This window comes from Nocardioides sp. cx-173 (assembly GCF_021117365.1).
Classification (GTDB): Bacteria; Actinomycetota; Actinomycetes; order Propionibacteriales; family Nocardioidaceae; genus Nocardioides.
On sequence record NZ_CP088262.1, the window covers coordinates 2,121,634 to 2,233,942 of the forward strand.

109 protein-coding genes, 1 pseudogene and 1 riboswitch (1 of these 111 cut by a window edge) are annotated in these 112,309 nt (G+C 72.5%); of the genes and pseudogenes, 46 read left to right on the forward strand and 64 right to left on the reverse strand.

All coding sequences use genetic code 11. The features are described from left to right. From LQ940_RS10290 to LQ940_RS10315, 6 genes are all read left to right on the forward strand, one after another. A protein-coding gene (locus LQ940_RS10290; RefSeq protein WP_231244510.1) for a MerR family transcriptional regulator crosses the window boundary here: on the forward strand, positions 1–52 show its end. 227 nt of this gene lie to the left of the window's left edge; the window shows 52 of its 279 coding nt (coding positions 228–279); its start codon lies beyond the left edge, outside the window; the stop codon is at positions 50–52. 94 nt (positions 53–146) lie between these two features. Then, positions 147–2,321, forward strand: coding sequence for a glycogen debranching protein GlgX (gene glgX, locus LQ940_RS10295; protein WP_231244511.1), 2,175 nt, complete (start codon positions 147–149; stop codon positions 2,319–2,321). 6 nt (positions 2,322–2,327) lie between these two features. Continuing rightward, a complete protein-coding gene (treY, locus tag LQ940_RS10300; protein WP_231244512.1) occupies positions 2,328–4,649 on the forward strand; it encodes a malto-oligosyltrehalose synthase in 2,322 nt (773 codons plus the stop codon). Further along, on the forward strand, positions 4,649–6,391 hold the full coding sequence (gene treZ, locus LQ940_RS10305; protein ID WP_231244513.1) for a malto-oligosyltrehalose trehalohydrolase: 1,743 nt from the start codon (positions 4,649–4,651) through the stop codon (positions 6,389–6,391). The genes treY and treZ overlap by 1 nt, the downstream gene beginning before the upstream one ends. Continuing rightward, on the forward strand, positions 6,388–6,876 hold the full coding sequence (locus LQ940_RS10310; RefSeq protein ID WP_231244514.1) for a DinB family protein: 489 nt from the start codon (positions 6,388–6,390) through the stop codon (positions 6,874–6,876). Before treZ ends, LQ940_RS10310 begins: the two co-directional genes overlap by 4 nt. An 83-nt stretch (positions 6,877–6,959) precedes the next feature. Continuing rightward, the gene (locus LQ940_RS10315; protein WP_231244515.1) at positions 6,960–8,204 is read left to right on the forward strand and encodes a CoA transferase; all 1,245 of its coding nucleotides are present in this window, start codon (positions 6,960–6,962) and stop codon (positions 8,202–8,204) included. 23 nt (positions 8,205–8,227) lie between these two features. Here the strand turns inward: LQ940_RS10315 and LQ940_RS10320 are convergent, their stop codons facing one another. From LQ940_RS10320 to LQ940_RS10345, 6 genes are all read right to left on the reverse strand, one after another. After that, on the reverse strand, positions 8,228–9,451 hold the full coding sequence (locus LQ940_RS10320) for a DUF222 domain-containing protein (protein ID WP_231244516.1): 1,224 nt from the start codon (positions 9,449–9,451) through the stop codon (positions 8,228–8,230). A gap of 745 nt (positions 9,452–10,196) precedes the next feature. After that, positions 10,197–10,775: a hypothetical protein gene (locus LQ940_RS10325; protein WP_231244517.1), complete on the reverse strand. Its 579-nt coding sequence runs from the start codon at positions 10,773–10,775 to the stop codon at positions 10,197–10,199. A gap of 88 nt (positions 10,776–10,863) precedes the next feature. Next, positions 10,864–11,772, reverse strand: coding sequence for a universal stress protein (locus LQ940_RS10330; protein WP_231244518.1), 909 nt, complete (start codon positions 11,770–11,772; stop codon positions 10,864–10,866). Between the two features lie 27 nt (positions 11,773–11,799). After that, a complete protein-coding gene (gene cydD, locus LQ940_RS10335; RefSeq protein ID WP_231244519.1) occupies positions 11,800–15,120 on the reverse strand; it encodes a thiol reductant ABC exporter subunit CydD in 3,321 nt (1,106 codons plus the stop codon). Further along, positions 15,117–16,136 carry a cytochrome d ubiquinol oxidase subunit II gene (gene cydB, locus LQ940_RS10340; RefSeq protein ID WP_231244520.1) on the reverse strand — a complete coding sequence of 340 codons (1,020 nt, stop codon included), beginning with the start codon at positions 16,134–16,136 and terminating at the stop codon, positions 15,117–15,119. The genes cydD and cydB overlap by 4 nt, the downstream gene beginning before the upstream one ends. Before the next feature lie 15 nt (positions 16,137–16,151). Further along, positions 16,152–17,603: a cytochrome ubiquinol oxidase subunit I gene (locus tag LQ940_RS10345; protein ID WP_231244586.1), complete on the reverse strand. Its 1,452-nt coding sequence runs from the start codon at positions 17,601–17,603 to the stop codon at positions 16,152–16,154. Positions 17,604–17,770: 167 nt separating this feature from the next. Here LQ940_RS10345 and LQ940_RS10350 point away from each other — a divergent pair, with 167 nt between their 5' ends. Continuing rightward, the gene (locus LQ940_RS10350; RefSeq protein ID WP_231365091.1) at positions 17,771–18,943 is read left to right on the forward strand and encodes a GAF domain-containing sensor histidine kinase; all 1,173 of its coding nucleotides are present in this window, start codon (positions 17,771–17,773) and stop codon (positions 18,941–18,943) included. A 4-nt stretch (positions 18,944–18,947) separates the two neighbouring features. On the opposite strand, the gene LQ940_RS10355 is transcribed toward LQ940_RS10350, so the two are convergent. The 5 genes from LQ940_RS10355 to LQ940_RS10375 all read right to left on the reverse strand — a co-directional run bounded on the left by LQ940_RS10355 (position 18,948) and on the right by LQ940_RS10375 (position 24,107). Then, a complete protein-coding gene (locus tag LQ940_RS10355; protein WP_231244524.1) occupies positions 18,948–19,781 on the reverse strand; it encodes a hypothetical protein in 834 nt (277 codons plus the stop codon). 53 nt (positions 19,782–19,834) lie between these two features. Next, the gene (locus LQ940_RS10360; RefSeq protein WP_231244525.1) at positions 19,835–21,286 is read right to left on the reverse strand and encodes an SDR family NAD(P)-dependent oxidoreductase; all 1,452 of its coding nucleotides are present in this window, start codon (positions 21,284–21,286) and stop codon (positions 19,835–19,837) included. Between the two features lie 89 nt (positions 21,287–21,375). Further along, positions 21,376–22,371 (reverse strand): SGNH/GDSL hydrolase family protein, encoded by a 996-nt coding sequence (locus tag LQ940_RS10365; protein WP_231244526.1) that lies wholly within the window; start codon positions 22,369–22,371, stop codon positions 21,376–21,378. A 91-nt stretch (positions 22,372–22,462) separates the two neighbouring features. Continuing rightward, complete coding sequence (locus tag LQ940_RS10370) at positions 22,463–22,966, reverse strand: cupin domain-containing protein (RefSeq protein WP_231244527.1); 504 nt, start codon at positions 22,964–22,966, stop codon at positions 22,463–22,465. A 10-nt stretch (positions 22,967–22,976) separates the two neighbouring features. Continuing rightward, complete coding sequence (locus LQ940_RS10375; protein WP_231244528.1) at positions 22,977–24,107, reverse strand: carboxylate-amine ligase; 1,131 nt, start codon at positions 24,105–24,107, stop codon at positions 22,977–22,979. A gap of 69 nt (positions 24,108–24,176) precedes the next feature. Between LQ940_RS10375 and LQ940_RS10380 the strand changes: the two genes are divergently transcribed. After that, positions 24,177–25,778 (forward strand): phospholipase D family protein, encoded by a 1,602-nt coding sequence (locus LQ940_RS10380; RefSeq protein WP_231244529.1) that lies wholly within the window; start codon positions 24,177–24,179, stop codon positions 25,776–25,778. Between the two features lie 19 nt (positions 25,779–25,797). Here the strand turns inward: LQ940_RS10380 and LQ940_RS10385 are convergent, their stop codons facing one another. From LQ940_RS10385 to LQ940_RS10430, 10 genes and pseudogenes are all read right to left on the reverse strand, one after another. Continuing rightward, positions 25,798–26,397 (reverse strand): hypothetical protein, encoded by a 600-nt coding sequence (locus LQ940_RS10385; protein ID WP_231244530.1) that lies wholly within the window; start codon positions 26,395–26,397, stop codon positions 25,798–25,800. Between the two features lie 60 nt (positions 26,398–26,457). Continuing rightward, positions 26,458–27,243, reverse strand: coding sequence for a UbiA family prenyltransferase (locus LQ940_RS10390; RefSeq protein ID WP_231244531.1), 786 nt, complete (start codon positions 27,241–27,243; stop codon positions 26,458–26,460). Further along, the gene (idi, locus tag LQ940_RS10395) at positions 27,240–27,821 is read right to left on the reverse strand and encodes an isopentenyl-diphosphate Delta-isomerase (RefSeq protein ID WP_231244532.1); all 582 of its coding nucleotides are present in this window, start codon (positions 27,819–27,821) and stop codon (positions 27,240–27,242) included. The genes LQ940_RS10390 and idi overlap by 4 nt, the downstream gene beginning before the upstream one ends. Beyond that, complete coding sequence (locus LQ940_RS10400) at positions 27,818–28,840, reverse strand: NAD(P)/FAD-dependent oxidoreductase (protein WP_231244533.1); 1,023 nt, start codon at positions 28,838–28,840, stop codon at positions 27,818–27,820. Before LQ940_RS10400 ends, idi begins: the two co-directional genes overlap by 4 nt. Next, positions 28,833–29,369 carry an isoprenylcysteine carboxyl methyltransferase family protein gene (locus tag LQ940_RS10405; RefSeq protein WP_231244534.1) on the reverse strand — a complete coding sequence of 179 codons (537 nt, stop codon included), beginning with the start codon at positions 29,367–29,369 and terminating at the stop codon, positions 28,833–28,835. The genes LQ940_RS10400 and LQ940_RS10405 overlap by 8 nt, the downstream gene beginning before the upstream one ends. Continuing rightward, the gene (locus tag LQ940_RS10410; protein WP_231365092.1) at positions 29,366–29,821 is read right to left on the reverse strand and encodes a 3-oxoacyl-[acyl-carrier-protein] synthase III C-terminal domain-containing protein; all 456 of its coding nucleotides are present in this window, start codon (positions 29,819–29,821) and stop codon (positions 29,366–29,368) included. The genes LQ940_RS10405 and LQ940_RS10410 overlap by 4 nt, the downstream gene beginning before the upstream one ends. A gap of 79 nt (positions 29,822–29,900) precedes the next feature. After that, positions 29,901–30,368 (reverse strand): annotated as a pseudogene (locus LQ940_RS10415) (type III polyketide synthase); the annotation flags it as partial. Between the two features lie 140 nt (positions 30,369–30,508). Further along, entirely contained in the window at positions 30,509–31,417 is a 909-nt protein-coding gene (locus LQ940_RS10420) for a sucrase ferredoxin (protein ID WP_231244536.1), read from the reverse strand. Continuing rightward, positions 31,414–32,541 carry a cupin domain-containing protein gene (locus tag LQ940_RS10425; protein ID WP_231244537.1) on the reverse strand — a complete coding sequence of 376 codons (1,128 nt, stop codon included), beginning with the start codon at positions 32,539–32,541 and terminating at the stop codon, positions 31,414–31,416. The genes LQ940_RS10420 and LQ940_RS10425 overlap by 4 nt, the downstream gene beginning before the upstream one ends. Before the next feature lie 2 nt (positions 32,542–32,543). Then, positions 32,544–32,729 (reverse strand): hypothetical protein, encoded by a 186-nt coding sequence (locus tag LQ940_RS10430; RefSeq protein ID WP_231244538.1) that lies wholly within the window; start codon positions 32,727–32,729, stop codon positions 32,544–32,546. A gap of 210 nt (positions 32,730–32,939) precedes the next feature. On the opposite strand from LQ940_RS10430, the gene LQ940_RS10435 reads away from it, so the two are divergent. The 6 genes from LQ940_RS10435 to LQ940_RS10460 all read left to right on the forward strand — a co-directional run bounded on the left by LQ940_RS10435 (position 32,940) and on the right by LQ940_RS10460 (position 37,633). After that, positions 32,940–34,058: an alpha/beta fold hydrolase gene (locus LQ940_RS10435; protein WP_231244539.1), complete on the forward strand. Its 1,119-nt coding sequence runs from the start codon at positions 32,940–32,942 to the stop codon at positions 34,056–34,058. Between the two features lie 10 nt (positions 34,059–34,068). After that, positions 34,069–34,845, forward strand: a complete 777-nt coding sequence (locus LQ940_RS10440; protein WP_231244540.1) for an IclR family transcriptional regulator domain-containing protein — start codon at positions 34,069–34,071, stop codon at positions 34,843–34,845. A 66-nt stretch (positions 34,846–34,911) separates the two neighbouring features. Then, positions 34,912–36,093, forward strand: coding sequence for a thiolase family protein (locus LQ940_RS10445; RefSeq protein WP_231244541.1), 1,182 nt, complete (start codon positions 34,912–34,914; stop codon positions 36,091–36,093). Then, complete coding sequence (locus tag LQ940_RS10450; protein WP_231244542.1) at positions 36,090–36,755, forward strand: 3-oxoacid CoA-transferase subunit A; 666 nt, start codon at positions 36,090–36,092, stop codon at positions 36,753–36,755. The genes LQ940_RS10445 and LQ940_RS10450 overlap by 4 nt, the downstream gene beginning before the upstream one ends. Continuing rightward, positions 36,752–37,381: a 3-oxoacid CoA-transferase subunit B gene (locus LQ940_RS10455; protein ID WP_231244543.1), complete on the forward strand. Its 630-nt coding sequence runs from the start codon at positions 36,752–36,754 to the stop codon at positions 37,379–37,381. The genes LQ940_RS10450 and LQ940_RS10455 overlap by 4 nt, the downstream gene beginning before the upstream one ends. 9 nt (positions 37,382–37,390) lie before the next feature. Continuing rightward, positions 37,391–37,633 (forward strand): hypothetical protein, encoded by a 243-nt coding sequence (locus LQ940_RS10460; RefSeq protein ID WP_231244544.1) that lies wholly within the window; start codon positions 37,391–37,393, stop codon positions 37,631–37,633. Here LQ940_RS10460 and LQ940_RS10465 read toward each other — a convergent pair. After that, on the reverse strand, positions 37,630–38,340 hold the full coding sequence (locus LQ940_RS10465; RefSeq protein WP_231244545.1) for a hypothetical protein: 711 nt from the start codon (positions 38,338–38,340) through the stop codon (positions 37,630–37,632). The genes LQ940_RS10460 and LQ940_RS10465 overlap by 4 nt on opposite strands. Then, positions 38,337–38,714, reverse strand: coding sequence for a nuclear transport factor 2 family protein (locus LQ940_RS10470; RefSeq protein WP_231244546.1), 378 nt, complete (start codon positions 38,712–38,714; stop codon positions 38,337–38,339). The genes LQ940_RS10465 and LQ940_RS10470 overlap by 4 nt, the downstream gene beginning before the upstream one ends. A gap of 50 nt (positions 38,715–38,764) precedes the next feature. Here LQ940_RS10470 and LQ940_RS10475 point away from each other — a divergent pair, with 50 nt between their 5' ends. After that, entirely contained in the window at positions 38,765–39,235 is a 471-nt protein-coding gene (locus tag LQ940_RS10475; protein ID WP_231244547.1) for a GAF domain-containing protein, read from the forward strand. Positions 39,236–39,241: 6 nt separating this feature from the next. Here the strand turns inward: LQ940_RS10475 and LQ940_RS10480 are convergent, their stop codons facing one another. After that, positions 39,242–40,492 carry a DUF1501 domain-containing protein gene (locus LQ940_RS10480; RefSeq protein ID WP_231244548.1) on the reverse strand — a complete coding sequence of 417 codons (1,251 nt, stop codon included), beginning with the start codon at positions 40,490–40,492 and terminating at the stop codon, positions 39,242–39,244. A gap of 7 nt (positions 40,493–40,499) precedes the next feature. Further along, on the reverse strand, positions 40,500–42,074 hold the full coding sequence (locus LQ940_RS10485) for a DUF1800 domain-containing protein (RefSeq protein ID WP_231244549.1): 1,575 nt from the start codon (positions 42,072–42,074) through the stop codon (positions 40,500–40,502). A 231-nt stretch (positions 42,075–42,305) separates the two neighbouring features. On the opposite strand from LQ940_RS10485, the gene LQ940_RS10490 reads away from it, so the two are divergent. From LQ940_RS10490 to LQ940_RS10550, 13 genes are all read left to right on the forward strand, one after another. Next, complete coding sequence (locus tag LQ940_RS10490) at positions 42,306–43,652, forward strand: hemolysin family protein (protein ID WP_231244550.1); 1,347 nt, start codon at positions 42,306–42,308, stop codon at positions 43,650–43,652. After that, entirely contained in the window at positions 43,649–44,710 is a 1,062-nt protein-coding gene (locus LQ940_RS10495) for a hemolysin family protein (RefSeq protein WP_231244551.1), read from the forward strand. Before LQ940_RS10490 ends, LQ940_RS10495 begins: the two co-directional genes overlap by 4 nt. A 95-nt stretch (positions 44,711–44,805) precedes the next feature. Next, positions 44,806–45,420: a CDP-alcohol phosphatidyltransferase family protein gene (locus tag LQ940_RS10500; RefSeq protein WP_374229549.1), complete on the forward strand. Its 615-nt coding sequence runs from the start codon at positions 44,806–44,808 to the stop codon at positions 45,418–45,420. Beyond that, positions 45,413–46,351, forward strand: coding sequence for a DUF881 domain-containing protein (locus tag LQ940_RS10505; protein WP_231244553.1), 939 nt, complete (start codon positions 45,413–45,415; stop codon positions 46,349–46,351). Before LQ940_RS10500 ends, LQ940_RS10505 begins: the two co-directional genes overlap by 8 nt. After that, positions 46,348–46,680, forward strand: coding sequence for a small basic family protein (locus LQ940_RS10510; RefSeq protein ID WP_231244554.1), 333 nt, complete (start codon positions 46,348–46,350; stop codon positions 46,678–46,680). The genes LQ940_RS10505 and LQ940_RS10510 overlap by 4 nt, the downstream gene beginning before the upstream one ends. Further along, the gene (locus LQ940_RS10515; RefSeq protein ID WP_231244555.1) at positions 46,673–47,410 is read left to right on the forward strand and encodes a DUF881 domain-containing protein; all 738 of its coding nucleotides are present in this window, start codon (positions 46,673–46,675) and stop codon (positions 47,408–47,410) included. The genes LQ940_RS10510 and LQ940_RS10515 overlap by 8 nt, the downstream gene beginning before the upstream one ends. 69 nt (positions 47,411–47,479) lie before the next feature. Next, positions 47,480–47,866, forward strand: a complete 387-nt coding sequence (gcvH, locus tag LQ940_RS10520) for a glycine cleavage system protein GcvH (protein WP_231244556.1) — start codon at positions 47,480–47,482, stop codon at positions 47,864–47,866. A 123-nt stretch (positions 47,867–47,989) separates the two neighbouring features. After that, positions 47,990–48,535, forward strand: a complete 546-nt coding sequence (locus tag LQ940_RS10525; RefSeq protein WP_231244557.1) for an FHA domain-containing protein — start codon at positions 47,990–47,992, stop codon at positions 48,533–48,535. A 2-nt stretch (positions 48,536–48,537) separates the two neighbouring features. Then, on the forward strand, positions 48,538–49,287 hold the full coding sequence (gene ftsR / locus LQ940_RS10530) for a transcriptional regulator FtsR (protein WP_308217441.1): 750 nt from the start codon (positions 48,538–48,540) through the stop codon (positions 49,285–49,287). A 62-nt stretch (positions 49,288–49,349) separates the two neighbouring features. Then, positions 49,350–49,826: a bifunctional nuclease family protein gene (locus LQ940_RS10535; RefSeq protein WP_231244558.1), complete on the forward strand. Its 477-nt coding sequence runs from the start codon at positions 49,350–49,352 to the stop codon at positions 49,824–49,826. 174 nt (positions 49,827–50,000) lie between these two features. Further along, entirely contained in the window at positions 50,001–50,603 is a 603-nt protein-coding gene (locus tag LQ940_RS10540) for a MerR family transcriptional regulator (protein ID WP_231244559.1), read from the forward strand. Between the two features lie 233 nt (positions 50,604–50,836). Further along, positions 50,837–50,989: riboswitch (glycine riboswitch) on the forward strand. Between the two features lie 87 nt (positions 50,990–51,076). After that, entirely contained in the window at positions 51,077–53,944 is a 2,868-nt protein-coding gene (gcvP, locus tag LQ940_RS10545; protein ID WP_231244560.1) for an aminomethyl-transferring glycine dehydrogenase, read from the forward strand. After that, the gene (locus LQ940_RS10550) at positions 53,941–55,209 is read left to right on the forward strand and encodes a serine hydrolase domain-containing protein (protein ID WP_231244561.1); all 1,269 of its coding nucleotides are present in this window, start codon (positions 53,941–53,943) and stop codon (positions 55,207–55,209) included. Before gcvP ends, LQ940_RS10550 begins: the two co-directional genes overlap by 4 nt. 4 nt (positions 55,210–55,213) lie before the next feature. Here LQ940_RS10550 and LQ940_RS10555 read toward each other — a convergent pair whose 3' ends face one another. The 4 genes from LQ940_RS10555 to LQ940_RS10570 all read right to left on the reverse strand — a co-directional run bounded on the left by LQ940_RS10555 (position 55,214) and on the right by LQ940_RS10570 (position 59,213). Further along, positions 55,214–55,603, reverse strand: a complete 390-nt coding sequence (locus LQ940_RS10555) for a hypothetical protein (protein WP_231244562.1) — start codon at positions 55,601–55,603, stop codon at positions 55,214–55,216. After that, positions 55,600–56,151 carry a hypothetical protein gene (locus tag LQ940_RS10560; protein WP_231244563.1) on the reverse strand — a complete coding sequence of 184 codons (552 nt, stop codon included), beginning with the start codon at positions 56,149–56,151 and terminating at the stop codon, positions 55,600–55,602. Before LQ940_RS10560 ends, LQ940_RS10555 begins: the two co-directional genes overlap by 4 nt. Positions 56,152–56,259: 108 nt before the next feature. Further along, positions 56,260–57,654 carry a metallopeptidase TldD-related protein gene (locus LQ940_RS10565; protein WP_231244564.1) on the reverse strand — a complete coding sequence of 465 codons (1,395 nt, stop codon included), beginning with the start codon at positions 57,652–57,654 and terminating at the stop codon, positions 56,260–56,262. After that, positions 57,654–59,213: a TldD/PmbA family protein gene (locus tag LQ940_RS10570; protein ID WP_231244565.1), complete on the reverse strand. Its 1,560-nt coding sequence runs from the start codon at positions 59,211–59,213 to the stop codon at positions 57,654–57,656. Before LQ940_RS10570 ends, LQ940_RS10565 begins: the two co-directional genes overlap by 1 nt. 82 nt (positions 59,214–59,295) lie before the next feature. On the opposite strand from LQ940_RS10570, the gene LQ940_RS10575 reads away from it, so the two are divergent. Further along, the gene (locus tag LQ940_RS10575; RefSeq protein ID WP_231244566.1) at positions 59,296–59,772 is read left to right on the forward strand and encodes a pyridoxamine 5'-phosphate oxidase family protein; all 477 of its coding nucleotides are present in this window, start codon (positions 59,296–59,298) and stop codon (positions 59,770–59,772) included. Between the two features lie 26 nt (positions 59,773–59,798). On the opposite strand, the gene LQ940_RS10580 is transcribed toward LQ940_RS10575, so the two are convergent. The 4 genes from LQ940_RS10580 to pepN all read right to left on the reverse strand — a co-directional run bounded on the left by LQ940_RS10580 (position 59,799) and on the right by pepN (position 67,157). Then, positions 59,799–62,633 carry an AAA family ATPase gene (locus LQ940_RS10580; protein ID WP_231244567.1) on the reverse strand — a complete coding sequence of 945 codons (2,835 nt, stop codon included), beginning with the start codon at positions 62,631–62,633 and terminating at the stop codon, positions 59,799–59,801. Beyond that, positions 62,633–63,805, reverse strand: coding sequence for an exonuclease SbcCD subunit D (locus LQ940_RS10585; RefSeq protein ID WP_231244568.1), 1,173 nt, complete (start codon positions 63,803–63,805; stop codon positions 62,633–62,635). Before LQ940_RS10585 ends, LQ940_RS10580 begins: the two co-directional genes overlap by 1 nt. Before the next feature lie 69 nt (positions 63,806–63,874). After that, positions 63,875–64,708: a formate dehydrogenase accessory sulfurtransferase FdhD gene (locus LQ940_RS10590; RefSeq protein WP_231244569.1), complete on the reverse strand. Its 834-nt coding sequence runs from the start codon at positions 64,706–64,708 to the stop codon at positions 63,875–63,877. A gap of 1 nt (position 64,709) precedes the next feature. Then, positions 64,710–67,157, reverse strand: coding sequence for an aminopeptidase N (gene pepN / locus LQ940_RS10595; RefSeq protein WP_231244570.1), 2,448 nt, complete (start codon positions 67,155–67,157; stop codon positions 64,710–64,712). 113 nt (positions 67,158–67,270) lie between these two features. Here pepN and LQ940_RS10600 point away from each other — a divergent pair, with 113 nt between their 5' ends. Then, entirely contained in the window at positions 67,271–69,004 is a 1,734-nt protein-coding gene (locus tag LQ940_RS10600) for a SpoIVB peptidase S55 domain-containing protein (protein WP_231244571.1), read from the forward strand. Positions 69,005–69,182: 178 nt separating this feature from the next. On the opposite strand, the gene LQ940_RS10605 is transcribed toward LQ940_RS10600, so the two are convergent. Continuing rightward, on the reverse strand, positions 69,183–70,181 hold the full coding sequence (locus LQ940_RS10605) for an NADP-dependent oxidoreductase (RefSeq protein WP_231244572.1): 999 nt from the start codon (positions 70,179–70,181) through the stop codon (positions 69,183–69,185). Positions 70,182–70,347: 166 nt separating this feature from the next. On the opposite strand from LQ940_RS10605, the gene LQ940_RS10610 reads away from it, so the two are divergent. The 3 genes from LQ940_RS10610 to LQ940_RS10620 all read left to right on the forward strand — a co-directional run bounded on the left by LQ940_RS10610 (position 70,348) and on the right by LQ940_RS10620 (position 71,912). Beyond that, entirely contained in the window at positions 70,348–70,497 is a 150-nt protein-coding gene (locus LQ940_RS10610; RefSeq protein ID WP_231244573.1) for a hypothetical protein, read from the forward strand. Between the two features lie 66 nt (positions 70,498–70,563). After that, positions 70,564–71,025 carry an OsmC family protein gene (locus LQ940_RS10615; protein ID WP_231244574.1) on the forward strand — a complete coding sequence of 154 codons (462 nt, stop codon included), beginning with the start codon at positions 70,564–70,566 and terminating at the stop codon, positions 71,023–71,025. Further along, positions 71,025–71,912 carry an oxidoreductase gene (locus LQ940_RS10620; RefSeq protein ID WP_231244575.1) on the forward strand — a complete coding sequence of 296 codons (888 nt, stop codon included), beginning with the start codon at positions 71,025–71,027 and terminating at the stop codon, positions 71,910–71,912. The genes LQ940_RS10615 and LQ940_RS10620 overlap by 1 nt, the downstream gene beginning before the upstream one ends. Positions 71,913–72,029: 117 nt before the next feature. Here LQ940_RS10620 and LQ940_RS10625 read toward each other — a convergent pair whose 3' ends face one another. Next, the gene (locus LQ940_RS10625) at positions 72,030–72,716 is read right to left on the reverse strand and encodes a peptidylprolyl isomerase (RefSeq protein ID WP_231244576.1); all 687 of its coding nucleotides are present in this window, start codon (positions 72,714–72,716) and stop codon (positions 72,030–72,032) included. A gap of 74 nt (positions 72,717–72,790) precedes the next feature. Between LQ940_RS10625 and LQ940_RS10630 the strand changes: the two genes are divergently transcribed. The 3 genes from LQ940_RS10630 to chrA are packed head-to-tail and all read left to right on the forward strand — an operon-like array spanning position 72,791 to position 75,774. Beyond that, positions 72,791–73,660 (forward strand): LLM class F420-dependent oxidoreductase, encoded by an 870-nt coding sequence (locus LQ940_RS10630; RefSeq protein WP_231244577.1) that lies wholly within the window; start codon positions 72,791–72,793, stop codon positions 73,658–73,660. 3 nt (positions 73,661–73,663) lie between these two features. Next, positions 73,664–74,389, forward strand: coding sequence for a sortase domain-containing protein (locus tag LQ940_RS10635; protein WP_231244578.1), 726 nt, complete (start codon positions 73,664–73,666; stop codon positions 74,387–74,389). A gap of 23 nt (positions 74,390–74,412) precedes the next feature. Continuing rightward, on the forward strand, positions 74,413–75,774 hold the full coding sequence (gene chrA, locus LQ940_RS10640; protein WP_231244579.1) for a chromate efflux transporter: 1,362 nt from the start codon (positions 74,413–74,415) through the stop codon (positions 75,772–75,774). Between the two features lie 9 nt (positions 75,775–75,783). On the opposite strand, the gene LQ940_RS10645 is transcribed toward chrA, so the two are convergent. Continuing rightward, on the reverse strand, positions 75,784–76,179 hold the full coding sequence (locus LQ940_RS10645; protein ID WP_231244580.1) for a hypothetical protein: 396 nt from the start codon (positions 76,177–76,179) through the stop codon (positions 75,784–75,786). A 94-nt stretch (positions 76,180–76,273) separates the two neighbouring features. After that, positions 76,274–76,894 (reverse strand): TetR/AcrR family transcriptional regulator, encoded by a 621-nt coding sequence (locus LQ940_RS10650; protein WP_231244581.1) that lies wholly within the window; start codon positions 76,892–76,894, stop codon positions 76,274–76,276. Positions 76,895–77,041: 147 nt separating this feature from the next. Here LQ940_RS10650 and LQ940_RS10655 point away from each other — a divergent pair, with 147 nt between their 5' ends. Together LQ940_RS10655 and LQ940_RS10660 are read left to right on the forward strand one after the other, a co-directional pair. Beyond that, on the forward strand, positions 77,042–77,812 hold the full coding sequence (locus LQ940_RS10655; protein ID WP_231244582.1) for an SDR family oxidoreductase: 771 nt from the start codon (positions 77,042–77,044) through the stop codon (positions 77,810–77,812). Continuing rightward, positions 77,809–78,273, forward strand: coding sequence for a nitroreductase/quinone reductase family protein (locus LQ940_RS10660; RefSeq protein WP_231244583.1), 465 nt, complete (start codon positions 77,809–77,811; stop codon positions 78,271–78,273). Before LQ940_RS10655 ends, LQ940_RS10660 begins: the two co-directional genes overlap by 4 nt. A 50-nt stretch (positions 78,274–78,323) precedes the next feature. On the opposite strand, the gene LQ940_RS10665 is transcribed toward LQ940_RS10660, so the two are convergent. The 7 genes from LQ940_RS10665 to LQ940_RS10695 all read right to left on the reverse strand — a co-directional run bounded on the left by LQ940_RS10665 (position 78,324) and on the right by LQ940_RS10695 (position 83,127). Continuing rightward, entirely contained in the window at positions 78,324–79,178 is an 855-nt protein-coding gene (locus LQ940_RS10665) for an SAM-dependent methyltransferase (RefSeq protein ID WP_231244584.1), read from the reverse strand. A gap of 139 nt (positions 79,179–79,317) precedes the next feature. Continuing rightward, entirely contained in the window at positions 79,318–79,881 is a 564-nt protein-coding gene (locus LQ940_RS10670) for a dihydrofolate reductase family protein (protein WP_231244585.1), read from the reverse strand. A gap of 142 nt (positions 79,882–80,023) precedes the next feature. After that, positions 80,024–81,262 (reverse strand): IS256 family transposase, encoded by a 1,239-nt coding sequence (locus LQ940_RS10675; protein WP_231245225.1) that lies wholly within the window; start codon positions 81,260–81,262, stop codon positions 80,024–80,026. 233 nt (positions 81,263–81,495) lie between these two features. After that, a complete protein-coding gene (locus LQ940_RS10680) occupies positions 81,496–82,158 on the reverse strand; it encodes a maleylpyruvate isomerase N-terminal domain-containing protein (RefSeq protein ID WP_231243433.1) in 663 nt (220 codons plus the stop codon). Between the two features lie 55 nt (positions 82,159–82,213). After that, positions 82,214–82,552 carry a type II toxin-antitoxin system PemK/MazF family toxin gene (locus tag LQ940_RS10685; protein WP_308217434.1) on the reverse strand — a complete coding sequence of 113 codons (339 nt, stop codon included), beginning with the start codon at positions 82,550–82,552 and terminating at the stop codon, positions 82,214–82,216. Continuing rightward, positions 82,536–82,733 (reverse strand): hypothetical protein, encoded by a 198-nt coding sequence (locus tag LQ940_RS10690; protein WP_231243435.1) that lies wholly within the window; start codon positions 82,731–82,733, stop codon positions 82,536–82,538. Before LQ940_RS10690 ends, LQ940_RS10685 begins: the two co-directional genes overlap by 17 nt. A gap of 58 nt (positions 82,734–82,791) precedes the next feature. After that, entirely contained in the window at positions 82,792–83,127 is a 336-nt protein-coding gene (locus LQ940_RS10695; RefSeq protein ID WP_231243436.1) for a hypothetical protein, read from the reverse strand. 268 nt (positions 83,128–83,395) lie between these two features. Here LQ940_RS10695 and bsh point away from each other — a divergent pair, with 268 nt between their 5' ends. Further along, positions 83,396–84,367, forward strand: coding sequence for a choloylglycine hydrolase (gene bsh / locus LQ940_RS10700; protein ID WP_231243437.1), 972 nt, complete (start codon positions 83,396–83,398; stop codon positions 84,365–84,367). 16 nt (positions 84,368–84,383) lie between these two features. Here bsh and LQ940_RS10705 read toward each other — a convergent pair whose 3' ends face one another. Genes LQ940_RS10705 through LQ940_RS10740 form a run of 8 tightly spaced genes read right to left on the reverse strand, consistent with a single transcriptional unit; the run spans position 84,384 to position 92,298 of the window. Further along, positions 84,384–84,779 (reverse strand): TA system VapC family ribonuclease toxin, encoded by a 396-nt coding sequence (locus tag LQ940_RS10705; RefSeq protein ID WP_231243438.1) that lies wholly within the window; start codon positions 84,777–84,779, stop codon positions 84,384–84,386. Continuing rightward, positions 84,776–85,006, reverse strand: coding sequence for a hypothetical protein (locus tag LQ940_RS10710; RefSeq protein WP_231243439.1), 231 nt, complete (start codon positions 85,004–85,006; stop codon positions 84,776–84,778). The genes LQ940_RS10705 and LQ940_RS10710 overlap by 4 nt, the downstream gene beginning before the upstream one ends. A gap of 45 nt (positions 85,007–85,051) precedes the next feature. Further along, entirely contained in the window at positions 85,052–86,005 is a 954-nt protein-coding gene (locus LQ940_RS10715; protein WP_231243440.1) for a glycoside hydrolase family 130 protein, read from the reverse strand. Between the two features lie 37 nt (positions 86,006–86,042). Then, positions 86,043–88,088 carry a hypothetical protein gene (locus tag LQ940_RS10720; protein WP_231243441.1) on the reverse strand — a complete coding sequence of 682 codons (2,046 nt, stop codon included), beginning with the start codon at positions 88,086–88,088 and terminating at the stop codon, positions 86,043–86,045. A 34-nt stretch (positions 88,089–88,122) separates the two neighbouring features. Further along, positions 88,123–89,004, reverse strand: coding sequence for a carbohydrate ABC transporter permease (locus LQ940_RS10725; protein WP_231243442.1), 882 nt, complete (start codon positions 89,002–89,004; stop codon positions 88,123–88,125). A 1-nt stretch (position 89,005) separates the two neighbouring features. Beyond that, positions 89,006–89,959, reverse strand: a complete 954-nt coding sequence (locus LQ940_RS10730; protein WP_231243443.1) for a carbohydrate ABC transporter permease — start codon at positions 89,957–89,959, stop codon at positions 89,006–89,008. A gap of 9 nt (positions 89,960–89,968) precedes the next feature. Then, the gene (locus LQ940_RS10735) at positions 89,969–91,249 is read right to left on the reverse strand and encodes an ABC transporter substrate-binding protein (protein WP_231243444.1); all 1,281 of its coding nucleotides are present in this window, start codon (positions 91,247–91,249) and stop codon (positions 89,969–89,971) included. Next, the gene (locus LQ940_RS10740; protein ID WP_231243445.1) at positions 91,246–92,298 is read right to left on the reverse strand and encodes a LacI family DNA-binding transcriptional regulator; all 1,053 of its coding nucleotides are present in this window, start codon (positions 92,296–92,298) and stop codon (positions 91,246–91,248) included. The genes LQ940_RS10735 and LQ940_RS10740 overlap by 4 nt, the downstream gene beginning before the upstream one ends. A gap of 111 nt (positions 92,299–92,409) precedes the next feature. On the opposite strand from LQ940_RS10740, the gene LQ940_RS10745 reads away from it, so the two are divergent. After that, entirely contained in the window at positions 92,410–93,141 is a 732-nt protein-coding gene (locus tag LQ940_RS10745) for a VOC family protein (RefSeq protein WP_231243446.1), read from the forward strand. 188 nt (positions 93,142–93,329) lie between these two features. On the opposite strand, the gene LQ940_RS10750 is transcribed toward LQ940_RS10745, so the two are convergent. Next, a complete protein-coding gene (locus tag LQ940_RS10750; RefSeq protein ID WP_231243447.1) occupies positions 93,330–95,687 on the reverse strand; it encodes an ATP-binding cassette domain-containing protein in 2,358 nt (785 codons plus the stop codon). A 168-nt stretch (positions 95,688–95,855) separates the two neighbouring features. On the opposite strand from LQ940_RS10750, the gene LQ940_RS10755 reads away from it, so the two are divergent. Next, the gene (locus LQ940_RS10755; protein WP_231243448.1) at positions 95,856–96,311 is read left to right on the forward strand and encodes a VanZ family protein; all 456 of its coding nucleotides are present in this window, start codon (positions 95,856–95,858) and stop codon (positions 96,309–96,311) included. Positions 96,312–96,323: 12 nt separating this feature from the next. Here LQ940_RS10755 and LQ940_RS10760 read toward each other — a convergent pair whose 3' ends face one another. From LQ940_RS10760 to LQ940_RS10765, 3 genes are all read right to left on the reverse strand, one after another. After that, positions 96,324–96,752: a peptidase inhibitor family I36 protein gene (locus LQ940_RS10760; RefSeq protein ID WP_231243449.1), complete on the reverse strand. Its 429-nt coding sequence runs from the start codon at positions 96,750–96,752 to the stop codon at positions 96,324–96,326. After that, the gene (locus tag LQ940_RS21870) at positions 96,641–97,204 is read right to left on the reverse strand and encodes a phospholipase A2 (RefSeq protein WP_374229528.1); all 564 of its coding nucleotides are present in this window, start codon (positions 97,202–97,204) and stop codon (positions 96,641–96,643) included. The genes LQ940_RS10760 and LQ940_RS21870 overlap by 112 nt, the downstream gene beginning before the upstream one ends. Before the next feature lie 298 nt (positions 97,205–97,502). Next, on the reverse strand, positions 97,503–98,519 hold the full coding sequence (locus tag LQ940_RS10765) for a zinc-dependent alcohol dehydrogenase family protein (RefSeq protein ID WP_231243450.1): 1,017 nt from the start codon (positions 98,517–98,519) through the stop codon (positions 97,503–97,505). A gap of 94 nt (positions 98,520–98,613) precedes the next feature. Here LQ940_RS10765 and LQ940_RS10770 point away from each other — a divergent pair, with 94 nt between their 5' ends. After that, complete coding sequence (locus LQ940_RS10770) at positions 98,614–100,140, forward strand: helix-turn-helix domain-containing protein (protein ID WP_231243451.1); 1,527 nt, start codon at positions 98,614–98,616, stop codon at positions 100,138–100,140. 204 nt (positions 100,141–100,344) lie between these two features. Here LQ940_RS10770 and LQ940_RS10775 read toward each other — a convergent pair whose 3' ends face one another. Further along, the gene (locus LQ940_RS10775; RefSeq protein ID WP_231243452.1) at positions 100,345–100,608 is read right to left on the reverse strand and encodes a TFIIB-type zinc ribbon-containing protein; all 264 of its coding nucleotides are present in this window, start codon (positions 100,606–100,608) and stop codon (positions 100,345–100,347) included. Positions 100,609–100,791: 183 nt separating this feature from the next. Here LQ940_RS10775 and LQ940_RS10780 point away from each other — a divergent pair, with 183 nt between their 5' ends. The 3 genes from LQ940_RS10780 (at position 100,792) to LQ940_RS10790 (ending at position 103,551) form a co-directional block, all read left to right on the forward strand. Continuing rightward, positions 100,792–101,604, forward strand: coding sequence for a glycerophosphodiester phosphodiesterase family protein (locus LQ940_RS10780; protein WP_231243453.1), 813 nt, complete (start codon positions 100,792–100,794; stop codon positions 101,602–101,604). Further along, positions 101,601–102,956, forward strand: coding sequence for an MFS transporter (locus LQ940_RS10785; RefSeq protein WP_231243454.1), 1,356 nt, complete (start codon positions 101,601–101,603; stop codon positions 102,954–102,956). The genes LQ940_RS10780 and LQ940_RS10785 overlap by 4 nt, the downstream gene beginning before the upstream one ends. Positions 102,957–103,164: 208 nt before the next feature. Then, positions 103,165–103,551: an RNA polymerase-binding protein RbpA gene (locus LQ940_RS10790; protein WP_231243455.1), complete on the forward strand. Its 387-nt coding sequence runs from the start codon at positions 103,165–103,167 to the stop codon at positions 103,549–103,551. Between the two features lie 89 nt (positions 103,552–103,640). Here the strand turns inward: LQ940_RS10790 and LQ940_RS10795 are convergent, their stop codons facing one another. From LQ940_RS10795 to LQ940_RS10825, 7 genes are all read right to left on the reverse strand, one after another. Continuing rightward, the gene (locus LQ940_RS10795; RefSeq protein ID WP_231243456.1) at positions 103,641–104,171 is read right to left on the reverse strand and encodes an FxsA family protein; all 531 of its coding nucleotides are present in this window, start codon (positions 104,169–104,171) and stop codon (positions 103,641–103,643) included. After that, on the reverse strand, positions 104,168–104,932 hold the full coding sequence (locus tag LQ940_RS10800) for a polyprenol monophosphomannose synthase (RefSeq protein WP_231243457.1): 765 nt from the start codon (positions 104,930–104,932) through the stop codon (positions 104,168–104,170). The genes LQ940_RS10795 and LQ940_RS10800 overlap by 4 nt, the downstream gene beginning before the upstream one ends. Continuing rightward, on the reverse strand, positions 104,929–106,467 hold the full coding sequence (gene lnt, locus LQ940_RS10805; RefSeq protein ID WP_231243458.1) for an apolipoprotein N-acyltransferase: 1,539 nt from the start codon (positions 106,465–106,467) through the stop codon (positions 104,929–104,931). The genes LQ940_RS10800 and lnt overlap by 4 nt, the downstream gene beginning before the upstream one ends. A gap of 427 nt (positions 106,468–106,894) precedes the next feature. Next, positions 106,895–107,290 (reverse strand): hotdog domain-containing protein, encoded by a 396-nt coding sequence (locus LQ940_RS10810; RefSeq protein WP_231243459.1) that lies wholly within the window; start codon positions 107,288–107,290, stop codon positions 106,895–106,897. Next, complete coding sequence (locus LQ940_RS10815) at positions 107,290–108,042, reverse strand: OAM dimerization domain-containing protein (protein ID WP_231243460.1); 753 nt, start codon at positions 108,040–108,042, stop codon at positions 107,290–107,292. Before LQ940_RS10815 ends, LQ940_RS10810 begins: the two co-directional genes overlap by 1 nt. Then, positions 108,039–109,613, reverse strand: a complete 1,575-nt coding sequence (locus LQ940_RS10820; RefSeq protein ID WP_231243461.1) for a lysine 5,6-aminomutase subunit alpha — start codon at positions 109,611–109,613, stop codon at positions 108,039–108,041. The genes LQ940_RS10815 and LQ940_RS10820 overlap by 4 nt, the downstream gene beginning before the upstream one ends. Further along, the gene (locus tag LQ940_RS10825; RefSeq protein ID WP_231243462.1) at positions 109,610–110,644 is read right to left on the reverse strand and encodes an L-erythro-3,5-diaminohexanoate dehydrogenase; all 1,035 of its coding nucleotides are present in this window, start codon (positions 110,642–110,644) and stop codon (positions 109,610–109,612) included. Before LQ940_RS10825 ends, LQ940_RS10820 begins: the two co-directional genes overlap by 4 nt. Positions 110,645–110,788: 144 nt before the next feature. Between LQ940_RS10825 and LQ940_RS10830 the strand changes: the two genes are divergently transcribed. Then, positions 110,789–112,243: a KamA family radical SAM protein gene (locus LQ940_RS10830; protein WP_231243463.1), complete on the forward strand. Its 1,455-nt coding sequence runs from the start codon at positions 110,789–110,791 to the stop codon at positions 112,241–112,243. The last annotated feature ends 66 nt before the right edge of the window (positions 112,244–112,309 follow it).

Sequence of the window (112,309 nt, forward strand, 5' to 3'; positions counted from 1 at the left end):
CGAGGACGAGATCGGCGAGCTGCGCGAACGTGACGCGCGACGCGCGGGGTAGGAGGGGGTAGGAACCGCCGACCCGGGTACTGGGGCGCGTTGGACCGATCCAATAGGTTCAGCCCGACGTATTGACCCCACCCTCCGGAGGCACCGTGCTCGAGTCCTGGCCAGGTCAGGCCTACCCCCTGGGAGCGACGTACGACGGCTCCGGGACCAACTTTGCCCTGTTCAGCGAGGTCGCCGACCGGGTCGAGCTGTGCCTGTTCGACGAGGACGGCAACGAGCAGCGCGTCGAGGTCCGCGAGGTGGACGCCTACGTGTGGCACTGCTACCTCCCGCACATCCAGCCGGGCCAGCGCTACGGCTACCGCGTCCACGGCCCATGGGACCCCGAGCAGGGCCTGCGCTGCAACCCCGCCAAGCTGCTGCTGGACCCCTACGCTAAGGCGACGACGCGCGAGATCGACTGGGACCAGAGCCTCTTCGGCTACAACTTCGGCGACCCCGACTCGCGCAACGACGACGACTCGGCCGCGCACATGACCCTGGGCGTGGTGATCAACCCCTTCTTCGACTGGGAGGGCGACCGGCGGCTCAACTACCCCTACAACGAGAGCGTCATCTACGAGGCGCACGTCAAGGGCATGACCCAGCTGCACCCGGACCTGCCCGAGGACATCCGCGGCACCTACGCCGGCCTGGCGCACCCCGCCATCACCGAGCACCTCCAGCACCTCGGCGTGACGGCGATCGAGTTGATGCCGGTGCACCAGTTCATTCAGGACAGCACCCTGCTCGAGAAGGGGCTGCGCAACTACTGGGGCTACAACACCCTCGGCTTCTTCGCCCCGCACGCCGAGTACGCCGGCACCGGCCAGGTCGGGCAGCAGGTGCAGGAGTTCAAGGCGATGGTCAAGGCCATGCACGCCGCGGGCATCGAGGTCATCCTCGACGTGGTCTACAACCACACGGCCGAGGGCAACCACATGGGTCCGACGTTGAGCTTCAAGGGCATCGACAACCCGGCGTACTACCGGCTGATGGAGGACGAGCCGAAGTACTACATGGACTACACCGGCACCGGCAACAGCCTCAACGTGCGCCACCCGCACTCGCTGCAGCTGATCATGGACTCCCTGCGCTACTGGGTGACCGAGATGCACGTCGACGGCTTCCGCTTCGACCTCGCCTCCGCCCTGGCGCGCGAGTTCTACGACGTCGACCGGCTCGCCACCTTCTTCGAGCTCGTCCAGCAGGATCCCGTCGTGAGCCAGGTCAAGCTGATCGCCGAGCCCTGGGACGTCGGCCCGGGCGGCTACCAGGTCGGCGGCTTCCCGCCGCAGTGGACCGAGTGGAACGGCGCCTACCGCGACGTCGTGCGCGACTTCTGGCGCGGCGAGCCGTCCCTGGGCGAGTTCGCCTCGCGGCTGGCCGGCTCGGCCGACCTCTACGAGCACTCCGGGCGCCGCCCGGTCGCGAGCATCAACTTCGTCACCGCGCACGACGGCTTCACGCTGGCCGACCTGGTCTCCTACAACGAGAAGCACAACGAGGCCAACGGCGAGGACAACAACGACGGGGAGAACCACAACCGCTCCTGGAACCACGGCGTGGAGGGGCCGACCGACGACCCCGAGATCCTCGGCTTCCGGGCGCGGGAGCAGCGCAACCTGCTGGCCACGCTGCTGCTCAGCCAGGGGGTGCCGATGCTGCTGCACGGCGACGAGATGGGGCGCACCCAACAGGGCAACAACAACACCTACGCCCAGGACTCCGAGATCGCGTGGATGCACTGGGAAGACGCGGACCGCCCGCTGGTGGAGTTCACCGCGGCGCTGATCCGGCTCCGGCGCGACCACCCGACGTTCCGCCGCAAGCGGTTCTTCACCGGCAACACGGTGCGCACCGAGATCCCCGGTGGCGACGGCGACCGGCTCAACGACATCGTCTGGCTGCACCTCGACGGGCGCCCGATGGTGGACGGCGACTGGGAGGGCGGCAACCAGGCGATCGGCATGTACCTCAACGGCCACGGCATCGCCGGCAAGGACGAGCGCGGCGGCGAGATCACCGACGACCACTTCCTGCTGTACTTCAACGCCGACGGTCCCGCCCAGGTGACGCTGCCGCCGGAGGAGTACGCCGCCGCCTGGGACGTGGTGATCGACACCGCCGGCGGCGTCGACGACTCCGAGCCGTGCCCCGCGGGCGCGACGCTGTCCATGGAGCATCGCAGCCTGATCGTGCTGCGCGAGCACCTCGAGCCTGAGGACGAGCCCGACCACTCCGTTGCCGCGTCGCTGGCGGCGCAGGCCGAGCGGGGCTGAGCCGTGGTGAGCCGTACCCCGCAGAGCACCTACCGGCTGCAGATCACCGCCGACTTCGACCTGTTCGAGGCCGCGCGGCGCCTGCCGTACCTGCACGCGCTCGGCGCCGACTGGGTCTACCTGTCGCCGATCCTGGTCGCCGAGCCGGGCAGCACGCACGGCTACGACGTCGTGTCCCACGCGACGGTCGACCCCGCGCGCGGCGGTCCTGAAGGGCTCGCCGCGCTGTCCGCGGAGGCGCGCCGGCTGGGGCTCGGCGTCCTCGTCGACATCGTGCCCAACCACATGGGCGTCGCCACCCCGGCCGTGAACGCCTGGTGGTGGGACCTGCTGAAGCACGGGCGCTCGTCGGCCTACGCCGACTACTTCGACGTCGACTGGGACTTCGGCGGCGGGCGGCTGCGGATCCCCGTCGTCGGCGACGGCGACGAGGGCTCGATCCGGGTCGAGGACGGGGAGGTGCGCTACCACGAGCACCGCTTCCCGCTGGCTCCCGGCACCAGCACCCACGACGAGCAGCACTACGAGCTCGTGTCGTGGCGCGCGGCCGACTCCGAGCTCAACTACCGCCGCTTCTTCGCGGTCAACACGCTGGCCGCGATCCGCGTCGAGGACCGGGAGGTCTTCGACGCCAGCCACGTCGAGATCCGGCGGTGGTTCGACGAAGGGCTCGTCGACGGCCTGCGCGTCGACCACCCCGACGGGCTGCGCGACCCCGGCGGCTACCTCGAGGACCTCGCGACGCTCACCGGCGGGGCCTACGTGCTGGTCGAGAAGATCCTCGCCCTTCGAGACGCCTCGTCCCTCGGCTCCTCAGGAACCGCCCGGGGCGAGGACCTGCCGCGCTTCTGGGCCACGGCCGGCACCACCGGCTACGACGCCCTGGGACTGGTCGACCGGCTGCTCACCGACCCCGCCGGCCAGGCGCCGCTCGACGCACTGGAGACGCGCCTACGCGGTGCCGAGGTCGACTGGCACGCGATGATCCGCGGCACCAAGCGGATGATCGCCGACGGCATCCTGCACTCCGAGGTACGCCGGATCGTGCGCGAGCTGCCCGCCGAGATCCGGGAGGCGCAGGACGTCACCGACCTCGAGGACGCGGTCGCCGAGCTGCTCGCCTGCTTCCCGGTCTACCGGTCCTACCTGCCCGAGGAGCGATCGGCCCTCGACGACGCGTTCGAGGCCGCGCGCCGCTCGCGGCCGGACCTGACCGGCGTACTCGAGGTGCTGGAGCCGGTGTTGGGCGACGCAGAGGCCGACGCGGCGCTGCGCTTCCAGCAGACCAGCGGCATGGTGATGGCCAAGGGGGTCGAGGACACGGCGTTCTACCGCTACTCGCGGCTGACGTCGCTCAACGAGGTCGGCGGCGAGCCCAGCGAGTTCTCGCTGAGCCTGGAGGAGTGGCACGCCCGGGCGGCCGAGCGGCAGGAGTCCTGGCCGACCGCGATGACCGCGCTGTCCACGCACGACACCAAGCGCGGCGAGGACGTCCGGGCCCGGATCACGGTGCTCTCGGAGATCCCCTCGGAGTGGGACGCGGCGCTGACGCGACTGCTCGAGCTCGCACCGGCGCCCGACCCCGGGTTCGCCTCGCTGCTGTGGCAGGCCGTGCTCGGCTCGTGGCCGGCGTCGCGCGAGCGGCTGCACGGCTACGCCGAGAAGGCGATGCGTGAGGCGGGCGACCGCACCACCTGGACCGCCCCGGACGCCGACTACGAGGCGGCCGTGCACGGGCTGGTCGACGCGGCGTTCGACGACGCGGAGGTGCGTCGGGTCCTGGACGGGCTGCTGGAGCGCGTCGTCGGGCCGGGCTGGGTCAACTCGCTCTCGGCCAAGCTGCTGGCGATCGCCATGCCGGGCGTGCCCGACGTCTACCAGGGCAGCGAGCTGTGGGAGCAGAGCCTGGTCGACCCCGACAACCGCAGGTTCGTCGACCTCGACGCCCGCGAGGAGCTGCTGGCCGGTCTTGACGAGTGGGCGCCCGCTGCGTCCGTCGCGCTCGACGACCTGGGGGTCGACAAGCTGCTCGTGACGACGAGGGCGCTGAGGTTGCGCCGCGAGCGCCCCGAGCTGTTCACGTCGTACACGCCCGTGGCGGCCTCGGGCGAGGCCACCGACCACGTGGTCGCGTTCGACCGCGGGGGAGCGGTGGCCGTCGCCACGCGGCTGCCCGTCGGTCTGGCCGCACGCGGCGGCTGGGGCGACACGACGCTGGCGTTGTCGCAGGGCCGGTGGCGCGACGTCATCTCGGACCGGATCGTCTCGGGCGACGTCGCCGACGTGCTCGACACGCTGCCGGTCGCACTGCTGGTCAAGGAGGACTGATGGCTCGAGGACGCTTCGACGTGTGGGCGCCGCGCCCCTCGCGGGTGCGGCTGTCCGTGGCCGACCGGGTGGTCGACATGGCCCGGGGCGACGACGGCTGGTGGACGCCGGCCGGGCCGGTGCCCGACGGCGAGGTGGACTACGGCTACCTGCTCGACGACGACGAGTCGGTCCGGCCCGACCCGCGCTCGCTGCGCCAGCCGGCCGGGGTCCACGAGCGGTCGCGGACCTACGACCCGTCGTCGTACGCCTGGGGCGACGGCGCCTGGACCGGACGCCAGCTCGCCGGCGCGGTGATCTACGAGCTGCACATCGGCACCTTCACTCCCGAAGGCACCTTCGACGCGGCCCTGACCCGGCTCGACCACCTGCGCAGCATCGGCGTCGACTTCGTCGAGGTGATGCCGGTCAACGCGGTCAACGGCACCCACAACTGGGGCTACGACGGGGTGCTGTGGTCGGCGGTCACCGAGGAGTACGGCGGCCCGGAGGCCTACCAGCGCTTCGTGGACGGCTGCCACGCCGCCGGGCTCGGCGTCATCCAGGACGTCGTCTACAACCACCTCGGGCCGTCGGGCAACTACCTGCCCCTCTACGGGCCGTACCTCAAGTCCGGTGCCAACACCTGGGGCGACCTCGTCAACCTCGACGAGGAGGGCTGCGAAGAGGTCCGGCGGCTGATCCTGGACAACGTGCGGCTGTGGCTGTGCGACTACCACGTCGACGGGCTGCGCCTGGACGCCGTGCACGCGCTGTCCGACAGCTCGCCGACGCACCTGCTGGAGGAGATGGCGATCGAGGTGGCGGCGTACTCCGCCCACCAGCGGCGCCCGCTGACCCTCATCGCCGAGTCGGACCTCAACGACCCGAAGCTGATCACCCCCCGCGAGGCGGGCGGCTACGGGCTCGACGCGCAGTGGAGCGACGACTTCCACCACGCCGTCCACGTGGCGCTGACCCGCGAGACCGACGGCTACTACGCCGACTTCGAGCCGGTCGGTGCCCTGGCGAAGGTCTTCGAGCGCGGCTTCTTCCACGACGGCACCTACTCGTCCTTCCGCGGGCGCGAGCACGGCGTGCCGATCGACACCGCGGCCATGCCCACGTGGCGGCTCGTCGTCTGCAGCCAGAACCACGACCAGATCGGCAACCGCGCCGTTGGCGACCGCATCACCGAGCACCTCGACGACGACCAGCTCGCCTGTGCCGCCCTCCTCACGCTGGCCGGGCCGTTCACGCCGATGCTGTTCCAGGGCGAGGAGTGGGCGGCGCCCGAGCCGTTCCAGTTCTTCACCTCCCACCCCGAGCCCGAGCTGGGCAAGGCCACGGCGGAGGGGCGGATCGCGGAGTTCGAGCGGATGGGCTGGGACCCGGCCGTCGTACCCGACCCCCAGGACCCGGAGACCTTCCGCCGCTCCAAGCTCGACTGGTCGCAGCTCGAGCACGGCCGGCACGCACGGATCCTCGACGTCTACCGCCGCCTGGCCTCGCTCCGTCGGGCCCTTCCTGAGCTGACCGACCCGTCGTTCATGCGGACGGCCTGCCGCGCCGACGAGGACGCCCGCACGTTCGTCATGGAGCGCGGAGCCGTCACCGTCGCCGTCAACCTCTCCGAGGAGCCGCGCGTCCTGGACGTGCGCGACGGCGAGGTCCTCTTCATGACCGAGTCCGGCGCCGACCTCGCCGACGGGCGGCTGACCCTGCCGGGTCACGCGGGGGCGTTGGTACGTTCGCCCGCATGACCTCGTCGGCGCCACTGAAGGACCAGCTCGAGGAGTTCCTCGACCAGCACCGCCAGGGCATGTACGACAGCCTCGACGGGCTCACCGAGGAGGAGGCGCGCCGGTCGCTGGTGCCGTCGCTGACGACCCTGCTCGGGCTGGTCAAGCACGCCACCTTCGTAGAGCGGGTGTGGTTCGACGAGGCCGTGAGTGGACGCTCTCGGGCCGAGATAGGCATTCCCACGACCGTCGAGGAGTCCTTCGCGCTTGAGCCGCAGGACACCGTCGAGTCGGTCCGCGCGGCGTACACCCAGGCCTGCGCAGACTCGCGGGCGGCCGCGGCGCCCCTGGACGTCGACGGCGTCGTCACCGGCAACCGCCGCGGCCCGCTGCCGCTGCGCTGGGTCTACCTCCACATGCTGCGCGAGATCGCCCAGCACTGCGGCCACGCCGACATCCTGCGCGAGCAGGTGCTGGCCTCGCGTTCGGCTGACTCCGGCTCCTGAGACCGGGTGTCTCATGCGCCGGATGCCCTCAATGAGAGGGTCCGGTCGTGAAGCTAACTCCCAGATGCTGGTGGGACGGTCCGTTGGACGTCGAGAACCTCGCCGCGGACGCGGTGGAAGACGTCGCGCGTGCTGTCGCCGAGCTCTCAGCCGCACGAGGTCGTCCGGTCGACGTGAGCACGAGCCCTGAGCTCATCGCCGGTTCGTTCGCCGCGGTCGACCACCTGCGCGTCGCGGGGCGGACTCCCGCAGGATGGGCACCCTTCTCCGGTTTTGTGCAGGCCGACGACGGATGGGTGAGGCTGCACGGGAACTACCCCCACCACAGCGACGCGGTCACCAGTGCGCTCGGAGTCCTTGACCGCGCCCAGCTCGAGGAGGTCGTTCGTACTATGCCGGCGGACGACGTTGCCGCAGCGATCACGGCAGCCGGCGGTCTTGCCGTCGTGGTGCTCAGCGAACAGCAATGGCGCGCGCACGAGCATGGCCGGGCCACCGCTGCTGATGCCTGGACCGAGGTCGACGTGGGCGCGCCGCGCCCGCTCGTGGCAACGGGCAGCGAGCCACTCACCGGGATCCGGGTCCTCGACCTGACCAGGGTCATCGCCGGCCCGAGCTGCACCCAAGCGCTCGCCTGCCTGGGCGCCGACGTACTGCGCATCGACCCCCCTGCACGCCCCGAGCTGCTGGAGCAGTTTCTCTCCAACGGGATGGGCAAGCGCTCGATCGAGGTCGACCTCACCACGGACCTGGACGTCGTCCGATCCGAGCTCCTCCCGCAAGCCGACGTCGTGGTGCTTGGGTATCGACCGGGGGCGCTGGCCCGATTCGGCCTGGATCCAGCGACGTTGCAGCACGACCGCCCAGATCTCGTCATCGGTTCGCTCTCCGCGTGGGGGGAGCATGGCCCATGGGGCACGCGTGCCGGTTTTGACTCGATCGTGCAGGCCGCCACGGGCATCGCCGACCTCTACGCGGACGGCGCCGGTCGCCCCGGCGCCCTACCGGTGCAAGCCTTGGACCACGCGACCGGCTACCGACTGGCCGCCGCCCTTCTCGACCTCCTGAGGGCTGGGCACGGCGGGGTGGTTCGTGCGAGCTTGCTCGGCGCGGCACGCACGCTCCTGGAGCAACCACGCAGCACTGCCCCTGCGGGGGCCGCGCCCTTGCCGGCACCCCCGACCCACATGGTGCCTTCGCCGTATGGGCCGCTGACGGTGACACCATTGCCCTTCACGGTGAACCACGAGCACGTGGTGAAGGCCGTTGCTGGCTATGGCGAGGCCGCGCCGCGCTTCGATAGTGCCCTCGATCCACACGATCTGTGAGGTAGCGACCGTCTCGAAGCGCCTCACTCGCGCTTGGTGAAGGCGACTTTCCCGCCGGGGAGGCGGGTCATGTCGTAGTGGGGGTGGTGGGCCAGGGTGTGGTGGCGTCGGCAGAGCAGGGCGGCGTCCTGGACGGTGGTGTGGCCGCCTTCGGACCAGGGGGTCAGGTGGGCCTCGCACCAGGCGGAGGGGCGTTCGCAGCCCTCGGTGTAGCAGCCGCCGTGCTGGACCGCGAGCGCGATCCGCTGGGCCTTGGTGTGGAAGCGGGCCTTGCGTCCCAGGTCGAGGACCTGGGACCTGCCACCCAGGACCACCGGGATGACCCCGGCCTGGCAGGCCAGCGTGCGGGCCAGGGCGGGGCTGATCCGGGTGCCGGTGTCGAGCTGGGCTGCCTTCAACCCACCCATCAAGGTCTCGAGGGTCATGGTCACCACGACGGTGGCGTCGAGGCCGCCGGAGGTGGGGAGCCGGTCGGTGGGGTAGCGCTCGAGGTAGGCGATGAACGCCAACCCCAACCCGTGCGGGGTACTGCCTTCGCCGCCGGCCTGGGGGTTCGCGAGCGCGCCGAGCTGCTTGCGGAACCGGTCCGCGACATGGGTGGGGATCTGGAACCGGCCGTAGGTGGTGCCGTGGCCGTCGTCGTGCATCGTGAGCCGGGCCTTCTGCTCGGCACGCCGTTCTTCGGCTTCGAGGGCCTTGGCTTCCTGGGCCTCGCCGATCTCGGGGGCGAGGACGTCGAGGATCCGTCTGCCCAGGATCCGCAAGGCTTTGGCGTCGTGGTGCGCGGCCTGAGCCAGCAGGTGAGCGCGGGCCTCGGAGCGAACCTCGGGCTGCAGGTCCTCGGGTAGGGCGTCGACTGCTTCGACGATGACCTGGGCCTGGTCGGTGAGGATCACGCCTCCCGCGAGCGCCTCGGCGACGGTGTGATGGTGCTCGAGGGCTTTGGCGAGCTTCATCGCTGCGGCGGTGTCGCGTTGGGTCTGGCGGGTGGTGTTGGCCCAGTGGACCGCGGTCGTGGTGGCGCCGGTGTCGAGGCCGACCTGGGTGGCGTCGGCATGTGCGGCCAGGCGCAGCGTCAGCTCATCGGCCTGGGCGCGCAGCCGGGTCGCGTCGGCCAGCGCCTGGGCGGTCTCGGTGGGGGTCATCGCCCACACCGGGGTCTGGTTGAGGTCGGCGACCTGCTCACGCAGCCGTGCCACTCCGGCGGCCACGGGGTGGCTCGCGGTGGGGGCGGCGGGGCTGCTCATAGGGCTACTCAAGCAGGTGCCACCGACAGTGGGTGGGTCGAGAATCCCCTTTATCCACAAGGGATCTGAGCACTTTTTCGACCATCTTCGCGGGGTGGTCTCGAGGCTCGCTTCGCTCGCACCTCGACCACCGAAGGAGGCCCTCGGTGGTCGAGGTGCGAAGGCGCCCGCGTGCCCCTTCGGTGGTCGAGGTGCGAAGGCGTGCAACGCCTGAGCCTCGAGACCCGGTGACCCGAACGTCGTACCCCGGGGCTGCTTGTTGGCTTACGGGGTCTCGAGGCTCGTCGCTGGCGCTCCTCGCACCTCGACCACCGAAAGCCCTCGGTGGTCGAGGTGCGGAGACGCCCTGGCGCCCCCTTCGGTGGTCGAGGTGCGAAGGCGCCCTGGCGCCGGTGACCCGGTGACCCGGTGACCCGGTGACCCGGTGACCCGGTGACCCGACCGGCGTACCCCGGTGCTGCTTGTTGGCTTACGGGGTCTCGAGGCTCGTCGCTGACGCTCCTCGCACCTCGACCACCGAGACGGCGCGGGCCCCTTCGGTGGTCGAGGTGTGAAGGCGCCCTGGCGCCTGAGCCTCGAGACCCTGTGGTGACCTGAACGTCCTACCCCGGGGCTGCTTGTTGGCTCACTGGGTCTCGAGGCTCGTCGCTGGCGCTCCTCGCACCTCGACCACCGAAAGGGCGGTGAGGGTCGGGATGCAGAAGAGCCCGCCACCTCGAGGAGGTGGCGGGCCGGGGGAGGGGGATCAGCGGAGGACGGGGTGCTTCTGGACGAAGTCGGTCTTGTTCCAGACCTTGCCGAGTCCCCAGGTGGTGCCGGCGCCGAGGGCGGTGAGGGCGACCAGGGTGATGGCTCCGAGGATGTGCTCGTCGATGAGGGGGTTGGTCTCCGGAGGAAGGGCGACAGTCCACATCATCACGTAGAGCACCGCGCCGGCCGCACCGGCGGCGCGCATCCCGATGCCGAGGGTGAGGGCGAGGCCGATGCCGAGGAGGCCGAGCATGAAGCCCCAGTCGGCGAACCAGGTGCCGGCGATGGAGTTGTAGAAGCCCTTGAAGGGGCCGTCGGCGCCGAAGGTCAGGAAGCCCTCGGTGGGGCTGCCGCCGTTGATGAACGCCGCGTCACCGAAGCGGTCGAGCTGACCGGCCTGGTCGTAGCCGGTGTGGAAGCCGAGGGCGAGCAGCTTGTCGAAGAAGGCCCAGAGGAACGTGAAGCCGAAGCCGATGCGCAGGGCCGCCAGCGCCTTGCGGGCGAAGGGGGTCTGGACGACGTCGATCTCGGCCAGGACCTGGTGGTCGTGAGCCGGGCGGTGGATGGTGGTCATGGCACTGCTCCTTCTTGCTTTCCTTGAGTGGTCTGTTGTTGTTGTCTTCAGCCTGCTCGCACGGCGATCCGGCCGCGAGAGGCGATGGTCATCGGTACCGCGGGACGTTGGTCCCAGCGAGGATCGGAGCCACGGGAACGACGGCCACGGGGCACGCCGCGTGCTCCACGACGTTGGCGGCGACCGAGCCCAGCAGCAGGTTGCCGATCCGGGATCGGTCGTGCCGCCCCACGACGACGAGGTCCAGGTGCTCGGCCTCGGCGAGCAGGGACGCCGCAGGCTGGCCGCGGGAGATGACCTGCTCGACGTGGACGTCGGAGTAGCGCTCGGCGAACCCGGCGAGCGACTCCGCGAGCCGCAGCCGCGCGTCCTCGCCGGCCGGGTCCGACTTCGGGAGTGCGTGCGGGCGGGTGCTGCCGGCGATGGAGTCCCAGACGCTGTGCAGGACGGTCAGCGGCAGGCGGTGGCTCGAGGCGAAGCGGAAGGCCTGCTCCAGGACCGGCGCGGAGTCGGCGGTCCCGTCGTCGCCGACCAGCACGCCCCGGCGGACCAGGCCCGGGTGGTGGGGGCGGACGACCACGACGGGACAGGCGGCCTCGCGGGCGAGGCCGACGCTGACCGATCCGAGCAGCACGCTGCGCACCGGGCCGTGGCCGCGCGAGCCCACGACGAGGAGGGCGGCGTGCTCGGCGAGGTCCAGCAGCGCCTGGCGCGGGTTCGCCGTGCGCAGCGCGGTGTGCACCGACAGGTCGGGGTGCAGGGTCACCAGCCGGGTCCGCGTGGCCTCGACGAGCTCCCGACCGGCGACCTGGAGCTCGTGGATCACCGTGCCGGCGTAGGGGTCGACATCGAGGAGGATGCCGGTCCCGTGGGCGAGCACCAGCGGTCGCCCGGTCAGGTGCGCCTCGTGGGCAGCCCAGGCCACCGCGCGGTCGGAGTGGTCGGAGCCGTCGACTCCTACGACGACGGCGCCTGCGGGGAGCGAGTTGGTGTCCATGCTCTCGACCCTGACTCCCCGCACGGGTCAGCGGGAGCGGCGGAGGACCCGACCCGGGGGGACCAAGGACCCGAGCTCGACCGTGCGGTCGACCAGGTCCAGGCCGACCGGCTCATGGGTGATCCACAGGACGCTGCGACCGTCAGGCGCGCCCAGGACCTCCGCGGCCAGCTCGACAGCGGTGGCGTGGTCGAGGTGGGCCGTCGGCTCGTCGAGCACGAGCACCGGCTGGTCGGCCAGGATCGAGCGGGCGACCGCGAGCCTGGCCCGCTCGCCCCCGGAGACCTGGGCGTGTCCGTCGCCGAGCCAGGTGTCGAGCCCTTCGGGAAGGGCATCCAGCCAGGGGCCGAGCCGGGCGCGGCGCAGCGCCACCTCGACCTCGTCGTCGCTCGCCGAGGGTCGCGCGAGCCGGACGTTCTCCACCAGGGTCGTCGCGAAGAGGTGGGGGTCGTCGTCGACCAGGCCCACGCGGCGGCGTACGTCGTCCAGCGCCAGGTGGTCGAGCGGCTCGCCGCCGAGCGCCACCTCGCCGCTGGACGGGTCGAGGAAGCGCAGCATCAGCGCGGCCAGGGTGCTCTTCCCGGAGCCGCTCGGACCGGTCACGGCGACCCGGTCCCCGGGCGCGAGGTCGAAGGAGAGACCCTCGACGCACGGCTCGGCGTCCCAGCCGACGCTCACCTCGCGGACCGTGACGGCCGACGACTCCGGCAGCGGGTGACAGACGGTGTCCCGAACCGCGGGAGTACGGCGGTCGAGGAGCCGCAGGCGGGCCGCCGCGGCGTCGGTGCGGGCGGAGAGGGCCCCTGCGTCGGCGACCATCGTGGCGGGCTCGGCGAGTGCCAGGGGGACGAGCACCAGCAGGGCGGCCATCGGCGCCGACAGCCGCCCCTCGGCGACCGCGGGGGTGGCGAGCCAGGCCATGGCGGCCACGCCGGCACCCGAGGACACGAGGACCGCGCCGCGCGCCGCACCCAGCCACCGAGCAGAGCGCACACCAGCGCCGGTGAGGCGACGGCCGATCCTGGAGACCCGGTCGACGGCGGCCTCGGCGGCGCCCCACATCACCAGCTCGGTGGCGACCTGGGCGCTCTCGACGACCGCCGCGGAGAGCTCCGCGCGCAGGCCGACGGCGGACCGCTCCCGCCGGCCGGCCCCGAGCCGGGCAAGCGCGAACCCGGCACCGCCGCCCACGAGTGCCGTGGCCACGACGACCGGCACGGCCGCGGGGAGCACGAGGGCGGTGACCAGCGTGGTGAGCACGACGACGCCCACGTAGCCCAGGATCGGCAGCCGCACGCGCAGCTCGCGGTCCACGACGCTGTCGACGTCGTCCACGATGGACGTCAGGACGTCACCGCGGCGGCGGCCGAGCCGACCGGGGACCAGCGGCACGATCGCGTCGTAGACCCGGACCCGGCGCTCGGCCAGCATCCGCAGCGCGGTGTCGTGGGAGCGCAGGCGCTCGGCGTAGCGCAGCACCGGGCGCGCCAGGCCGAAGAGCCGGACGCCCACCACGGCCACGAGCAGGGTCAGGACGGGGGGCTGCGTGGAGGCCTGCACGATCAGCCAGCCAGCGGTCGCCGTCAGTGCGACGCCGGAGGCCGAGGCGAGCGAGCCGAGCGCGACGCTCGTCCACAGCGCGGCCGGGCGCGCCGGCTCGACCTCGTCGTCCGCGGGCGCCAGCGCGGGCTGACGCCGCCGCGCGGCGCGGGTCTCGGGTGCAGGGGCCGGCGCGGCTGCGGTCGCCGGTCGAGTGAGCGTCAGCACGTGGTCGGCGAGCGCCACGACGGCCGGCCGGTGCGCCACGACGAGGACCGCCGACGTGCGGCCGAGCGAGACGATGGTGTCGGCGATGACCCGCTCGGTGAGCTCGTCCAGGTGGGCCGTCGGCTCGTCGAGCAGCACCCAGGGCCGGGCGGCGAGCACCACGCGCGCGAGGGTGAGGCGGGCGCGCTCGCCCGCGGACAGGCTGCCGCCGTCCTCGGAGACCGGGGCGTCCAGCCCGCCGGGCAGCAGCCGCACGCGCTCCGCGAGGGCCACCTGCTCCAGCGCGGCCCACAGCGCGTCGTCGGAGGCGTCGGGCGCGGCCAGGCGCAGGTTGTCGGCCACGCTCCCGGCGAGCAGCACCGGGCGCTGGGGCAGCCAGGCCACCTGGTCGCGCCAGCCCGGGCCGACCGGCGTCCCGCCGATCGTCACCGAGCCCTCGGTCGGCACCAGTCCGGCGACGGCCGCCAGGAGGGTGGACTTGCCGCAGCCCGACGGACCGGTGACCACGGTGACGCCCCGCGCGGGCACGATCGTGCTCAGCTCGGCCAGGGCCGGCTGCGTGCGTCCGGGGTAGGTGACGCTGAGGTCGCCGACGACCAGGTCGCCCTCGCCGTACGACGTGGACGGGGTCTCCTCGGGCGCGGACTCGAGCAGCTCGGTGACCGCCTCGAAGGTGGCCACGCCCTCGGCGGCCGCGTGGAACTCCGCACCGACGCGCCGCAGGGGCCAGTAGGCCTCCGGGGCGAGCAGCAGCACGAACAGCGCGGTCTCCAGGCCCACGTCGCCGTGCGCGAGCCGCACCCCGATCACCACGGCCACGAGCGCGACGCTCAGCGTGGCGACCAGCTCCAGCACTGCGGAGGATGCGAAGGCCAGGCGCAGCGTCGCCTGGGAGGCGCGCCGGTAGCGGTCGGTCACCCAGGCGATGCGTGCCGACTGGGCCCGCGCCCGCCGATGGGCGACCAGCGTCGGCAGCCCCTTGACGACGTCGACGAAGTGGCCCGACAGCGCGGCCATGGCGGCCCACTGCTCCTGGGCGCGGTCGCGCGTGGCCAGGCCGACCAGCGCGCCGAAGACCGGCACCAGGGGCAGCGTGAGCGCCACGATCAGCGCGCTCCACCGGTCCTGGGTCGCGATCACGACCAGGGTCAGCAGGGGGAGCACGAAGGCCAGGACCGCCGCCGGCAGGTAGCGCGTCAGGTACGGCTCCGCCGCGGCCACGCCGCGGGTGGCGAGCACCGACAGCTCGCCGGAGGAGCCCACGCCGGTGCAGGCGGCGTTGCGCTGGAGCACGACGCGGACGACCGACTCGCGCAGATGGTCGCCGACCTTGGCGGCCGCGCGCGCGGAGAGCACGTCGGAGGACCAGGACACCAGCGCCCGGGCGGCGAACAGCGCCAGCACGGCCACCGTCCAGCGCGTCAGGGCCTCGTCGCGCACGACCGCCACAACCAGGCCGGTGACCGCCCAGGCCTGGGCGATCACCAGCACCGCACCCACGACGCCCGAGGCGACGACCCCGATCAGGGGCCGCGTCGCGGGCGCCAGGTACGGCCGCAGCCTCGGGTCGGTGGGCCTCACCGGCCGGTGGGGGTGGGCAGGGGAGCGGGGATGTGGTCGACCGAGATGCGCCGACGGAACACCCAGTAGGTCCACGCCTGGTAGGCCAGGACCAGCGGCGTGAAGATCACCGCGACGACGGTCATGATCTTGAGCGTGTACGCCGTCGCGGCGGCGTTCGTGGTCGTCAGCCCGGTCCCGTCGGCGAGCGTGGTCGGCATCACGTCGGGGAACAGGGCGAGGAACAGGCCACCGACGCCCAGGCCGATGGCCAGGAAGGTGCCCACGAAGGACCACCCGTCGCGGCCCGACAGCACCGCCAGCAGGCCGAGGAGCAGCGCGACGGCGGCCGCGGCGAACGCGACGGCCGAGGCGACGGTGCCGGTGTCGAGCTGGGTCCAGCCCAGGAAGACGACGGTCACGACCGCGGCGGCCGCGCCGAGCCGGATCGCCAGCCGGCGGGCGTGCTCACGCACCCGGCCGGAGGTCTTCAGCGAGATGAAGACCGCGCCGTGCGTGAGGAACAGCAGGAGCGTGGTCGCCCCGCCGACGAGGGCGTAGGGGTTGAGCAGGTTGAAGAAGCCGCCGGTGTACTCCATGTCGGCGTCGATGGGCACGCCGCGCAGGATGTTGGCGAAGGCGACGCCCCACAGGATCGCGGGCACGACCGAGCCGATGATGATCGCGAGGTCCCACCGGCCCTGCCACTGGGCGTCGTCGCGCTTGTGGCGGTACTCGAACGCGAGGCCGCGCACGATCAGCGCCACCAGGATCAGCAGCAGCGGCAGGTAGAACCCGCTGAACAGCGTGGCGTACCACTCCGGGAAGGCGGCGAAGGTCGCGCCGCCCGCGACGAGCAGCCACACCTCGTTGCCGTCCCATACGGGACCGATGGTGTTGATGAGGACCCGGCGCTCGGCATCCGAGCGGCCGATGACGGGCAGCAGCATGCCGACCCCGAAGTCGAAGCCCTCGAGGACGAAGTAGCCGATCCACAAGATCGCGATCAGGCTGAACCAGACGGTGGTGAGCTCCATGACGTTCTCCGGGTCTCAGTAGGCGAAGGCGAGCGGGCGGTCGGGGTCGTTGTCCGGCCGCTCCGGGGGCAGGTCGTCGTCGTCCACCTTGTCCGCGCCGTGGCGCGCGTAGGTGAGCAGGAGCTTGACCTCGATGACCATGAGCGCGCCGTAGAGCAGCGTGAGCACGACCAGCGAGATCAGCGCCTCGGTGGGGGACACGCTCGGCGACACCCCGTGCTGGGTCGTCATCAGACCGAACACCGCCCACGGCTGGCGGCCCATCTCGGTGAAGATCCACCCGAAGGAGTTGGCGAACAGTGGCAGCAGCGGCAGCGCCACGGCCGACCCGAGCAGCCAGCGGCCACCACTGGGACTGCGCCCTCGGCGCGTGGCCCACAGGATCCAGGCCGCGATCCCGGCGCCGGCCATGCCGAGCCCCATCATCAGGCGGAAGCTCCAGTAGGTCAGCGGGATGATCGGCGTGTAGTCGCCGGGGGAGTAGTACTCCGCGCCCGGGTCGGACCCGTACTCCTCGGCGTACTGCGTGCGCAGCTCGTCGATGCCGACGACCTTGCCGTCGAAGGTGCCGGTGGCCAGGAAGGAGAGCAGCCTGGGGATCTTGATCGAGAACTTCTCCTCCGAGCCGTCCAGGCTGCCGATGGTCAGCACCGAGAAGTCGGCCGGTTCCTCGGTCTCGTAGAGCGCCTCCGCGGCCGCCATCTTCATCGGCTGGACCTCGGTCATGATCTTGCCCTGGATGTCGCCCGAGACGGCCACCCCGAGGCCGGCCACCAGGACCACCCAGGCGCCGGTCCGCACCGCGGCGCGGTACATCGACCGGTCCTCCTCGTCGCGGGCCCGGCGGACGAGCTGCCAGAAGGCGACGCCGACCACGAAGGCGGCACCGGTCATGTACGCCGCCAGGACGGTGTGCGGGAAGGTGACCAGCTGGACCTTGTTGAACATCACCGCGGCGAAGTCGGTCATCTCGGCGCGGCCGGTGACGGAGTCGTAGCTGTAGCCGACCGGGTGCTGCATGAAGGAGTTGGCGGCGAGGATGAAGTAGGCCGAGAAGAGCGTGCCCAGGTGCACCAGCCACATGCAGGCGGCGTGCAGCTTGGCCGGGAGCCGGTCCCACCCGAAGATCCACAGCCCGAGGAACGTCGACTCCAAGAAGAAGGCCAAGAGCCCCTCGATCGCCAGCGGGGCGCCGAAGACGTCCCCGACGAAGCGCGAGTAGGCGCTCCAGTTCATCCCGAACTGGAACTCCTGGACGATGCCGGTCACGACGCCGATGGCGAAGTTGATCAGGAACAGCTTGCCGAAGAACCGCGTGAGCCGCAGCCAGCGCGGGTTGCGCGTGCGCACCCAGGCCGTCTCGTAGGCGGCCACCATCGCCGAGAGGCCGATCGTGATCGGGACGAACAGGAAGTGGTAGACGGTCGTGATGCCGAACTGCCAACGAGCGATGTCCAGAGTGTCCAGATCCACGTGCTCTCCTGTGATGGTGGGGCGGGCACGATCACGCTACGGACGCGTCTCGCCCTGCGGCACGGTCGCGGGTCCCGTCCCCTGGGGGTCGAAGGTCCCGAGAAGTCTACCTGACGGGCAAGCTGGGCGGGGAGGACTTCACCGAGCAGGACGAGGCGATCGTGGTCGCCCTGGCCGCCGCGGCGGGCGTGGCCCTGGAGAACGCCCGCCTGCACGAGGAGGCCGGCCATCGTCAACGCTGGCTGACCGCCTCCGCGGAGGTGGCCAGTCTGGTCGCTCGCTCGTCGGTCACGGTGGAGGCCATGCAGGTCATCGCCGATCGCGCGCGCGAGGTGTCAGGGGCGGACCTGGCCTGGGTGGCCTCCGGCGCCGACGTCGAGAGCCTGCGGCTGCGGGCCGTGGCCGGTGCCCGGCCCGACGTGCACGCCATGGCCGAGGTCGCCCTCGAGCACTCGCTGTCCAGCGAGGTGCTGCGCACCGGTCAGCCGGTGGCGGTGGCCGACATCGTCACCGATCCCAGGGCACTCGACATGGGCCGGCGCCTCGGCTGGCCGGCCGTCGGGCCGGCGCTCGCGGTGCCGCTGCACAGCTCCGAGGGGGCCGAGGGGGTCCTGGTGATGGCGTGGGCGCCCGAGCGCGCCGGTGCCTTCCACGCCGTCGACCCGGCGCTCCCGGCCAGCTTCGCCGAGCAGTGCGCCCTGGCGCTGCAGGTCGCCGCCGGACGTGAGGACCAGCAGCGGCTGGCGCTGTTCGAGGACCGCGACCGGATTGGGCGCGACCTGCACGACCTGGTGATCCAGCGGCTGTTCGCGATCGGGCTCGGCCTCGAGAGCGTCTCTCGACAGGTCGACCGTCCGGCGGTGCGCGACCGGCTGAGCCAGGCCGTGGACGACCTCGACGCGACCATCAAGGACATCCGGCGCTCGATCTTCGCCCTCGGCTCGATGGAGGACGCGACCGATGTCCAGGCCGAGGTGACTCGGATCGTGGAGCGCGCGGGGGCGACCATGAAGTTCCGCCCGACCCTGCGCTTCACCGGCCCCGTCCGCACCAGGATTCCGGCCGCCGTCGTGCCCGACGTGCTGGCGGTGCTGGGGGAGGCGCTGTCCAACGCCGCACGCCACGCCCAGGCCAGCGCGGTCGACGTCGAGCTGAGCGCGACCGACGACGTACGGCTGACTATCTGCGACGACGGGCGCGGCGTCCCCGAGGGCGTGCTGGAGAGCGGACTCTCCAACATCCGCCAGCGCGCCGACCGTCTCGGTGGGCAGTGCCTGATCCGCTCGGTCCCCGGCGAGGGGACCACGGTCGAGTGGTGGGTGCCGGCCGGCTGAGCGGCTACGCGCAGTTGTCGCAGACCCCGGTCGCGGGCAGCTGCATGTAGCAGTTCGGGCAGGTCGGGATCTCGCGCTCCTGGTAGCGGATCTTGCGCTCGCGGCCGCGCGCCGCGGCGAGCTTGGGCGTGAGGGCGGCGACGCCGCCGCCCGCCGGCAGGTCGGCGCCGTAGCGCTGGTGCGCCAGCAGCCGCTGCTGCGCCGCGTGCTCGTCGGCGTCCTCGGGGGCGGTCCCGGTCGCGGCCAGGACTGCGGGAGCGTACGACGCCCCGACGCTGCCGTCGGCGTTGACGCAGAAGGCGGTCAGCATCGGCTCGTCCTCGCGGGCGCAGCGGGCGGCGACACGGGTGAGCACGTCGCCCAGCCAGTAGTGGGTCTGCTGCTGAGTGCGGATGCCGGTGCGGTTCTGCACCTGCACGGCGAGCTCCTTGGTCGTCAGCACGCGGTGGTACTCCCCGGCGACCTCCAGCAGAGTGGCGTGCGCGGCCTCCGCCCACGCGTCGCGGGACTCGTCGAGCGCGAGGTCGGCGGCGTCACGCCACTCACCGCTCACGGGCTGCTCGACCAGCCCGGAGGCGTCCACCTGGGTCACGTCGAAGCCCAGGTGGGTGAGCAGGCGGCCGGCGCCGTCGAGGCTGCGCGCGAGGTGGGCCCGCGAGGCCGCCTTGCCGGTGGCGTACTTGTGGGCCACGCCCAGGACGGCGTTGGCGTCGTAGCTGTTGCCCTCGTGCCAGACCACGTAGTCGCGGCTCCCGCCGAACCCGTAGGTCCTCAGGAACGCCGCGCTGCCGCGCTCGTCGTACTCGGAAAGGGCGTCTAGGACGTGGTCACGGGTCACTGCTGCAAAGTCGGGCACATGCTTGACCTTAGGCCCGAAGGTCGCGAAACCCGTCACCAGGGACTGGGACGGTAGTCCTTGACGAAGCAGCCGTACAGGTCCTCGCCGGCCTCGCCGCGCACGATCGGGTCGTAGACGCGCGCCGCCCCATCGACCAGATCCAGCGGTGCATGCCAGCCCTCCGCGGCGATCCGGAGCTTGTCCTGGTGGGGGCGCTCGTCGGTGATCCAGCCGGTGTCGACCGCCGTCATGAGGATGCGGTCCGTGTCGAACATCTCACCGGCGCTGGTGCGGGTGAGCATGTTGAGTGCGGCCTTGGCCATGTTGGTGTGCGGGTGACCGGCGCCCTTGTAGCGCCGGGAGAACTGGCCCTCCATCGCCGAGACGTTCACGACGTAGCGCCGCCGCGCCGGCGCCGCCCGCATCGCCGGGCGCAGCCGGGAGATGAGCAGGAACGGGGCGATCGAGTTGCACAGCTGCACCTCGAGCAGCTCCAGAGGGTCGACGTCGTCGACCTTCTGCGTCCAGGAGTTCACCGTCTGCAGGTCCGGGAGCAGACCGCCGGCGTCGACCGCGGTGCCGGCCAGGTGGGCCTCGAGCGAGGCGTGCCCGGCACTGAGCGCGAGCGCGGTCATGGACGCGGCCGACTCGCCCAGGTGGTGGGCCACCGGGTGGTCGCGCAGCGTGCCGGCGATGGAGGCGGGGTGCAGCTCGGAGACCCGGTCGAAGGTGACCATCTCGGGCAGGGCGAGGCCGGTCGGCAGCGGTGCGAGCTCGGCCTCGACGAGGGGGGCGTAGGCGCCGGGGGAGCGCCGCACCGTCTGGCAGGCGTTGTTGATCAGGATGTCGAGGGGCCCGGCGGCCGCCACCTCGTCGGCGAGCGAGATGACCTGGGTCGGGTCGCGCAGGTCGATGCCGACGACGACCAGCCGGTCGATCCAGTCCGCGGCATCGGGCATCGCCGCGAACCGGCGTACGGCGTCCTTGGGGAAGCGGGTGGTGATCGTCGTGTGCGCGCCGTCGCGCAGCAGGCGCAGGGCGATGTACATCCCGATCTTGGCGCGCCCCCCGGTGAGCAGCGCGCGGCGCCCGGTCAGGTCGGTGCGCTGGTCGCGCTTGCCGTGCGAGAAGGCCGCGCAGGTGGGGCAGAGCCAGTGGTAGAACGCGTCGACCAGGGTGTAGTCGCTCTTGCAGATGTAGCACCCCCGGGGATTGATCAACTCGCCGGCGAAGGCGCCGACCGCCCGTGAGACCAGGGCGATGCCCTCGGTCTCGTCGTCGATCCGCATCGCCGACCCGGTCGCGGTCAGCTCGGTCACCGCCCGGTCGGCGGCCAGCTCGGCCGCGCGCTTCGCCGCCCGCCGCTCGCGCTTGAGGGCCTTGTACATGTGCGAGGCGGCGCGCTTGACCGTCGTGAGGTCGGGGTCGTCGTCCGGCAGCTCGTGCAGGCGGCCCAGGACCCGTACCGTCGTCGCGAGTTCGTCAGGGTCGATGCCGGAGGTCACCGGCGAATGGTACGGGGGCCGCACCGGGCACGAGGGCCGGCCCACCCGGGGGAGTGAGCCGGCCCTCATGGCCTCGTGGTCGGTCCGGGTCAGCCGGCCTGACGCGCGCCGGAGCCCACCGGCGGCTGCGCGAAGGCGTGGCCGGGGGCGGTGCGGCCCCCGGTCAGCTGGCGGTAGATCTCCTGGGCGGCCGCACGCATCCCGCGGCGGAACGGGTGGAAGTTGGCGGCGCGCACCGGCTTCAGGGTGCTGCCGTTGATCCAGGCCTCGCTGCCGGCGCAGGCGTCGTGGCCGCGCGAGGCCGGGTACAGGTTGACGTACGTCGCCCCGTTGTTGGCCGCGGCCAGGCGCAGGGAGCGGTTGAGGCGACGCTCGACGCGGTCGCCCCAGCGGTAGTCGCCGGCGGCGAACTTCACGGCCTTGCAGGTGCCGCGCTCGGGGAGCAGGCGCGGGTAGCCCACGACGTACACCTCGGCACCGGGGGCGCGTCGCGCGACGGCGCGCAGGACCCGCCCGACGCTCTTCTGGATCCGCGTCGCGTCGCGCATCTTGGTGTCGACGCCCTTGGCGTTGGTGAAGTGGCGACGGCAGGGCGCACCCTGGGGAGCAAGGTCGGCGACGGTCTCGCACACCTCGATCATCGAGCCGAACAGGGTGTAGTCGTTGCCGCCGATGCCGATCGTGACCAGGTCGGTCTCGTCGCTGAGGGCGTTGAGCTGCGGGGCCGGCTTGGGCCCGGGCACGATCGTGGTCTGACGCCGTCGGTCGAGGTCGTCGGTCTCGGCGCCCGAGCACGTCACGTCGCGGTAGGTGCGCACGCCGAAGTAGCCGGCGAGGTAGGCCGGGTAGTTGTTGGTCGAGCGCAGGCAGCCGAGCGGGTCGGCCCGCTGCGCCGGGATGAGCGGGCCGGCGCTGTAGGAGTCCCCGAGTGCGACGTAGTCGATCGGCTCGTCCCCGGTGGCCACCTCGCTCGGAGCGCCGGCGCCGGCGGGAGCCGCGGTGCCGGGGACGACGAGGGCCGCGAGCGCGAGGGCGGTCGCGGCCGCCAGCGCCGATCGGAGTCGACGGGGACGAGCAATGGTCATGGAGGCCTCCGGGGCATGGTGAGACGACGGCCGGCTGGCCGTACCGACGGGTAAGTACCCCGGTATTAGTCCGCTCACACCCGGCCGCCCTTCAGATGTACAGGTTGTCGTGCTCCTCCAGGAACGCCTGCAGCTCCTCGTGGGTGGGCGTCCACCGGCCCTCCGCCATCGCGACGAGCCCCTCGAAGTACGCCTCGCGCGGAGCGCCGGGGGCGAACAGGATGAGCAGCGACGCCGGTGCCCCCGACTCGTTGCGGAAGCCGTGCACGCCGCCCTCGGGCACGTAGGCGAAGTCGCCGGGCGCCGCGTCGCGCCAGTCGCGGCCGTCGTAGAGCTGCATGGCACCCGACAGCACGAAGAACGACTCGCTGATCGTCCGGTGGAAGTGCGGCTGGGCGCCGGCGGGCTCGGCTCCCATGTCCCAGCGGTACAGCCCGAACCGGCCACCGGTGCTCGCCCCGGTGGCGAGGTAGTGCGCGGCCCCGCTGCCTCGCGGCAGCTCCGGCGGGGAGTCGACCGGGCGGAAGCGGGCGGTCACCTCCCCGCCCTCGCCCAGGTAGGTCCGGGGCGGGTAGGCCGGCGGCGGGAACGACATGTGAGGAACGCTACTCCCGCCAGGTCCGCTCGGTCCGGACGACGAGGTCGTCCACCACGCCCTCCACGCTGCCCGACCGCTCGTATGCCGTGCGCTGGCGGGCGGCCCCGCCGCCCTGGAGGACCCGGTCCACCCCTTCGCGCACCAGCTCGAGGTCTCCGGACTCGTCCAGCACCTCGCTCAGGTGGGCCACGGTGTCGCGCAGGACGTCCTCGGCCTTGGCGAGGTGGCGCTCCACGGGGTGCATCAGGGTGCCGCTCAGGCCGTAGCGGGCGGCGCGCCAGTGCGCGGCTCGCCGCAACTCGGCCCGCCAGGGATCCGGCTCCTCTCCGCGCGACCAGGACCGGGCGCCGGTCTCGACCAGGGCGCGCACCAGGGCCGCGACCAGCACTCCGTCGGCCGGGTCGGTGCAGACGTCGGCCACCCGGACCTCCACCGTCGGGTGCTCGGCGGCCAGGCGGGCGTCGAAGTAGAGCATCCCCGGGTCGCGGGCCGCACCGGACTCGATGAGGGCACGCGAGACCTCGCGGTAGGTCTCGAGGTCGCCGAAGGCCTCGGTCACCCCGGCGCTGGGCCAGCTCGACCACATCCGGGAGCGCCAGGACGCGTAGCCGGTGTCGCGACCGTGGGCGATCGGGGAGTTCGCGCTCACGGCCAGCACCAGCGGCAGCCACGGGGCGAGCTGGTCGATGACCGCGACGCCCTCCTCGTCGGAGGAGATGGCGACGTGGACGTGCATCCCGCAGGTGCCGGCCGAGCGGGCGATCTCCCCGAAGGTCTGCACCATGTCCTCGTAGCGGTCGTTGCGGGTCACCTGCAGGTCGGTCAGCGGGGTCGGCGACACCCCCGTCGCGACCACGGCCAGCCCCACGTCGCTCGCCGCCTCTCCTGCCGTACGTCGGGCCAGGCGCAGCTGATGCAGGGTGTCGGTCAGGTCGGTGGCCGGATCCGTGCGGGTCTCGACCTGGTGGCGGAACAGCTCCTGGTCCAGCTCGTCGGTCGCGGCACGCGGCAGGCGCCGCTGCCCCTTGCCGTGCTCGCGGAAGCGCTTGATGACCTGCTGGGAGCGCGGCGACGCCAGTCGCGTCTCGGGGTCGACGAGGAGGAGCTCCTCCTCCATGCCGACGGTGCGTGGGCTCATGCGCCCAGGTACCCAACGGGTCGTGCCGCCCCTCTCCCCGGGAGGGGACGACCGTGGCAGGGTGGTCGCGTGGCTCTCTCGCGGACGGTCCGTCCCGCCGACTGGCTCCTCGGCAAGGTCGAGCGTGGCAACCCCAGCACCCGTCTCGACGAGCCGCACCCCGGCGACCGGGCCTGGTCGCTGGGCAACCGGGTGCGGCCGCTCGTGCACGGCGCGACGTACTTCGCCGAGCTCTTCGAGCGGATCGAGGCCACGGCCGAGGGCGACCTGATCTTCTTCACCGACTGGCAGGGCGATGCCGACGAGCGGCTCACCGGGGAGCCGGGCAGCGAGGTGGCCGAGGTGCTCGGGCGCGCCGACGAGCGGGGGGTCGACGTGCGGGGCCTGGTCTGGCGCTCGCACAGCGCGCTGCTGGGCTTCACTGCCGGGGAGAACCTGCGCCTGGGTGAGGAGCTCCAGCGTCGCGGCGCCGAGGCCCTGCTCGACATGCGCGTGCGCCACGGCGGCTCGCACCACCAGAAGATGCTGGTCATCCGGCACGGTGACGACCCCACCCGCGACGTCGCCTACGTCGGCGGGATCGACCTGTGCCACTCCCGGCGCGACGACGCGGAGCACCTGGGCGACCCGCAGGCGCTGGACTCCATGTCCGACGACTACGGGAGCACCCCGCCGTGGCACGACATCCAGGCCGCCATCAGCGGGCCGGCCGTGTACGACGTCGAGACGGTCTTCCGGGAGCGCTGGGAGGACCCGACGCCGCTCAGCCGCAGCCCGGTCTTCTGGCTGCGGGACCGGATCCTGCGTCTCGACCTGAGCCCGGACCCGCTGCCCGAGCAGGCGCCGCCACCTCCCGCGCCCGACGGGGGCACCCACGCCGTGCAGCTGCTGCGCACCTACCCCGACCTGCGCCTCAACCGCGACTACCCCTTCGCCCGGGGTGGCGAGCGCAGCGTCGCGCGTGGCTACACCAAGGCCCTGATGAAGGCGCGGCAGCTGGTCTACGTCGAGGACCAGTACCTGTGGGGCAACCACATCGGCGACGCGTTCGTGCAGGCGCTGAGTGCCCACCCCGAGCTGCACGTCGTCGCGGTGCTCCCGCGCGTCCCGGACCTCGACGGGCTCTCGCGGGTGCCCGAGCTGCTGGGGCGGCGGCGCGCCATGGCCGAGATGATGCGCGTCGCGCCCGACCGGGTCGCGGTCTACGGGATCGAGAACCGCGCCGGGACCCCGATCTACGTGCACGCCAAGTGCTGCCTGATCGACGACACCTGGGCCACGATCGGCTCGGACAACTTCAACCGCCGGTCCTGGACCCACGACTCCGAGCTGTCCGCTGTGGTCGTCGACACCGACCCGGAGGACCCGCACCGCTACGCGCGCACCCTGCGCCTCGACCTGGCGCGCGAGCACCTGGACCGCGACGACGACGAGCCGATGGACGACTGCACCGACCCGGCGGGGATGTTCACCGCGTTCGCGCAGAGCGCCGCCCGCCTCGACGCGTGGTACGACGGCGGCCGGGTCGGGCCCAAGCCGGTCGGCCGGCTGCGACGGCTGGCCCCGCCGCGGCTCGGGCCGGTCGCCCGGGCGCTGGCCCTGGTGCCGTACCTGGTGATGCACGACCCGGACGGCCGCCCGCCCGCCCTGCGGCGGGTGGACGGCTTCTGACCGGCGGCTCGACCGGGGCTCAGCCCCGGTCGACGTGAGGCGACCAGCGCTTGCCGGCGCCGGGCGCGGTGTCCTTGAAGAAGTAGCTCGGGTCCTCGCGGTCGTCGGTCTCGTGCACGCTGACGCGGAACCGCAGCCGGTCCGGGCGCTCCAGGCAGCGGGCGGGCAGGACGATGGTCATCCGGTTCCTGCCGTAGTCGACGCGGTGCTGCACCGCGCACGTCGGGTCGCTCTCCAGCAGGGAGCGGCCCCGGCGGTTGCCGGGTCCGGTCTCCAGGGTCACCTCGTCGAAGCGGTCGCCTCCCCAACGCAGGCCCGCGACGACCCACACGTGGCCGGCCTTGCGGCGCAGGTCGCGGAAGCCGAGCGTCATCCGGATCCGCTCGGGGGCGTAGCTCACCCGGTAGCTGCGCAGGTCGCCCTGCTTCCGCTTCGGGACCAGGGAGGTGGTCTGCGTGGTCGTGTCGCCGGAGCCGTCGAAGGTGGTGCGCCGGACGTCGCCGGTGCGGTCGGGCCAGGCGCCGGTGTCCGCGTGCGCGGGTGTCAGCACGGCGCCCACCAGGGCGAGGACGATGCCGAGTGCCGCGACCGCGGCCGAGTTCCGAGCTCTCGTGGTCATCGCCCCACCCTAGGGGTGCTCGGCGGAGCAGCCGCGTCCTCCGCCCCCCATCGGCGTGCCTCATTGGGCGGCGAGGAGCGCCACCGCGTCGACCAGCGCGATCGCGACGGCGGCGAGGAAGGGGGTCCGCCCGCGACCGACGAGCGCCACCGCGGCGAGGAGGGCCACGCAGCCCAGCGCGACCACCGAGGCGAGCGTGAACCGGGTGCCGACCGCCACCACCACCGAGCCGGCGACCAGGACGGCGGTCGCCGCGGCCGGGAGCCGGCTCGGCCCGATCCGGTGCGGCAGGCCGTGCACGCCGGTCGCCGCGTCGTCGGCGAGGTCCGGGAGCACGTTGACCAGGTGGGCCCCGACGCCCAGCAGCGCCGCCGCGATGGGCACCCAGGCCGGGGGCGCCTCCGGCGGCGCCCCCGCGAGCGAGACCACCACGGGCAGCAGGCCGAACGACACGGCGTAGGGGAGCCACGACCAGGCCGTCGCCTTGAGCCCGAGGTTGTAGGTCCAGGCCGAGGCCACCAGGACCAGGTGGGCGAGCCCCGAGGCGAGGCCGCACGCCAGCGAGAGCGGCAGCGTGGCCGCGAGGGCCAGGGCGCACGCGATCCGCACCGTCCGCGGCCGGAGCGCACCCGACGCGAGCGGCTTGTCCGTGCGGCCCACGGCCCGGTCCCGAGCGGCGTCGATCAGGTCGTTGGACCAGCCGATGCTCAGCTGGCCGGCCAGCACCGCGGCCCCCACGAGCAGGACCCGTCCGGGCTCCAGCCGCTCGGCCACCGCGAGCAGGACCGCCAGGAGCGTGACGGCACCGGCCGGTCCGGCGTGCGCCGCCCGGACCAGCGCCGTCACGGGCGACGGGCGGCGGGCGGCAGGGCGGAGTCCCGCTCCAGGGCGGCGGTGAGCGGGTCCGCGGGCAGCAGGGCCACCTGCTGCCGGCACCAGGGGCTGATCTCGCGGCTTCCGTCGAGCACGCTCGCCCGGAAGGCCGTCCAGTCCACCCACGACACGTCGTCGACCTCCGCGGGGTCGGGGGCCAGCGGACCGTGGGCGGTGGCGACGAAGACCGGGCACATCTCGTTCTCGACGACCCCGTTGGGCATCACCGCGCGGTAGCGGAAGGTGGGCAGCATCAGCCGCACGTCGCGGGCCAGCACCCCGACCTCGTCACGCACCCGGCGGCGTACGGCGTCGGCCATCGGCTCCCCGGGGCCCGGGTGGCCGCACACGCTGTTGGTCCAGGCCCCGGGCCAGGTGGGCTTGGACAGCGCGCGCCGGGTCATCAGCAGCCGGCCGTCGGGGTCGAACAGGTAGCAGGAGAAGGCGAGATGCAGCGGGGTCTCGCGGTGGTGGACGCCGCGCTTGGGGGTCGTGCCTGTCGCGTTGCCCGCCTCGTCCAGGAGCACCACCAGCTCCTCGGTGGCACTCATGCGGGTCTCGCGAGCTGGTCGACGCACGCGCCGAAGACCCGGGGCCACGCGGCTGCCGCGGGCACCACGTGCCGCCGCACGCGGCGGTGGCGCGTGGCCGCGAGCAGGCTCTGCGTGAGGAGCTCGTGGCGCCGGCCGATGCGGGCTGCGGCACGCGGGTACGCCGCCGGGTCGCCTGCGACGAGGGCGGCCACCGCGGCCCTGGCCTGCGCCAGCCCCAGCGAGATGCCCTCACCCGTGAGGGCGTCGACGTACCCGGCCGCGTCACCCACCAGCAGCACCCGGCCGGCCGCGAGGCGGCGAGCGCGCTGGCGCAGCGGGCCCGCGCCGCGCACGGGACCGAGCGGCGCGTCCGCCAGTCGCTCCCTCAGGTCCGGGAAGCCGCCCAGGAGGTCGGTGAACGACCCGCGCGCCTCCGAGAGCAGCGCGACACCGACCCGGCCGGGCCCGACGGGGGTCACGTAGGCCTCGGCCGCGTCGGACCAGTGCACCTCGACCAGCGACGTCCAGGGAGCGAGCTCCGCGTGGCAGCGCTGGCCGTAGCGGCGATGGCGCCGTGCCGGGGAGTCCAGGCCGAGCATGCGGCGGACGGGGGAGTGCAGCCCGTCGGCGGCCACCAGGTGTCGCGTCGGCTCCCCGTCGACGAGCAGGTGGTCGCCGCGGTCGACGACCTCGCGGACGGCCCGGGGGTCGGTCTTCACCCCTGCCGCCAGCACCGCCGCGGACATCGCACGGTGCAGTGTCGTACGGCGCACGCCGCGACCCGCCCCGTGGCGGAACTCCGCCTGCGCGAGTCGCGACCCGTCGAGGTAGCGGATGCCGGTGATGTCGGGACCGTCGAGCGCCACCCCCAGGTCGCTCAGGGCGGCGACGGCGCCGGGCATGAGCCCCTCGCCGCAGGCCTTGTCGATGGCCCCCTCGCGAGGCTCCACGACGCCGACGTCGAGCCCGGCCCGGGCCGCGTAGAGCGCGGTGGCGAGCCCGACGGGGCCGCCGCCGGCGATCAGGAGGTCACGCACCGGCCGGCTCCCTCGGCAGGGTGCGCAGGGCGGCGTTCTCGGTGGCGATCCGGACGCGCAGCAGGGCCGCGTTGGCGAGGGTGAACACCAGGGCGGTGATCCAGGAGGCGTGCACCAGCGGCAGGGCCACCCCCTCGACGACCACCGCGACGTAGTTGGGGTGGCGCAGGAGCCGGTAGGGCCCCGAGGTGACTGCCGGGAGCCCGGACACGACGATCACCCGGGTGTTCCACCGCCGCCCGAGCGTGGCGATGCACCACCAGCGCAGCGCCTGGGAGGCCACGACGAGCGCGAGCATCGACCAGGCGAGCGCCGCCGGCACGTCGGGGCGGCGTACCCAGGCCTCGACCAGCATCGCCACCAGGAACCCGGTGTGGAGCACGACCATGAACGGGTAGTGACCCTGGCCCGTCTCCCGACCGCCCCGCTCGAGGCTCCAGGCGGCGTTGCGCTGGGACACGACGAGCTCGGCCACCCGCTCGAGCGCCACCAGCGCGACCAGGACCGTGAACGCCGTCAGCGTGGTCATGCGGCCTCCCCGGTCGCTCGCACCAGCACCAGCTCGGAGCAGAAGCCGGGACCCATGGCCAGGACGATGCCATACGACCCCGGCGGCGGCGGGCGCTCGCGCAGGGTGTCCTCCAGGACGTGCAGCACCGAGGCCGACGACAGGTTGCCGACCCGGGCCAGCGAGTCCCAGGTCAGCTGGACGGCCGACCGCGGCACCTCCAGCGCCTCCTCCAGTGCCTCGATCACCTTGGGTCCTCCGGGATGGCAGACCCACCACCCCATGTCGGCGCGGCTCAGGCCGCGGTCGGCGAGGAAGGCGTCGACGTCGCCGCGCAGGTGCTGCGCCACGAGGTCGGGCACCTGGGCGTCGAGCACGATGCGCAGGCCGCCGTCGCCCACGTCGAAGCCCATCGTCCGCTCGGAGTCGGGGTAGAGCCGGCTGCGGCTGCCGAGCACCTTCCACGCTGCCACCGCGATGCGACCCGCCGCACGCGACGACGGCCGCGCCCCCGTCGCCGAACAGGCCGCTGGCCACCAGGTTCGGCATCGAGACGTCGTCGCGCTGCACCGTCAGCGAGCAGAGCTCGACGGCCACCAGCACGGCGACGTCGGCGGGGTGGCCGATCAGGTAGTCGTGCAGGCGCGCGATCCCGGCCGCACCGGCCACGCAGCCCAGGCCGACCAGCGGCAGGCGCTTGACGTCGGGGCGCAGCCCCACGACCGCGGCAATGCGGGCGTCCAGGCTCGGCACCGCAAGGCCGGTCACCGTGGCCGACACGATCAGGTCGACGTCCGAGGGCGTGAGGCCGGCTGCCTTCAGCGCGTCCACGACGGCCCGGGACCCCAGCTCCACGGCGTGCTCGAGGAACAGGTCGTTGGCCTGGCCGAAGCCGCTGAGCCCCCCGTACGACTCCAGCGGCAGGACCAGGCTGCGCTGCTCGACCCCGGCGTGGCTGTGGAAGCGGCGCAGCAGCCCGCTCGTCGAGCCCCCCGTGGGCGACCACCCGGGCGAAGGCATCGGTGATCTCGTGCTGGGGGTAGGTGTGCGCGGGCAGGACGCCGCGGACCGAGAGGATCTCCATGGGCACCACTCCTTCGTCACGGGCGGTGCCGTGGCGCCGCTGTGCCGCAGCCAGTACCCACGCCGGCCCGAAGCGATCAGTCCCGGCGGCGCAGGCCCAGCAGCTCGTGCTGGGGGACCGGGTTGTCCCGCGTGGCCTTGCAGGTGAGCTGCAGCAGCTCGGCGCCGGGCGCGGTGCGCACCCGGACCTCCCAGTGGTCGGCGCCCACGGCGAACACCGCCTCGGTGACCCCGTCCCGGACCTGGCGCGAGACCAGCCGCACGGCGGCGTCGCGGGTCTCGCCCAGAGTGCGGCGCAGGGCGATCTCGGCGAACTGGACCGGCATCGCGTACGCCGATCTGCCGCGCAGGTGCTCCAGGTCGACCTGGCCGGCGGCGTGCCCGTCGGCCACGGCGAGCGCGGAGACCGCGTCGAGGCGTCCGTAGTAGAGGCCCTGCGGCAGCACCAGCAGGTTGCCCGCGAACCGGTCGCCGCCGATGTGGGAGACCTCCCAGGTCTCCTCGGGATGTGCGGCCGCGAGGGCGGCCACGACGGGGCGACCCCGCTCGGCGCAGCAGGCGTCGTGCCGGCCGTGGGTGCACACGCACAGCAGCGCGGCGTCGTACGGCGTGAGGCCGGGGGACCGGCCCGCCCCCAGGGCCGCCAGGTCGAGGTCCAGCAGCTGGTGCGGGTCGGCCAGGACCGTCGTCTCCACGAAGGAGCGGGTGGGGTGCGCGAAGGCGGCGAAGACCTGGAGCCCGTCGTGATGGGTACGCCGGTCGGGCCGCCGCACGAGCAGCGGGCGGACCTGGGCCGCCTCGGCTGCCCGGGCCACCGAGTCGCCGAGCCCGTCGGGCAGCCGGGCGTCGCGCAGCGCGTCGACGCCCCAGGGGCCCGGGTGCTCGATCAGCAGGAAGGCGCGCACGGTGGAGGCCGTGCCGGCAGCAGGCTCGTTGCGGAGCGTGCTGGCCCGCGCGCAGCGGAACGCGGGGTCGCGTGAGGTCACGAGACGACCTCGAGCAGCCCTTCGCGGACGAGGCGTCGGCAGAGCACGAGCCGACTCTGCGGGTCCAGGTCGAGCAGGTCGCCCGGCGTCAGCTCCCGGCGGGCGCGGAGCTCGTCGAGGGCCGGTCGCAGCCAGGCCGGCATGTCGATGGAGCGGTCGCCGAGCAGCACCTCCACCCGGTCGCCGCGCGGGAGCACGACGCAGGGGTGGCCGGGGCGGCGGCGCAGTCGGGTGTCGTCGGCGAGGTCGCCGACCGCGAGAACGTCGCGCAGGCCCCCGGGCAGGCGCGGGCTGCGGGTGGTGAGGAAGCGGCGTACCTCGGCCTCGACGGCCGCCGACGCGTCGAGTCCGCGGACCTCGGCGGCCAGGGCCTCCAGCCGTCGGTCGAGCTCGTCGGCCAGGGCGGCCGGGTCCTCCAGGTAGCCCGCGGGCAGGTGCTCGTCGGGCACGGCGGCGACGAGGGAGGCCAGGCTGCGCTGGACCAGGCCGCGCCAGGTCAGCTGGTTGATGCCGAGGGTCACGTGCAGGGAGACGGTCTCCTGGGCCCGGGCCGCGTGGGGAGTCCCCGTGGGCAGGTACATCGACGCGCCCGGCTCCAGCAGCGCGTCCTCGACCCCGTCGGGGCCGTGGACCTCCCACTGCTTGGACCCGGCGGTCTGGAGGACGAAGACGTCGTGGGAGTCGGAGTGCACCGCGAAGCCCTGGGCGCCCGGGGGCGTCAGGTAGGCGTTGGCCTGGCAGGGGTGCCCGAGCTCCAGCTCGAGCTCGGCGACCAGGCGCGTGATCGGCTCCCAGTAGCGGTGCAGGCCCTGCAGCACGACGGTCGCGCCGCCCTCGAACAGGGCGAGCACCTTGCGTGGGTCGACGAGCCCGGTCAGCGGGCGCCCGGCGAGTGTCGCCCCGCGCGTGTACGACGACTCGGGCAGCACGGCGCCGTCCTGCGCCAGCCGGACCGACGGGGTCCGGATGGCCGAGGACGTGAGCAGGGCGTCCACGTCGTCGAGCGACAGCAGGGCGACCAGCCGCTCGGGATCGGCGCGGTGCAGGTGCGCGCGGGACGCCCAGACCTTCGTCACAAAGGTCTGGGCGTCACCGCTGAGCAGGTCGAGCGCGGAGGCGGGCACGGTCAGGATGCGTCGCCGTCCGTGCCGTCGGAGTCGGTGCTGTCGGTGCCGTCGGAGTCCGTGGTGTCGGTACCGTCCGCGTCGCCGCCGTCGGTGCCGTCGGCGTCGGTTCCGGGCGGGGTGGGGTCGCCCGCGGGGCTGGTGGTCATGTCGTCGTCGCCGAGCGGCTCTTCCGGGGTGGTCGTCATGCGTCCTCCTGTGTCCGAAGTGGCGGGCCGCCCCGACGGGGCGGCCCGGGTGCAGTCTGCTGCGGCCTCCCCCCGCCCGACAAGGCCGGTGGGCGTCACGGCGCGGCCCGGTACCCGGGGCCCGCCACCCTCAGTCAGCCCCGGCGGCGAGCCCCCGGGGTGCCCCGGGCAGGCTGGTCGGCGACGTCCTCACCCCAGCCAGGAGGCCCCATGACCCCCGCCGTCACCGCCGTTCGGATGAGCGGCGCCGCGCACCGCGCCGAGCTGCCGCTGCTCGTGCTCGGCCCCTCCCTGGGCACCACCGCCGCCACGCTGTGGGGCGAGGCGGCCACCCACCTCACCGACGCCTTCGACGTCCTGGCCTGGGACCTGCCCGGCCACGGCCACAACCGGGCGGTGCCCGAGGAGCCCTTCGACCTGGCCGCGCTCGCGGCCGGGGTGCTGTCGGTCGTCGACGAGGTCCTGCTCCAGCGCGACGAGGTGGGCGCGAGCTTCTCGTACGCCGGCGACTCGGTCGGCGGTGCCGTGGGGCTGCAGCTCCTGCTCGACGCTCCGGGGCGGGTGCGCGACGCGGTCCTGCTCTGCACGGGCGCCCGGCTGGGGGAGCCCGCGATGTGGCGCGGCCGGGCCGCTCAGGTCTCGCTGTCCGGGACCCAGGTGCTGGTCGCCGGGTCGACGGAGCGCTGGTTCGCGCCCGGCTTCGCCGACCGCCGCCCCGAGGTGGCCTCGGCCCTGCTGCGGGCGCTGACGGAGACCCAGGACGCGGGCTACGCCGCGGTGTGCGGCGCACTGGCGACCTACGACGTGCGCGACCGGCTGGGCGAGATCGCCGTGCCGGTCCTCGCCGTCGCCGGGTCGGCCGACCCGGCGACCCCGCCGGCCCTGCTGCGCGAGGTCGCGGAGGGCGTGCGCGACGGCCGGCTCGTGGTGCTCGACGACGTCGCCCACCAGGCGCCCGCCGAAGCACCGGAGCGGGTCGCCCGGCTGGTACGCGAGCACGCACTGGGCGAGGCGCCGGCATCGCCCGCCTTCACGCGCGACTTCCAGGAGCTCCTGGGCGAGTCCGGCTGGGAGGCCGTCCGGGCACGCCCGGGCCTGGACCGGCGCAGCCGCTCGCTGATCGCGCTCACCGCCCTCGTGGCGCGCGGGCATCACGAGCAGCTCGCAGCGCACGTGCGCGACGCCCTGCGTGAGGGGCTCACCGTCGGAGAGTTGGAGGAGCTCCTGCTCCAGACCGCGGTCTACTGCGGGGTCCCCGATGCCGACGCGGCGTTCCGGGTCGTGCAGCGGGTCGTGGTGGAGGGCCACGGGCCGTCGGGGCCGGTCTAGGCTCGCGCCCATGACCGAGCAGCGACCCGCGGGGGAGATGTTCGTGCGGTCACTGGCGCGGGGGCTCGAGGTCATCACTGCGTTCGACGCCGAGCACACCACGATGACGCTCAGCGAGGTCGCCGTCCGGACCGGGCTCAGCCGGGCAGCCGCACGGCGCTTCCTGCACACGCTGCGCGAGCTCGGGTACGTGCGGCTCGACGGCGCGCACTTCGCGCTGACCCCGCAGGTGCTGCGGCTCGGCACGGCCTACCTCTCGGGGCTCGGCCTGCCGCAGCTCGTGCAGCCCCACCTGGAGCGACTGACCGGCGAGGTCGGGGAGTCGACGTCGGCGGCCGTGCTCGACGGCCCGGACATCGTCTACGTCGCCCGGGTCGCGACCCGGCGCATCATGACGGTCGGGATCACGGTCGGCACCCGCTTCCCGGCGTACGCCACCTCGATGGGCCGGGTCCTGCTCGCCGACCTGACCGAGGCCGACCTCGACGGCTACCTCGCCGCCACGCCGCTGGTGCCGTTGACCGAGCGGACCCTGGTCCGGCCCGACGCCCTGCGCGCCGAGCTGCGGCAGGTCCGGGAGCAGGGCTGGGCGGCGGTCGACCAGGAGCTCGAGGTCGGGTTGTGCTCCGTGGCCGCGCCGGTGCGCGACGCGTCGGGTCGCGTGGTCGCGGCGCTCAACATCTCCACCTCGGCGCTGCGCACCGGGTCCCTGCCCGAGGCCTACGTGGCCCGGGTGGTCGACGTCGCCCGCGCGGTCTCCGACGACCTCGCCCACGCCGGCCGCTGACGGAGGTTCCGCTAGGATGTTCGTGACGCGGACGGACGTTCGCACAACGAACACTCCGGGGGACTCGTGTCCAGCTCGTTCCTGTACGCCGCCGCGCGTACGCCGTTCGGCCGCTTCGGCGGCGCGCTCGCCGCCGTGCGGCCCGACGACCTGGCCGCGGTGGCCCTCCGCGGGGTGCTGGCGAGGACGCCGGGCCTCGACCCGGCCGCGATCGCGGACGTGGTCTGGGGCAACGCCAACGGCGCGGGGGAGGACAACCGCAACGTCGGCAGGATGGCGGTGCTGCTCGCCGGGCTGCCGGTCTCGGTGCCGGCCACGACCGTCAACCGGCTGTGCGGATCCTCGCTCGACGCCGCGATCATCGCCTCGCGCCAGGTCGAGTCCGGGGACGCGGAGGTGGTCCTCGCCGGAGGCGTCGAGTCGATGACCCGCGCGCCCTGGGTGCTGCCCAAGCCGTCGCGCGCCTACCCGGCCGGCCACGTCACCGCGGTGTCGACCACCCTGGGCTGGCGCCTGGTCAACGAGCGGATGCCGGCCGAGTGGACCGTCTCGCTGGGCGAGGCCAACGAGCAGCTGGCGGAGCGGTTCGCGATCGGTCGCGACCGGCAGGACGAGTTCGCGGCCCGATCCCACCGCCTCGCCGACGAGGCCTGGACGGCCGGGTTCTACGACGACCTGACGGTCGCCGTGCCCGGGGTGGGGTTGGCCCGCGACGAGAGCATCCGGGCCGGCACCACGCCGCAGCGGCTCGCCGGCCTCACGCCGTCGTTCCGCCCGGACGGCACGATCACCGCCGGCAACGCCTCGCCTCTCAACGACGGCGCCTCGGCGCTCGTGATCGGCTCCGAGGCGGCCGCCGACACGATCGGCGTCGCGCCGCTCGCCCGGATCGCCGGACGGGGCGTCCACGCGCTGGAGCCGCAGGGCTTCGGCTTCGCCCCCGTCGAGGCCGCGCACCAGGCGCTGGCGCGCGCGGGCATCTCCTGGGACGACGTGGCCGCGGTCGAGCTCAACGAGGCGTTCGCCGTGCAGTCGCTCGCCTGTGTGGACGCGTGGGGGATCGACCCGGAGATCGTCAACGCCAAGGGTGGTGCGATCGCGATCGGCCACCCGCTCGGCGCCTCCGGAGCCCGGATCCTCGGCACGCTGGCGCACCGGCTGCGCGAGTCGGGCGACCGCTGGGGCGTGGCCGCCATCTGCATCGGTGTCGGCCAGGCGCTCGCGGTGGTGCTGGAGAGCCAGGCATGACGCTGGTCTTCGAGGGTCGGGCGGGCGCCGACGAGGCGGTCGCGGACGTGGCGGACGGCGCGACGGTCCTGGTCGGCGGGTTCGGGATGGCCGGCATGCCCGTCGACCTCGTGGACGCGCTGATCCGCCAGGGCGCCACCGATCTGACCGTCGTCTCCAACAACGCGGGCAACGGCGACACCGGGCTGGCCGCGCTGCTCGCCCGGGGTCGGGTGCGCAAGGTGGTCTGCTCGTTCCCCCGGCAGCACGACTCCTGGGTCTTCGACGGCCTCTACCGCTCCGGTCGCATCGAGCTCGAGCTCGTGCCCCAGGGCAACCTCGCCGAGCGCCTGCGCGCGGCGGGGGCGGGGATCGGCGCGTTCTTCTGCCCCACCGGGGCCGGTACGCCGCTCGCGGAGGGCAAGGAGACGCGCGAGATCGACGGGCGCACCCACGTGCTGGAGTACCCGATCAAGGGCGACGTCGCGCTCATCGGCGCCCACCGCGCCGACCGCGCCGGCAACCTGGTCTACCGCAAGACGGCCCGCAACTTCGGGCCGGTCATGGCGACCGCCGCCACCACGGTGGTGGCGCAGGTCGGCGCCGTGGTCCCGACGGGCGCCCTCGACCCGGAGGCCGTCGTCACCCCCGGCATCTACGTGGACCGGGTGGTCGTGCGATGAGCCTCACCAAGCGCGAGATGGCGCAGGTCGTGGCCCGTGACATCGCGCCGGGCTCGTTCGTCAACCTCGGCATCGGCCAGCCCACCATGGTCGCCGACCACCTCGCCCCCGGCTGCGGCGTGGTGCTGCACACCGAGAACGGCATGCTCGGCATGGGTCCCGCGGCGACCGGCGAGGACGTGGACCCCGACCTCACCAACGCCGGCAAGCTCCCGGTGACCGAGCTGCCCGGCGCCGCGTACTTCCACCAGGCCGACTCGTTCGCGATGATGCGCGGCGGTCACCTCGACGTCTGCGTGCTCGGAGCGTTCCAGGTGTCGGCGGCCGGCGACCTCGCCAACTGGCACACCGGCGCGCCGGACGCCATCCCGGCCGTGGGCGGGGCCATGGATCTCGCCATCGGCGCCAAGCAGGTGCTGGTGATGATGACGCTCTTCGCCAAGGACGGCACCCCCAAGCTCGTGCCCGAGTGCACCTACCCGCTCACCGGCCGGGGCTGCGTCGACCGCGTCTACACCGACCTGGCGGTCTTCGACCTCACCCCGGACGGCGTCCGGGTGCGCGAGACGTTCGGCATCGGGCGCGAGGAGCTGGCCGCGCGTCTCGACGTCCGGGTCGCGGAGTAGGTTCCTCGCATGAGTGAGCCCTCCGCGGACGAGTCCGCCGACGAGACCCGCATCGACCGGCGCGCCACGCTGCTCCCGGAGGAGCAGGACGCCGGCAGCGACGACCCGCACGCGCAGGCCGAGGCGATCCTGGCCGAGTCCGACGAGCGCACCAACGCGCCCGAGGAGACCCGCCACGAGTCGACCCAGACGCCCGACGACCCGCAGGCCACGCCCGGCCACCAGGCCGAGGCCGCCGCCGAGACGGATTAGCCGCCCGGCGGCGACACGAAGAAGTAGGTCGTCAGCGCGTAGCCGGCGGCGTTCAGCAGCTCGGCGAGCGGCTGGTCGGTCGGCCTCTGGGTCACCACCGAGACGGTCGCGCCTCGGCGCGCGGCGGACTGCTCGGCGTTGCGCAGTGCGTCGGCGTCGGCCACGGCGGTGATCAGCAGCACCGGGCCACCCGGGTCGTAGACCGGGGGAGCGGGCACCAGCTGGGCCTCGGCGCCCGCGATGGACAGGCGCGGGTCCTCCGAGACCACGTTGAGCCCGGTGCCGGGCTCCAGGTCGCGGTGCCACCACAGCTCGGCCGGCTCCAGGCCCAGGTCGAGCGCGGCGTCGAGGCGCTCGCTCTCCATGGCCGGCACGACGAAGCGCACGGGCGCCAGGGCACTCGCCTCGCGCAGCAGGGCCACCCCCTCCGTCGCCCAGCACGCGACCGGGTCGACCACCATGTCGTCGACCACCAGATGAGGTCCCGGGTGCAGCGCCACGAGGAAACCGTGCTCGCTGCGCAGGGTCAGCGTGGCGGCATCGTCGATCAGGTGGGAGAGGAAGGCGCGATGGCGATCGACGGCGTCGGCGGCGGGCCGCCAGAACCGAGGGGCGTGCGGAGCCAGACGTGCCCGGCGGGCACGCGTGAGCTCGACCGCCCAGTCGAGGTCGTCGTGGGTGAGGGGTCGTACGTCGTCGATGCTCACCCTTCGACGACGACGTCCTCGTCGGACCAGAAGGCGCGCATGCTGAGGATCTTGCCAGCGTCGTCGAAGGTCATGACCTCCAGGGGTGCCAGGTGGTGGCGCTGCTGGCCGAGCCGGGTGACGATCTCGAAGTGGAAGGCCGCCTGTCCGGCGCAGGCGCGCAGCGTCAGCAGCTCGGTGGTGAGCTCGAGTCCCTCGAGGCTGGCGTAGAGGGCGCCGATCTCCTCGTGCCCGCGCCGCACCGGCGACCCGACCGGGTCCTCCACCGTCGCGTCCTCGGCGTACAGGGCCAGGATCTCCGACGGCGTGCCCGTCGCCACCAGGTCGACGTAGCGCCGCACCGTCGAGCGGATGTCTTCGTTGGAGGCGACCATGCGGGCATGTCTACAACAGGCTCCCGTCCGGCGCCACCTACGCTTCGACGATGCAGGACCCCGGCGTCTTCCGCGCTCCGCTGCGCTCACGACGCGACGACGTCGACCACGCCCTCGCCGTGGACCACGCCCTGTCGCTCGGGATCTGCGGTGTCGGCGGCGTTCTCGACCAGCGGCCGGCCACCCTCGCGGACGCACTCATCGCCGTCGACGCGGCGTACGGCGAGCGGGTGGCGCGCCGGCTGGAGCGCTTCGCGGCCGTCCCGGACGGCGCGCAGGTCTGGACCCGTCGGCCCGCCGGCCCCTTCCACCGGGGCTGGCTCGCCGGTGCGTGGAGCTACGACGCCAGCCCGGCCGCGGCGACACTGGACCTGCCCCACGTCCGGCCCTGCGACTGGGACCCCGAGCCGTGGGAGGAGCACCGGGTGCCGGCGGCCGTGGCCCACACCTTCCGCCGCGGCGGGCGCAACTTCCAGCGCATCCGCGCGGCGAGCTTCCAGCCGCCGGGTCGCAGCGGCTAGCTCCGGCTAGGTCGAGGTCATCAGGCCGAGCGCGGTCGGGGTGAATCCCGGGAAGACGGTCGCGGTCGAGGACCCGAAGCGGGTGGAGACGACCTCGCTCAGCACGCTGCGGTAGTCGGTGGTGACCCGCAGATCGGCGTCGTCGTCGCGGGTGAGACCGGGCCAGGTGCCGTAGACCTTGCCGCCCTTGACCCCGGCGCCGGCCACGAACATCACGTTGCCGTAGCCATGGTCGAGGCCGTAGTTGTCGTTCTCGACGGTCCGGCGCCCGAACTCGCTGAGCACCACGAGCGTCACCTTCGCGGCCTGGCTGCCCAGGTCCGCCAGGAACGCCGCGACCGAGCGGGCCAGGTCGTCGGTGTTGTCGACCATCCGGCCCCATTCCAGCGTCCCGAGGTCGCTGTGCATGTCCCAGTCGCCCTGGTCGACCGTCAGCACCTCGACCCCGACGTCGCCGCGGATGATCCGGGCGACCGACGCGAGCGCGCGACCCAGGTCGCTGCGGGGGTACGACGCGCTGTTGTCCGCGGCGCGCACGACGGGCTGGAAGGCGCCCAGCGCCGAGAACGTCGAGCGCATCGCGGTGCCCAGTGGGCTGCGGTCGGCGTCCCACATGGTGTGCAGGGAGCGCTTGCGCCCGTCGCGGACGACCCATTCGTCGTCGCCGGGGATCGCCATGTCCTTGACCGAGTCGCTCGACATCACCGGCTCACCGCCGAACAGCGAGGCCGGCACCACCCCGGTGCCGATGCTGAACCCCTGCAGGGGCGAGGAGCCCGGACGGGTGCCGATCAGCCGGTTGAGCCAGCCGACGCGCTTCGTTGAGCCGGGGTCGGCGTCCTCCACCTCCTCCATGGCAGCGAAGTGCGAGCGGTTGGGCGCGGGGAGCCCGGTGGCCTGGACGGCCGCGAGCCGGCCGGAGGTCCACAGCGGCACGAGCGGGGCCAGCCCGGGGTGCAGCCCGAACATCTCGTCGGCGACGAGCAGCTGCGCCTGGGGGATCGCCAGGCGAGGACGGGCCTGGTAGTAGACCGGGTCGCCGTGGGGGACGACGAGGGAGAGGCCGTCGGCGGCGCCGCGCAGCGACAGCACCACGAGCACCGAGGAGGCGGTGGCCGCGGCGGCCGGGGCGGCGGTCACGACCGCGGAGCCGATGGCGGTCGAGGCGCCCGCGAGGGCGATCGCGCAGGAGAGGAGCCCACGGCGCGAGACCGCACGGAACTCCTCGCAGCAGGCGGTCTCGCTCGGGTCGGTCATGGCCTCGTCACTTCCTGAGGTGGTACGGCGAGTCGAGCAGGGTCGTCAGCAGTCGCGGCATGCTCCACCGCACCAGGTCGTGCTCGCGGGTGATGACCTCTCGGCGCCCGACCCCCACGGCCTCGCTGCAGGCCTTGAGCAGGGTGGCGGTGGAGCGGCGGCCGAGCAGCTGCTGGCACAGGTGGTCGACGAGCATGTCGAAGCGGATCCGCCGCCGGGGGAGCCACTGGCCGGGCCGCCGGTAGCCGGTGCCGGCCGTGGGCCACCATCCGCCGCTGAGCGTGTAGTGCAGCTCGAGCGAGGCGATCATCCGCGAGGGCGAGGACCACGAGGCGCTGTCGACGGGCTGGCCGTCGGCGCGGGGCCACTCGAACGGCGTCGTCCCGAGGGCTGCGGTCTGCCACAGGATCGCGTTGGCGGCGTACTGCTCCCCGCGCTCGCCCTCAGGCGGCCGGGCGATCCGGACCCGCAGGGCGCGGTAGGTGGAGACGGCGTCCTCACCGGGGTCCTTCACCTTGAGCCCGGCCGACGCCCGGAACCCCCGGTGCGCGACCAGCGCGCGCAGGACCGGCTTGATGGCGGTGTCGTGGGCGAGGTAGACCGCGGCCAGGTGGTCCACCAGCGACTGGGGCGGGTCGTCGCGCACGAACTTGCAGGCCAGCTTGCGCGCGATCCGCTGGGCGGTCGCGGGGTGGCGCGCGAGATGGCGCAGGTAGCGGTGGGTGAGCTCGCGACCGTCCGCGGCGGCGTTGGGATCGTGGAACCCCATGACCCGGACGGGGCCCGTCCAGTGCCGCTCGGGCTGGTACGACGCCCGCCAGGTGCGCCACAGGTCGACACTCCAGCCCGTGAGGATGCGCGCCGAGGACTTCACGTCGTCCTCGGTGAACCTGCCGCGACCGACGGTGTGGAGCTCGAGGAGCTCGCGGGCGAGGTTCTCGTTGGGCCGCCGCTTCGTCGACACGGCCTGGTTGAGGTACACCAGCATCGCAGGGTGGGTGATCGCCTCGCGCAGCAGGTCCTCGTAGGTGCCCAGCGCGTGGCGACGCACCAGGTCGCCGTACGGCACCCGGTGGGTGAACTGCGCGTCGCCGTTGACCGGCACATGGAGGTGGTTCTCCCAGAACTCCGTCATCACCTCCAGCACTTGGTGCTGGCCACGGGTCCGGCGCAGCAGCAGGTAGCGCTGGTAGTCCTCCATGACCGCCCAGCCGTACTCGATCTCGCTCGTCTGGCGCGACCACAGCTCCTGCGCGCCGCGGTCGAGGCCCGACCACCACGTGCGCAGCGAGGCGGCGGTCGGGTCCGGGATCCGCTCGGGCGCCAGCTGCCACTCGAACCACCGGCGCGCACCGCCCCGGCGGCGCACCTGCGCCGCGAGCGCCGGGGTCAGCCCGTAGGAGAAGCGGCCGACCAGGTGCCGGTCGGGTGCGGTGAGGAGCTTGGCCCCCGGGAAGCGCGCGGGGGTCCAGGGCCCGGCGTACGCCGGAGCGGCCACGGCGCCGCCGACCGCTCCCGCGACGCCCAGCGCGCCGGCACCGCCGAGCAGGCTGCGGCGGGTCGGGGCGGGCGACGAGCTCATCGAGTCTCCTGGCTGCCCCGGGACCGAGTGCGGGGACCGGCCCAGGATAGGCAGAGTGGCGCCCACGGCGCGCCGACACGGCGAAGCCGGCCGGGCCGCACCGCCGAAGCGCACGCGGGCCCGTCCTGCGTCTAATATTGTGCGCTCCCCGGCCCTCGACCCTTAAGGACCCTGAGCTCCCGCCATGGACGGCTCTCAAAGTAGCTCGCTCTCCGCCCACGGAGAGCGCCCGTGACCCCCCTGCTCCTGCTCGCGATCGCCCTGCTGCTGATCGTGATGTGCGGCGTCTTCGTCGCCGCCGAGTTCGCCTTCGTCACCGTCGACCGCGGCCAGGTCGAGCGGCTGGCCGCCGAGGGCGACGCCAGCGCCCAAGGCCTGCTCAGCGGGTTGCGGTCGCTCTCCACCCAGCTCTCGGGCGCTCAGGTGGGCATCACCGTGACCAACCTCGGCGTCGGCTTCCTCGCCGAGCCGGCCATCGCCGACCTCATCGACGGCCCGCTGCACGACGTCGGCGTCCCCGACGGCGCGGTGAGCCCGCTCGCGATCGGCATCGGCCTGGTGACCGGCACCGTGCTGACCATGATCTTCGGCGAGCTGGTGCCCAAGAACCTGGCCATCGCGATGCCCCTGGCCACCGCCCGGGCCACCCAGCGGCCGATGCGCTGGTGGACGGCGGTCAACCACTACCCGATCCGGCTCCTCAACGGCTCGGCCAACGCCGTCGTGCGCCGCCTGGGCATGGAGCCGCAGGAGGAGCTGCGCTCGGCGCGCAGCTCCACCGAGCTGGCCTCGCTGATCCAACGCTCCGCCGACATCGGGACCCTCGACGCCGACACCGCCGAGCTGATGGAGCGCTCGGTGGAGTTCGGGACCCGCACCGCCGGCGAGATCATGACCCCTCGCGTGCGCACCCGCAGCCTGGAGGCCAACGACCGGGCGAGCGCGGTGATCGAGCTGACCCGCCAGACCGGGCACAGCCGGTTCCCCGTGCTCGACGCCGACGACGCGGTCGTCGGCACCGTCCACGTCAAGAACGCCGTCGCCCTGCCGCTGCACGAGCGGGCCACCACCAAGGTCAAGCACCTGATGGCCAAGCCCATCGTCGTGCCCGACTCGCTGCGCCTGGACCCACTGCTGGCGCTGCTGCGAGAGGACGGCTTCCAGATGGCCGTGGTCCTCGACGAGTACGGCGGCCACGCCGGCATCGTGACCCTGGAGGACGTGGTCGAGGAGATCGTGGGCGACATCGCCGACGAGCACGACCGCCTGGGCGCTCGTGCCCGGCAGCGCCGCGACGGCAGCTGGTCGCTCTCGGGGCTGCTGCGCCCCGACGAGGTGGAGGACCTCACCGGCATCGCGCTGCCCCCGGACGAGGACTACGACACGATCGCCGGCCTGGTGCTCAAGGTCGTGGGCCGCGTGCCGGAGAACGGCGACATCGCCGAGGTGCCCGTCCCGGACCTGAGCGACCCCGACGAGCCGCGCGAGCAGCTCGCGGTGCTGACCGTGGAGCACATGGACGGCCTGCGGATCGACCGGGTCGGGCTGCGCGTGCTCGAGGGCGAGGACGAGTCATGAGCGACACCACGGCCCTGCTGGTCGCCGTCCTGCTGCTCGCCGCCAACGCGTTCTTCGTCGGCGCCGAGTTCGCCATCATCTCCGCTCGCCGCACGCAGGTCGAGCCGCGCGCCCACGCGGGGTCCCGCATGGCCCGCACGACCCTGCGCGCCATGGAGAACGTCTCGCTGATGATGGCCGGCGCCCAGCTCGGCATCACGATCTGCTCGCTCGGCCTCGGTGCCATCGGCGAGCCGGCGGTGGCGCACCTGCTGGAGCCGGTGTTCGAGGCCCTCGGCGTCCCGCACGACCTGCTGCACCCGGTCGCGTTCGTCCTGGCGCTCCTGATCGTGGTGTTCCTGCACGTCGTCCTCGGCGAGATGGTCCCGAAGAACATCGCGCTGGCCGGTCCCGACCGCGCGGCGCTGGTGCTCGGTCCGCCGCTGGTCGGCATCGTCACGGTCCTGCGCCCGCTCATCGCGGGCCTCAACTGGATCGCCAACACGACGCTGCGGCTGATCCACGTGGAGCCGCGCGACGAGGTGACCTCGACGTTCACGCGGGAGGAGGTGGCCGCCCTCGTGGAGGAGTCGCGCGGGGAGGGGCTGCTCGCGGAGGGGGAGTACGACCGGCTGTCCGGCGCGCTCGGCTTCACCGAGAAGACGGTCGCCACCGTCGTCCTGGCTCCCGACACCCTGACCACCGTGCTGCGCGGGTCCTCCCCGGCCGACGTGGAGGCGCTGTGCGCCAGCACCGGCTTCAGCCGGTTCCCGGTGGCGAGCGAGGCCGGTGAGCTGATCGGCTACCTGCACATCAAGGACGTGCTGGAGCCAGACGAGGCACGGCGCGAGCTGCCGATCGAGGACAAGTGGATCCGGCCGTTCGCTCCGGTCACGCCCGACGACCAGCTCCAGGACGCGCTCGAGACGCTGCAGCGTCGTGGCGCGCACATGGCGCGGGTGGTCGACGCCGAGGGCACGACCTTGGGCCTGGCCACGCTCGAGGACGTGATCGAGGAGCTGGTCGGTGAGATCCGGGACGCGGCGCACCACGACGCGCCTCAGGAGGCGGCCGGCTAGACACAGGTCACGTCCGGCCCCCCGCCCTCGCCGGGCAGGAGAGGTCCGGCGGCTAAAGTGTCGGCCACCAGGCTTACCCAAGCACCTCGACAGGAATGCAGGCACCAGTGGCGGACGACTCGGCGCGCGAAGGCCGCGTCTGGACGGTTCCCAACCTGCTCAGCGCCCTGCGGCTGGCGGGGGTGCCGGTCTTCCTGTGGCTGGTCCTCGGCCCGGAGGAGGACGGCTGGGCCCTGGCGCTGCTCATGGTCTCCGGCCTCACCGACTTCCTCGACGGCTGGCTGGCGCGACGGCTCAACCAGCAGTCGCTGGTCGGCCAGATCCTCGACCCGGTGGCTGACCGCCTCTACATCCTCGCCGTCGTCGTGGGACTCGCGCTGCGCGACGTGATCCCGTGGTGGATGGCGATCTCGCTGCCGCTGCGCGACCTGCTCATGTGGGGGCTGGTGCCGCTGCTGCGGACCCGCGGCTACAGCGCCTTGCCGGTGCACTTCCTGGGCAAGGCGGCCACCTTCAACCTCCTCTACGCGTTCCCGCTGCTCCTGCTCGGGGACGGTGAGGGGACCGTCGCGGTGCTGGCCCGGGTGTGCGGGTGGGCGTTCGCCCTGTGGGGCATCGGCCTCTACTGGTGGGCCGGCGTCCTCTACGCGTGGCAGGTGAGGAAGCTGCTGCTCACGACCGAGCGTCGTGAGGCGGTCCAGGATGTCTGAGCGCCCCGAGCCGCCCCCCGAGCTGCCCCCTCGCGTGACCCTCCCACTGCTGGACCTGATCCAGCGCCAGGCACTGGACGAGGACTACCTGCTCGCGGCCGAGCGGCGCGCCGCCCGGGCCGAGGAGGGCCGGACCGAGGGGGGCCGCACCGCCGAGGGCGGGGGCGGGTCCCCCGCGGCGACTGGAGCCGCCCGAGCGCCCGGGCCGCGCCGCGTGGCCGCCGTCGCCGTGGCCGTGTTCGGGATCATGGCCGCGACCGCGGCGGTGCAGACCCAGCGCAACGCCGGCGTACGCGACGAGGGTCGCGCCAGCCTGGTCGCGCGGATCGAGGACCAGAACGAGCGGGTCTCGCGCATGCAGGTGCGCATCGCCGACCTGCGCGAGGAGAACGCCGACACCGAGGACGCGCTGCGCCGGCTGGGCGAGCGCGAGCAGGCACTCACGCCACGGCTGCGCCGCCTCGGCGTCCGCACCGGCTTCACCCCCACCCAGGGGGAGGGCATCCGGGTCACCGTCAAGGACGCCGAGACCGGCGACCTCGACGGCACGGTGCGCGACGAGGACCTCGCCCTCCTGGCCGACGGACTCTGGGCGGCCGGCGCCGAGGCCATCGCGATCAACGGACAGCGGCTGACCGCGCTCAGCGCCATCCGCACCTCGGGTGTGCCGATCGAGGTCAACGGGGTGGGCATCGCCTCGCCCTACACCGTCCTGGCGATCGGTGACCGAGGCAGCCTGCAGGCCACACTGCTCGACACCAGCAGCGGGATCGCGTTCGACAGCCTGTCGCGACGCTTCGGGTTCACCTACGACCTGCAGAATGAGGAGGACATGTCCCTGCCCTCCGGTCCCCGCTCCTTCCTGCTGCTCCGCTCGGCGGCCGAGGACACGGGCCAGGACCGCCCCCAGCCGAAGGAGTCGCCCTCGTGATCGCCGTGCTGGGCCTGGCCGTGGGCATCCTCCTCGGCATCTACCTCAAGATCGACGTGCCGCTGGGCTTCGAGCAGTACCTGCCGATCGCGGTGGTGGCGGCGCTCGATGCGGTCTTCGGTGGGCTGCGCGCCTACCTCGACGGCATCTTCGACGACAAGGTGTTCGTCGTCTCGTTCGTCAGCAACGTGGTGATCGCCGCGGGCATCGTCTACGTCGGCGACCAGTTGGGCGTCGGGGGCCAGCTCTCGACCGGCGTGATCGTGGTCCTCGGCATCCGGATCTTCTCGAACGTCGCGGCCATCCGAAGGCACCTCTTCCATGCCTGAGCCGGACACCTCGCCGGGGCGTCAGCGGCTGTGGCAGGCGCTGACCACCGCGTCGCGCCGCCAGGTCGTGGTCGCGGTGCTGCTCGGCCTGGTGGGCTTCGGCGCGGTCACGCAGGTGCAGAGCAGGGGAGTGGACGACTCCTACTCCGCGCTGCGTCAGCAGGAGCTGATCGACCTGCTCAACAGCCTCGCCGGCACGACCCAGCGCGGAGAGGCCCAGATCGCCCGGCTGGAGGCGACGCGCGAGGACCTGCAGTCGGTGACCAGCCGCCGACAGGCCGCCCTGGAGCAGGCGGAGTCCGAGGTGGACACGCTCTCCATCCTCGCCGGGCGGGTCCCGGTCACCGGTCCCGGCATCCGGATCACCATCACCGAGGTCGACGGGCAGGTGCAGGTGGCCTCGCTGATCGACACGATCCAGGAGCTGCGCACCGTCGGTGCCGAGGCGATGCAGGTCAACGGCGAGGTGCGGCTCATCGCGCAGTCGTCCTTCACCGACGTGTCCGGCGGCATCGCCATCGACGGCGTCACCGTGGAGTCGCCCTACGTCGTCGACGTCATCGGCGATCCCGACGTGCTCGCCGGCGCGATCACGTTCCCGCTCGGGCCCCGCGCCAAGCTGAAGGCCGACGGTGCCGAGCCGGAGGTCGAGAAGCTGACCTCGCTGGACATCGAGTCGGTGGTGGAGCCGGTGCAACCGGAGTACGCCGAACCCGGCAACGGGCAGTAACCTGCAGCACGACCACCCAGGCTGTTTCCGCGCCCGAGGGCTCGGGCCTCGACCGGAGGAGATCCCGCTTTGTACCCCGATGACCTGAAGTACACCGTCGAGCACGAGTGGGTCCGGTCTCCGGGCGAGCACGAGGGGTCGGTGCGGATCGGCATCACCGACTTCGCGCAGGACGCCCTGGGCGACATCGTCTACGTCTCGCTGCCCGACGTCGGCGACACCCTCGAGGCCGGGACGACCTGCGGTGAGCTGGAGTCGACCAAGTCGGTCAGCGACATCTACGCCCCCGTGACGGGCGAGGTCGTCGCGCGCAACGAGTCGCTCGACGCGACCCCCGAGCTGGTCAACAGCGACCCGTACGCCGGCGGCTGGCTGTTCGAGGTGGTCCCCTCGGACCCCGCGCAGCTCGACGACCTGCTCGAGGTCGACGCGTACGTCTCGACCCTCGACGGCTGATCCGTGGACCGGCACGGATCGACTTGATCCGTGCCCGCCGACTGATAGGTTCGTTGCCCAACCGTCAACCTCAACCCTGCCTTGAGGGTTAAGTGGGTACGACGCCGACCGGAGGATGATTCGATGCCGTTCTGCACCGCGTGTGGCAGGCAGAACCCGGACGACGCCCGCTTCTGCGCGCAGTGCGGCACCAGGCTGGTGAGCGTGGACAGCAGTGGCGTGTCCACCGACTCCTTCCCGGGGCCCGGCGAGTCGGTGGGGGACTCCACCGCCACCATCCAGATCGGCACCGCAGGCGAGCGGGCCGAGACCTCCGACCGCCAGCTGAACCCCGTCGACGCCGCCGCGGTCGACGCGCTGCCGACCGGCCACGCGCTGCTCGTCGTGCAGAAGGGCCCGGGCTCGGGCAGCCGCTTCCTCCTGGACGCGGACGTCACCCACGCCGGCAGGCACCCGGACAGCGAGATCTTCCTGGACGACGTCACGGTCTCGCGCCAGCACGCCGTCTTCGACCGGACCTCCGAGGGCTTCACGGTCAGCGACGTGGGCAGCCTCAACGGCACCTACGTCAACCGCGACCGGATCGAGAAGGTCCAGCTCAAGGACGGCGACGAGGTGCAGATCGGCAAGTACCGGCTGGTCTTCTTCTCCGGGCACGAGGACGCCTGAGCGTGTCGGCCTCCTCGGCGCCGAGCAGCGCGGCCGGTGGCTCGCGCGCGCGCATGAACATCGGGCAGGTGCTCGACCAGCTCCGCGCCGACTATCCCGGCATCACCATCCCCAAGATCCGCTTCCTGGAGGACAAGGGGCTGATCAAGCCCGAGCGCACCCCCTCGGGCTACCGGAAGTTCTCCGCCGCCGACGTCGAGCGGCTGCGCTACGTGCTGCGCATGCAGCGTGACCACTACCTGCCGCTGAAGGTCATCGGCGAGCACCTCGACGCCATCGACCGCGGGCTGGAGCCGCCGCCGATCGAGGCGGTCGTCCCGACGGTGCCGACGGTCGCGCTCGCGGCCGACGGCCTGCCCAGCGCCGAGTCGTTCGCCCGCCGGGACTCGCTGCGCCTCTCGCGCCGTGAGCTCGTCAAGATCGCGGGCATCACCGACGAGCTGCTGGTGCAGCTGGAGCAGTTCGGGCTGGTGAGCCCGCGCACCGGCACGGGCCACTTCGACACCGACGCGCTGGTCATCGCCCAGACCGCGCGCGAGCTGGCCGAGTTCGGCTTCGAGCCTCGGCACCTGCGCGCGTTCAAGACCTCCGCCGACCGCGAGATCGGGCTCGTCGAGCAGGTCGTGGCTCCCCTCAAGAACGGCCGCGACGCCGCCGCGCGCGCGCGGGCCGACGACGCCGTCTCCGAGATCGCGGCCCTCTCCGTGCGGCTGCACGCGACGCTGGTCAAGGCCGGGCTGCGCTCGAGCTGAGCGCCGTACCCCTGCCGGTGCTGGGCGTTCCGGCCTCTCCGGGGCGGGAGTAGGGTGGTCGTATGCGGGAAGTCGATGTCATGGGAGTCCGGGTGGAGATGCCCTCCAACCAGCCGATCGTCCTGCTGCGGGAGGTCTCGGGGGAGCGGTACCTGCCGATCTGGATCGGGGCCGTCGAGGCCACGGCGATCGCGTTCGCCCAGCAGGGCGTCGTACCCCCACGACCGCTGACGCACGACCTGATGAAGAACGTGCTCGAGGCCATCGGCACCGAGCTCACCGAGGTCCGCATCACCGACGTCAAGGACGGCATCTTCTTCGCCACCCTCGTCTTCGCCACCGGCACCGAGGTCAGCGCCCGTCCCTCCGACTCGATCGCCCTCGCCCTGCGCACCGGCACCAAGATCGTCTGCGCCGAGGAGGTGCTCGACGAGGCCGGCCTCGCCGTCCCGGCCGAGCAGGAGGACGAGGTGGAGAAGTTCCGGGAGTTCCTGGACCACGTCACGCCCGAGGACTTCGAGTCCACGCCCGAACAGTGACCCTCAAGTAGAGGTTGAGGGTTGCGACACGCCGCGGTTGTCTTTGACCGGCCCGGCGTTCGGGCTTACCTTGGGATGTCTCTGTTGTAACTCCACCGTTGTGGTTGTGCCCTCCCGGGTCGGCCCGTCCTTCCCCGGAGCTACGTTCAACGGAGTAGACCCACGGAGGACCGTGTGAACGAGCACCAGCCTGAAGCCGGCACGAGCGCGGACGCAGTCGAGGCCGTCGAGGCCGCCGAGGAGCAAGGCCTCCTCTTCACCGACGACGTCTCGCCGCTGCCCAGCGACCTGGGCTATCGAGGTCCGACCGCGTGCAACGCCGCCGGCATCACCTACCGCCAGCTCGACTACTGGGCCCGCACTGGCCTGATCGAGCCCACCGTGCGCGGCGCCACCGGCTCCGGCTCGCAGCGGCTCTACTCCTTCCGCGACATCTTGATCCTCAAGGTCATCAAGCGCCTGCTCGACGCCGGCATCTCGCTGCAGCAGATCCGCACCGCGGTCTCGCACCTGCGCGAGCGCGGTACCGACGACCTGACCCGCGTCACGCTCATGAGCGACGGCGCCTCGGTCTACGAGTGCACCAGCAACGACGAGGTCATCGACCTGCTCCAGGGCGGCCAGGGCGTCTTCGGCATCGCCATCGGCGGGGTCTGGCGCGAGATCGAGGGCACCCTCGCCGAGCTCCCCAGCGAGCGCGCCGCCGACGACACCGCCGCCACCCCGTCGGCCAACGACGAGCTCGCCGCCCGCCGCGCCGCCCGCCAGACCGGCTGACCGCCTTCTCCAGCTCCGGCGGACTCGCCACCCTCGAGGTGGCGGGTCCGTCGTCATTTCGGCTCGCGCTCCCGGCCGGTCGGCCCGCGGTTTGGTCACAAACCGCAGGAATCGGCGAGGAGAACCTGCGGATTGTGACCAAACCACGGGCCGGACCCCCACCCCGGGGCCCCACGACACGAGACGAGGAGTCCAGGTGGGGAGGGCCGGGTTGCTAGGCTGGCCAGGCTGACTGATCCCGCACGGGAGAGTCTTCGCTCGCCGGCCAGGCACCTCCGCGTCACCCAGGCACCATCAGCACTTTCGTACGACGGCCGTCGGGAACGGAGCGCCGAAGGGGCAATTCCTCCCCGGAACCTCTCAGGCGCCAGGACCGTGCGGAGCAGGCAACTCTGAAGGGGCGACGCCGTCCCGACAGAGGGGGAGGGCGCAGGTGCCCCACGACCTCGACCCCGCTGCCTGAGGAGACCCCCGTGTCCGACCACCCCAGCCTCACCGACCTCGACGGCGCGCTGCCGTTCGTGGAGCGGCACATCGGCCTACGCCCCGCCGACGAGCGGGCGATGCTCGACCGCCTGGGGTTCGCCTCGCTCGAGGAGCTGATGGAGGCGGCGGTGCCGGGCGGGATCCGCGCGGCCGCCGAGCTGGACCTCCCTGCGGCGCTGAGCGAGGAGGCGGTGAGCAAGGAGCTGCGCAAGATCGCCGCCGCCAACCGGCCCGGCGAGGCGATGATCGGCTTGGGCTACCACGCCACGATCACCCCGCCCGTGGTCCGGCGCAACGTGCTCGAGGACCCGAGCTGGTACACCGCCTACACGCCGTACCAGCCGGAGATCTCGCAGGGCCGGCTCGAGGCGCTGCTCAACTTCCAGACCGTCGTGGGCGACCTCACCGGCCTGCCGACGGCCAACGCCAGCCTGCTCGACGAGGGCACCGCCGCGGCCGAGGCGATGACGCTGGTACGACGGGGCAACCGCAAGGCGGCCGGCCCCTTCGTGGTCGACGCCGACGCCCTGCCCCAGACCATCGAGGTGGTCCGCACCCGGGCCGAGGGCATGGGCATCGAGGTCCTCGTCGCCGACCTCTCCGCAGGGCTCCCCGAGGGGGAGCTCAGCGGCGTCCTGGTCCAGTACCCCGGCGCCTCCGGGCGGATCCTCGACCCCCGGCCCCTGATCGAGGCCGCGCACGAGCGCGGCGCGCTGGCCGTCGTGGCCGCCGACCTCCTCGCGCTCACGCTGCTCGAGGCGCCGGGCGCGATGGGCGCCGACGTGGTCGTCGGCTCCTCCCAGCGCTTCGGCGTCCCGCTCTTCTACGGCGGTCCGCACGCCGGCTTCATGGCCGTCGGCCAGGGCCTGGAGCGGCACCTGCCCGGCCGCCTGGTCGGGGTGTCGGTCGACGCCGAGGGCCGACCCGCCTACCGCCTCGCCCTGCAGACCCGCGAGCAGCACATCCGGAGGGACAAGGCGACCTCCAACATCTGCACCGCCCAGGTGCTGCTGGCCGTCGTCGCCTCGATGTACGCCGTCTACCACGGCCCCGACGGCCTGCGCGCGATAGCGACCCGCACCCACCGCTACGCCGCGGTGCTGGCCGCGGCGCTGCGTCAGGGCGGCCTCACCGTGGCCCACCAGGAGTTCTTCGACACCGTGACCGTCGTGGTGCCGGGGCGCGCCGCCGAGGTCCAGGCCGCCGCCCGCGCGCTGGGCATCTATGTCCGCCTGGTCGACGACGACACGGTCGGCATCTCCACCTCCGAGTGCACCACGGGCTCCACGATCGGCGGCCTGCTGCGGGCCTTCGGGCTCGCCGTCGACATCGACGCGGTCGACCAGGCCACCGGCGACGCGCTGCCCGAGGCCCTGCGGCGTACGACGCCCTACCTCACGCACGAGGTGTTCTCGAGCCACCACAGTGAGACCCAGATGCTGCGCTACCTGCGCCGGCTCTCGGCGCGCGACTACGCGCTGGACCGCGGGATGATCCCGCTCGGCTCCTGCACGATGAAGCTCAACGCCACCGCGGAGATGGAGCCGATCTCGCTGCCCGGCTTCGCCGACCTGCACCCCTTCGTGCCGGCCGAGGACGCGCTCGGCTACCGCAAGCTGGTCGAGCAGCTGGAGGGCTACCTGGCCGAGGTCACCGGCTACGACCGGGTCTCGATCCAGCCCAACGCCGGCTCGCAGGGCGAGCTCGCCGGGCTGCTCGCCATCCGCGGCTACCACCGGGCCCACGGGGAGGCGGCCCGCGACGTCTGCCTGATCCCGTCGTCGGCCCACGGCACCAACGCCGCCTCCGCGGTGATGGCCGGCATGCGGGTCGTCGTGGTCAAGGCCGCGGACGACGGCACCGTCGACCTCGACGACCTGCGCGCACAGTGCGAGCGGCACGCCGCCGACCTCGCCGCGATCATGGTCACCTACCCCTCGACCCACGGCGCCTACGAGGACACGATCACCGAGCTCTGCGAGATCGTGCACGCCCACGGCGGGCAGGTCTACGTCGACGGCGCCAACCTCAACGCGCTCCTGGGCTACGCCAAGCCCGGCGAGTTCGGCGGCGACGTCTCCCACCTCAACCTGCACAAGACCTTCTGCATCCCGCACGGCGGCGGCGGCCCGGGCGTCGGCCCGGTCGCGGTGCGCGCGCACCTCGCGCCGTACCTGCCCTCCCACGCGATGCACCCCGAGGAGGACAAGCGCAGCGGCATCGGCCCGATCAGCGCGGCGCCGTACGGCTCGGCGGGCATCCTGCCGATCTCGTGGGCCTACATCCGGCTCATGGGCGGCGCCGGGCTCACCCGGGCCACCGCCAGCGCGGTGCTGTCGGCCAACTACGTCGCGGCGCGGCTGGGGGAGCACTTCCCGGTGCTCTACCGCGGCCACGGCGGGCTGGTCGCCCACGAGTGCATCCTCGACGTGCGCGGCCTGACCAAGGAGACCGGGGTCAGCGTCGACGACGTCGCCAAGCGCCTGGTCGACTACGGCTTCCACGCCCCGACGATGTCGTTCCCCGTCGCCGGCACGCTGATGGTCGAGCCCACCGAGTCCGAGGACCTCGCCGAGATCGACCGGTTCTGCGAGGCGATGATCGCGATCAAGGGCGAGATCGACCGCGTGGGGGCGGGGGAGTGGTCCCCGGAGGAGTCGCCGCTGCGCGGAGCGCCGCACACCTCGCGCGCCCTCGTCGGCGACTGGGAGCGCCCGTACTCCCGGGAGCTGGCGGTCTTCCCGACCGGCGTCGACCCCGACAAGTACTGGCCGCCGGTCGCCCGCATCGACCAGGCCTACGGCGACCGCAACCTGCAGTGCTCCTGCCCGCCGCTGGAGGCCTTCGCCGAGTGAGTGCCGACCGGCAGGCCCGGCTGGTCGCCGTGCAGGCGGCCGGCCGCCTGCCCTCGGTCGTGGCCGGGGTGCTCCGGGAGGGCGAGCTCGCCTGGACCGGCACGGTCGGCGGGTCGCTCGCCGATCGCTACCGGATCGGGTCGATCACCAAGACCCTCACCGCGGTGGCCGTCCTCCAGCTGCGTGACGAAGGGCTGCTGTCCCTCGACGACCCCATCGGGGCCGTGATCCCCGAGACCGGGTACGCCGCCGCGACGGTGCGCGAGCTCCTGTCGCACACGTCGGGCATGCAGAGCGAGCCGGTGGGCTCGTGGTGGGAGCGCTCACCCGGCGTGGACTTCGCGACCCTGGTCGCGGCCAACGACGGCTCCGGCGCGGTGCTGCCACCCGGCGAGTTCCACTACTCCAACCTCGGCTACGGCCTGCTCGGCGAGGCGGTCGCCCGGCTGCGTGGCGTGCCCTGGTGGGAGGTGGTGTCGCAGCGGGTCCTGGCGCCCCTGGGCATGGCCGACACGACGTACGCCGACGAGGCGCCCGCCGCGCAGGGGTGGAGCGTGGACCACTTCGCCGGCACGCTGACGCCCGAGCCGCATCACGACACGGTCGCCATGGCGGCGGCCGGCCAGCTCTGGAGCACGGTGGCCGATCTGGCCCGGCTCGGCGCCTTCCTCGCCGCCGGCAACCCCGACGTGCTGGCCCCCGCCACGCTGCGCGAGATGACCGAGCCCACCAGCCAGACCTACGGCCTGGGGCTGTGGCTGGCCGACCAGGACGGGCGTCGCTGGGTCGGACACCCCGGCTCCATGCCCGGCTTCCAGGCCTGCCTGTTCGTCGACCCGGCCACCGGAGACGGGGTCGTGGCGCTGTCGTCCTCGACGACCGGGCTCGACGCGCGCCGCCTCCCGCACCTGCTGCTCGGCGAGGATCCGCTGCCCGACGTGACGCCCTGGGTGCCGTCGACCGACGTACCCGAGGCGGTGGCCGAGCTGCTCGGCCTGTGGTTCTGGGGCAACAGCGCCCAGGAGCTGCGCTGGCACAACGACACCCTGCACCTGCGCAGCCTGGCCGCCGGCGAGCTGACCGACGTCTTCGAGGTCCGCGACGACCGGATCGTCGGCGTCGCGGGCTACCACCGAGGCGAGACCATGCAGGTGGTGCGCCGCCCCGACGGGTCCGTCTCCCACCTCGAGTGCGCGACGTTCGTCTTCACCCGCACCCCCTACGACCCGCTGGCCCCGATCCCGGGCGGCGCTCGGTCCGGCTGACCGCTCAGGAGTGGAGTCCCTCCGGGGGCGGTCCGGACCGGTCGCCGAGGGCGGCGACGAGTGAGGCCAGGCCGAGGAGGAGTGCGAGCGCGACCAGCGCCCACGACCAGCCGTTCACGAGGTGGCCGGCGCGGGCCTGGGCGCCGACCAGGCTGGCCAGCTGCACCGTCACGGCGACCACCCAGGGCCACGGGCTACGGCGGACGGCCAGTGCGGTCGCGGCGAGCACGACGGGCGAGAGTAGGACCCAGGCCAGCCAGGCGGCGTAGCCGGGATGGCCGTGGCTGCGCAGCCACTGCGCCAGCTCGACCACGTCGGCCCCGTCGGCGAGGACCGCGTACGCCGTCAGAGCCGCGATCGCCACGAAGGCCGCGGCGCTCAGCCGGAAGATCAATCGCCGTCCTCGCCGACCATCTGGCCGTCCTTGACCCCGGCGATGCAGGACCGGCCGTCGTCCTCCTCGACGAGCAGGACCAGGTCGAGCGTCCTGCCCTGCAGCGCCTCCTCGTCGCTGGTGGCTTGCACCCGGAAGCTGCCGGTCGCGTCGCCCTCGACATCGCTGATCACGTAGTCCATGTCGGGGTCGTCGGTGCCGGCCTCCTGCTTGCCCTCGGCGATCAGGAAATCGAGCTGGGCACGCTGATTCTCGGTCGGGGCCTTGCAGAGCAGGTCGATGCCGGCGCCCACATCGAGGTCCTCGGCGGCCTCGACCGCCTGGTCGGCGACCTCCTGGACGCTCGAGGCGTCACCACCGGTGAAGGCGAAGACCGCACCGCCGATGCCCAGCATCAGCACGAGCACGCCGCCGGCGACGTACCAGCCGAGCCGCGACGGCGACGACGGCGGGGGACCGGCCGCAGGAGGCCCGGCCGGAGGCGGCCCTGAGGGCGGCGGCGACGGAGGACCGGCGGGCGGCGGGCCGGGGGACCGGGAGTCGGACATGTCCTGCATGGTGCCGTTCGCCGACACACCTCAAACCTGCCCGCTCAGGAGTGGGCGTCCCAGAGCCGCTCGGCACGCGGCGGCCGGGGGACGCCGCAATCGGACGACCTACATCGCCTGGGAGACGCTCGACATGTTGAAGTCCGGCACCCGCAGGGCGGGCGTGGCGGTGCGGGAGAAGTAGTCGTCGCCCCACTCCCTGCTGAAGCTCGGGACGGTCGCGGAGGCGGCGGTGAAGCGGCGCAGCAGGTCGACCGGGCTCTCGTTGAAGCGGAAGTTGTTCACCGAGCCGGTGATCTCGCCCCCCTCCACCAGGTAGACCCCGTCGCGGGTCAGTCCGGTGAGCAGCAGGCTCTGCGGGTCGACCTCGCGGATGTACCACAGGCAGGTCAGCAGCAGGCCGCGCTCGGTGCCGGCCACCAGGTCAGCCACCGACCCCTGGCCACCGTCCACGTCGAGCACCAGGTTGTCGACGACCGGAGTGACCGGCTGGTGGGTCATCTCGGCGCTGTGGCGGGTCTGCAGCAGGGACGTGAGCTCGCCGTCGCGCAGCCAGTCGGTGCGCGCGAGAGGCAGGCCGTTGTCGAAGACCGACGTCTCGTTGCCCGAGGAGGAGGCCACCACGAACGGGGCGCACTCCAGAGCGGCGTACGCCGGGTCGGAGTAGAGGTGGACGCCGGGGGAGGTGAGGCGCTCGCCGATGCGGGTGCCGCCGCCGCGCTTGCTGAAGACCGACTGGCCCTCCCACGCGACCCGGGCTCCGGCAGACCAGTAGGCGTCGATCATCAGGTCGGCCACGGCCGTGGGCGGCAGGATCGTGTCGTAGCGGCCGGCCGGCAGGTCCACCCGGCGCGAGCCCCAGGCCAGCCGGCGCTCGAGCTCGGCGTCGAGCGCGAGCGCGTCCACGCCGGAGAAGTCACGCGTGGCGCCGCCGACCCACGCGCTCTCGGTGAGCGCGGCGTTCTTGCCGGTGCACCCGTAGTGCCCGGTCGGCTGCACGTGACGCAGGCGCAGGCCGGTGGTGGAGCCGAGGTACGTCGTCGTCAGCTCGTGGTTGACGAACCCGTAGAGCACCCGACCCGCCCCGCTCGCCCGCCCGAAGGCCTCGCCGAGGGCGGGGGCGAAGTCGTCGTAGACGTGCACGTCGGTCGGCACCGGCGCGTTGTCCCAGTCGGGGGAGGCGGCACCGCGGACCAGGTCGGCGGCGTCCTCCGCCGGCGACGACGCGCGCGCGGCGGCGTCGGCCTTCTCGACCAGCGCCGTGACCTGCGCCTGGGTGCTGGCGGCCCCGCTGACCGACGCGGTCGCCACGCCGTGCGCGGTGCGGATGAAGGACACCACGGTGGCGGTGATGCCATGCATCACGCCGTTGGTGGTGAGCGTGTTGTTGGCCCAGCGCAGGTTGGCGCTGGTCGCGTCGCGGACGATGACGATGCAGTCGTCGGCCGTGGTGACCGCGAGCGCCTGGTCGACCAGGGACTGGGGGGTGGCGAGCGTGGTCATCAGTGGCCTGCCTCGTCGGTGGTGTTGAGGATCCGAACGCCGCGGAACAGCGCCGTGGGACAGCCGTGGCTCACCGCCGCCACCTGCCCGGGCTGGGCCTTGCCGCAGTTGAAGGCGCCGTGCAGCTCCCAGGTCTGGGGACCGCCCACCGCCTCCATCGAGCCCCAGAAGTCGGTGGTCGTGGCCTGGTAGGCCACGTCGCGCACCTGGCCGACCAGCTCTCCGTCGGCGATCCGGTAGAAGCGCTGCCCGGTGAACTGGAAGTTGAAGCGCTGCATATCGATCGACCAGGACTTGTCGCCGACGACGTAGAGGCCCCGCTCGACGCGGCCGATCAGCTCCTCGGTCGACGGGCCGTCGGCCGCGGGCTGCAGGGACACGTTGGCCATGCGCTGGATCGGGATGTGGCCGGGGGAGTCCGCGTAGGCGCAGCCGTTGGACCGGCCGCCGGGGTCATCGGGGCCGGCGAGCTCGGGCTTCATGTGCGCCATGGCGCGGTCGAGCTGGTAACCCACCAGCACGCCGTCGCGGACCAGGTCCCAGGACCGGGTCTGCACGCCCTCGTCGTCGTAGCCGATCGTCGAGAGACCGTGCTCGACGGTGCGGTCGCCGGTGACGTGCATGACCGGGGACCCGTAGCGCAGGGTGCCGAGCTGGTCGTAGGTCGCGAACGAGGTGCCGGCGTAGTTGGCCTCGTACCCCAGGGCCCGGTCGAGCTCGGTCGCGTGGCCGATCGACTCGTGGATGGTCAGCCACAGGTTGGACGGATGGATGACCAGGTCGTAGGTGCCGGCCTCGACGCTGGGCGCCTTGAGCTTCTCCGCCAGCAGCTCGGGCACCTGCTCGAGCTCGGCGTCCCAGTCGTGGCTGCCGTCGGTGAGGTACTCGTAGCCGCGCCCCACCGGCGGGGCGATCGAGGCCATCGAGTCGAAGGTGTCCGCACCAGCGCCCATCGCCTCGAACCCCGGCTGCAGCCGGATCCGCTGCTGCGTGATGCGGGTGCCGGCCAGGTCGGCGTAGTACTTGTTCTCTTGGACCTGCAGCAGGTACGCCGACGCGTGGTCCACCGCGGCGCCCGTGCGCAGGCGCTCGGTCCAGTCGACGAGCAGCGCGGCCTTCTCCGCGACGGGCACGTCGAGGGGGTTGGTGACGTAGGAGGACACCCAGGTGACGTCGTCGTAGACGGGCTCGGGCGCCAGCTCGACCGGGACGGCGGTCATCGACGCGGCCACGCGGGCCACGGCGACCGCGGTCTCGGCGACGGCCGCGGCCCCCGCCGGCGTCAGGTCGACACCGGAGGCGAAGCCCCACGCCCCCTGGTGGATCACGCGGACCGCGAAGCCGAGGTCCTCGGTGTCACTCGCGCCCTGCAGCGCTCCGTCACGCACGCCGATGCGCTGGTAGCGCACGCGCTCGAAGCGGAAGTCGGCGTGCGCGACCCCGAGCTCGCGCGCGCGGCTGAGCGCCGCGTCGCCCAGACTGCGATAGGGCAGGGAGGTGAAGGTCGGGTCGAGGCGGCCGAGGTCGCCGGCGTCCGCGGTGCCGCTGGTGCCACTCATGGAGCGAACCTATCCGACCGCGCGAGCGGTTTTCGCGCTCGGTGGCGGGGTACCGGCCCGCTCCCACGACCTGAGGAGATCCATGACCGAGGACGGTGACCAGCGGCGCCTGGTCGAGCTGATCGACGACATCCCGATCGCCATGCTGACGACGTTCGGGCCAGACGGTCCGCGCAGCCTGCCGATGGCGCGTCAAGAGGTCGAGCCGGGCGCCGAGATGTGGTTCATCACCGCCCGCGACACCGACCACGTGCGGGCGATCCAGGCCGAGCCGCGGGTGGCCCTGACGTTCGCGGCCCGGGACTCGTGGGTCGCCGTCACCGGGCGCGCCCACGTCATCGACGACCAGGCCAAGCTCGAGGAGCTCTGGAACACCTTCGCGGAGGCCTGGCTGCCCGGCGGCCCGGAGAACGACCAGGCCGTGCTGCTGCGCGTGGACGCCGAGCGCGGCGAGTACTGGGACACCCCCGGTGGCAAGGTCGCCTCGCTGGTCAGCTTCGCCAAGACCAAGCTCGGCGGCGACACGTTCGACGCCGACCACGGGACCGTCACGACGTGATCACTCCCGCTGATCACTCCCGCTGATCACTTCCGCAGGGCGAGCGTCGAGCCGAGGCGCGACTTCGTGACGACCAGCTGGGTCGGGATGCGGTCGCGCAGCTCGGCGACGTGGCTGACCACGCCCACGACCCGGCCGCCGTCGCGCAGGGAGTCGAGGGTGTCCATCACGTCGTCGAGGGTGTCGGCGTCGAGGGAGCCGAAGCCCTCGTCGACGAAGAGGGTGTCCAGCGCCGCGCCGCCGGCCTCCTGGGTGATCACGTCGGCCAGACCGAGCGCCAGGGCCAGGGACACCACGAAGGTCTCGCCCCCCGAGAGGGTCGCCGGATCGCGGCTCTCGCCGGACCAGTCGTCGCGCACCAGCAGGCTCAGGCCGCCGCGGGTCTCGCCCGCGCCGCGGTCGCCGGTGTGGACCAGGGAGTAGCGCTGGTCGCTCATCGTGGACAGCCGCTCGTTGGCGGCGGCGACCACCTGGCCGAGCCGGTAGGCCAGGACGTAGGCCGACAGCCGCATGCGCAGCCGGTTGTCGGGGGACTTCCCCTCGACGAACGCCGCCAGGCGCGAGGTCAGCTCGTGCTCCGCGCGCAGCGGCGTCCAATGGTCGAGCGCCACCTGGAGGTCCGCGCGCAGGGCGGCGAGGCGATCACGGCGCCGCGACCACTGGTCGAGCCGGGCCCGGCCGCGAGACAGCCGCGCCAGCGCGTCGGCGTGGGCGGCCGCGAGCGGCTCCAGGTCCGGCGCCTCGAGCGTCTCGAGCTCGTCGGCCCCCGGAGCGGCCAGCACCTCCGCGACGGCGGCGAGGCGTCCGTCGTGAGCGGCCAGCGACGCCGCGAGCGCGTCGACGCGAGCGGGGTCCAGGCAGGCATCGGCCGCGTCGGCGGGGCAGGCGAAGCCGGCCTCGCTCGCGGCCTCGTCGGCTGCCCGCAACGCCTCGCCGAGCGCGGACTCGGCGCGGCGCAGGTCCTCCAGCGCCGCCAGCGCGTGCCGCTCCCGCTCCGCGCGCGCGGACTCCGCGGCCAGCAGGGCCTCGAGGTCGTCGCAGCCGCTGCCGGCCAGGACCCCGTCCACGGCGTCGCGGAGCTCGTCGGACTCGCGGCCCAGCTGGTCGAGGCGGGCGTGGGCGTCGGCCAGCTCGCGCTCCAGGCGGCGGCGGTGCTCCTCGAGGTCGGTGCCCGGCCGGGCCGCGCCGGCGCCGTCGAGCTCGGCCAGCACGAGGGCGCGCTCGGCGCGCAGGTCCGGGAGCGTCCGGTCGCCGGCGCGCGACTCGAGCGCGGCCCGCAGGGTCGACAGGTCGCGCAGCTCGACGTCGCGGAGGTGCTCGGTGGCCTTGGCGTCGTCGACCTCGCGCAGCGCGGCCTTCTCGGCGGCGGCATCGGGCGCTCCGGGAAGCGGCGCCGCCTTCAGCGGGTGCTCGGCCGACCCGCACACCGGACAGCAGGCGCCGACGGCCAGGGCCCCCGCGATCTCACCGGCCATGCTCTCCAGCCGGGCCTCGCGCACCGCGAGCAGCCGCTCCTGCAGGCCCAGGGCGGTCTCGCGGGCGGCGTTCCACGCCTCGTGGGCGACCAGGAGCTGCGCGGACACGGTGGCGAGCTCCTCGTGGACCGCGATCTGGGCGTCCACGTCGGCCAGCCGGCCGCGCGCCTCGACCAGCCCGAGCTCGCGGCGCAATGCCGCGGCGTGCGGCTCCAGGCGCGCGGCCTCACGGGCCGCGGCGCGCAGGCGCAGCGAGGCGGGCTCCAACGCCCGCACCCGGGCGACCGACTCGACGGCCGCGTGGAGGCGGCGCGCCGCCTCGTCGGGGTCGCGCACCTCGAGCCGGGCCGCGGACTCCACGGCCCGGTCGTGCTGCGCTTGGGCCTGGGTCGCCAGTCGGAGCAGAGGCGCGACGGCGGCGGCGCGCCGTGCGGCGTCGAGCCGCACCCGCGCCCGGGCCACCTCCTCGGCCTGCGCCTGGAGCCGGTCGCGCTCCTCGCGCGCGGCCCGGTGGCGGGTGAGCCGCTCATGGGCCGCGCGGGCCGCCTCGACCGCACGCCGTACGTCGCTCTCGGCGCCCGTCGCGGCGTCCGCCTCGGCGGCGGCCTCGAGCGCCGCGCGCGTCGCCTCGCTCAGCAGGTCGTCGGCCCAGTCGGGCAGCGCCCCCTCGGCCGCGGCGTCGGTGAGGTCGCGGATGTCCCAGGCCTCGGGCAGCGGGGTCGCCGCGGTCTCGCTGATCCGGCTCACGAGGTCCGCGACCCCCTGGTGGGCCTCGTCGCAGGACCGGCGCAGCGCCACGCGTCGGTCGCGCAGCCAGCGCTCCGCGTCGGCGAAGCGGCCGGTGCGGAAGAGCTGCTGCAGGACCGCGTGGCGCTCCTCGGAGCGCGCGCGCAGGAAGGTCTGGAAGCGTCCTTGCGGGAGCATCGCGACCTGGGTGAACTGGGTGACGTTCATGCCCACCAGGCGGCCCACGAGGTGGCCGGTCTCGTCGAGACGCCCGGACAGGTGACGCCACTCGCCCCCGACGCGCTCGAAGAGGGCGACGCGGGACTGCTCGGTGGTGGTGCCGGCGCCGCGCTTCTTGGGGCGCTCCCACGCCGGCGAGCGGACGATGCGGAAGCGCCGACCGGACAGGGTGGCCTCGAGGGTGACCTCCGGGCCGACCCCGGGGTCGGCCTGGTCGGAGCGGAGCCGGCGCGCAGCGTTGCGCTCGCCCGGGACGTCGCCGTAGAGCGCGAAGCAGACCGCGTCGAGCACGCTGGTCTTGCCGGCGCCGGTGGCTCCGGAGAGCAGGAACAGGCCCGCCTCGGAGAGGCTGTCGAAGTCGACCGAGACGGTGTCGGCGAAGGGGCCGAAGGCGGTGGCGCTGAGGTGGTGCAGCCGCATCAGCCCGCACCGTCCTCGCGCACCAGGCCGTCGACGTCGGAGTCCTCGCAGCAGGCGTCGACCGCGCGGGAGAGCAGCGCCGCCTCGGCCGGGTCGGGTGGGCCTCCGCGCATGTCGGCCATGAACTCCAGCGCGATGTCGCGGTCGGTGCGGGCGTGGGTGGCCAGGGCGGGTAGCGCTCCCAGGGCGGGGGCGGCGGCGTCGAAGCGCAGCACGAGCGTGTGCGGGAAGCGGCGCTGCAGGCGCTCCATCGCCCGGCTGGGGCGCGCGGTGTCGATGAGCGTGGCCTCGACCCAGGCGTGCTCGTGCTCGGCCAGCCGCGGGTCGGTCAGGAGGGTCTCGAGGTCGCCGCGCAGCCGCGAGACCCGCCGCGGCACCGGGGCCTCCAGGAAGTGGGCGCCGGCGAGACCCTGCGCGTCGAGCTCGACCAGCCACGATCCCTTGCGGTGGCCGGCCTCCGAGAACGAGTAGGCGAGGGGCGAGCCGCTGTAGCGCACGGAGTCGGTGAGGCTGTGCGCGCCGTGCAGGTGGCCCAGCGCCGCGTAGTCGACGCCGTCGAAGACGCTGGTGGGCACCAGGGACACCCCACCGACCGAGATGTCGCGCTCGGAGTCGCTCGGGGCCGCGCCGGCGACGAACGCGTGGGCCAGCACCACCGACCGCGTCCCCGCCGGCCGCGTGGCGAGGTCGGCTCGCACCTGGGCCATGGCGTGGGCCAGCGCCGCCTCGTGGGAGCGTCGTGGCAGGCCCCATGGCTCCATCAACGCAGTCGGGTCGAGGTAGGGCAGGCCGTAGACCGCGACCGGACCGTGCGCGTCGTCCAGCAGCACCGGGGTGGCGCACCTGGCCGCGTCGGTGCGGATGTGGACCCCGGCGGCGGCGATCAGGCGCGAGCTGAACCCGAGCCGCCGGGCCGAGTCGTGGTTGCCGCTGATGAGGACGACGTGGGCGCGCGAGGCCGCCAGCCGGACCAGCGCGTCGTCGGCCAGCAGCACCGCGTCGACACCGGGCAGCGCGCGGTCGTAGACGTCGCCGGACACGACCACCACGTCGACCCGCTCGGACTCGACGACCTCGAGCAGGTGGTCCACGAAACCGGCCTGGTGCGCGAGCATCCCCTCGCGGTGGAAGGACCGTCCGAGGTGCCAGTCGGAGGTGTGGAGGAGGCGCACACGATCAACCTAGGCGGCGCCGCCGACACCCCGGCCGCCCCACGCCGCAGCAGGCGGGAGAGCCCGGTCTCACCCGGTGTAGCGCACCGCCCGCGTCTCGCTGGTGAAGCCGTACAGCACCAGCCCCGCCCGCCGCGCCAGGGCGACCGACAGGCTGGTGGGCGCGCCGACCGAGACCAGCGACCCGACGCCCGCGCTGACCGCCTTCTGCACCAGCTCGAACCCCGCCCGCCCGCTCACCACGAGGCACGCGGCGGCGGGGGAGGATCCGGACAGGAGCCGGGCACCGGCGGCCTTGTCGACGGCGTTGTGCCGCCCCACGTCCTCGCGCACGACCAGCGCCTGGCCGGCCGCGGTGAAGAGACCGGCCGCGTGCACCCCACCGGTGCGGGCGAAGAGCGGCTGGTGCTCGCGCAGCAGGCCGGGCAGGCGGCGTACGACGTCGGGGGAGGGCAGCTCGCCGTCCCACGGCCGCCCGGCGGTCACCGCCAGCGCCTCCCTGACGCTGTCCTTGCCGCAGACCCCGCAGGCCGACGAGCCGGCCGAGCGCGCGTCGTGGCGGTGACCCGGGTCCGTGGACGGGGGGCTCGCCAGGGTGACCGTGACGACGTTGAACTCCTGCTCGGCGGTGAGGTCGGCGTCGGTGCAGTAGGCGACCCCGGCGACCTGGCCCGGCCCCGCGAGCCCCTCGTGCAGCAGCCAACCCGCCGCGAGCTCGAAGTCGTGGCCGGGGGTCCGCATGGTCACCCACACCCGGCGCGCCGGAGCCCCCGGCCAGGCGAGCCGGATCTCGAGCGGCTCCTCGGTGGCGAGCCGGTCCTCGCGGCGGCGTACGGCGTCGGCTCTCATCTCCTCCACGCGGGTGCGCGTGGTGGGGCCGGGACGCCGGGCGAGCTCGGACACCTCAGCTCCTCGGGTACGCCGCCCGGACGGCCAGCATCCGGCGCAGCTGGTCGGCCCGGTCGCTCAGGCGCCGCTGGAGGGACAGGTCCAGGTCGGCGCGCGAGAGCAGCGCCTCGGTGTGCGCGAGGGTGGCCTCGTCCAGCGCACCCTCGGGGAAGAAGGCGTCGCCGGCCTGGGCCAGCACCCAGCCGCTGCGCACCGCGACCGTGCCGGGCAGGTCGTCGAAGTAGCGCGCGACGTAGGGCGCCGTGAGGTGCTCCTGGCCCGCACGCCACATGCCCAGTCCGGCGGCCTCGATCTCGTAGTTGGGGACGTCGACCTCGCCGGTGAAGCGCGACCAGGCGTACTCCTTGGCCTCCGCGGTCGGCAGCGAGGCCCGCGCCCGGGTGTGCTCGACGCGCGACACCGTGGTCGGCTCGTCGGCGAGGGCGGCGTCCAGGGTGGCGGCGTCGGTCGCTCCGAGGGCGGCCAGGCGCACCAGCACCCGCCACCGCAGGTCCAGGTCCGACTCGATCCCCTCGGGCAGGCTGCCGGCGAGCCAGGTCTCCAGCCGCTGCGGGTCGGCTCCGGAGGCGACCGCCGTACGGAAGGCGGCGAGCTGGATCTCCGAGCCCGCCGGGGAGGTCTCGAGACGGCTCAGAGCAGCGGCGTGGACCCGGGCGAGCGCGTCACCGCCGGCCAGCGGCACGACGGTCGAGAGCACCCAGGGCAGGGTGTGGCGCGCGGTGAGCTCGGTGTCCTCGACCGGGAGCCGGGTCTCCACCAGGTCCATGACGTCGGCGGGGTCGATCGCCGCGTTGTGGAGCGCGCTGCGCACGGCGTTCCACGCGCCCGCGAGCAGGGCGCCGTCGGCGATCGAGGGGAGCAGGGTCTTGAGCGCCTCGACGGTCAGCCGGTCGGGCGGGAAGACGCCCCAGCTGTCCTCGTAGGGGTCGATGATCACCGGGTGGTCGCCGGCATCGAACGGCGTCTCCGGACCTTCGATGCGGACCTCGGAGGTCCGCCAGGTGCCCTCCTCGGCGCGGGCCACGCGCAGCACGTGGGTGCGGTCCGCGGGATGCTCCGGCGGCGAGGTACGGCGCAGGGTCGCGGCCGGCCGGTCGAGCACGACCGTGTCCGGACCGGCGGTGCGCAGCCATCCGGTCGTGAAGGAGCCCAGGTCCGGCGCCCCGGCCTTCTCCCAGCTGGAGAAGAGGTCCTGCATCGTGGCGTTGCCGAACCGGTGTCGGTCGAGGTGGTCGATGACGCCGTCGAAGAACACCCGGTCGCCGAGCCGGGCGTTGAGCTGCTTGAGCACGCTGGAGCCCTTGGCGTAGGAGATCCCGTCGAAGTCCTGCAGCGCCGCGACCGCGTCGACGGCGCCGTTGCCGGCGACGGGGTGGGTGCTCGGGCGCTGGTCGGCGACCAGTCCCCACTGCCGCCGAGCCCAGGCCTGGTGCACCCAGGCGTCGTCGTACCGGGTGACGTCGGCGGTGACCCGGTTGCCCATGTACTCGGCGAAGGACTCGTTGAGCCACAGGTCGTCCCACCACTGGGGGGTCACGATGTTGCCGAACCACTGGTGCGCCATCTCGTGGGCCACCGTGGTCGCGCGCAGGACCCGGGCGCCGCGGGTGACGCGGGAGGTGAAGACCAGCTGGTCGCGCAGGGTGACGCAACCGGGGTTCTCCATGGCCCCGGCGTTGAACTCCGGCACGAATGCCTGGTGGTAGTCGCCGAAGGGGTAGCGGATCCCGAACAGCCGGTGGAACTCGTCGAAGCACTGCCGGGTCATCGTGAAGAGCTCGTCGGCGTCCTTGTCCAGGTCGGCGGCGAGGCTCGCGCGGGCGCTGAGGCCCAGCGGGATGCCGTCGTGCTCGTCGCGGAGCAGGTGGTAGGGGCCGGCGACGAGGGTGACGAAGTACGTCGACAGCGGCGGCGTGGTCGCCAGCTCCCAGACGCCGGGCTCGGGGTTGGTCGCCGGGGCGTTGCCGAGGACGACCCAGTCGTCGGGCGCGCGCACGTGGAAGGTGTAGGGCGCCTTGAGGTCCGGCTGGTCGAAGCAGGCGAAGATGCTGGGCGCGGCGTCCATGAAGGACATGCCGTAGACGTAGTGGCGGCCGTCGGCCGGATCGACGCTGCGGTGCAGGCCCTCGCCGTCGTTGCGGAAGGGCATCACGGCGTCGACGACCAGCTCGTGCTCGCCCGCCTCGGTGTCGAGGGGCAGACGTCCGCGGTCCAGCCGCTCGGGGTCGAGCCGGCGTCCGTCCAGGGTCACCGCGTTCACGCGTGCGGGCTTCAGGTCCAGGAACGTCGGCCCGCCGTGGCTGGTGAAGCGCACCGTGGTCACCGAGCCGAACGTCTCCTCCTCGGAGGCGAGGTCGAGGCGGACATCGTAGGAGGTCACGGAGAGCAGAGCCCGCCGCTCCTGGGCCTCGGTGCGTTGCAGGCTGCGGCTCTGGCTCGTCATCTCGCCAGCCTATGTCCCACATTCCAGCCGGCTGAGGGCAACCAGGGGCGACGGGGAGGCGTCTTAGATGCAGGCGCGCGTGTGCGTGCCGTCCTCGGGAGGAAGGCCCCGCCATGTCACTACCCACCGTCCAGCGTCGAGGGGCCACCCTGGTCGCCCTCGCGTCCACCCTCGGGCTGCTCCTGGCCGCCCCGTTCACGACGTCACCGGCGGTCTCGGTGCCGCCGGCCGGCGACTGCACCGCGGCGTTCCCGCTCGACGAGGTCGCGGCCGGCCAGGTCGTCCGAGGGCTGACCGTCGAGTCCGGCGTCACCCCCCAACCGTTCGACGGCGAGGTGCTGGGCGTCCTCGACGACGGCATCGGCGCCGGAGTCGACATGATCATGATGAGCCTCGACTCGCCGGCCATCCAGCGCGCCGGCGGCATCTGGCAGGGCATGTCCGGCTCACCGGTCTACGACGCCGCCGACGGCCGCCTCATCGGCGCCGTCGCCTACGGCCTCTCCTACGGCCCGTCGCCGATCGCCGGGATCACCCCCTTCGAGGACATGGACGACTACCTCGCCTCGGCCGCCCAGGGCCCGGGCCGGGTGCGGATCGGCCCGGCGATGGCGAAGCGGATCGCTCAGCACAGCGACGTCACCGCCCGACAGGCCGCGCAGGGCGCGCGCCACCTGCCGATGCCGCTCGGTGTCTCCGGCATCAGCGCGCACCGGCTCGCCGCGGCGAAGCAGCTGCCCTACGTCACCAAGGACGCCTACGTCGCCGGGCGCGCGAGCTCGTCGGCCGTACCCGCCGACATCGTGGCCGGTGGCAACATCGCGGCCTCGGTCGCCTACGGCGACGTCACCCTCGCCGGTGTCGGCACCGCGACCCAGGTCTGCGACGGCCGCGTGGTCGGCTTCGGGCACCCGATGTACTTCAGTGGCCCGGCCTCGATGAGCATGCACCCGGCCGAGGCGATCTACGTGCAGCCCGACTCCCTCGGCGCACCGTTCAAGGTCGCCAACCTGTCTGCGCCGGCGGGCACGATCACCGACGACCGGCTGACCGGCATCACCGGCACCTACGAGGTCCTCCCCAAGGCGACCACGGTCACCTCGGACCTCACCATGGGCGCTCGCCACCGCGTGGGGTCGACCCAGGTGACCGAGCCGCGCGCGGCGGCGGAGGCGACCTTCTACCAGCTGATCGGCAACCACGACCGGGTCGTCGACGGCGCCATCGCAGGCACCGAGACCCAGTCGTGGAGGATCACCGGCCGCGACGCCTCCGGGAAGCCGTTCGGCATCACCGTCGGCGAGCGCTTCACCTCGCGCGAGGACATCACCTACGAGGCCAGCGTCGCGCTGGCCGACCTCGTCTACGCGTTCACCACGCTGCCCGGGGTGACCGTGGACGCGGTCACCTCCACTGGCGCGGTCACGACCAGCACGGCGACGTACCGGCTCCGGGGCGTGCAGCAGCTGCGCCAGGGCCAATGGGTGCCCCTGGGCCGCAAGGAGCCGGCGCTCGCCAAGGCCGGCCGCAAGCTGTACCTGCGGGCGGTGCTGTCCGGTCCCGCCGGCCAGAAGCTGGTGCGCAGCACCTTCATCGTGCCCAAGCGCGCCTCCGGGATGCGCGGGATGGCGATGTTCGAGGGTGGAGGCTCTATCTACTCCGAGGGCGTCTCCGCCGAGTCGCTGCCGGGGCTGCTGAAGCAGCTCAAGGGCGCCGTGCGCAACGACGAGCTGACGGCCGCCTTGGGCCTGTCCGGCCGCGGCCCCGGTATCGAGCGCTCGCAGGTGCTCGGCCCGGTCGGCCTGGTGGTCGAGGGGTTCCGGCAGGTGCGCGTGATCGTGCGCTGATACGGCGCGCCTGACCCGCCGCGCCCGGGCCCGCCGTTTCGGTGGGTCCGGGCGCGCGAGGTTTGGTCACCCACCGCATGCGCGGGGGAGTGGAGCCTGCGGTTTGGTCACAAACCTGCGGTACTGGCCGGTAGAACCTGCGGTTTGTGACCAAACCGCGCGGGCTCGGGCCGCGGGGCTACAGCCGCACGAGCATCTTGCCGACGTTGTCACCGGAGTACAGGCCGCGGAACGCATCGACCATCGAGTCCAACCCGTCGACGAACGTCTCGCGGTAGACCAGGTCGCCGGCGGCCAGCCAGGCGCCGGCGTCACGGTAGAAGTCCGAGGCGGCCTCCTGGTGGTTGGAGACGGTGAAGCCGCGCAGGGTGAGCCGCTTGGTGACGATCATCATCAGGTTGCGAGGTCCCGGCTCGGGCGCCTCGGCGTTGTAGCCGGCGATCGCCCCGCACGCCGCGATCCGGCCGAAGTCGGCCATGTGGAAGATCGCTCCCTCGAGGTGCTCGCCGCCGACGTTGTCGAAGTAGACGTCGATCGGCGCGTGCGGCGCCAGCTGCTCGGCCACGGGTCCGTCGTGGTAGTCGAAGGCCGCGTCGAAGCCCAGCTCGTCGACCAGCCACGCCACCTTCTCTCGCGACCCGGCCGAGCCGACCACCTTCCCCGCGCCCAGCAGGCGCGCGATCTGCCCGGCCACCGAGCCGACCGCCCCGGCCGCACCCGAGACGTACACGGTGTCGCCCTCGCGCATCTCGGCGATGCGGGTGAGTCCCACGTACGCCGTGAGGCCGGGCATGCCGAGGACGCCGAGGTACGCCGAGGCCGGTGCGCGCCCGGTGTCGAGCGGCCGGGCGTGGGCGGCGGGCAGGACGGCGTGCTCGCGCCACCCCGCCATGTGCAGCACGGTGTCGCCGGGGCGGAGCCGGTCCGACCTCGACTCCTCGACCACGCCGACGGCGCCGCCGTCGAGCGGGGCGTCCAGCGCGAAGGGTGGGACGTAGGACTTCACGTCGTTCATGCGCCCGCGCATGTAGGGGTCGACGGAGAGGAACGTGTTGCGCACCAGCACCTCGTTCTCGCCGAGGTCCGGCAGGCTCACTTCGACGGTTCGGAAGTGCTCGGGACCCGGCAGCCCGGAGGGACGGGCGGACAGGTGGATCTCGCGGGTGTGCGTGGGCATGAGAGCGATCCTGCCAGGGTGGCGCAGCCCTGCGACCGGTGGCCGGGATCACGTCGCCGTGGAAGCCGCCACGGACCCGGCGGCCCTCTAGGATGTAAGGGGCGAGGGAGCCATCTAGCCATTACCGAACATGACCCGGAGTTCCGGGTCGAGAGGATGAATCACCATGATCATGCAGCTGCACCTGGCCCGAGGAGTCGTCAACGGACGGGTCCACTCCGACCAGGACCCCGTACAGCTGCGTGACGTGGAGCTCGCCTCCCGCGAGGCGCGGCGGGTGCGCCGCGCCGCCGCCCGCCGTACCCGCCAGCGCTGACCTGCCGCCGCCTGCTGACGGGCCGCTGCGGCTCTGCCGGCAAGCGGTTCTGGCAGGGTGGGCGTCATGACGACGCAGCCCGCCCCGGAGACCGGCCCCGACACCTGGCGCGGGATCGACCTGACCCGCATCGGCGAGGGCCGCTACAAGGCCACCAACGCCCGCGGCGGACTGGTGCCGATCGGCAGCGGCGGCGACGATCCCGACTTCACCCCGGTCGAGCTGCTCCTGGCCGCCCTGGCCGGGTGCGCGGCCGTCACCGTCGACGAGCTCACCAGCCGCCGCGCCGAGCCGCTGTCCTTCGACATGACCGCCGAGGGTCACAAGGTCCGCGACGACGGAGGCCAGCACCTCGTGGGTCTGACCGTCACCTTCGACGTCACCTTCCCCGAGGGTGAGGCCGGCGACGCCGCACGAGAGTTCCTGCCGCTCGCCGTCCGCAAGACGCACGAGCGCATCTGCACCGTCTCACGCACCGTGGAGCTGGGTACGCCGGTGACGTACACCGTCGCCGAGCCTCACGGCTGATGGCGGCTCCCCGGGTCGCCCCCTGGACCGAGGTGCCGCGCCAGGAGGGCCGGCGCTTCGTCGTCACCGGGGCCAACAGCGGCATCGGCTTCGAGACCGCCAAGGCCCTGGCCGCCCGGGGCGCCTGCGTCGTCCTCGCCGTGCGCAACCGGGCGAAGGGGAAGGAGGCCGCCGCGCGCATGACGGGCGACGTGGAGGTCCGCGAGCTCGACGTCTCCGACCTGGGCTCGGTACGCGCGTTCGCCGCCGACCTCGGCGAGGTGGACGTGCTGGTCAACAACGCCGGCGTCCTCGGCGTCCCCTTCGGGCTGAGCCCCGACGGCGTGGAGCTGCACCTCGCGACCAACCACCTCGGCCACTTCGCGCTGGCCAACCTGCTGCTTCCCCGGCTGAGCGACCGGGTCGTGGTGGTGGGCTCCCTGTCCCACCGCTCCGGGGTCCTGGACCTCGACGACCTGGACTGGCAGCGGCGCGGCTACTCGCCGTACGCCGCGTACGCGCAGTCCAAGCTCGCCACCCTGCTGTTCCTCGCCGAGCTCCAGCGCCGGCTGACCGCTGCCGGCTCGACGCTGCGGGCGACCGGCGCGCACCCCGGGTCGAGCGCCACCGCGATCACGGCCGGCACCGGCAACCGGCTCACGACCTGGGTCGGCTCCTGGGGACACGGCCTGGTCGGCATGCCGCCCTGGAAGGGAGCGCTGCCGATCCTCTACGCCGCCACCTTGGACGTCCCCGGCAACACCTACGTCGGCCCGCACCGGCTCGGGGAGATGAGCGGCTGGCCGGTCGGCGTCGGGCGCAGCCGCAGCGCCACCGACCCCGACCTCGCCAAGGCCCTCTGGGAGGTCTCCGAGTCGCTCAGCGGGGTCACCTTCCCGCTGGCCTGAGCCCGTGGTTTGGTCACAAACCGCACGTCCGGGCGGGCAGCACCCGCGGTTTGTGACCAAACCGCGCCGTTGACGCCGGGCCGCGCAGGTCGACAACCCCGCACGATCAGGCGCGCATCACTCGACGGTGATGTCCTCGATGACGACGGGGACGACGGGCTGGCCCTCGGGGGCGCCGCCGGCGACACCCTTCTCGGCGATGTCGGTGAGGATCTTGAGGTCGTCCTCGTCCACCTGGCCGAAGACCGTGTAGTCGCTGGGGATGGCCCAGCGGCCGTGGACGAAGAAGAACTGCGACCCGTTGGTGTCGGGGCCGGCGTTGGCCATCGCCATAGTTCCGGGCGGGTACTCCTCGTCGCCGCTCAGCTCGTCCGCGTAGCTGTATCCCGGCCCGCCGCTGCCGGTGCCGGTCGGGTCGCCGCACTGCAGCACCTCGACGGCCACGGCGTCCCCGACGGTCAGCCGGTGACAGGACGTCCCGTCGTAGTAGCCCTGCGCCGCCAGCGAGGTGAACGAGTTGACCGTGCACGGCGCCCGCTTCGCGTCGAGGGTCACGTGCAGGTCCCCGGCGGAGGTGACGATCGTCGTCTTGACCTCCCCGTCGTACGCCGCGCGGTCGGCCGGCAGGTCGACGGAGGACGACGCGCCGGGGGCAGGCTCGTAGGTGCACGGCGCGCCGTCGGGATTGGTCGGCTGCGTCGAGGAGGAGTCGGAGGTGTTCTCGTTCCCCGTGTCGTCACCGCACCCGGCGAGGCCGGCCATCAGGACTGCGGCCGCGAGGGCGGCGAGGGGTCGCGTGAGCATGGGCACGATCGTAGGGGAGCGGCCCGGCGCCGCGATCGCCCCCGTTCGTTGGCATCGCGGCCTAGGTTGTGGGCATGCAGCTGGGAGTGCACTACGCCAACTTCAGCCACCAAGACTGGCAGCACCGGCTCGAGGACCGGCTCACCGAGACCGCCCGCGTGGCCGACCAGGGCGGGGTCTCGCTGTTCACCGTGATGGACCACTGGTTCCAGATGGAGCAGCTGGGCGGCCCGATCGAGCCGATGCTCGAGGGCTACACCACGCTCGGCTACCTCGCCGCCGTGACCGAGCGGATCCGGCTGAGCCTGCTGGTCACCGGGGTCACCTACCGCCACCCGGGCCTGCTGGCCAAGACCGTCACCACGCTCGACCGCCTCTCGCGCGGCCGGGCCGTGCTCGGCATCGGCGCCGCCTGGTACCAGCGCGAGCACGACGGACTCGGCGTGCCGTTCCCCAGCACGGGGGAGCGGTTCGAGCGCCTCGAGGAGACCCTGCAGGTCTGCCGCCAGATGTGGAGCGACGACGACGGGGCCTACGACGGCACCCACTACCGCCTCGCGGAGACCGTGTGCGTCCCGCCGCCGGTGCGCCCCTCGGGTGTGCCGGTGCTGATCGGAGGCTCGGGGGAGCGCAAGACCCTCCGCCTGGTCGCCAGGTACGCCGACGCGTGCAACCTGTTCGGGGAGCCGCCGGAGGTCGTGAGCCACAAGCTGGACGTCCTGCGCCGCCACTGCGACGACGCCGGTCGCGACTACGACGCGATCGAGAAGACGATGATCGCCACCGCCGACCCGGTCGGCGAGACCGACGACTTCCTCGCCTCCATGCAGCAGTACGCCGCCCTCGGGATCAGCCTGGTCACCACGGTCCCGGCCGCGGACGACCCGGTCGCGTGGACCAGCGAGGTGTGCGAGCGGGTGCTGCCCCGGCTGGCCGAGCTCTGAGCCGTGCCGTCGCACCGGCTGAGCCTCGGTGGCGGGCTGCTGCTCGCCGCCCTGGTGGTGAGCGGGTGTGGCGGCTCCAGTGACGCCGAGGGTCCTCAGCCGCGCCGCACCGGCAGCCCCGAGGGCTCGCCCGCCCCTCCCACGAGCAGCCCCACGCCCACCGCCACCAGGTCCGCGGACGAGCCCGAGCCGCCGTACCAGGTCAGCGACGGGCGCCCCCGGCGGGCGACGGTGACCATCCCCGCACTGGGGCTGCGCGAGCTCCGCGTGGTGCCGTACCGCGGTGTCACCGACGACGCGCCCGGCACCGAGATCCAGAACCGCGGGCACGCCGCCAGCCCGTTCGGGCCGCGCGGGGGAGTGGGGCCGGGCGGCGTCGGCAACTACCAGGTCACCGCGCACCGCACCTCGTCCAGCCGGGCGTTCGAGCGGCTGCCCGAGGTCCGCCGCGGCGACCGGGTGGTCGTCCGCGCCGGAGGCGTCGACTACGTCTACCGGATCACCGGCACCCGGGAGACGTCGTTCCGCTCGCCGCGGTCTCTGCGCGAGCAGCGGGCCGCCGTGCCGGGCCGCCCGGGCGTCACCGCGACCCGAGCGATGATCACGCTGTCGACCTGCGCGACCCAGGAGGACCACGCCGTGGGGAACTACTGGGCCGACGAGTTCGACAACCCCGAGCACCGCATCGACAAGATCGGCGTGCTGGTGGAGAGTCGCCGCCGGGGCTGAGCGGAGGGCGTTAGCGTGCGCGCATGGCCCCGCGTCCCGGCGACGTCGTCTCGCTGCGCGAGGCGACCCGTGCCTGGTTCCTGATCTCGCTGCAGACCTTCGGCGGTCCGGCCGGGCAGATCGCGGTCATGCAGCGCACGCTCGTCGACGAGCGCCGGTGGATCGGCCAGCAGCGGTTCCTGTTCGCGCTGTCCTACTGCACGCTCCTGCCCGGCCCCGAGGCCCAGCAGCTCGCGACGTACGTCGGCTGGCTGCTCAACGGCGTACGCGGTGCCCTGGTCGCGGGGGTGCTGTTCGTGCTGCCCGGCGTGGTCTCGCTGCTGGCGCTGTCGGCGATCTACGTCGCCTATGGCGACACCTCGGCCGTCGAGGCGGTCTTCCTCGGGCTCGCGCCCGCGGTCGTGGCGATCGTCGTGCAGGCGGTGGTCCGCCTCGGGTCGAGGGCGCTGACCCATCCGGCGCTGTGGGCACTGGCCGGGGTCGCGTTCGTGGCACTCACGGTCTTCGGCGTGCCGTTCCCGGTCGTGGTGCTCGCCGGCGCAGTGGCCGGCTGGCTGCTCGGCCGTGCCGTACCCGGGCTCGCCACCAGGCCCGCCGCGTCCGCCGCCGACGACGCACCACCGCCGCTCGTCAGCGACGATGCCTTGCACGCCGAGCGGCCGTCCGGCCGCCGCTCGGCGCTGGTCCTGGCTGTCGGCCTCCCGCTGTGGATGCTGCCGGTCCTGGTGGCAGGCCTGCTCGCCGGGCGGGACAGCGTCTACGTCGACCAGGGTCTGTTCTTCTCCGGAGCCGCCGTCGTCACCTTCGGCGGCGCCTACGCGGTGCTCGCCTACGTCGCCCAGCAGGCCGCCAGCGTCTACGGATGGCTGGCGCCGGGGGAGATGGTGCGAGGGCTGGCGCTCGCGGAGACGACCCCGGGGCCGCTGATCATGGTGGTCCAGTTCGTCGCCTTCGTCGGCGCCTACCGGGACCCCGGCGGTCTCGACCCATGGCTGGCGGCCGTCCTCGCCGCGCTGCTGACCACCTGGGTCACCTTCGTGCCCTGCTTCCTGTTCATCCTGCTCGGCGCCCCGTACGTCGAGCGGCTGCGCGGCAACCGTGCCCTGTCGAGCGCGCTGACCGGCATCACCTCCGCCGTCGTCGGCGTCATCGCCAGCCTCGCGGTCTACTTCGCCGTCCACACCCTCTTCTCCGACACGCGCCGGGAGAGCGCCGGACCGCTGTCGCTCGAGCTGCCCGTCCTCGGCTCGCTGCAGTGGTCGGCCGTGGCCATCACGGCCCTCGGCTGCCTGCTCGTCTTCTGGCGGCGCTGGGGGGTGCTGCGCACGATGGCGGCATGCACGGTGGCCGGGCTCGCGTGGAGCCTGGCCACCGGGCGGCTGTGAGGAGCGCCGTCAGCAGCGCGGGATCATCGAGAGCGGGACGCCCCCGCCCGCCGCAGGACCGTTGATCTCGCCGACCAGCGTGCCCAGCGAGTCGCCGGCCTGCACGGGCATCTGGCGGGTGGGGGACAGGCGACCCTTCTGGGCGACGACGCCGTAGTAGACGGTCTTGCCGCCGCGCTTGCGGAACAGGCCGCCGCGGTGTGCGTGCTTGCCCTGCCAGTTGTTCACCCGCAGGCGCACCGCGGCGCCGTTGGCGGTGCGACACGTCTGGAGCTTGGCGCCGTGGACGTTGGTCACCGTCGACCAGGCGGCGCTCGCGGGGGACTGCGTGAGCCCGACGAGCACGCCGGAGGCCACGGTCAGAGCCAGGGTCGTGGACAGGGACCGGAGGGGGGAGAGCGTCATGTGCCCACCCTTCCCCGGAGCGCCCGAGCCACACCCACGGTCGCCGGGCCGATCGCCGCCGCTGACGGTCGGGTAGGGCTAAGGTCTGCGCCGGTCAGGTCGCGGCGTACCTCGCGACCATGGTCCGCACTGCCTCGTCGACCACCTCGGCGACGCGTACGGCGCCGACCTCCCACCCGGGCACCAGAAGCGTCGGCCAGAAGACGTAGTTGGAGATCATCCCCAGGAAGTGGGTGGCTGCGAGGTCGACGTCCTCGACATGGACCGTTCCTGCGCTGTGCTCACTGAGGAGGTAGCGGCGAACGGAGTCGAAGTAGGGCATCTTCCCCTGGGCGAACTGCGCCTGCGCCAGCTCGGGGAACCGCGGCAGCTCGGCGATCACGATCCGGAACAGGTCGCTCATCTGCGGCCGGCCCAACAGCTCGGCGTAGCGGCGCCCGAGGGTGCCGAGTCCCTCGACGACGTTGCCCGCCGCGGGAAGATCCTGCTCGTCGGCGATCGACCAGGACTCGGTGACGATCGCGTCGAAGAGGGCTGCCTTCGTGGGGAACTGCTTGAACAAGGTGGCCCTCGAGACCCCCGAGCGCTCGGCGATCCGCGCCAGCGACGTGCGGTCGTAGCCCAGCTCCAGGAACAGCGAGGTCGCAGCCGTCACGATCACCGTGCGTTTCTCTTCGGCGACGCGCTGGTGGTACGTGGTCCGGACGTTGCTCATGGCGTCCGAGCATACGAGGTGAGTGGCTTGACTCACCATCGGACTCGGCATAGTGTCCAGCCAAGAGGTGAGTCACGCGACTCACCACTCGCCCCTGGCGTTCAGCACGTCACTCCGGCCAGCCTTCTGCGCACCGAAGGAACCTTCATGACTCGTTTCCACCACCAGACCGTGCTCGTGACCGGCGGCCAAGGCTCCAGCCACGTCCGCGCCTTCCACGCCGAGGGAGCCAACGTGATGATCGGCGACATCGAGGCCGAACGCGGCTCCGCACTCGCAGACGAACTGGGGGACCGTGCTCGCTTCACCCGGCTCGACGTCACCGATGAGAGGTCCTGGGCCGCCGCCGTCGCTGCCGCGGAGAAGACCTTCGGCAGCCTCGATGTGCTCGTGAACAACGCCGGTGTTCAGAACCCCCCGGCGCCGATCGAGAGCACGGAGCAGACCACGTGGTCGCGCATCCTGGACATCAACCTCACGGGCACGTTCCTCGGCATCAAGGCAGCTGCACCCGCGCTGCGCCGCGCGACAGGGGGAGTGATCGTCAACATCTCCTCCACCATGGGCTTGGGCGGTACCGCCCACTACGCGCCGTACGTCGCCAGCAAGTGGGCCGTGCGGGGGCTCACCCAGACTGCAGCGCTCGAGCTCGGCCGCGATCGGATCCGTGTGAACACCATCCATCCAGGGGTGATCGCCACGCCCTTCATCCACGAGCCGGCGGTCGGCGCTACCGCCGCGATCTCGGACTTCTACTCACCCGGGCCCTTCGCCATCCCCAGACTGGGGGAGCCGGACGACGTGACCCGGCTTCTGCTGTTCCTCACCTCTGCGGACGCCTCGTTCATCACGGGCGCGGAGTACGTCATCGACGGGGGACTGCTCCTGGGCCCCGCCCTCCAGGCCGAGCCCGCATGAGCACGCCACCGGGAGACCGTGCCCACGACGTGGAGGAGGAGGCCTCCATCTCGCACCTGCCGGAGCCCATTCGGCGAGCCATCGAGATCACACCTGCCGCGGGCACGGCGGAGAGGATCATCGACATCACGACGTGGGGACGACGCACGGGCCTGCCCCGCCGCATCGAGATCTTCTTCTACCGATCCGCGGGCAGGACTTACCTCTGCAGCGGGGCAGGCGGCGCTGCGACCGACTGGCATGCGAACCTGCTGGCCAACCCCGACTTCACCTTCCACCTCAAGAACGGGATCAGAGCAGACCTGCCCGCCCGGGCGACGCCGGTCACCGACCTCGGGGAGCGCCATGCCGTGCTGGCCGAGATCGTCGCCGACCTCAACCAGCCCCACGACCCGGGCACCATCAGGCCGACGCGGCTCGACGAGTGGGCCGACAGCCGACTGATGCGCGTCGACTTCTGACCGATGCGGCCACGTCCGCGGGAAGTGCGGCACGCCGCGCCGCGCGAGAGCTAGGAGTCTTCCGGCCGCACGGCCTCCACGAGCAGGTACGGGACGCCGACGAAGGCCGAGCTGCCCGGCAGGTCCGGGTCGAACATCGGTGGCACCGGCCGGCCCAGCGCGGCGGCCAGCTCGTCAACACCTGTCGCAGAGACGTGCCAGCCGCGACCGGCCAGCCAGCGGGCCGGCTCCGGTCCCTGCCCGTCCGGCAGCAGGGTGCTGAGGTCGTCCCCGGTCCGTGCGTACAGCTCGCGCATCACCGGCGAGCGGAAATGGGCCGGGAAGACCTGCTCCAGCCCGATCCGGCTGCCCGGGGCGGACGCCGCGTGCAGCTGTTCCAGCAGCCGCTCCACGGCGTCCGGCGGCAGCCAGCCGAGCAGCCCCTCGACCAGCCACACCGTCGGCAGCGCGGGGTCGAAACCAGCCGCGACCAGTGCCCCGACCCAGTCCTCCCGCAGGTCCGCCGCGACCGTCGTCCGCACGCACCGCGACTCGGAGCCGACCCGGGCGAGCACGTCGGCTTTGAAGGCGAGCACCGGCTCAGTGTCCACCTCGTACAGCGTGGTCCCGGCCGGCCAGTCCAGCCGGTAGGCCCGTACGTCGAGCCCGGCGGCCGGGATCACCGCCTGACGGCAGCCGGCCCGCCCGGCCACGTCGTCCAAGAATCGGGTGCGCAGCGCGAAGATGTCGCCCGTCAGGGAGGCGGGGCCGGACATCTCCGCCGCCGTTGCGGGATCGAATCCGTACGCGGCGGTGAACTCGCCAGCCAGTCGGTCCTCGAAGAGCCGGTCCGGCCGCGCCGTCTCTGCCGCTCGTGCGGCGGCGGGATTGAGCCCGGTGGCTCCGACAGGGGGAAGCTCGGCCATCGTGAGAATCTAGCAACTGTCCGTCTCACCGCGCTCGTGGTCGCAGTCCGACGGCGGACAGCCCCCATTCGAGTACAACCTGACATAATGTCAGTTATCGGCGGTATTGGACGGGTGTGTCGAAAGGGACGCGGCGCGCTCAGCGTCTGGTCTCGTACCTCGTCACCAGCACCCCGTGTGGAAACGTCCGGGTCTCCACCAGGTCGAGGTTCACCCAGTTGTCCAGGGCCGTGAAGAACGGCGTACCGCCGCCCACCAGGACCGGCACGGTGGCCAACACGTACTCGTCGATCAGCCCGGCTCGCATGGCCGCCGCGGCAAGGGTGGCGCCGCCGACGTCCAGCGGGCCACCGTCCTCGGCCTTGAGTCGGGTCATCTCGGCGACCGCGTCGCCGCTGAACAGCCGGGTGTTCCAGTCGACCGGGGTGGGCGTCGAGGAGAACACCACCTTGGGCATGTCCCGCCAGCGGCGGGCGAACTGCTCCTCCGCGGGTGTGACGCCAGGCTGCTGGTCGGCGGTCGGCCAGTGGGAGCTCATCGTCTCCCACAACTTGCGCCCGTACAGCGCCACGCCGGTCGCTCCCACCCGGTCGGACCACCACTGGAACAGCTCGTCGCTCGGCGCGCTCCAACCGATGTCGTCACCGGGTGCGGCGATGTAGCCGTCCAGGCTCAGGTTCATGCCAAAGGTCAGTTTCGCCACGGCGTCATCCTCCATATGAGTCGATCCTCGGCGCCTACAGACCAGTGCGCGTCGCAAGAGTCATCGGTGTCTGCGTAGAGGATCACCGGCGCTGCTGGACAGAGCCCCGCGGGGTGGTGGGCTTTGAGGTGATCCTCAGTGCCTACACGTCGCTGCTCTCGATGGCGGCGACGGAGTCAGTATCGCTGGTGTCGTAGAGCTTGGCCATAGACCCCTCGGACAGGTAGCGGCGGTCGCCGGCGATCCACTCGTCGTGCATGTCGATCAGCACCGCCCCGACAAGGCGGATGACCGCGGCGGCGTTGGGGAAGATGCCCACGACCCGGGAGCGGCGCTTGATCTCCTTGTTGACCCGCTCGAGGGGGTTGGTGGACCAGATCTTGCGCCAGTGCTCGCGCGGGAACGCAGTGAACGCGAGCACCTCGGCCTTCGCGTCGTCCATCAGGGGCCCGAGCTTGGGAAACCGGGCGGCGAGCTCGTCGCGGGTCTTGTCCCACGCCGCGTGGACGTCCTCGGCGGTGGGTTGGGCAAAGATCATCCGGAACGCAGTCGCCACCAGCTCGGCCTGGCCCTTGGGCACGTGCGCGAGCAGGTTGCGGGCGAAGTGGACCCGACACCTCTGGTGCGCGACACCCTGGAAGGCCCGCTTCAACGCCTTGACCAGGCCGGAGTGCTGGTCGCTGATCACCAGCCGCACCCCGGCCAGGCCGCGTTGCTTGAGGCTGAGCAGGAAGCTGCGCCAGAAGATCTCGTCCTCGCTGTCACCGACGTCCAGGCCGAGGATCTCTCGCTCGCCGGTCGCGGTGACGCCAGTGGCGACGATGACGGCCATCGACACGACCTGGCCGCCCTTGCCCGGGGCGTTGCGGACGTGGAGGTAGGTCGCATCCAGGTAGATGTAGGGGAACTCGACGTGATCCAGAGTCCGGGTGCGGAACGCGCCGACGGTCTCGTCCAGGCCGGCGCAGATCCGCGAGACCTCGGACTTGCTGATCCCGGCCCCGCCCATCGCTTCGACCAGGTCGTCGACGCTGCGGGTGCTGATGCCGTGGACGTAGGCCTCCATCACCACCGCGTACAACGCTTGGTCGATGCGGCGGCGGGGCTCGAGGATGATCGGGAAGAACGACCCCTTGCGCAGCTTCGGGATCCGCAGCTCGACGTCGCCGGCCTTGGTGGTCAGCATCCGCGGCCGGTGGCCGTTGCGCTCAGTGACGCGGCCATCGGTGCGCTCATACGGTGCGGCACCGATCCGTTCGGCGGCTTCGAGCTCAATCAACTCCTGAAGCGCGACCCGGACCGAGTCGCGGACCAGATCGGCGCCATCACCGGCACGGAACGCCTCGAGGAGTTCGGACAGGGCAGACTGTGGCAAGGCCATCGGTGGCTCTCCTTCAATGTGTCTCTTGGTCGATACACACCGAAGATCCCGCCGATGGCCGTCTACGTCTTCACGCCTCGCCGCCAGCCCTCAAACCCCACCACTCCCCGGGACTCTCCTCGCTGCTGCTCCACGAGGTCACTCACGGTGCCTGCGGTCACTGAATGTGGCCACAATTTCGCGACTCCCCTGATGCCTCAAGAGTCGCAGCCCAGCGACGTCGTAGAGCCGTGTCACCCGAAAGCGGGAAGCCGACCGGCGATGACGCCCGATCCCGGCGGCACTGGTGCCCGCCCCGTGCCGATGAGGGTGGCATCAAGGTCGGTCCAGGTGGTCGGCACACGCTGGTCAGCCAGCGCCTCGATCGTCGCCCGAGCCAGTCTCAGAGCGCTGGCAGGCGCAGGCTCGTCGGAGAGGAGGTCGAGCTGATGCACGACGACTTCGACGGCCCAGACGGTGAGGAAGTCGCCGGCCGTGAACACATGCCCTTCCCATAGGTATCGCCTGTCTTGGCACACCTGCACGCCTCGCATGAGTGCTGAGGAGACGTCATGCAGCTGGGCGGTCGCCAAGGACGGTCGTGCGTACGCCGCGCTGCGTCGGCGCTGGGACATCAGCGTGGGCACCGGGTCGTCCGTTGCGTACTGGGTCGCGAAGGCGGACCAGTAGGTCGCGGCGTCGACAGTGGGCTCCGATTCATCCACCGAGACCAGCCCACCGAGCATCTCCTGCCATCCGGCCAGCACGTGCACCGCCACGTCCAGGCGGGTCCACCCGTGACATCGAGAGACGTCGAGGAGGTCGTACTCGCTGAACGCGTCGACCGCCCGCACGAACGCCTCGATGGACTCTGCGCATGCGGTGCGACCCTCCTCGAGGGCAACGGTCAGTCCCATAGCCGCACCCTAGCCATCAGGCGGTCCGGGCAGCGCCTGCTCCCGGCTCATGCGGCTACAGGTCCAGCAGCAGCGCGATCGTCTCGCGAACCTCGCCGAGGACGGCCGGGCCGACGTTGCCGGTGCGCTCGTGGATCCGAGTCATGGCCACGGACCGAACGCGCTGGCACTGCGCGGACGACGCGTCGGTCAGCCGGTTGTCCTGGTCTGGCTCGATGACCACCTCGGCGGCGCTCTGGCGAATCGTCCGAGTCAGGGGCACGACCTGGACCACGTTGGGTCCACCCCGCAGGATCCGGTGAGCAGTCACGACGATGGCCGGCCGACGAAGTCCAGCCTCGCTTCCTGCTGGCATGCCGAGATCGAGGGTGACGACGTCACCCGGCGTCAGCATCGAGCCACGCCGTCTCTTCGTCGTCGAGGTCCCCCGCCAGATCTCGCGCCATAGCGTCCTGGCGGAGCGCTCGAAGCGCCTTGCTCACCGTCTCGTCGATCGTCTCGTGCCGCTCGGCCGCCAGCCGAGTCACGCGCGCATGAGTCTCTCGGCTGATGCGGATCGTCGTCGTCTCTGCCATGCGGTCATCGTACGGCGCTGTAGACAAATTCGTCTACAATGGTGCGCCGCGTCTGTGCTCACCTACGGGCCCACTCACTCCCCTGATACTCCGTGAGCCGGATCAGCTCGCGGTCGATCTCCCCCAGCGATCCCACCGCCTCGCGGACGGCTCGCGCCCGATCATCTGCAGCAGCAGCGCCCGCGCCGCCGATCGTGCCGACCGTGACGAGCGAGGCGACCGCCACCTTCCAGGCAGCACGCCCCGGCCGCGTCCGGGGTGCGCTCGTGGCCGCCACCTGTCGCCACAGGGCCGCCTGCTCCCCCACGGTGAAGGCCGGGACCTCGGGTGGGGCCCCGCGGATCGCGCGTCCGTGCGCCGCCGACCACTCGACGTCGCTGTGCTGGGTAGCCATGCGTCCTCCTCCAGAGATGCTGTCACTCCTGAGGTGTCGGCGCGTTACGGATGCATGCTCCGCATGCCCGAAAGCGTCGCCTGGAACCTGCGGGCCGGCCAGGCCACGGACCCAAAGGACCCGGGCCCTTCGGCGCAGATGGCACCGCTCGCCAGGGCCGAACTTCCCTTCAGGGCTGGCAGTGCGCGTCCTAGCGTCGACGCACGCCCACGCCGCACCGCGTCGTGGGCAGGACCAGCCGAGTCGGAAGCAACGTGGAGGCCGCACTGTGTGCACTGCAACGAACTACACCGCCAAGGACCACTACTTCGGGCGCAACCTGGACCTGGAGTTCTCCTACCACGAGGCGGTCACCATCACCCCGCGGAACTTCCCGTTCCCGTTCCGCAGGGTCGACGATCTCACGACCCATCACGCCATCGTGGGGATGACGACCGTGGCCGACGGCTACCCCCTCTACTACGACGCGACCAACGAGAAGGGGCTGAGCATGGCGGGGCTGAACTTCCCCGGCAACGCCGACTACAAGCCCGAGACGCCGGGGAAGAACAACGTCACGCCGTTCGAGTTCATCCCGTGGATCCTCGGGCAGTTCGAGACGGTAGCCCAGGCCCGGGAGGCCCTGGAGGAGATGGTGCTGGTCGACATCCCCTTCAGCCCGGAGTTCCCGCTCTCCCCCCTGCACTGGATCATCTCCGACCGCAACGAGTCGATCACGGTGGAATCAGTCAAGGACGGGCTGCGGGTCTACGACAACCCGGTGGGCCTGTTGACCAACAACCCGACCTTCGACATTCAGCTGTTCAACCTCAACAACTACGTGAGCATGTCGACCACCGAGCCGGAGAACCACTTCTCCAAGGAGCTGCACTTCGACACCTACAGCCGAGGCCTGGGGGCGGTCGGTCTGCCCGGTGACCTCTCCTCGATGTCCCGGTTCGTCAAGGCGGCGTTCACGGCGATGAACTCGGTGTCCGGCGAGACCGAGTCCGAGGCCATCAGCCAGTTCTTCCACATCCTCGGGTCGGTCGAGCAGCAGCGTGGCTGCGTGGCACTCGGCGACAAGTTCGAGATCACCATCTACTCCTCGTGCTGCAACACCGACAAGGGCATCTACTACTACAAGACCTACGAGAACAGCCAGGTCACGGCGGTCGACATGCACCGCGTCGACCTCGACTCCGACGCCCTCGCGACGTATCCGCTGATCACCGGGCAGCAGATCCTGGAGCAGAACTAGCGGCGCTCGTCCCAGGTCAGAGGATCAGGACCACGTCCTGCGGCAGGGCCCGGGCCAGTGCGCCGTCGAAGGTGGCCAGCACCCCGTGGCGGTGTCGGGCCAGCGCCGCGAGGTAGGCGTCGGTCACCTGCCGGTGACCGACGACGTGAGCGAGGTCCGCGTCGCGGTACGACAGCTCGGCCGGCCAGAACTCACATCGCTCGCTGGCGTGCAGAGCATCCAGCAGGCCCGTCGCCGCCGAGGGCGGTGCTCCCAGACGCACCAGGAAGCGCACCAGCGAGCCTTCGACGACGGGACACACCGCGATGCGGTCGACCCCGGCAGCCCAGGAGGTGGCGCGCTCATGGTGCTCGTGGTCGGTGAGCGTGAGCGCGATGAGGGCGTTGGCGTCGAGCAGGTAGGTGCCGCTCACTCGTCGTCCAAGGCCTCGGCCACGTCGTCGGCGCTCACGCGCCTTCCCAGGCTCAGAGTAGGAAGGCCGCTGACGGGGTCGGTCGAGACTCGGGCCGGCTCCCCCAGGGACGCGAGACCGCGGATCGTGAGGTCGGCGAGAGTGGCCGACAGGGACTGGCGTCGCTCCGCCGCGATCCGCCTGGCGCGCTCGTGGACCTCCGCAGGCAGGTCGACCGTGGTCCTCATGGATGCATCATACCTGCATCACGATGATGCATCCTGCCCGTCGGATCAGGAGCCGAGGGTCGAGTACCGCTCCCCCACGCGGTACGTCGCCACGCCCAGCGTCGAGTCGCTCTGGCCGTAGTAGGCGAACCAGGTGCCCTGGAACTGGACGAGTCCCTCGACGAACGTCACGTTGGAGACCAGGCCGTGCCGGTCCTCGTACGTCGACGGCTCCAGCCAGGGACGCTTCAGCTCGGCGAGGATCGTCCCGGGATCGGCGGGGTCGAGCAGCAGCTGGCCGGCGGTGTAGCGCACGGTGCCGTCGTCGAACGCCACCGCGGCGTTGTGGATCAGCAGGATCAGGCCGTTGTCGGTCACGATCGGCGGGGGCCCCACCTCCACGAGGAAGTCGCCGAACGTCCCGGCCGGCGTGGGGACCATCACCGGCTCGTCCTGCGAGCACGGCTCCCAGCGCAGCAGGTCCTCGGACCAGGCGTAGTAGATCGACCCCTCCCCGAAGTACATGAGGTAGCGCCCGTCCACCGGCTCGGCCAGGATCCCGCCGGCCTTGCTCCACGGGCCGGGCACGCCGTTGCCCTGGGGCAGGAAGGTGTTGAAGTCGGCGAACATCGGGCCGTGCTTGGTCCAGGTCACCAGGTCCGTCGACGTCGCCAGGCACAGTCGGGCGTTGGCCCGGTCCCAGCCGGTGTAGGTGAGGTAGTAGGTGCCGTCGACCTCGGTCACGCGCGGGTCCTCGGCGCCGTATCGGTCGTAGTCCTCACTCGGCGAGAGGACCGGCTCGCGATGCCGCTCGAAGTGGAGGCCGTCGTCGCTGGTGGCGAGGCCGACGTGGGAGACGATGTCGTCGGAGTGGGCGCGGTAGAGCAGCGCGACCCGGCCCTCGCGCACCACCGCCGCGGGGTTGTAGACGCTGGCGGACTCCCAGCCGTCCCCCTGGGGTCGCAGGATCGGGTTGTGCTCGTACGGCGTGAACGGGCCGAGCGGGAAGTGCGTGCTCATGTCTCTCACCTCGCAGGTCGACGGTACGGCGAAGGGCTCAGCGCATGACCAGGGCGAATCCCCCGGCCGGGACGACGACCGGCACCGCCCGCGCCCGGGTCCACCGCTGGGCCACGAGCCGGCCACGCCGGTCGTAGGAGCGCACCACCGCACGGCCGCGACCCGCCACCCGGACGACGACGTGCTCCGGGCGGCGCGAGACGCTGGACAGCAGGGCGGTGCCGCGAGCCCGGCTGCGCAGCACCAGCCGCGACACGACCGGCACGACCATGACGGCGTCCAGCTTGGCGGGGGCGCCGTCGGTCGCCGTCCGGGCGGTCAGGCGGGTGGCGCCGGCGGACATCAGTCGCGCCATGGTCACCGGCAGGAGCGCGCCGGCAGCCGGTGAGGCGCCCTGGCGTCCGACCCGGCCCGAGCGGGCCTCGCCGAGCACCGTCCGGCCGGCGCGCAGCGTGGTCACCGCGTCGCTGCCGGGCCGCAGATCGAGCACCGGCAGCACCAGCGACCGGCCTAGGGTCCGTACGTCGAAGCCTGCCGTGCCGCCGTCGCCGAGCGCGACGTAGCCGGTGCCGCCGTAGAGCGACTCCCCGGTCCACAGCGACGCGGGCGTCCGCACCGTGGCGTCCCCGCTCAGTGACGCGTCCTCCGCCTCCAGGGTCTGAGTCCCACGCCGGCCGGTGATCTCCGCGACCCGGGCGGCCGCCCGGATCCGCGGGTGCGCGTCGAGCGCGATCATCGACAGCAGCCCGTGGATCGTCGACTCCGCCCCGGAGTTGCGGTTGACCTCGCCGGTGGCCGAGATGCCGTCGAAGGTGCGCCCCGTGGCCGGGTCGTACATCCGCTCCCCCGCCGGGTTGGCCCCGAAGTACCAGGCCGCGACGACGCCGGCCAGGTCACCCGCGGCTCGCCGTCCGGTGACCTCGCGCGTCGCGAGCAGCGACTGCAGCCGGGAGTCTGCTCCGTAGGCGATCTGCGAGGCGTCGCCGCGGGTGGGCATCCGGCCGTTGTCGGGGCCGCCGGAGGTGAGCAGCCACGGGTCGAAGCCGAACGAGTCGGAGGCCGCGACCCTGGCCAGCGCCGGGTCCTGCAGCACCCGCGAGGCACGGGCCAGGGCGGCCGGCATCTGGGAGCCCCACGCGTGCCAGAGCGAGCGGGACAGGGCCCAGGGACGCACCCCGCCGAACGGCCAGGCCCGGGCGTCTCCCCCGCGCAGCATGGCGACCCCCTCGGCGAGCTTCGCCAGGGCGGCGCGGGCGCGACCCGCGCGAGCGCCACCCACCGCCTCGACGTACGCCGAGAGCCCGAGCACCGCCTCGGCGCTGGCGTCGGCTCCGTCGGCGATCAGCCAGGCCGGGCCGCGCTGGCCGTCCACGACCAGGCGGTCGCCGTAGCGGTCGAGCACCTGGCGCCGCACCGCGTCGACCGAGAGCAGCAGTCGTCGGCGCAGGAAGGCCGCGAACGCCGGGTCCTCGCCGGCGAAGGCGGCGTACCCCTCCCCCAGCGCCCAGATCGTCCGGGCCACCCAGTAGGACGCGTCGCTGTCGGAGGGGTCCGGGAGCTCGACGGGCTCGGCGCTCGGGTTGAGCGTGCCGTCGGGCTGCATCCACAGCACGACGTTGCCGGCGTCGGGACCGCTGGAGGTCTGCAGGTAGGTGAGGCCGCGGAGCATCGCGTAGGCCCGGTCGCGGCTGTCGTCGTCGCCGGTCTGTCGCCAGTGGCGCAGGTAGACGACGGCGGCGCGGCTGACGTCGTCGGCGTTGAACGCGCCCTGCCCCCAGGTGTCGGTGGCCGCGTCGTAGTCACCGCCGCCGACGTGGCGGTAGCTGCCGTCGCCCTCGGGCTCGGCGTAGGTCCACAGGACGCCGACCTCCGGCTCCTGGGCGAGTCGGTACGTCGTGTGCCGCGGCTGGGCGGGCGGCGCCACCTCGACGCTCAGCCAGTCGAGGTGCGCGAGGTTGGTCAGCCGCGTCGCCGCAGGCCGGGCGGCGGGTGGTGCGTCGGCCGAGGCCGGCGGCACCGCGGTGAGGGTGGCGAGCGTGGCGAGCGCCGCCAGCGCCGCGGAGGTCTTCGTCGGGCGGGTCATCGTGACTCCTCGCGGGTCGGTCGTGCGTCGGGGCTCACCCCTTGACCCCCGACCCGAGGTCGGAGGAGGTGAACCGCTTCTGGAAGGCGACGAACAGGGCGACGGCGGGTGCCGCCAGCACGACGGAGCCGGCGAGGATCGCGCCATAGGGGTTGGCCGCGCGGCCGGCGACGTTGCTGATGTAGTTGGCCAGGGACACCGCGAGCGGCTGCATGCCGGTGTCCTTGGTGACCAGGAACGGCCACAGGAACTCGTTCCAGGGGCCGATGAAGGTGAGCAAGACCGCCGTCACCAGGGCGGGCCGCACCAGCGGCAGGGCCACCGACCACAGGATGCGCAGCTCGCTGGCGCCGTCCAGGCGCGCCGCGGAGAACAGGTCCTCGGGCAGCTGGCGGAAGAACTGGCGGAAGATGAAGACCGCGGTGGAGTTGATCGCGAACGGCAGGATCATCCCCAGGTAGCTGTCGGCCAGCCCGTAGGTGCGCACGATCATCACGTAGATCGGGATGATCAGCAGCTGGAACGGGATGATCTGCACCAGGAGCATGGTCGCGAACAGCGTGCCCTGTCCGCGGAACTCCAGGCGGGCCAGCGCGTAGCCGGCCAGGACGCCGAACACGACGGTGCCGAGCAGCACCCCGCCGGTGAAGATGCCGGAGTTGACCAGCGACTGCACCAGGTCGACCCGCTCGTTGATCTGGGTGTAGTTGTCCAGGGTGAAGCCGCCGGTGGGGAACGCGCCCCCGAGCGAGGTGTCGGGCTCCTTCTGCAGGGACCCGACCACCATGTAGTAGAAGGGGAACAGGAACACCAGCGCGCCGGCGTACAGGACCAGGTGGCGCAGGATCGTCCGCCCCCGGCTCCGCTCACCGGTCGTCTCAGGAGCCGCCTCGGTCGTTCGGGCGTCGGGTGCCATGTCAGTCCCTCTCCAGCAGCCGGCGGTTCACGAGCGAGATCACGAGCACGAGGATCACCAGGATCACGCCGATCGCCGCCGCCGTGTCCGGGTTGCCCTGCTCGATGCCGCGTTGGTACATCAGCAGCACCGGGGAGGTCGATGCCCCGTTGGGCCCACCGCCGTTGGTGAGCAGGTAGGGCTCGGTGAAGAGGTTGGCGCCGGTGATCGTCGCCAGGATGACCACCAGCAGCGTGGCCGGCCGCACCCCCGGCACGGTGACGTGCAGGAACGAGCGGAACCTCGACGCCCCGTCGGTGGACGCCGACTCGTAGAGCTCCTTCGGGACGTTCTGCAGTGCGGCGAGGTAGAGCAGGATGAAGAACCCCAGCTGCTTCCAGGTGACGAAGAGCGCGATGACCGGCATCGCCAGCGTGCTGTTGACCAGCCAGGAGGGGTCAGGAGCCAGCGGCCCCAGGATCTGGTTGACCATCCCGTCGCTGCTGAACAGGAAGAGCCAGACCGCCACCAGCGCCACGCTGGCGGCGACGTAGGGGACGTAGTAGGCCACCCGCAGGAACGTGCGTCCCCGGATCGCGCCGTTGAGCGCGGTGGCGAGGACCAGCGCCAGCACCACCGTGAGCGGCACGTTGATGACCAGGAAGACGCCGACGTTGACCAGGGACTCGCGCACGTCCGGGTCGGAGAGCACCGTGCGGTAGTTGTCAAGGCCGACGAACGGCCGCTCCACCTCGACCCCCGGCGCGGCGAAGAAGTAGTCGTGGAAGCTGATCCACACCGCCAGGCACAGCGGCCAGGCGAAGACCAGGGCGAGGAACACGGCGTACGGCGCCGCCAGCACGATCCCCACGGGGTGGCGCCCCACGAGGCTGGCGACCCAGGAGGGCGCCGCCTTCGACGGACGCGCCGCCCTCGACGGGGGCGGTGCCTCGGGCGGCGCCTGCAGCGTGCTCACGCGGCTCGCCTAGCCCTGTCCGGCCAGGTCCGTGACCTCGCCGGCGGCTCCGCCCAGCGCGTCGTCGACCGGCTCCTCAGCGAAGATCACCGACGAGCTGTAGGCGTCGCGGAAGGCCTGCCAGATCTCGATGGAGTTGGGCACGTTCGGCACCTCGACCGTGCGGGAGGCCTGGTCGGCGAAGGCCTCGTACTCGGGGTGCTCCGCGAAGTACTCCGGGTAGGTGCCGGCCAGGTCCTCGCGCATCGGCATCTGTCCGGTCATCTCCAGGAGCGCCCCGTCCTGCTCCTCGCTGGTCGCGAACTCGAGCACGTCGTAGGCAGTGCCCTGGTTCTCGCAGGCCGAGTACAGGGCGATGTTCTTGGCGTCGGAGAACGTGTAGGTCTCCTCGGCAGGTGTGCCCTGGGAGGTCGGGACGGGCACGGCGCCCCAGTCCACCGACTCGCCGTAGACCGCGATGGCCCACGGCCCGACGATGGACATCGCGGCCTTGCCGTCCGCGAAGGAGTCGCCGTTGTAGACCTCCTGCTGGGCCAGCCCGTCCTCGTACATCGTGGCCCAGAAGTCGGCCACGGCCTGGCCCTCCTCGGACTCGAAGGTGGCCTGGTCGTCCTCGACCAGCTGCGTGCCGCCGGTCTCGGCGGCGTAGAGCGGGTAGAAGTCGAACCACGACTGGAAGAACTCGCTCGTCGGTGCCGGCCAGATGGCCGCCTGCGCGGTGCCGCTGTCGACGATCTTCCGGCTCGTGGCGAGGAACTCGTCGTAGGTCGCCAGCGGCGGGTCCTCCGGATCGACGCCCGCCTTCTTCATCAGGTCCTTGTTGTAGAAGATCATGACCGGGTTGGCCTTCCAGGGGATCTGGTAGTACTGCCCGTCCGGCGACTGGTACTGCTCGGCGACCTCCCCCGACCGCTCCTCGACGTAGTCGGCTCCGCCGTCGAAGGCGTCGAGCGCCACGAGCCCGCCCTGCTTCTGGAATTGCGGCACCGCCGCGGGCGAGGTGTTGAAGACCAGGCACGGCGCGTTGCCCGCGGTGATCGCGGCGCCGATCACCTCCTCGGAGCTCTGGCCGGCCGGGATCTCCTGGGCCTCGATCTCCTCGTCGGGGTGCTCGTCGTTCCAGGCCTTGACCATCGCCTCGCCCCAGGCGATCTCCTCGGGGTTGTTGGAGAGCCAGACCTTGATCGGGCCGCGGTCGTCGTTGCCCGAGGACCCCTCCCCGTCTCCCCCGCACGCCGCCACCGTGAGCGCCAGCGCACCGAGCGTGGCCGCCATCGTCTTCGTCTTCATGGTCTCTCCTTGGTCGGGCTGTCGGGTACGTCGTGCGGTGCCGGTCCGGTGGAGCCCCGCACCACCAGGCGGGGGGCGCTGAGGACGGGCTCGGTGGGCCGGCGCTGCTCGACCAGGTCGAGCAGCCGGGTGGCGGCCGCACGGCCCCAGCCGGTGACGTCGGTCGTGACGGTCGTGAGGGGCGGCTGCAGGTAGGCGGCGAGCTCGGTGTCGTCGTACCCGGCGATCGAGAGCCGTCCGGGCACGTCGATGCCGCGGGCGACCGCCACGGCCAGGCCGGCCATCGCCATCAGGTCGTTGGCATAGACCACCGCGGTGGGCGGTTCGGCGAGGTCCAGCAGAGACGTCGTCGCGGCCGCGCCGCCCTCGGCGGAGAAGTCCGACTCGACGAACGGCCCCGGAGCCAGGCCGGCGTCCGCGAGGGCGGCCGCCCACGCGTCGCGGCGGGAACGGCCGTGGACCATGACCGCGGGTCCGCCGACGTGGGCGATGCGCGTGTGGCCGAGCGAGACCAGGTGCTCGACGACCGCTGCGATGCCGGGCCCGTCGTCGACCCCGACCGCGGGCCACAGCCCCTCCCCCTGGTCGGGACCGACGACCACCGCCGGCAGGTCCACCTCGGCGAGCAGCGCCGGGCGGGTGTCGTCGACGTGGAGGTCGGTGAGCAGGACACCGTCGACGCGCCCCTGCTCGGCGAGCCTCCGGTAGGAGGCGTGGCCCTCGTCGTCCTCGGGGACCAGCTGCAGCAGCAGCGCGTAGCCGCTCTCGGCCAGCACGCTCTCCACCCCCGCGATGAAGGAGGGGAAGAACGGGTCCGCGCGCAGCGTCTCCGGGGGCCGGGCGATCACCATCCCCACCGCGAGCGCCCGGGACACCGACAGCGCGCGCGCCCGCGAGCTCGGCGTCCAGCCCATCGCCCGGGCGGTCTCCAGGATCCGCTCCCGGGTCTCCGGAGCGATCCCGGGGCGGTCGTTGAACGCGAACGACACCGCGCCCTTCGACACGCCGGCCTTGCGGGCGACGTCGTTGATGGTGGGACGAGGTGTCACGCACGTCACTAAACCGGTTTAGAACACAGCGGTCAAGGGTGGGCGGGCAGGCTTTGCCCGCCCCGGGAAATCGGCTTGCGCGGGCCTCCTGGTCCACCTAGCGTCCACGAGATGACGCCTGAGCTGGATGCGCTCACCTTCGACGCCGACGACCCGGCGGCGCTGGCCACCTTCTGGGCCGCATTCCTCGGATGGGACACCACCGGCGACCCCGACGACCCCGAGGCCGTCGTGTTGCTGCCCGACGACGACACCGGCTTCCGGCTCCGGTTCCAGCCGGCCGACCAGCCCAAGTCCATCCCCAACCAGATGCACTTCGACCTCACCAGCACCTCGCTGGAGGACCAGAAGCGGACCGTAGCGCGGGCCCTCGCCCTCGGCGCCCGCCGCCTCGACATCGGGCAGGGCCCCGATGCCGAGCACGTGGTGCTCGGCGACCCCGAGGGCAACGAGTTCGACGTGATCGAGCCGGGCAACGGCTTCCTGGCCGACTGCGGGTTCATCGGCGCGCTCGCCAGCGACGGCACCCAGGAGGTCGGCTACTTCTGGAGCCGCGCGCTGGACTGGCCGCTGGTCTGGGACCAGGACCAGGAGACCGCGATCCGCTCACCCAGGGGCGGCCCCAAGATCACCTGGGGCGGTCCGCCCATCGACCCGAGGCCCGGCAAGAACCGCCTGCACTTCGACCTGGTCCCCCCGCCCGGCGCCGACCAGCAGGCGGTCGTCGCACGGCTGCTGTCCCTGGGCGCCACCCGCGTCGACATCGGGCAGGGAGACGTGGGCTGGGTGGTGATGGCCGATCCCGACGGCAACGAGTTCTGCGTGAAGCCGTCGCGGGTCTAGACGTCCGCGACCCGGGGGTGCGGGTCGTGCCCGTGCTCGGGACTAGGCGACTCGTCGCCTGCCCCGTGCCCGCACCCATCAGGGCCCGCGGTTTGGTCACAAACCGCACGCCGAAGGGGGTCGAGCATGCGGTTTGTGACCAAACCGCATGCCCCACGTGAGGCCAGACCGCTCAGCGGGCCGCCGGCCTAGGCCCCGACGTACGCCGCCAGATGCTCGCCGGTGAGCGTCGAACGTCCGGCGACCAGGTCGGTCGGCGTGCCCTCGAAGACGACGAGGCCACCGTCGTGGCCCGCGCCGGGACCCAGGTCGATGATCCAGTCCGCGTGCGCCATCACGGCCTGGTGGTGCTCGATCACGATCACCGACTTGCCGGAGTCGACGAGCCGGTCGAGCAGGCCGAGCAGGTTCGCGACATCGGCGAGGTGCAGGCCGGTGGTGGGCTCGTCGAGGACGTAGACGTCGCCCTTCTCGGCCATCTGCGTGGCCAGCTTGAGCCGCTGCCGCTCGCCGCCGGACAGGGTCGTGAGCGGCTGCCCGAGTCGGAGGTAGCCCAGCCCGACGTCCTCGAGCCGCGACAGGACCTTGTGTGCGGCCGGGGTCTTGGCGTCGCCGTCGGCGAAGAAGTCCTCGGCCTCGGCCACCGACATCGCCAGGACGTCGGCGATGTTCTTCCCGCCCAGCGTGTACTCGAGCACGGCCGCCTGGAAGCGCCTGCCCTCGCACTCCTCGCACACCGACTCGACGGTCGCCATGACGCCGAGCTCGGTGAAGATCACGCCGGCGCCGTTGCAGGTCTGGCAGGCGCCCTCGGAGTTGGAGCTGAACAGGGCGGGCTTGACGCCGTTGGCCTTGGCGAAGGCCTTGCGGATCGGCTCCAGCAGTCCGGTGTACGTCGCCGGGTTGCTGCGACGTGAGCCCTTGATCGCGCCCTGGTCGATCACCACGACGCCCTCGCGCTGGGCGACCGAGCCGTGGATCAGCGAGCTCTTGCCCGAGCCGGCGACGCCCGTGACCACGCACAGCACGCCGAGCGGCACGTCGACGTCGACGTCGCGCAGGTTGTGGGTGGCGGCACCCCGGACCTGCAGGGCGCCGGTGGGCTCACGGACCGCCTCCTTGAGCGCGGCCCGGTCGTCCAGGTGCCGGCCGGTGACGGTGTCGCTGCTCCGCAGTCCCGCCACGGTGCCCTCGAAGCACACCTCGCCGCCGCCGGAGCCGGCTCCCGGTCCCAGGTCGACGACGTGGTCGGCGATGGCGATCGTCTCCGGCTTGTGCTCGACCACGAGCACGGTGTTGCCCTTGTCGCGCAGCTGGAGCAGCAGCTGGTTCATCCGCTCGATGTCGTGGGGGTGCAGCCCGATCGTCGGCTCGTCGAAGACGTAGGTGACGTCGGTGAGGGACGACCCGAGGTGGCGGATCATCTTGGTGCGCTGGGCCTCTCCCCCCGACAGCGTGCCGGCGGGCCGATCGAGCGAGAGGTAGCCGAGCCCGATCTCGGTGAACGAGTCGAGCAGGTGGCGCAGCCCCTTCAGCAGCGGTGCGACCGACGGCTCGTCGAGCGCGCTCACCCACTGGGCCAGGTCGCTGATCTGCATCCGGCAGAGGTCCGCGATGCTCTTGCCCTGGATCTTGGACCGCAGCACCTCCTTGGTGAGCCGCGTGCCCTCGCACTCGGGGCAGGTCTGGAAGGTCACGGCCCGCTCGACGAAGCGCCGCACGTGCGGCTGCATGGCCTCGGCGTCCTTGGACAGCATCGACTTCTGGATCCGGGGGATGATCCCCTCATAGGTCAGGTTGATGCCCTCGACCTTGATCTTGGTCGGCTCGGCGTAGAGCAGCGTGTCGAGCTGCTTCTGGGTGAACTTCGCGATGGGCTTGTCCATCGGCAGCCCGGCGCCCTCGAAGAGGCGCCCGTACCACCCGTCCATCGAGTAGCCGGGGATCGTCAGTGCCCCCTCGCTCAGCGACGTGGACTCGTCGTAGAGCGCGGTGAGATCGATGTCGCTGACGTTGCCCATGCCCTCGCACCGCGGGCACATGCCGCCGAGGTAGACCTCGTCCTTGACGACACTCTTCTCGACCCGGCCGCCCTTGTCCGTGCTCATGACGCCGCTGGCCTTACGGGTCGGCACGTTGAACGAGTACGCCGTCGGCGGACCGACGTACGGCGCGCCGAGGCGGCTGAACAGGATCCGCAGCATCGCGTTGGCGTCGGTGGCCGTGCCGACGGTCGAGCGGGGGTTGGCGCCCATCCGCTCCTGGTCGACGATGATCGCCGTCGTCAGGCCCTCCAGCAGGTCGACCTCCGGGCGGGCCAGCGTGGGCATGAAGCCTTGCAGGAACGCGCTGTAGGTCTCGTTGATCATCCGCTGGGACTCCGCCGCGATCGTCGCGAACACCAGCGAGCTCTTGCCCGAGCCCGAGACACCGGTGAACACCGTGAGCCGGCGCTTGGGGATCTCCACGCTGAGGTCACGCAGGTTGTTGACGCGCGCGCCCTGCACGCGGATCAGGTCGTGACGGTCGGCGGGGTGGGTGCTCATCGGTTCTCCCTCGGTCGTGCCTGCTCGGGCGCGGCGCCCAGACTAGGGCTGACCGGTGATCCCGGTGGTCCTCATCGCTGACGCGGGCCGGCGCGACTGTGTGACATCGCACGCCCTCGCGCCGTACGTCGGACGGCGGCGTTCGCGCAGAACCGGCACACTGGCGGGGTGCTGCACCGACACCCCTTCCTGAGCCTGCTGACCGGTGGCTACCTGGTCTTCGTCGCCTGGCTCACCCTGACGCCGCAGCCGATCGGCCCCGACGACCGGGACCTGATCCTCCGGGGTCTCGACGCGCTGCACCGGCGCGGCTACGCCGAGTCGATCGACTACAACCGGCTGGAGTTCCTGGCCAACATCGCGCTGTTCGTGCCGATCGGGATGTTCCTGCTGCTGCTGTTCGGCGCCGGGCAGTGGTGGCTGGCCGCCATCGGCGCCTTCCTGCTCACGTCGTTCATCGAGACCGTGCAGCAGCAGATCCCCGGCCGGGTCTCCGACGACCGCGACCTGCTGGCCAACACCGTGGGCGGCCTGATCGGGATCGCCGTCGCCCTGGTCGTGACCATGCCCGCCACGCTGCGGCGGCGTCGCGCCCGGGAGCGACGGGCCGCCGGGGTCGCGTGACGGGCGGGCGGCTCAGCAGCCCGGCCGGGCCGCGCTGAGCTCGTCGTTGAGCCCGTCGAAGCTGCCGAAGTCCTCGACGGCGCCGGCAGCCACGCAGCGAGTGCTGCCGCCGTAGCCCGGGTCGTCGTAGACGCGCCAGGCATCGGGCTCGCGGTTCCAGACCGACTTGACGTTGTCGTTGAGGTCCCCGCCGGCGAAGTCGTGGAAGTCCGCCGACCGCCGGGCGAGCTGGACGCGCCAGCCGCCGCGATCGTCGTCGTCGTACATGCAGAAGTAGCCGACGTCGCAGGTGTCGTCGTAGAACGCCGCGGCGCCGTTGTTGAGGTCGTTCACGAAGTGGTAGTACGTCGCGACCGCAGCGCCGCAGCCGTTGGGATCGCCCTGGTTGTCGCACTGGCGGTCCATGTCGGCGCTGAAGGTGGTGTTGATCCGCAGTCGCATCTGCTCCGAGGGCCGTAGCTGCAGGCCGTTGCCGTAGTTGCGAAACCGAAGTCGTGGCGTACGCAGGAGCGCCGGAAGTTGTCCGAGAACGGGTTGGGTGGCCCGCTGCAGCCGTCGTCGGTCCAGTCGAACTCCGTGTCGATGCCCGACTTGGCGGTGTTCTTGACGCGCATGAACTGCGCCAGCGTCATCTCGAACATCAGCGTGTTGGCGCGGGCGCGCAGCTGGGCCTGGGTGTACGCCGCAGCGGGGGGCGGGCCGGCTGCCTGGACGGGCGCCGGCAGCCACACGCCGGCCAGGCAGGTGAGGGCGGCCAGCGTGGTCAAGAGGAGGCGCTTCATGGGGGGTCCTTTCGAGACATGACAGGACCGACGCCCCCCGAGCCGAGTCCCTTGGGTATGACTTGACGCTAGTCCCGCGCCCGGTTCGCCCCCGCCATGTCGACGGGCCATTTCCCCTAGTCAATTTGGACTAGCCCGCGCGATTCGACCCCAGGCCTCCGCGGACAGCACGTAGCGTCGTGAGCAACGACTTCACAGGGGCGACGACATCATGTGGGACACGGTTCCAAGCAGCACTCACCAGCTCAGCCACGACATGCCGTGCGCTCGGTGCGGGCACGCGAGGCACACCTTCCTGGCGTGCAGCGACTCCTGCGACTGCGCGCCGGTCGCCGCGCCGGCGCGCGAGCTCGCCCGCGCCTGAGTCCGCGATCCTGAGCCCCCCGCACCGGGGCCCGGTCGGTGCCCCTCAGGGCTCCAGCAGCACCTTGACGGCGCGACGCTCGTCCATCGCCCGGTAGCCGTCGGCCGCCTGCGCCAGCGGCAGCGTGAGGTCGAAGACCAGCCCGGGCTCCATCCGGCCGGCCAGCACGTGGTCGAGCATCTCGGGAAGGTAGCGCCGAACCGGCGCCATGCCGCCGCGCAGGCCGAAGTTCTTCTGGAACATCCGCCGCACGGGCAGCTGCACGCCGTGCGGGACGCCGACGAAGCCCACCGTGGCGCCCGGGCGGGCCACGGCGAAGGCGGTGCCCATCGCGTCGTCGGTGCCGACGCACTCCAGCACCGCGTGGGCCCCGATCCCGCCGGTGATCTCCTTGACCTCCGCCGCGCCCTCTTTGCCGCGCGCGGCGACCAGGTGGGTGGCGCCGAAGGCCGTGGCGATCTGCTGGCGCGACTCGTGGCGCGACATGGCGATGACCTTCTCGGCACCCATGATCGACGCGGCCAGGACGCCGCACAGACCGACGGCACCGTCCCCCACGACGACGACCGTGCCGCCTTCGGGGACACCGGCAGCGACGGCCGCGTGCCACCCGGTGGGCATCACGTCCGAGAGCGCCAGCAGGGACGGCACGAGGGCCGGGTCGGGCTCGCCGTCGAGCTTGACCAGGCTGCCCTCGGCCTGGCCGACCAGCGCGTACTCCGCCTGGCCGCTCGTGGTCATGCTCAGGTTGCTGCAGGCCGACTGCACGCCGGCCTCGCAGTGAGCGCAGGTGTTGTCACAGTGGCAGAACGGGACGATGACGAAGTCGCCCGGGCGGAAGGACGCCACCTCCGAGCCCACCTCCTCCACGACGCCGATGCACTCGTGGCCGATGGTGGCGCCGGGAGTGATGTCGTTCTCGCCGCGGTAGGGCCACAGGTCCGAGCCGCAGATGCAGCCCGCGGTGACCTTGACGATGGCGTCCGTGGGGCTGGTGAGGACCGGGTCGGGGACCTGCGAGACTCGGATGTCACCGGGTCCGTGGATGGTGGTGGCGCGCATGTGTGCCATCCTCGCACTGGTCCCGACCCGGCCCCACGACCCGCCGTCGCGGCCGGTGTTTGCGTTATCTCACATGTGAGTTACCTTGGAAAACATGGCATTGGACTACAAGGGCCGGATCGGTCATCTGATCCGCGACGCACGCAAGCACCGCGGTCTCACCCAGCACCAGCTGGCCGCGCTGCTCAACACCAGCCAGAGCGCGATCAACCGGATCGAGAAGGGCCACCAGAACCTCTCCCTGGAAATGCTGGCTCGCATCGGCGAGGCCCTGGACTCCGAGATCGTGGCGCTCGGCGCTGGGCCGACGCACCTGCGCGTGACGGGCCCGACCACCCTGTCGGGCAGCATCGACGTCAAGACCTCGAAGAACGCCGGCGTCGCGCTCCTGTGCGCCACGCTGCTCAACCGCGGCCGCACCACGCTGCGCAAGGTCGCGCGCATCGAGGAGGTCAACCGGCTCCTGGAGGTCCTCAACAGCCTCGGCGTCCAGACCAAGTGGCTCAACGACCAGAACGACCTCGAGATCATCCCGCCCAAGGAGCTCGACCTCGGCCACATCGACGAGGAGGCGGCCCGCCGTACCCGCTCGATCATCATGTTCCTCGGCCCGCTGCTGCACCGCTCCGACGCCTTCGACCTGCCGTACGCCGGCGGCTGCAACCTCGGCACCCGCACCGTCGAGCCGCACATGTCGGCACTGCGGCCCTTCGGCCTCGAGGTCAAGGCGACCGAGGGCTCCTACCACGCCCAGGTCAACCGGGCCATCGAGCCGGGGCGCCCCATCGTCCTCACCGAGCGCGGCGACACCGTCACCGAGAACGCGCTCATGGCCGCCGCGCTGCACCCCGGCACCACGATCATCCGCAACGCCTCGTCCAACTACATGGTCCAGGACCTGTGCTTCTACCTGCAGCGTCTCGGCGTCGAGGTCGAGGGCATCGGCACCACCACCCTCACCGTCACCGGCAAGTCGGTCATCGACGTCGACGTGGACTACTCCCCCAGCGAGGACCCGATCGAGGCGATGTCGCTGCTGGCCGCCGCGATCGTCACGAAGTCCTCGATCACCATCCGCCGGGTGCCGATCGAGTTCCTCGAGATCGAGCTGGCGCTGCTCGAGGAGATGGGGTTCAGCTACGAGCGGACCGAGGAGTACGTCGCGGCCAACGGCGCCACCCGCTTGGTCGATCTCACGACGCGCCCCTCGGAGCTGCACGCCCCGCTCGACAAGATCCACCCGATGCCCTTCCCGGGCCTCAACATCGACAACCTGCCGTTCTTCGCGGTCATCGCGGCCACCGCCGAGGGGCAGACCTATCTGCACGACTGGGTCTACGACAACCGCGCCATCTACCTCACCGACCTCAACAAGCTGGGCGGCCACGTCCAGCTGCTCGACCCGCACCGGGTCATGATCGAGGGCCCCACGCACTGGACCGGTGCCGAGCTCATGTGCCCCCCGGCCCTCCGGCCCGCCGTCGTGGTGCTCCTGGCGATGCTCGCCTCCCGGGGCACCTCGGTCCTGCGCGGCACCTACGTCATCCACCGCGGCTACGAGGACCTCGCCGAGCGCCTCAACCAGCTCGGCGCGTCCATCGACACCTTCCGCGACATCTGACCCTTCTGCCGCCCCGCGGTCTGCGGTTTGGTCACAAACCGCAGATCCGGACCGCTCCGGCCCGCGGTTTGTGACCAAACCACGCACGCCGAGGCGCGCGACGCCGGTTGGCCGGCTGGGTCGCGGTTTGGTCACAAACCGCAGGTTCAAGCCGCCGCAGCCTGCGGTTTGTGACCAAACCACGGGGGCGCCGCGCGCACCGGCTCAGTCGAACAGCGTCTCGACCCACGCGCGGGCCGGCGGTCGGGAGGAGACGGGCGGCTCCGTCATATCCGCCGTGATCCGCGGCAGCGGGGCGGTGTGCTGGCCGGCGTGCCGGTGCCAGTCGAGCTCGGACTCGGTGAGGGCACCGAGGTCGGCGCGCGAGAGGAAGACGCCGTGCCCGTCGGGGCACTGGCTCACCTCACCGTCGCCGAGCCCTCGCGACACCATCTCCGCACCGCAGCGAGGACAGCTCAAGGTCTCCATGCTCCGACCGTAGACCTCCGTCGGCACGGGTGGCGGACGCGCGCCGAGATGCTGCCGCCTGGTCCCGACACCCGCCTCCTCGCGGGGCCGCGGCGGAGCGGTCGGGCTCGGCGTACGGCGTGACGGGGGCGGTGCGGCACGGGGCGCGGCGCAATCGGCGCCGCGGGGTGGATACTGCACCCCGTGACGTCACCGCTGACGGGGTTCGCCTACCTCGACGAGCCCCAGGCGCAGCCGGGGTCCGTGCTGGCGTTCGCGCACCGCGGCGGCGCCTACCACCCGGAGATCGAGGGTCTGGAGAACACGGTCGCGGCCTTCCGGCACGCCGTGGAGCTCGGCTACGAGTACCTCGAGACCGACGTCCACGTCACCAGCGACGGCGTGCTGCTGGCCTTCCACGACGACGTGCTGGACCGGGTCACGGACCGGACCGGCAGCCTGGCGACCTCGACCTACGCGGAGGTACGGCGGGCGCGGGTCGGTGGCCGGGAGCAGGTGCCCACCCTGGAGACGCTCTTCGACGAGTTCCCCTCCGCCCGGTTCAACATCGATCTCAAGTCCGACGGGGCGGTGGCCGCCCTGGCCGACCTCCTCGCCGAGCGTGGCGCCTGGGACCGGGTGCTGGTCGGGTCGTTCAAGGTGCGCCGGCTGAGGCGGTTCCGGGCGCTGACCCGAGGTCGGGTGGCGACCTCCGCCCACCCGCTCGAGGTCGCGGCGTACCGGTTGCTGCCCAGCGGCCGCCTGGCGCGACTGCTGACGCGGGGGCGCCTCGCCGCCCTGCAGATCCCGCACCGGCGCGGCCGACTGGTCGTCGCCACCCGCGGGCTCGTACGCCGCGCCCACGCGGCCGGCCACCACGTCCACGCGTGGACCATCGACGACCCCGAGGAGATGGACGAGCTGCTCGACCGCGGCGTCGACGGCCTGTTCACCGATCGCACCGACGTGCTCAAGACCGTGCTCCAGCGGCGCGGACAATGGAGGGAGACCACATGACGACCCAGCCAAGCGGTGTCGCCGATCTCGGACCGCTCAACAGGGCACGGGAGCAGAAGGCCTGGTACTTCTACGACTGGGCCAACAGCGCGTTCGCCACCACGGTGGCCGGAGTGCTCTTCGGTCCGTACCTGATCGCGATCGCCGAGGAGGCCGCGGTCGACGACCGCGTCTCGCTGCTGGGCATCTCGGTGGACCCCGGCGCCCTGCCCGCCTACGTCATCACGGCCTCGACGCTCATCTCCGCGATCCTCCTGCCGCTGCTGGGAGCGGTGGCCGACCGTACCTCCCGCAAGAAGGACCTGCTCGCCGGCTTCGCCTGGGTCGGCGCCCTCTTCGCCGCACTGCTCTTCTTCATGACCGGCGACAACTGGCAGTTCGGGGCGATCACGTTCGTCATCGCCAACCTGTGCTTCGGCGCCTCCGCGGTGGTCAACGACTCCATCCTGCCGTTGATCTCCGACGAGTCGGAGCGCGACCGGGTCTCCTCGCGCGGCTGGGCCTACGGCTACGCCGGCGGGGGGCTGCTGCTCGCGCTGAACTTCGTGCTGGTCAGCTTCCACGACACCTTCGGCCTCACCGAGGGCATGGCCGTCCGGATCTCGCTGCTCTCGGCCGCCGTCTGGTGGGCGGCGTTCACCTTCATCCCGTGGCGTGGGCTGCGCAACCACCCGCCCGCCGACGTCGAGCACGTCGAGGGCGGCGTCCTGCAGCGCAGCTTCGGGCAGCTCTGGCTCACGCTCAAGGACATGCGCAACTACCCAGTCGCGCTCACCTTCCTGTTGGCCTACCTGTTCTTCAACGACGGCATCCAGACCGTCATCAGCCAGGCGTCGGTCTACGGCGTGGAGGAGCTCGGCTTCGAGCAGGGGACGATGCTCGGGGTCTACCTGCTCGTGCAGTTCGTCGCGGTCGGGGGGGCGCTACTGTTCGGCCGGATCGCCGCCACGAGGGGTGCGAAGAACACGATCCTGGGCGGCCTGGTGATCTGGATGCTCATCGTCACCGCCGGGCTGGTGATGCCGGATGAGTCCCTGCTGCCGCTCCTGGGCCTGGGGGCGGCCATCGGCCTGGTGCTCGGCGGGACCCAGGCCCTGGCGCGCTCGTACTTCTCGTTGCTGATCCCCCGGGGCAAGGAGGCGGAGTACTTCAGCTTCTACCACGCCATGGAGCGGGGCACGTCGTGGTTCGGCACGCTCGTCTTCGGGCTCGTCTACACGTTCACCGGCTCCTACCGGCCGGCCCTCTTCGCCCTCATCCTGTTCTTCATCGTCGGCGGCCTGCTGCTGATGCGCGTCGACACCGCGCGCGGCATCCGGGAGGCCGGCAACGAGCTCCCGGGCGTCTACTGACGCCGGCTTGGCGGCCGGGTGACGGATCCCCACCGACTCCTCGCGGTGACGCGGTGATTGCCGGAATCTTTGGGTGGCTCGCTAACGTTGAACGAGTACGGGGGTGCTATGGCCCGCATCGGTCCCGGCCGGTTTTGGTCCGGTCCCGATCTGGGTACTACTCCCCTGACTGAATTCCACGGGGAAACACTAGTTTGGAGGTGCCTCAATGGCGGAGCGCACATTGCGTGGCGCACGGCTCGGAGGCCAAAGCTTCGAGGACGAGCGCGGGATCGAGTTCGCGGCCCGGCAGCAGGTGGGCTACCGCTGCCCGCAGGGCCACACGTTCGAGATCACGATGTCGGTCGAGGCGGACGTCCCGGCGATCTGGGAGTGCCCGCGCTGCGGTGCCGAGGGACTCAGCACCGACGGAATCGAGAAGGTCGAGAAGGCCGAGAAGCCGGCGCGCACCCACTGGGACATGCTGCTGGAGCGGCGCTCGGAGAAGGAGCTCGAGGACATCCTCAAGGAGCGCCTCGACCTGCTCCGCGGCGGCGAGATCGGCCCCGCCCACCTGCACCGCGCCAACGCGAAGAAGCGCAAGGCCACGGCCTGAGCGCACCCGCATCAGCCACGCCCCGATCCGGTCTCACCGGGTCGGGGCGTTCTCGTTGTCCTCGGGTGGCCCAAGGGAAGCAGAGAGGCTCAGGAAGGCGGCGGATCGATGACGTCGCCCTGAACGACGTCACCCGGGCCACCAGGACCACCGGGACGACCCGGACCAGCGGGGCCGCCCGCGTTCCCCGGGCCCCGCGGAGCGGTGCCGCCCGGCGGACGGCGCGTGCTCACGACCAGGACCCGCCGGGTCACGAACGCCGTCAGCAGCCGCCGGAAGACCGGCCTGGTGACAGGAAGGATCAGCAGGATGCCGAATGCGTCGGTGACGAACCCCGGGCTGAGCATCAGGGTGCCGCCGATGAGGATCAGGGCTCCGTCCGCCAGCTCGCGCGCGGGCATCGTGCCGGTGCCGATGGCGCCGTTGAGCGCCCGCCACGCCCGAGCGCCCTCGCGCCGGATCAGCCAGCCGCCGAGGATGCTGGCGGCCACGAGCAGCAGGATCGTCCACCAGGCTCCGATCACCTGACCCACCTGGATGAGCACGTAGAGCTCCAGGAGCGGGACGACGACCAGGGCCAGCACCAGCACCCAGCCCAGGCGGCTGCGGCGCGGGCTCATCGCGCCCCTCCGCGCCGCCGCACCGCACGGCGTACCTGCTGGGCGCGCTCGCCCAGGCCCCATCGGGTGATCCGCACGAGCGACTCCCGCGCGACCTCCGGGGTCATCTTGGAGTCGCCGCGCACCCGCTCGACGAACTCGATCGGCACCTCGCGCACCGTCAGCCCCGCGTGCAGGGTCCGGAACACCAGGTCGGTCTGGAAGACGTAGCCGGTGGAGCGGACCTGGTCGAGGTCGATCTTCTCCAGGGCGCTGCTGCGGAAGAGCCGGAAGCCGGAGGTCGCGTCGTGGACGTCGATGCCCAGCAGCACGCGCACGTAGAGGTTGCCGCCGCGAGACAGGGCCTGACGCGAGCGGGGCCAGTTGACCACCGAGCCGCCGGGGATCCACCGGGACCCGATCACCAGGTCGGCCCCGACGATCGCGTCCAGGAGCCCGCCGAGCTCCTCTGGCTGGTGGGAGCCGTCGGCGTCCATCTCCCCGATGACGTCGTAGCCCTCCTGCAGTGCCCAGCGGAACCCCTCGACGTACGCCGCGCCGAGCCCTTCCTTCGCGCGGCGGTGCAGCACCTGCACGTGGGGGTCCTCGGCGGCGAGGCCGTCGGCGAGGTCACCGGTCCCGTCGGGGGACGCGTCGTCGACCACGAGGATGTCGACCTCGGGCTGGGCACGGCGCAGCCGCTGCACGATCAAGGGCAGGTTGGCCGCCTCGTTGTACGTGGGCACGACGATCACCACGCGCCCGACGTCGGCGATGCTCATGTCAGTACCTCGTCACGCGCGGGCTCGGCCGGTGCGGGCTCGCGGCCCCCGGTCCTGGGCCTCCGACGATACGCGAGGGCACCCAGCAGCAGCACCGCCACGGTGGCCACCGCGCAGCCCCGCCCGATCCACGGTGCGAGACGGACGCCGGGCGTCACCCCGCCCATCAGCGCGACCTCCTCCACGAGCACCGCGCGGGTGCGGGGGTCGGCGGTCGCCACGACGTCGCCGTCGGGCGAGATGACTCCGGAGATGCCGTTGGTCGAGGCGACCACCAGCCACTTGCCGGTCTCGACCGCGCGCAGCCGGGTCATCGCGAACTGCTGGTCGATCTGGTCGGTGAAGATGAAGCTGGCGTTGCTGGTCTGCACGGTCAGGAGCTCGGCTCCGCGCGTGACCTGGTCGTAGATGCCGTCGTCGTAGGCGATGTCGAAGCAGATCGAGTCGGCGATCTCCACGCCGGCGACCCGCAGGGGGGTCTCGCGGGTCCCGCTGAGCATGTCGCGCGGGATGAGCGCGAGCTTGCCGAAGGTGCCCGAGAGGTACTTGCGGAACGGGATGTACTCGCCGTACGGCACCGGGTGGCGCTTGGTGTAGCGCTCCCCCGCGCCCGTCACGGGGTCCCACACGATGCCCTGGTTGAGGACGTGGTCGGGCCCGGAGTCCACGATCGCGCCCACCAGCACCGGCACCCCGATCGCCGCCACGGCCTCCCGGATCCCGGCATTGACGCTCGGGTCGGTGAACGGGTCGCTCGCCGTGGAGTTCTCCGGCCAGAGCACGAAGTCGGGGCGCGGCGCGGTGCCGGCCTCCACCTCGGCCGCGAGGTCCACCGTGGCGTCGACGTGGTTGCGGGTGACCTGCTCGGCGTCGTAGAGGATGTTGTTGCCGGGGCCGGGCACGTCTCCCTGCACTGCGGCCACGGTCGCGGTGCCGGTCTCCTCCAGGGAGTACGGCATCAGGGCCGGCAGCAGCGTGAGCGCGAGCAGGCCGACCGCGGCCCCCGCGGCCACGAGCCGCTCACGGGCCCGGGCCACCACCACCCAGGCCAGCAGGCTCCCGAGGCCGGCGAGCAGCAGGCTGACGCCGACGGCGCCGACGTAGGCCAGGGCGGGTGCCACCGGCGTGTCGACGACCGCGAAGGAGAGCCGACCCCACGGCATCCCGCTGAAGGGCCAGCCGCTGCGCACGACCTCCATCGTCACCCAGGCCGTGGCGGTCCACAGCGGCCACAGCCGGCGGCGGTGGAGGGCGGCGGTCACCGAGCCGAGGAGGCCGTAGAACGCCGCCTCGATGCCGGCCAGGGCGCCCCAGGCGTCGACCCCGACCGAGTCGCGCATCCACCAGATGTGGGTGAAGTAGAAGGCGACTCCGAAGGCCAGCCCGGGCACCCAGCCCGAGCGGGCCCGCAGCCCGCGGGTGCTGAGGACGAACCCGGCCACTGCCACGGGGAGCACGACGGGCCAGGCCACGGGCTCGAACGCTGCGGAGAGCAGCAGGCCGGCGGCCAGCGCGAGGAGGATCCGCTGCAGCACACTATGAAAACTACCGGGTGCCCTCGACCGGCATGATCCGCAGGTCCGGGAGGGCCCCAGGCCCCGTCGGCCATCCCGGGTCACGACCGGCTGCCGAGGTCGGGAAGTTGTCTAGGGGGCAAGGGGCCCTTCCGGGTCCGCTCTCGTGAGGGCGGACCGACCTCCGCGAACCACGTCGGACAGGTGAGTGGCGCCTTCACCCTCCGACCCGGCCACTCGGACGTCGGTACGCCGGCCACGATCTGCGTGAGCGGACGGCCCGACCTTCGTCCCCTGGCCGGGGACTGTCAACTGGTCGGTGACCTGCGCAAACGCGGGAAAGCGCAGGTCAGGGCCGCGACTCGCCTGTGGAAATTCATTGGCAAATTCCCCGCCGTCGCGGCGTGTCGCGCGACGGCACGCCGGACCGGATCGGGCGGGGCCTGGCTCAGGGAACCACCACGGTGCCGGTGGCGGTGGTGGCGACCACCGGGGGCTCCAGCACGGCCGCGGCGCCGGGGCTCTCCGGGGTGGCCGCGCCGCGGGCGACGACGAGGACGGCGAACTCCATCACCCGCGACCGGGTGCCCGCGCGGACCAGCTCGCAGGTCACCTCGAGGACGTCGCCGGCGCGCACCGGCGCCTTGAACTGCACGTCGGAGTAGGACGCGAACAACCCCTCGTCACCGTCGGTGCGGATGCACATCTCGGTCGCGACGTCGCCGAACAGGCCCAGGCTGTAGGCGCCGTCGACCAGGTTGCCGGCGTAGTGGGCGTGCGCGTAGGGCACGTAGCGGCGGTGCACCACCCGGGTGCCGACGAGCCCGTCGTGGGGACCGGTCATCAGGAGGCCTTCCTCTGCGTGAGCTGGTGGACGAGGTACGACGCCACCTCGCCGGGCGTCGTACCGCGGCTGAACACCCGGTCGACGCCGAGCTCCCCGGCCATCGCCTCGTCGAAGCGCGGGCCGCCCACGATCAGCAGCGGCCGCCGGTCGGAGGGGTAGGACTCCCGGAACGCCGCGGACATCTCGCGGGTGTTGAGCAGGTGCGCGTCGCGCTGGGTGACGACCTGGGAGACCAGGACGGCGTCGGCCCGCTCGGCCCGGGCGCGCTCGACGAGGTGCGGCACCGAGACCTGGGCGCCGAGGTTGACCACCTTGAGCTCGCGGTAGTACTCCAGGCCCTTCTCCCCCGCGAAGCCCTTGATGTTGAGGATCGCGTCGATGCCCACCGTGTGGGCGTCGGTGCCGATGCAGGCCCCGACGACGGTGAGGCGGCGCCGCAGCGCCCGCTTGATCGCCGCGTTGGCCTCCTTGGGGGTGAGCAGCGGGTAGTCCCGCTCCACGACCACGACCTGGCTGGTGTCGACGAGGTGGTTGACCCGCCCGTAGACGACGAAGAACGTGAAGTCCGGCCCCATGGGCTTGGCATGCACGACGAGGGCGGGGTCCATGCCCATCTTCTGGGCCAGCTGCGCCGCGGCGCCCTCGGCCACCTTGGAGTGGGCGATCGGGAGGGTGAAGCTGAGCTGCACCATCCCGTCGCCGGTCGTGTCGCCGTACGGGCGCACGACGCGCGGGGGCTGCTCGCTCACGCTTCCTCCAGGATCTCGGATGCGGGGTTGTAGTAGACGCCCGACTTCCGCGCCACGCCGTCCAGTCCGCGCCCCGCGTCGGCGGGGCGCTTCATGAGCCCGAACGTGCCGTCGGCGATCGCGTCCAGGAGGCCGTGGTCGTGCTCGAGGATGCGGTCCATCAGCTCGATCGACTCCCCCAGGACCTGGCGGGCGCGCTGCACGATGAAGCCGTCGGGCTCGGGGCGGAAGTCGCGGTGGAGCTCGCCGGCGGCATTCATCACGTAGCGGACGTTCTGCAGGGCCAGATCGCGGTCGGAGAGCCACGGGGTGACCACGGCCTCGGTCATCATCCCGACCAGCAGGATGCCCTGACCAGTCAGCGCGCCCACCAGGTTGAAGAACCCGTCGAGCAGGTAGCCGCGGAACACGTCGCCGGTCATGTGGCGCGTCGGCGGCATCCACTTCAGCGGCGCGTCGGGGAACAGCTCGCGTGCCAGCAGCGCGTGGGCCAGCTCCATGCGGAAGGAGTCGGGGACCTCGGGGTCGATCTCGAAGGCGTGGCCCAGGCCCAGCTGCCAGTCCTCGAGACCTGCCTCCTTGGCGAAGTACTCGTTGAGCAGCTGGCTGGTCGTGACAGTGTGCGCGGCCTCGAACGCGTCGGCGGTGGTGAGGTAGTTGTCCTCGCCGGTGTTGATGATGATGCCGGCGCGGGCGTGGACCTGGCGGCTGAAGCGCTGGTCGACGAAGGTGCGCACCGGGTTGATGTCGCGAAACAGGATCCCGTACATCGAGTCGTTGAGCATCATGTCGAGCCGCTCCAGGCCGGCCAGCGCCGCGATCTCGGGCATGCACAGGCCCGAGGCGTAGTTGGTCAGCCGGATGTAGCGCCCGAGCTCCTTGCCGGACTCGTCGAGCGCGGCGCGCATCAGGCGGAAGTTCTCCTGGGTCGCGTAGGTGCCGGCGAAGCCCTCGCGGGTGGCGCCCTCGGGCACGTAGTCGAGCAGGCTCTGCCCGGTCGAGCGGATCACCGCGATAACGTCGGCGCCCTCGCGGGCGGCCTGCTGGGCCTGCGGGATGTCCTCGTAGATGTCCCCGGTCGCGACGATCAGGTAGATCCACGGCGTGCGTGGCGCATCGCCCTGGCGCCGGATCATCCGCTCCCGCTCCACCCGGCGCTGGTCGATCCGCTTGATGCCGCGCGCCACCTGGCGCCGGCTCGCCGTACGGGCGCGCTGGGCGTCCCTGCCCTCGGGGAGGCGGAAGGTGACCGACCCGACCGACGCCTTCTGCGCCAGCGTGGCGAGGTCGTCGGCCTCGCCACGGACCAGCGCGTCCCACACGGGCAGGGCGACGCCGTGCTCCAGCCCGGTGTCGGCGCGTACGACGTCCATCAGCCGGTTGACCCAGGGGGTGCCCTCGGCGTCGGCCCCCTCGAGCCCGGCCAACCGCAGCGTGGCGCGCTCGACGGCGACGGTCGTGTGCTTCTTGGCGGTGGTGACGATCGGTCGCCCGACCTTGCGGGCCAGCGCCCGGGCCTGTCGGACGGTGGCGGGGTCCAGGTCGAGCTTGCCGCGGGGCCGGGGGCTCATCCGAGCCTGCTCTCGAAGAGGGCGCGTACGCCGTCGTGCTCGCGCAGCAGCTGCAGGGCGTAGGCGGCGTGGCCGGGCACGTAGCCGTTGCCGACGAGCATGGTCACGTCGGCGGCCAGGCCCTCGGCGCCGAGCGCCGCGGCGGAGAAGGAGGTGGCCATGGAGAAGAAGACGACCGTGCCCCCCTCGGCGGTGGCGAGGATCGCGCCGCCCTCGCAGCCGGGGACGTCCACGCAGACGACCGTGACGTCGGCGGGTCCCCCGGCCTTCTCGACCGCCTCGCGCAGCGCGACCGGGTTGCGGGCGTCGGCGACGACCACCTCGTCGGCCAGGCCAGCTGCCCGCAGGCGCCGCGCCTCGGCCTCGTGGGGTACGACGCCGACCAGGTGGCGGGCACCGGCCGCGCGGGCCGCGGCGAGGCTCAGCGACCCGGACTTGCCGCCGGCGCCGATCACGACGACCGTGGCGTCGGCGTACCCGGCGACGACCCGCGCGGTCAGCGCCGGCGCCCCGCAGACGTCCATGACCGACAGGCTCAGGGCGGTGGGCAGGTCGTCGGGCAGGACCGCGGCGATGGAGCGCCCGAAGAGGATCGCGTAGCCCTCGCAGGGAACCTGCTCGCCGCGGCCGTCCCAGCCCGCCAGGTCGTCCTCGATGACGAGCGGGGTCAGGGTCAGCGAGACGAGCGTGGCGACCCGGTCGCCGACCGCCAGGCCCAGGGGGGAGGCCGGGCCCACCTCCTCGACCACTCCGACGAGCATCCCTCCGGAGCCGGTCTCGGGGTTCTGCATCTTGCCGCGGCTCCGCACGATGTCGAGGACGGCGGCCCGAACGGCGTCGCCGTCGCCGGCGTGGGTGCGCTCGAGCTGGCGGTACGACGCGGCGTCGAGGTTGAGCCGCTGGACCCTGACCCGGACCTCGTCGGGCCACAGCTCGCGGCGGGTGTCGAGGCGCTGCGCCGCCTGCGGGAGGACGACGACGTCGTCGAGGACCCGGTGCAGGCCGGTCGGGTCGGCGTCACGGACCGTCATGCGGGCTGTCCTCCGTCTTGGCTGGGTAATTGCAGGAAATCATCCGGTGTGGCGGTGTACGAACCGGATGATCTCCACGTAGTCTACGCAGGAGTGTGGCGTGGCCCACCACCGACTCGCCGCCGACGACCCCCGGGAGCACCCATGAGCATCGAGACCGCCATCGACCTGGAGTCGGGCCAGCCCTACCCCTACCGGCGGGTCGAGCTGGTCGAGCCCGACTGGACCCGCTTCCCGGGGTGGCGCGACGTCACGCCGGTGGAGTGGGCCTCGGTGCAGTGGCAGCGGGCCCACTGCGTCAAGAACGTCCGCCAGCTGCGTGAGCTCCTGGGCGACCTGGTCGACGAGCGGTTCTACGCCGACCTCGAGCGCGACCAGGCCGAGCGCGCGACCATGTCGATGCTGGTGCCGCCGCAGATGATGAACACGATGCTGCCCCACGCCGTGCCGGCCGGGCCGGGCTCCCTCACCGAGGAGCTCTACGCCGACCCGGTGCGCCACTACATGATCCCGGTGTTCTCCGACCGCCGTACCGACTGGTCCTCGCACCCGCACGCGACGCGCGACTCGCTGCACGAGCACGACATGTGGGTCGCGGAGGGCCTCACCCACCGCTACCCGACCAAGGTGCTCGCCGAGCTGCTGCCGACGTGCCCGCAGTACTGCGGCCACTGCACCCGCATGGACCTGGTCGGCAACTCCACGCCCGTGATCGAGAAGCTGAAGTTCACGGCCAAGCCGGTGGACCGGCTGGACGCGATGATGGACTACCTGCGGCGTACCCCGTCGGTGCGCGACGTCGTGGTCTCCGGCGGCGACGTGGCCAACATGCCGTGGCCGCGCCTGGAGGACTTCCTCACGCGGCTGCTGGAGATCGACAACATCCGCGACATCCGGCTCGCCACCAAGGCCCTGGTCGGCCTGCCCCAGCACTGGCTGCAGGACGAGGTGCGCGCCGGCGTCGAGCGGGTCGCGGGGATCGCGCGCTCGCGGGGGGTGTCGATCGCGATCCACACCCACGCCAACCACGCCAACTCGATCACGCCGCTGGTGGCCGAGGCCTCGCGCGCCATGCTCGAGGCTGGGGTGCGCGACGTGCGCAACCAGGGCGTGCTGCTCAACGGCGTCAACGCCGACCCGCACGCGCTGCTCGACCTGTGCTTCCGGCTGCTCGACGGCGCGCAGATCATGCCCTACTACTTCTACATGTGCGACATGATCCCGTACTCGGAGCACTGGCGGGTCTCGGTCGGCGACGCCCAGCGGCTGCAGCACCACATCATGGGCTACCTGCCCGGCTTCGCGACGCCGCGGATCGTGTGCGACGTGCCGTTCGTCGGCAAGCGCTGGGTGCACCAGCTGGCGTCGTACGACGAGGTCCGGGGCATCTCGCACTGGACCAAGAACTACCGGACCTCCATCGAGGCCACCCAGGCCGAGGCCCTGTCGCGGACCTACGAGTACTACGACCCCATCCACACCCTGCCCGCCGAGGGCCAGGCCTGGTGGGACCAGCACGCCGACCTCGACTCCTCCGCCCTCAAGGCCGCCGAGGTCGCCGAGGCCTCCCGCCGCCTGGCCGCCCTCCAGGCGCACTGAGGCCGGCCCTCCCGGGCGCTGCCGGGTCGCGGACCCTGCGGTTTGGTCACAAACCGCGCGAATCGG

Excerpts from the sequence above, each read along its gene's own strand:
- cydB (WP_231244520.1), bottom strand. The coding sequence starts at position 16,136 with ATGGAGCTCACCACCGTCTGGTTCAGCCTGATCGCGATCTTGTGGATC.
- LQ940_RS10480 (WP_231244548.1), bottom strand. The coding sequence starts at position 40,492 with ATGACCGACCCGAGCGAGACCGCCTGCTGCGAGGAGTTCCGTGCGGTC.
- LQ940_RS10505 (WP_231244553.1), top strand. The coding sequence starts at position 45,413 with ATGTCTGAGCGCCCCGAGCCGCCCCCCGAGCTGCCCCCTCGCGTGACC.
- LQ940_RS10630 (WP_231244577.1), top strand. The coding sequence starts at position 72,791 with ATGCAGCTGGGAGTGCACTACGCCAACTTCAGCCACCAAGACTGGCAG.
- LQ940_RS10430 (WP_231244538.1), bottom strand. The coding sequence starts at position 32,729 with ATGACGACCACCCCGGAAGAGCCGCTCGGCGACGACGACATGACCACC.
- LQ940_RS10605 (WP_231244572.1), bottom strand. The coding sequence starts at position 70,181 with ATGCCCACGCACACCCGCGAGATCCACCTGTCCGCCCGTCCCTCCGGG.
- LQ940_RS10515 (WP_231244555.1), top strand. The coding sequence starts at position 46,673 with ATGCCTGAGCCGGACACCTCGCCGGGGCGTCAGCGGCTGTGGCAGGCG.
- LQ940_RS10310 (WP_231244514.1), top strand. The coding sequence starts at position 6,388 with ATGACCTCGTCGGCGCCACTGAAGGACCAGCTCGAGGAGTTCCTCGAC.
- LQ940_RS10665 (WP_231244584.1), bottom strand. The coding sequence starts at position 79,178 with ATGGCCGAGCTTCCCCCTGTCGGAGCCACCGGGCTCAATCCCGCCGCC.
- LQ940_RS10375 (WP_231244528.1), bottom strand. The coding sequence starts at position 24,107 with ATGAGCCCACGCACCGTCGGCATGGAGGAGGAGCTCCTCCTCGTCGAC.
- LQ940_RS10320 (WP_231244516.1), bottom strand. The coding sequence starts at position 9,451 with ATGAGCAGCCCCGCCGCCCCCACCGCGAGCCACCCCGTGGCCGCCGGA.
- LQ940_RS10725 (WP_231243442.1), bottom strand. The coding sequence starts at position 89,004 with ATGGCACCCGACGCCCGAACGACCGAGGCGGCTCCTGAGACGACCGGT.
- LQ940_RS10450 (WP_231244542.1), top strand. The coding sequence starts at position 36,090 with ATGACGCTGGTCTTCGAGGGTCGGGCGGGCGCCGACGAGGCGGTCGCG.
- LQ940_RS10715 (WP_231243440.1), bottom strand. The coding sequence starts at position 86,005 with ATGAGCACGCACTTCCCGCTCGGCCCGTTCACGCCGTACGAGCACAAC.
- LQ940_RS10535 (WP_231244558.1), top strand. The coding sequence starts at position 49,350 with ATGCGGGAAGTCGATGTCATGGGAGTCCGGGTGGAGATGCCCTCCAAC.
- LQ940_RS10785 (WP_231243454.1), top strand. The coding sequence starts at position 101,601 with ATGACGACCCAGCCAAGCGGTGTCGCCGATCTCGGACCGCTCAACAGG.
- LQ940_RS10440 (WP_231244540.1), top strand. The coding sequence starts at position 34,069 with ATGACCGAGCAGCGACCCGCGGGGGAGATGTTCGTGCGGTCACTGGCG.
- LQ940_RS10645 (WP_231244580.1), bottom strand. The coding sequence starts at position 76,179 with ATGACGCTCTCCCCCCTCCGGTCCCTGTCCACGACCCTGGCTCTGACC.
- LQ940_RS10560 (WP_231244563.1), bottom strand. The coding sequence starts at position 56,151 with ATGTCCGACTCCCGGTCCCCCGGCCCGCCGCCCGCCGGTCCTCCGTCG.
- LQ940_RS10800 (WP_231243457.1), bottom strand. The coding sequence starts at position 104,932 with ATGAGCATCGCCGACGTCGGGCGCGTGGTGATCGTCGTGCCCACGTAC.
- LQ940_RS10330 (WP_231244518.1), bottom strand. The coding sequence starts at position 11,772 with ATGGACACCAACTCGCTCCCCGCAGGCGCCGTCGTCGTAGGAGTCGAC.
- LQ940_RS10455 (WP_231244543.1), top strand. The coding sequence starts at position 36,752 with ATGAGCCTCACCAAGCGCGAGATGGCGCAGGTCGTGGCCCGTGACATC.
- LQ940_RS10660 (WP_231244583.1), top strand. The coding sequence starts at position 77,809 with ATGAGCACGCCACCGGGAGACCGTGCCCACGACGTGGAGGAGGAGGCC.
- chrA (WP_231244579.1), top strand. The coding sequence starts at position 74,413 with ATGGCCCCGCGTCCCGGCGACGTCGTCTCGCTGCGCGAGGCGACCCGT.
- LQ940_RS10790 (WP_231243455.1), top strand. The coding sequence starts at position 103,165 with ATGGCGGAGCGCACATTGCGTGGCGCACGGCTCGGAGGCCAAAGCTTC.
- LQ940_RS10675 (WP_231245225.1), bottom strand. The coding sequence starts at position 81,262 with ATGGCCTTGCCACAGTCTGCCCTGTCCGAACTCCTCGAGGCGTTCCGT.
- LQ940_RS10690 (WP_231243435.1), bottom strand. The coding sequence starts at position 82,733 with ATGGCAGAGACGACGACGATCCGCATCAGCCGAGAGACTCATGCGCGC.
- LQ940_RS10655 (WP_231244582.1), top strand. The coding sequence starts at position 77,042 with ATGACTCGTTTCCACCACCAGACCGTGCTCGTGACCGGCGGCCAAGGC.
- LQ940_RS10500 (WP_374229549.1), top strand. The coding sequence starts at position 44,806 with ATGCAGGCACCAGTGGCGGACGACTCGGCGCGCGAAGGCCGCGTCTGG.
- LQ940_RS10685 (WP_308217434.1), bottom strand. The coding sequence starts at position 82,552 with ATGCTGACGCCGGGTGACGTCGTCACCCTCGATCTCGGCATGCCAGCA.
- LQ940_RS10525 (WP_231244557.1), top strand. The coding sequence starts at position 47,990 with ATGCCGTTCTGCACCGCGTGTGGCAGGCAGAACCCGGACGACGCCCGC.
- LQ940_RS10735 (WP_231243444.1), bottom strand. The coding sequence starts at position 91,249 with ATGAAGACGAAGACGATGGCGGCCACGCTCGGTGCGCTGGCGCTCACG.
- pepN (WP_231244570.1), bottom strand. The coding sequence starts at position 67,157 with ATGACGAGCCAGAGCCGCAGCCTGCAACGCACCGAGGCCCAGGAGCGG.
- LQ940_RS10565 (WP_231244564.1), bottom strand. The coding sequence starts at position 57,654 with ATGACCACGCTCGCCACCCCCCAGTCCCTGGTCGACCAGGCGCTCGCG.
- LQ940_RS10580 (WP_231244567.1), bottom strand. The coding sequence starts at position 62,633 with ATGCGGCTGCACCACCTCAGCGCCACCGCCTTCGGCCCCTTCGCCGAC.
- LQ940_RS10615 (WP_231244574.1), top strand. The coding sequence starts at position 70,564 with ATGACGACGCAGCCCGCCCCGGAGACCGGCCCCGACACCTGGCGCGGG.
- LQ940_RS10365 (WP_231244526.1), bottom strand. The coding sequence starts at position 22,371 with ATGACCATTGCTCGTCCCCGTCGACTCCGATCGGCGCTGGCGGCCGCG.
- LQ940_RS10495 (WP_231244551.1), top strand. The coding sequence starts at position 43,649 with ATGAGCGACACCACGGCCCTGCTGGTCGCCGTCCTGCTGCTCGCCGCC.
- LQ940_RS10460 (WP_231244544.1), top strand. The coding sequence starts at position 37,391 with ATGAGTGAGCCCTCCGCGGACGAGTCCGCCGACGAGACCCGCATCGAC.
- LQ940_RS10810 (WP_231243459.1), bottom strand. The coding sequence starts at position 107,290 with ATGACCGGTCCCCACGACGGGCTCGTCGGCACCCGGGTGGTGCACCGC.
- LQ940_RS10765 (WP_231243450.1), bottom strand. The coding sequence starts at position 98,519 with ATGCGCGCCACCACCATCCACGGACCCGGTGACATCCGAGTCTCGCAG.
- LQ940_RS10680 (WP_231243433.1), bottom strand. The coding sequence starts at position 82,158 with ATGGGACTGACCGTTGCCCTCGAGGAGGGTCGCACCGCATGCGCAGAG.
- LQ940_RS10385 (WP_231244530.1), bottom strand. The coding sequence starts at position 26,397 with ATGACCACGAGAGCTCGGAACTCGGCCGCGGTCGCGGCACTCGGCATC.
- LQ940_RS10750 (WP_231243447.1), bottom strand. The coding sequence starts at position 95,687 with ATGAGCACCCACCCCGCCGACCGTCACGACCTGATCCGCGTGCAGGGC.
- treZ (WP_231244513.1), top strand. The coding sequence starts at position 4,649 with ATGGCTCGAGGACGCTTCGACGTGTGGGCGCCGCGCCCCTCGCGGGTG.
- LQ940_RS10325 (WP_231244517.1), bottom strand. The coding sequence starts at position 10,775 with ATGACCACCATCCACCGCCCGGCTCACGACCACCAGGTCCTGGCCGAG.
- LQ940_RS10625 (WP_231244576.1), bottom strand. The coding sequence starts at position 72,716 with ATGCTCACGCGACCCCTCGCCGCCCTCGCGGCCGCAGTCCTGATGGCC.
- LQ940_RS10475 (WP_231244547.1), top strand. The coding sequence starts at position 38,765 with ATGCAGGACCCCGGCGTCTTCCGCGCTCCGCTGCGCTCACGACGCGAC.
- LQ940_RS10575 (WP_231244566.1), top strand. The coding sequence starts at position 59,296 with ATGACCGAGGACGGTGACCAGCGGCGCCTGGTCGAGCTGATCGACGAC.
- LQ940_RS10720 (WP_231243441.1), bottom strand. The coding sequence starts at position 88,088 with ATGACCCGCCCGACGAAGACCTCCGCGGCGCTGGCGGCGCTCGCCACG.
- LQ940_RS10370 (WP_231244527.1), bottom strand. The coding sequence starts at position 22,966 with ATGTCGTTCCCGCCGCCGGCCTACCCGCCCCGGACCTACCTGGGCGAG.
- LQ940_RS10745 (WP_231243446.1), top strand. The coding sequence starts at position 92,410 with ATGACGCCTGAGCTGGATGCGCTCACCTTCGACGCCGACGACCCGGCG.
- LQ940_RS10600 (WP_231244571.1), top strand. The coding sequence starts at position 67,271 with ATGTCACTACCCACCGTCCAGCGTCGAGGGGCCACCCTGGTCGCCCTC.
- LQ940_RS21870 (WP_374229528.1), bottom strand. The coding sequence starts at position 97,204 with ATGGCCCGTCGACATGGCGGGGGCGAACCGGGCGCGGGACTAGCGTCA.
- LQ940_RS10770 (WP_231243451.1), top strand. The coding sequence starts at position 98,614 with ATGGCATTGGACTACAAGGGCCGGATCGGTCATCTGATCCGCGACGCA.
- LQ940_RS10830 (WP_231243463.1), top strand. The coding sequence starts at position 110,789 with ATGAGCATCGAGACCGCCATCGACCTGGAGTCGGGCCAGCCCTACCCC.
- LQ940_RS10435 (WP_231244539.1), top strand. The coding sequence starts at position 32,940 with ATGACCCCCGCCGTCACCGCCGTTCGGATGAGCGGCGCCGCGCACCGC.
- LQ940_RS10405 (WP_231244534.1), bottom strand. The coding sequence starts at position 29,369 with ATGACCACGCTGACGGCGTTCACGGTCCTGGTCGCGCTGGTGGCGCTC.
- LQ940_RS10820 (WP_231243461.1), bottom strand. The coding sequence starts at position 109,613 with ATGAGCCCCCGGCCCCGCGGCAAGCTCGACCTGGACCCCGCCACCGTC.
- idi (WP_231244532.1), bottom strand. The coding sequence starts at position 27,821 with ATGAGTGCCACCGAGGAGCTGGTGGTGCTCCTGGACGAGGCGGGCAAC.
- LQ940_RS10650 (WP_231244581.1), bottom strand. The coding sequence starts at position 76,894 with ATGAGCAACGTCCGGACCACGTACCACCAGCGCGTCGCCGAAGAGAAA.
- LQ940_RS10570 (WP_231244565.1), bottom strand. The coding sequence starts at position 59,213 with ATGAGTGGCACCAGCGGCACCGCGGACGCCGGCGACCTCGGCCGCCTC.
- LQ940_RS10825 (WP_231243462.1), bottom strand. The coding sequence starts at position 110,644 with ATGACGGTCCGTGACGCCGACCCGACCGGCCTGCACCGGGTCCTCGAC.
- LQ940_RS10795 (WP_231243456.1), bottom strand. The coding sequence starts at position 104,171 with ATGAGCCCGCGCCGCAGCCGCCTGGGCTGGGTGCTGGTGCTGGCCCTG.
- LQ940_RS10775 (WP_231243452.1), bottom strand. The coding sequence starts at position 100,608 with ATGGAGACCTTGAGCTGTCCTCGCTGCGGTGCGGAGATGGTGTCGCGA.
- LQ940_RS10695 (WP_231243436.1), bottom strand. The coding sequence starts at position 83,127 with ATGGCTACCCAGCACAGCGACGTCGAGTGGTCGGCGGCGCACGGACGC.
- LQ940_RS10760 (WP_231243449.1), bottom strand. The coding sequence starts at position 96,752 with ATGCGACTGCGGATCAACACCACCTTCAGCGCCGACATGGACCGCCAG.
- LQ940_RS10710 (WP_231243439.1), bottom strand. The coding sequence starts at position 85,006 with ATGAGGACCACGGTCGACCTGCCTGCGGAGGTCCACGAGCGCGCCAGG.
- LQ940_RS10610 (WP_231244573.1), top strand. The coding sequence starts at position 70,348 with ATGATCATGCAGCTGCACCTGGCCCGAGGAGTCGTCAACGGACGGGTC.
- LQ940_RS10620 (WP_231244575.1), top strand. The coding sequence starts at position 71,025 with ATGGCGGCTCCCCGGGTCGCCCCCTGGACCGAGGTGCCGCGCCAGGAG.
- LQ940_RS10485 (WP_231244549.1), bottom strand. The coding sequence starts at position 42,074 with ATGAGCTCGTCGCCCGCCCCGACCCGCCGCAGCCTGCTCGGCGGTGCC.
- LQ940_RS10470 (WP_231244546.1), bottom strand. The coding sequence starts at position 38,714 with ATGGTCGCCTCCAACGAAGACATCCGCTCGACGGTGCGGCGCTACGTC.